107 protein-coding genes, 3 tRNA genes and 1 other RNA gene (2 of these 111 only partly in view) are annotated in these 112,608 nt (G+C 65.8%); 67 read left to right on the top strand and 44 right to left on the bottom strand.

Going from position 1 to position 112,608, the window contains the following annotated elements; genetic code table 11:
- From mgtE to KAK09_RS02790, 11 genes are all read left to right on the top strand, one after another.
- Positions 1-700 carry the 3' portion of a magnesium transporter gene (mgtE, locus tag KAK09_RS02840; protein WP_210877301.1) on the top strand. Its footprint begins 695 nt before the window's first position, so 700 of the gene's 1,395 nt are visible here — the last part of the coding sequence; its start codon lies off the left edge, out of view; it ends in the stop codon at positions 698-700.
- Positions 697-1,272, top strand: a complete 576-nt coding sequence (locus KAK09_RS02835; protein WP_210877300.1) for a 5-formyltetrahydrofolate cyclo-ligase — start codon at positions 697-699, stop codon at positions 1,270-1,272. Before mgtE ends, KAK09_RS02835 begins: the two co-directional genes overlap by 4 nt.
- A gap of 103 nt (positions 1,273-1,375) precedes the next feature.
- A complete protein-coding gene (locus KAK09_RS02830) occupies positions 1,376-2,194 on the top strand; it encodes a TIGR00282 family metallophosphoesterase (RefSeq protein ID WP_210877299.1) in 819 nt (272 codons plus the stop codon).
- 68 nt (positions 2,195-2,262) lie between these two features.
- Complete coding sequence (locus tag KAK09_RS02825; protein WP_210877298.1) at positions 2,263-3,003, top strand: YebC/PmpR family DNA-binding transcriptional regulator; 741 nt, start codon at positions 2,263-2,265, stop codon at positions 3,001-3,003.
- Between the two features lie 106 nt (positions 3,004-3,109).
- A complete protein-coding gene (locus KAK09_RS02820) occupies positions 3,110-4,336 on the top strand; it encodes an N-acetylmuramoyl-L-alanine amidase (protein ID WP_210877297.1) in 1,227 nt (408 codons plus the stop codon).
- Between the two features lie 90 nt (positions 4,337-4,426).
- Complete coding sequence (locus tag KAK09_RS02815; protein ID WP_210877296.1) at positions 4,427-6,934, top strand: PBP1A family penicillin-binding protein; 2,508 nt, start codon at positions 4,427-4,429, stop codon at positions 6,932-6,934.
- Between the two features lie 69 nt (positions 6,935-7,003).
- Positions 7,004-8,131 (top strand): peptide chain release factor 2, encoded by a 1,128-nt coding sequence (gene prfB / locus KAK09_RS02810; protein ID WP_210877295.1) that lies wholly within the window; start codon positions 7,004-7,006, stop codon positions 8,129-8,131.
- Between the two features lie 116 nt (positions 8,132-8,247).
- Positions 8,248-8,469 (top strand): twin-arginine translocase TatA/TatE family subunit, encoded by a 222-nt coding sequence (locus KAK09_RS02805; protein ID WP_210877294.1) that lies wholly within the window; start codon positions 8,248-8,250, stop codon positions 8,467-8,469.
- Positions 8,470-8,476: 7 nt separating this feature from the next.
- Positions 8,477-8,914 (top strand): Sec-independent protein translocase protein TatB, encoded by a 438-nt coding sequence (gene tatB / locus KAK09_RS02800; RefSeq protein WP_210877293.1) that lies wholly within the window; start codon positions 8,477-8,479, stop codon positions 8,912-8,914.
- Complete coding sequence (gene tatC / locus KAK09_RS02795; RefSeq protein WP_210877292.1) at positions 8,911-9,792, top strand: twin-arginine translocase subunit TatC; 882 nt, start codon at positions 8,911-8,913, stop codon at positions 9,790-9,792. Before tatB ends, tatC begins: the two co-directional genes overlap by 4 nt.
- A 3-nt stretch (positions 9,793-9,795) precedes the next feature.
- Positions 9,796-10,629: an ATP-binding protein gene (locus tag KAK09_RS02790; RefSeq protein ID WP_210877291.1), complete on the top strand. Its 834-nt coding sequence runs from the start codon at positions 9,796-9,798 to the stop codon at positions 10,627-10,629.
- On the opposite strand, the gene KAK09_RS02785 is transcribed toward KAK09_RS02790, so the two are convergent.
- On the bottom strand, positions 10,592-11,662 hold the full coding sequence (locus tag KAK09_RS02785; RefSeq protein WP_210877290.1) for an AbrB family transcriptional regulator: 1,071 nt from the start codon (positions 11,660-11,662) through the stop codon (positions 10,592-10,594). The two genes, KAK09_RS02790 and KAK09_RS02785, sit on opposite strands and share 38 nt — an antisense overlap.
- 90 nt (positions 11,663-11,752) lie before the next feature.
- A complete protein-coding gene (locus KAK09_RS02780; protein ID WP_336244410.1) occupies positions 11,753-13,306 on the bottom strand; it encodes a divergent polysaccharide deacteylase family protein in 1,554 nt (517 codons plus the stop codon).
- A 136-nt stretch (positions 13,307-13,442) separates the two neighbouring features.
- On the opposite strand from KAK09_RS02780, the gene KAK09_RS02775 reads away from it, so the two are divergent.
- The 8 genes from KAK09_RS02775 to KAK09_RS02740 all read left to right on the top strand — a co-directional run bounded on the left by KAK09_RS02775 (position 13,443) and on the right by KAK09_RS02740 (position 21,833).
- Positions 13,443-14,024 (top strand): anthranilate synthase component II, encoded by a 582-nt coding sequence (locus KAK09_RS02775; RefSeq protein WP_210877289.1) that lies wholly within the window; start codon positions 13,443-13,445, stop codon positions 14,022-14,024.
- Positions 14,021-15,040, top strand: coding sequence for an anthranilate phosphoribosyltransferase (trpD, locus tag KAK09_RS02770; protein ID WP_210877288.1), 1,020 nt, complete (start codon positions 14,021-14,023; stop codon positions 15,038-15,040). The genes KAK09_RS02775 and trpD overlap by 4 nt, the downstream gene beginning before the upstream one ends.
- Positions 15,037-15,852 (top strand): indole-3-glycerol phosphate synthase TrpC, encoded by an 816-nt coding sequence (gene trpC, locus KAK09_RS02765; RefSeq protein ID WP_210877287.1) that lies wholly within the window; start codon positions 15,037-15,039, stop codon positions 15,850-15,852. The genes trpD and trpC overlap by 4 nt, the downstream gene beginning before the upstream one ends.
- Positions 15,853-16,329: a cyclic pyranopterin monophosphate synthase MoaC gene (moaC, locus tag KAK09_RS02760; protein WP_210877286.1), complete on the top strand. Its 477-nt coding sequence runs from the start codon at positions 15,853-15,855 to the stop codon at positions 16,327-16,329.
- Positions 16,326-17,495 carry a molybdopterin molybdotransferase MoeA gene (locus KAK09_RS02755; protein ID WP_210877285.1) on the top strand — a complete coding sequence of 390 codons (1,170 nt, stop codon included), beginning with the start codon at positions 16,326-16,328 and terminating at the stop codon, positions 17,493-17,495. Before moaC ends, KAK09_RS02755 begins: the two co-directional genes overlap by 4 nt.
- A gap of 128 nt (positions 17,496-17,623) precedes the next feature.
- Positions 17,624-18,085 carry a (2Fe-2S)-binding protein gene (locus KAK09_RS02750; RefSeq protein ID WP_210877284.1) on the top strand — a complete coding sequence of 154 codons (462 nt, stop codon included), beginning with the start codon at positions 17,624-17,626 and terminating at the stop codon, positions 18,083-18,085.
- 1 nt (position 18,086) lies between these two features.
- Positions 18,087-20,324: a xanthine dehydrogenase family protein molybdopterin-binding subunit gene (locus tag KAK09_RS02745; protein ID WP_210877283.1), complete on the top strand. Its 2,238-nt coding sequence runs from the start codon at positions 18,087-18,089 to the stop codon at positions 20,322-20,324.
- Between the two features lie 150 nt (positions 20,325-20,474).
- Complete coding sequence (locus tag KAK09_RS02740) at positions 20,475-21,833, top strand: GntP family permease (protein WP_210877282.1); 1,359 nt, start codon at positions 20,475-20,477, stop codon at positions 21,831-21,833.
- A gap of 1 nt (position 21,834) precedes the next feature.
- Here the strand turns inward: KAK09_RS02740 and KAK09_RS02735 are convergent, their stop codons facing one another.
- Entirely contained in the window at positions 21,835-22,245 is a 411-nt protein-coding gene (locus tag KAK09_RS02735) for a group III truncated hemoglobin (RefSeq protein WP_210877374.1), read from the bottom strand.
- A gap of 214 nt (positions 22,246-22,459) precedes the next feature.
- Between KAK09_RS02735 and ileS the strand changes: the two genes are divergently transcribed.
- The gene (gene ileS, locus KAK09_RS02730; protein WP_210877281.1) at positions 22,460-25,369 is read left to right on the top strand and encodes an isoleucine--tRNA ligase; all 2,910 of its coding nucleotides are present in this window, start codon (positions 22,460-22,462) and stop codon (positions 25,367-25,369) included.
- Between the two features lie 78 nt (positions 25,370-25,447).
- On the opposite strand, the gene KAK09_RS02725 is transcribed toward ileS, so the two are convergent.
- The 6 genes from KAK09_RS02725 to KAK09_RS02700 form a co-directional block, all read right to left on the bottom strand.
- Positions 25,448-26,986 (bottom strand): trimethylamine methyltransferase family protein, encoded by a 1,539-nt coding sequence (locus KAK09_RS02725; protein WP_210877280.1) that lies wholly within the window; start codon positions 26,984-26,986, stop codon positions 25,448-25,450.
- Between the two features lie 205 nt (positions 26,987-27,191).
- Positions 27,192-28,232, bottom strand: coding sequence for a choline ABC transporter ATP-binding protein (choV, locus tag KAK09_RS02720; RefSeq protein WP_210877279.1), 1,041 nt, complete (start codon positions 28,230-28,232; stop codon positions 27,192-27,194).
- Positions 28,229-29,065 carry a choline ABC transporter permease subunit gene (gene choW, locus KAK09_RS02715; RefSeq protein ID WP_210877278.1) on the bottom strand — a complete coding sequence of 279 codons (837 nt, stop codon included), beginning with the start codon at positions 29,063-29,065 and terminating at the stop codon, positions 28,229-28,231. Before choW ends, choV begins: the two co-directional genes overlap by 4 nt.
- Positions 29,065-29,790 carry a GIY-YIG nuclease family protein gene (locus KAK09_RS02710; protein WP_210877277.1) on the bottom strand — a complete coding sequence of 242 codons (726 nt, stop codon included), beginning with the start codon at positions 29,788-29,790 and terminating at the stop codon, positions 29,065-29,067. Before KAK09_RS02710 ends, choW begins: the two co-directional genes overlap by 1 nt.
- A gap of 2 nt (positions 29,791-29,792) precedes the next feature.
- Positions 29,793-30,719 carry a choline ABC transporter substrate-binding protein gene (gene choX, locus KAK09_RS02705; RefSeq protein WP_210877276.1) on the bottom strand — a complete coding sequence of 309 codons (927 nt, stop codon included), beginning with the start codon at positions 30,717-30,719 and terminating at the stop codon, positions 29,793-29,795.
- A gap of 89 nt (positions 30,720-30,808) precedes the next feature.
- Positions 30,809-32,362, bottom strand: a complete 1,554-nt coding sequence (locus tag KAK09_RS02700; RefSeq protein WP_210877275.1) for an ABC transporter substrate-binding protein — start codon at positions 32,360-32,362, stop codon at positions 30,809-30,811.
- A gap of 204 nt (positions 32,363-32,566) precedes the next feature.
- Here KAK09_RS02700 and betI point away from each other — a divergent pair, with 204 nt between their 5' ends.
- The 5 genes from betI (at position 32,567) to KAK09_RS02675 (ending at position 37,608) form a co-directional block, all read left to right on the top strand.
- Positions 32,567-33,151 (top strand): transcriptional regulator BetI, encoded by a 585-nt coding sequence (gene betI, locus KAK09_RS02695; RefSeq protein ID WP_210877274.1) that lies wholly within the window; start codon positions 32,567-32,569, stop codon positions 33,149-33,151.
- Positions 33,148-34,656, top strand: coding sequence for a choline-sulfatase (gene betC / locus KAK09_RS02690; protein WP_210877273.1), 1,509 nt, complete (start codon positions 33,148-33,150; stop codon positions 34,654-34,656). Before betI ends, betC begins: the two co-directional genes overlap by 4 nt.
- 55 nt (positions 34,657-34,711) lie before the next feature.
- A complete protein-coding gene (betA, locus tag KAK09_RS02685; protein WP_210877272.1) occupies positions 34,712-36,367 on the top strand; it encodes a choline dehydrogenase in 1,656 nt (551 codons plus the stop codon).
- A 55-nt stretch (positions 36,368-36,422) separates the two neighbouring features.
- Positions 36,423-37,112 carry a thermonuclease family protein gene (locus tag KAK09_RS02680; RefSeq protein ID WP_210877271.1) on the top strand — a complete coding sequence of 230 codons (690 nt, stop codon included), beginning with the start codon at positions 36,423-36,425 and terminating at the stop codon, positions 37,110-37,112.
- A gap of 259 nt (positions 37,113-37,371) precedes the next feature.
- Positions 37,372-37,608, top strand: coding sequence for a YdcH family protein (locus tag KAK09_RS02675; protein ID WP_210877270.1), 237 nt, complete (start codon positions 37,372-37,374; stop codon positions 37,606-37,608).
- 427 nt (positions 37,609-38,035) lie between these two features.
- Here the strand turns inward: KAK09_RS02675 and KAK09_RS02670 are convergent, their stop codons facing one another.
- A complete protein-coding gene (locus KAK09_RS02670; RefSeq protein ID WP_210877269.1) occupies positions 38,036-38,797 on the bottom strand; it encodes an NAD kinase in 762 nt (253 codons plus the stop codon).
- A gap of 160 nt (positions 38,798-38,957) precedes the next feature.
- Between KAK09_RS02670 and glyA the strand changes: the two genes are divergently transcribed.
- Positions 38,958-40,265 (top strand): serine hydroxymethyltransferase, encoded by a 1,308-nt coding sequence (gene glyA / locus KAK09_RS02665; protein WP_210877268.1) that lies wholly within the window; start codon positions 38,958-38,960, stop codon positions 40,263-40,265.
- 84 nt (positions 40,266-40,349) lie between these two features.
- Here glyA and KAK09_RS02660 read toward each other — a convergent pair whose 3' ends face one another.
- Positions 40,350-41,453 carry a pyridoxal phosphate-dependent aminotransferase gene (locus KAK09_RS02660; RefSeq protein ID WP_210877267.1) on the bottom strand — a complete coding sequence of 368 codons (1,104 nt, stop codon included), beginning with the start codon at positions 41,451-41,453 and terminating at the stop codon, positions 40,350-40,352.
- Between the two features lie 107 nt (positions 41,454-41,560).
- On the opposite strand from KAK09_RS02660, the gene KAK09_RS02655 reads away from it, so the two are divergent.
- On the top strand, positions 41,561-42,358 hold the full coding sequence (locus tag KAK09_RS02655; RefSeq protein ID WP_210877266.1) for a crotonase/enoyl-CoA hydratase family protein: 798 nt from the start codon (positions 41,561-41,563) through the stop codon (positions 42,356-42,358).
- 13 nt (positions 42,359-42,371) lie between these two features.
- Here the strand turns inward: KAK09_RS02655 and dacB are convergent, their stop codons facing one another.
- Genes dacB through KAK09_RS02640 form a run of 3 tightly spaced genes read right to left on the bottom strand, consistent with a single transcriptional unit; the run spans position 42,372 to position 45,750 of the window.
- Entirely contained in the window at positions 42,372-43,865 is a 1,494-nt protein-coding gene (dacB, locus tag KAK09_RS02650; RefSeq protein WP_210877265.1) for a D-alanyl-D-alanine carboxypeptidase/D-alanyl-D-alanine endopeptidase, read from the bottom strand.
- Positions 43,862-44,536, bottom strand: a complete 675-nt coding sequence (locus KAK09_RS02645; RefSeq protein ID WP_210877264.1) for a nicotinate-nucleotide adenylyltransferase — start codon at positions 44,534-44,536, stop codon at positions 43,862-43,864. The genes dacB and KAK09_RS02645 overlap by 4 nt, the downstream gene beginning before the upstream one ends.
- 47 nt (positions 44,537-44,583) lie before the next feature.
- Positions 44,584-45,750 carry an alpha/beta hydrolase gene (locus KAK09_RS02640; RefSeq protein WP_210877263.1) on the bottom strand — a complete coding sequence of 389 codons (1,167 nt, stop codon included), beginning with the start codon at positions 45,748-45,750 and terminating at the stop codon, positions 44,584-44,586.
- A gap of 192 nt (positions 45,751-45,942) precedes the next feature.
- Between KAK09_RS02640 and KAK09_RS02635 the strand changes: the two genes are divergently transcribed.
- Positions 45,943-47,760 carry a putative bifunctional diguanylate cyclase/phosphodiesterase gene (locus KAK09_RS02635; protein ID WP_210877262.1) on the top strand — a complete coding sequence of 606 codons (1,818 nt, stop codon included), beginning with the start codon at positions 45,943-45,945 and terminating at the stop codon, positions 47,758-47,760.
- Between the two features lie 71 nt (positions 47,761-47,831).
- Entirely contained in the window at positions 47,832-49,487 is a 1,656-nt protein-coding gene (ettA, locus tag KAK09_RS02630; RefSeq protein WP_210877261.1) for an energy-dependent translational throttle protein EttA, read from the top strand.
- Between the two features lie 222 nt (positions 49,488-49,709).
- Here the strand turns inward: ettA and rlmJ are convergent, their stop codons facing one another.
- Positions 49,710-50,504, bottom strand: coding sequence for a 23S rRNA (adenine(2030)-N(6))-methyltransferase RlmJ (gene rlmJ, locus KAK09_RS02625; protein ID WP_210877260.1), 795 nt, complete (start codon positions 50,502-50,504; stop codon positions 49,710-49,712).
- A gap of 54 nt (positions 50,505-50,558) precedes the next feature.
- Here rlmJ and KAK09_RS02620 point away from each other — a divergent pair, with 54 nt between their 5' ends.
- Complete coding sequence (locus tag KAK09_RS02620; protein WP_210877259.1) at positions 50,559-51,719, top strand: pyridoxal phosphate-dependent aminotransferase; 1,161 nt, start codon at positions 50,559-50,561, stop codon at positions 51,717-51,719.
- Positions 51,720-51,882: 163 nt separating this feature from the next.
- Positions 51,883-52,476: an HD family hydrolase gene (locus tag KAK09_RS02615; RefSeq protein WP_210877258.1), complete on the top strand. Its 594-nt coding sequence runs from the start codon at positions 51,883-51,885 to the stop codon at positions 52,474-52,476.
- A 13-nt stretch (positions 52,477-52,489) separates the two neighbouring features.
- On the opposite strand, the gene KAK09_RS02610 is transcribed toward KAK09_RS02615, so the two are convergent.
- Together KAK09_RS02610 and KAK09_RS02605 are read right to left on the bottom strand one after the other, a co-directional pair.
- Positions 52,490-52,801 (bottom strand): hypothetical protein, encoded by a 312-nt coding sequence (locus tag KAK09_RS02610; protein ID WP_210877377.1) that lies wholly within the window; start codon positions 52,799-52,801, stop codon positions 52,490-52,492.
- 135 nt (positions 52,802-52,936) lie between these two features.
- On the bottom strand, positions 52,937-54,655 hold the full coding sequence (locus tag KAK09_RS02605) for a trypsin-like peptidase domain-containing protein (protein WP_210877257.1): 1,719 nt from the start codon (positions 54,653-54,655) through the stop codon (positions 52,937-52,939).
- A gap of 154 nt (positions 54,656-54,809) precedes the next feature.
- Between KAK09_RS02605 and KAK09_RS02600 the strand changes: the two genes are divergently transcribed.
- The 6 genes from KAK09_RS02600 (at position 54,810) to rpmG (ending at position 62,274) form a co-directional block, all read left to right on the top strand.
- Entirely contained in the window at positions 54,810-55,739 is a 930-nt protein-coding gene (locus KAK09_RS02600) for a glycine--tRNA ligase subunit alpha (protein WP_210877256.1), read from the top strand.
- Positions 55,739-56,260, top strand: coding sequence for a DUF6446 family protein (locus KAK09_RS02595; RefSeq protein ID WP_210877255.1), 522 nt, complete (start codon positions 55,739-55,741; stop codon positions 56,258-56,260). The genes KAK09_RS02600 and KAK09_RS02595 overlap by 1 nt, the downstream gene beginning before the upstream one ends.
- A 3-nt stretch (positions 56,261-56,263) precedes the next feature.
- Positions 56,264-58,471: a glycine--tRNA ligase subunit beta gene (gene glyS / locus KAK09_RS02590; protein WP_210877254.1), complete on the top strand. Its 2,208-nt coding sequence runs from the start codon at positions 56,264-56,266 to the stop codon at positions 58,469-58,471.
- 190 nt (positions 58,472-58,661) lie between these two features.
- A complete protein-coding gene (locus KAK09_RS02585; RefSeq protein WP_336244409.1) occupies positions 58,662-61,202 on the top strand; it encodes a putative PEP-binding protein in 2,541 nt (846 codons plus the stop codon).
- Between the two features lie 171 nt (positions 61,203-61,373).
- Positions 61,374-61,988, top strand: a complete 615-nt coding sequence (locus tag KAK09_RS02580) for a cell wall hydrolase (RefSeq protein ID WP_247651006.1) — start codon at positions 61,374-61,376, stop codon at positions 61,986-61,988.
- A 118-nt stretch (positions 61,989-62,106) separates the two neighbouring features.
- Complete coding sequence (gene rpmG / locus KAK09_RS02575; protein ID WP_007799108.1) at positions 62,107-62,274, top strand: 50S ribosomal protein L33; 168 nt, start codon at positions 62,107-62,109, stop codon at positions 62,272-62,274.
- A gap of 136 nt (positions 62,275-62,410) precedes the next feature.
- On the opposite strand, the gene pgi is transcribed toward rpmG, so the two are convergent.
- The 4 genes from pgi to KAK09_RS02555 form a co-directional block, all read right to left on the bottom strand.
- A complete protein-coding gene (pgi, locus tag KAK09_RS02570) occupies positions 62,411-63,991 on the bottom strand; it encodes a glucose-6-phosphate isomerase (RefSeq protein ID WP_210877252.1) in 1,581 nt (526 codons plus the stop codon).
- A gap of 4 nt (positions 63,992-63,995) precedes the next feature.
- Positions 63,996-64,673 carry a 6-phosphogluconolactonase gene (locus KAK09_RS02565; RefSeq protein WP_210877251.1) on the bottom strand — a complete coding sequence of 226 codons (678 nt, stop codon included), beginning with the start codon at positions 64,671-64,673 and terminating at the stop codon, positions 63,996-63,998.
- Positions 64,670-66,124 carry a glucose-6-phosphate dehydrogenase gene (gene zwf, locus KAK09_RS02560; RefSeq protein WP_210877250.1) on the bottom strand — a complete coding sequence of 485 codons (1,455 nt, stop codon included), beginning with the start codon at positions 66,122-66,124 and terminating at the stop codon, positions 64,670-64,672. Before zwf ends, KAK09_RS02565 begins: the two co-directional genes overlap by 4 nt.
- Before the next feature lie 160 nt (positions 66,125-66,284).
- Positions 66,285-66,743, bottom strand: a complete 459-nt coding sequence (locus KAK09_RS02555; RefSeq protein WP_247651005.1) for an Lrp/AsnC family transcriptional regulator — start codon at positions 66,741-66,743, stop codon at positions 66,285-66,287.
- Positions 66,744-66,767: 24 nt separating this feature from the next.
- Between KAK09_RS02555 and KAK09_RS02550 the strand changes: the two genes are divergently transcribed.
- Complete coding sequence (locus KAK09_RS02550) at positions 66,768-67,079, top strand: DUF6356 family protein (protein WP_336244408.1); 312 nt, start codon at positions 66,768-66,770, stop codon at positions 67,077-67,079.
- A 31-nt stretch (positions 67,080-67,110) separates the two neighbouring features.
- On the opposite strand, the gene KAK09_RS02545 is transcribed toward KAK09_RS02550, so the two are convergent.
- Entirely contained in the window at positions 67,111-67,776 is a 666-nt protein-coding gene (locus KAK09_RS02545) for an HAD-IA family hydrolase (protein WP_210877248.1), read from the bottom strand.
- Between the two features lie 131 nt (positions 67,777-67,907).
- Here KAK09_RS02545 and glmU point away from each other — a divergent pair, with 131 nt between their 5' ends.
- Positions 67,908-69,260, top strand: coding sequence for a bifunctional UDP-N-acetylglucosamine diphosphorylase/glucosamine-1-phosphate N-acetyltransferase GlmU (gene glmU, locus KAK09_RS02540; protein WP_210877247.1), 1,353 nt, complete (start codon positions 67,908-67,910; stop codon positions 69,258-69,260).
- A gap of 2 nt (positions 69,261-69,262) precedes the next feature.
- Positions 69,263-71,086 (top strand): glutamine--fructose-6-phosphate transaminase (isomerizing), encoded by a 1,824-nt coding sequence (glmS, locus tag KAK09_RS02535; protein WP_210877246.1) that lies wholly within the window; start codon positions 69,263-69,265, stop codon positions 71,084-71,086.
- 5 nt (positions 71,087-71,091) lie between these two features.
- On the opposite strand, the gene KAK09_RS02530 is transcribed toward glmS, so the two are convergent.
- A complete protein-coding gene (locus KAK09_RS02530; RefSeq protein ID WP_247651004.1) occupies positions 71,092-71,484 on the bottom strand; it encodes a hypothetical protein in 393 nt (130 codons plus the stop codon).
- Between the two features lie 113 nt (positions 71,485-71,597).
- Between KAK09_RS02530 and moaA the strand changes: the two genes are divergently transcribed.
- Positions 71,598-72,608, top strand: a complete 1,011-nt coding sequence (moaA, locus tag KAK09_RS02525; RefSeq protein WP_210877244.1) for a GTP 3',8-cyclase MoaA — start codon at positions 71,598-71,600, stop codon at positions 72,606-72,608.
- A 32-nt stretch (positions 72,609-72,640) separates the two neighbouring features.
- On the opposite strand, the gene der is transcribed toward moaA, so the two are convergent.
- The 5 genes from der to KAK09_RS02500 all read right to left on the bottom strand — a co-directional run bounded on the left by der (position 72,641) and on the right by KAK09_RS02500 (position 77,810).
- Positions 72,641-74,089, bottom strand: a complete 1,449-nt coding sequence (der, locus tag KAK09_RS02520) for a ribosome biogenesis GTPase Der (RefSeq protein WP_210877243.1) — start codon at positions 74,087-74,089, stop codon at positions 72,641-72,643.
- Positions 74,090-74,137: 48 nt separating this feature from the next.
- Positions 74,138-75,469 (bottom strand): PQQ-like beta-propeller repeat protein, encoded by a 1,332-nt coding sequence (locus KAK09_RS02515; RefSeq protein ID WP_336244407.1) that lies wholly within the window; start codon positions 75,467-75,469, stop codon positions 74,138-74,140.
- Positions 75,470-75,503: 34 nt separating this feature from the next.
- Positions 75,504-76,190 (bottom strand): hypothetical protein, encoded by a 687-nt coding sequence (locus KAK09_RS02510; RefSeq protein ID WP_210877242.1) that lies wholly within the window; start codon positions 76,188-76,190, stop codon positions 75,504-75,506.
- Between the two features lie 70 nt (positions 76,191-76,260).
- Positions 76,261-77,475 carry an NADP-dependent isocitrate dehydrogenase gene (locus tag KAK09_RS02505; RefSeq protein WP_210877241.1) on the bottom strand — a complete coding sequence of 405 codons (1,215 nt, stop codon included), beginning with the start codon at positions 77,473-77,475 and terminating at the stop codon, positions 76,261-76,263.
- A 32-nt stretch (positions 77,476-77,507) separates the two neighbouring features.
- Positions 77,508-77,810: a hypothetical protein gene (locus KAK09_RS02500; RefSeq protein WP_210877240.1), complete on the bottom strand. Its 303-nt coding sequence runs from the start codon at positions 77,808-77,810 to the stop codon at positions 77,508-77,510.
- Positions 77,811-78,216: 406 nt separating this feature from the next.
- Between KAK09_RS02500 and dusA the strand changes: the two genes are divergently transcribed.
- The gene (gene dusA / locus KAK09_RS02495; RefSeq protein WP_210877239.1) at positions 78,217-79,206 is read left to right on the top strand and encodes a tRNA dihydrouridine(20/20a) synthase DusA; all 990 of its coding nucleotides are present in this window, start codon (positions 78,217-78,219) and stop codon (positions 79,204-79,206) included.
- Here the strand turns inward: dusA and mnmH are convergent.
- Entirely contained in the window at positions 79,203-80,237 is a 1,035-nt protein-coding gene (mnmH, locus tag KAK09_RS02490; RefSeq protein ID WP_210877238.1) for a tRNA 2-selenouridine(34) synthase MnmH, read from the bottom strand. The two genes, dusA and mnmH, sit on opposite strands and share 4 nt — an antisense overlap.
- 165 nt (positions 80,238-80,402) lie before the next feature.
- Here mnmH and KAK09_RS02485 point away from each other — a divergent pair.
- The 4 genes from KAK09_RS02485 (at position 80,403) to KAK09_RS02470 (ending at position 82,194) form a co-directional block, all read left to right on the top strand.
- A tRNA-Pro gene (locus KAK09_RS02485) sits at positions 80,403-80,479 on the top strand.
- A gap of 253 nt (positions 80,480-80,732) precedes the next feature.
- Entirely contained in the window at positions 80,733-81,014 is a 282-nt protein-coding gene (locus KAK09_RS02480; protein WP_210877237.1) for a hypothetical protein, read from the top strand.
- Positions 81,011-81,928, top strand: a complete 918-nt coding sequence (locus KAK09_RS02475) for a helix-turn-helix domain-containing protein (RefSeq protein ID WP_210877236.1) — start codon at positions 81,011-81,013, stop codon at positions 81,926-81,928. The genes KAK09_RS02480 and KAK09_RS02475 overlap by 4 nt, the downstream gene beginning before the upstream one ends.
- Entirely contained in the window at positions 81,925-82,194 is a 270-nt protein-coding gene (locus KAK09_RS02470; RefSeq protein ID WP_210877235.1) for a hypothetical protein, read from the top strand. The genes KAK09_RS02475 and KAK09_RS02470 overlap by 4 nt, the downstream gene beginning before the upstream one ends.
- 300 nt (positions 82,195-82,494) lie before the next feature.
- Here the strand turns inward: KAK09_RS02470 and KAK09_RS02465 are convergent, their stop codons facing one another.
- From KAK09_RS02465 to KAK09_RS02450, 4 genes are read right to left on the bottom strand one after another with little or no spacing between them, the layout of a single operon-like run.
- On the bottom strand, positions 82,495-82,701 hold the full coding sequence (locus KAK09_RS02465; RefSeq protein WP_210877234.1) for a helix-turn-helix transcriptional regulator: 207 nt from the start codon (positions 82,699-82,701) through the stop codon (positions 82,495-82,497).
- Positions 82,702-82,714: 13 nt separating this feature from the next.
- A complete protein-coding gene (locus tag KAK09_RS02460) occupies positions 82,715-82,990 on the bottom strand; it encodes a hypothetical protein (protein ID WP_210877233.1) in 276 nt (91 codons plus the stop codon).
- On the bottom strand, positions 82,984-83,202 hold the full coding sequence (locus KAK09_RS02455; protein ID WP_210877232.1) for a hypothetical protein: 219 nt from the start codon (positions 83,200-83,202) through the stop codon (positions 82,984-82,986). The genes KAK09_RS02460 and KAK09_RS02455 overlap by 7 nt, the downstream gene beginning before the upstream one ends.
- On the bottom strand, positions 83,195-83,431 hold the full coding sequence (locus KAK09_RS02450) for a helix-turn-helix domain-containing protein (RefSeq protein ID WP_210877231.1): 237 nt from the start codon (positions 83,429-83,431) through the stop codon (positions 83,195-83,197). The genes KAK09_RS02455 and KAK09_RS02450 overlap by 8 nt, the downstream gene beginning before the upstream one ends.
- A gap of 88 nt (positions 83,432-83,519) precedes the next feature.
- On the opposite strand from KAK09_RS02450, the gene KAK09_RS02445 reads away from it, so the two are divergent.
- The 5 genes from KAK09_RS02445 (at position 83,520) to KAK09_RS02425 (ending at position 88,232) form a co-directional block, all read left to right on the top strand.
- Positions 83,520-84,116, top strand: a complete 597-nt coding sequence (locus KAK09_RS02445) for a hypothetical protein (protein ID WP_210877230.1) — start codon at positions 83,520-83,522, stop codon at positions 84,114-84,116.
- 83 nt (positions 84,117-84,199) lie between these two features.
- Positions 84,200-84,736: a hypothetical protein gene (locus tag KAK09_RS02440; RefSeq protein WP_210877229.1), complete on the top strand. Its 537-nt coding sequence runs from the start codon at positions 84,200-84,202 to the stop codon at positions 84,734-84,736.
- The gene (locus KAK09_RS02435; RefSeq protein ID WP_210877228.1) at positions 84,736-85,353 is read left to right on the top strand and encodes a head maturation protease, ClpP-related; all 618 of its coding nucleotides are present in this window, start codon (positions 84,736-84,738) and stop codon (positions 85,351-85,353) included. Before KAK09_RS02440 ends, KAK09_RS02435 begins: the two co-directional genes overlap by 1 nt.
- Complete coding sequence (locus tag KAK09_RS02430; RefSeq protein ID WP_247651003.1) at positions 85,350-86,789, top strand: phage major capsid protein; 1,440 nt, start codon at positions 85,350-85,352, stop codon at positions 86,787-86,789. The genes KAK09_RS02435 and KAK09_RS02430 overlap by 4 nt, the downstream gene beginning before the upstream one ends.
- Positions 86,790-87,152: 363 nt before the next feature.
- On the top strand, positions 87,153-88,232 hold the full coding sequence (locus KAK09_RS02425; RefSeq protein WP_210877227.1) for a site-specific integrase: 1,080 nt from the start codon (positions 87,153-87,155) through the stop codon (positions 88,230-88,232).
- 353 nt (positions 88,233-88,585) lie between these two features.
- Here KAK09_RS02425 and KAK09_RS02420 read toward each other — a convergent pair.
- The 3 genes from KAK09_RS02420 to KAK09_RS02410 form a co-directional block, all read right to left on the bottom strand.
- Positions 88,586-88,661: transfer RNA gene (locus KAK09_RS02420), tRNA-Val, on the bottom strand.
- Between the two features lie 55 nt (positions 88,662-88,716).
- Positions 88,717-89,058: a DUF427 domain-containing protein gene (locus KAK09_RS02415; RefSeq protein WP_210877226.1), complete on the bottom strand. Its 342-nt coding sequence runs from the start codon at positions 89,056-89,058 to the stop codon at positions 88,717-88,719.
- A 63-nt stretch (positions 89,059-89,121) separates the two neighbouring features.
- The gene (locus KAK09_RS02410) at positions 89,122-90,921 is read right to left on the bottom strand and encodes an aminopeptidase P family protein (protein ID WP_210877225.1); all 1,800 of its coding nucleotides are present in this window, start codon (positions 90,919-90,921) and stop codon (positions 89,122-89,124) included.
- A gap of 80 nt (positions 90,922-91,001) precedes the next feature.
- Between KAK09_RS02410 and tsaA the strand changes: the two genes are divergently transcribed.
- The 7 genes from tsaA (at position 91,002) to KAK09_RS02375 (ending at position 98,115) form a co-directional block, all read left to right on the top strand.
- Entirely contained in the window at positions 91,002-91,472 is a 471-nt protein-coding gene (gene tsaA / locus KAK09_RS02405; protein ID WP_210877369.1) for a tRNA (N6-threonylcarbamoyladenosine(37)-N6)-methyltransferase TrmO, read from the top strand.
- Positions 91,473-91,541: 69 nt separating this feature from the next.
- Positions 91,542-93,062, top strand: coding sequence for a cysteine--tRNA ligase (cysS, locus tag KAK09_RS02400; RefSeq protein ID WP_210877224.1), 1,521 nt, complete (start codon positions 91,542-91,544; stop codon positions 93,060-93,062).
- Positions 93,063-93,321: 259 nt separating this feature from the next.
- Positions 93,322-94,515 (top strand): hypothetical protein, encoded by a 1,194-nt coding sequence (locus KAK09_RS02395; RefSeq protein ID WP_210877223.1) that lies wholly within the window; start codon positions 93,322-93,324, stop codon positions 94,513-94,515.
- On the top strand, positions 94,512-95,873 hold the full coding sequence (locus KAK09_RS02390; protein WP_210877222.1) for a cytochrome P450: 1,362 nt from the start codon (positions 94,512-94,514) through the stop codon (positions 95,871-95,873). The genes KAK09_RS02395 and KAK09_RS02390 overlap by 4 nt, the downstream gene beginning before the upstream one ends.
- Positions 95,874-96,227: a transfer-messenger RNA gene (gene ssrA / locus KAK09_RS02385) on the top strand.
- Between the two features lie 267 nt (positions 96,228-96,494).
- Entirely contained in the window at positions 96,495-96,851 is a 357-nt protein-coding gene (locus KAK09_RS02380; RefSeq protein ID WP_210877221.1) for a hypothetical protein, read from the top strand.
- On the top strand, positions 96,772-98,115 hold the full coding sequence (locus tag KAK09_RS02375) for a DNA-packaging protein (RefSeq protein WP_210877220.1): 1,344 nt from the start codon (positions 96,772-96,774) through the stop codon (positions 98,113-98,115). Before KAK09_RS02380 ends, KAK09_RS02375 begins: the two co-directional genes overlap by 80 nt.
- Positions 98,116-98,131: 16 nt before the next feature.
- Here the strand turns inward: KAK09_RS02375 and xth are convergent, their stop codons facing one another.
- Positions 98,132-98,914, bottom strand: coding sequence for an exodeoxyribonuclease III (gene xth / locus KAK09_RS02370; RefSeq protein WP_210877219.1), 783 nt, complete (start codon positions 98,912-98,914; stop codon positions 98,132-98,134).
- Between the two features lie 179 nt (positions 98,915-99,093).
- Between xth and KAK09_RS02365 the strand changes: the two genes are divergently transcribed.
- The gene (locus tag KAK09_RS02365; RefSeq protein ID WP_210877218.1) at positions 99,094-99,987 is read left to right on the top strand and encodes a Hint domain-containing protein; all 894 of its coding nucleotides are present in this window, start codon (positions 99,094-99,096) and stop codon (positions 99,985-99,987) included.
- A 38-nt stretch (positions 99,988-100,025) separates the two neighbouring features.
- On the opposite strand, the gene KAK09_RS02360 is transcribed toward KAK09_RS02365, so the two are convergent.
- Positions 100,026-100,349, bottom strand: coding sequence for a HesB/IscA family protein (locus tag KAK09_RS02360; protein WP_210877368.1), 324 nt, complete (start codon positions 100,347-100,349; stop codon positions 100,026-100,028).
- Between the two features lie 78 nt (positions 100,350-100,427).
- Between KAK09_RS02360 and KAK09_RS02355 the strand changes: the two genes are divergently transcribed.
- The 8 genes from KAK09_RS02355 to KAK09_RS02320 all read left to right on the top strand — a co-directional run bounded on the left by KAK09_RS02355 (position 100,428) and on the right by KAK09_RS02320 (position 107,968).
- Complete coding sequence (locus KAK09_RS02355) at positions 100,428-101,591, top strand: deoxyguanosinetriphosphate triphosphohydrolase (RefSeq protein WP_210877217.1); 1,164 nt, start codon at positions 100,428-100,430, stop codon at positions 101,589-101,591.
- A gap of 339 nt (positions 101,592-101,930) precedes the next feature.
- Positions 101,931-102,545: a hypothetical protein gene (locus KAK09_RS02350; RefSeq protein ID WP_210877216.1), complete on the top strand. Its 615-nt coding sequence runs from the start codon at positions 101,931-101,933 to the stop codon at positions 102,543-102,545.
- A 10-nt stretch (positions 102,546-102,555) separates the two neighbouring features.
- The gene (argS, locus tag KAK09_RS02345) at positions 102,556-104,301 is read left to right on the top strand and encodes an arginine--tRNA ligase (protein WP_210877215.1); all 1,746 of its coding nucleotides are present in this window, start codon (positions 102,556-102,558) and stop codon (positions 104,299-104,301) included.
- 162 nt (positions 104,302-104,463) lie between these two features.
- Positions 104,464-105,225 (top strand): SPOR domain-containing protein, encoded by a 762-nt coding sequence (locus KAK09_RS02340; RefSeq protein ID WP_336244406.1) that lies wholly within the window; start codon positions 104,464-104,466, stop codon positions 105,223-105,225.
- Positions 105,222-106,229 (top strand): beta-N-acetylhexosaminidase, encoded by a 1,008-nt coding sequence (gene nagZ, locus KAK09_RS02335; protein ID WP_210877213.1) that lies wholly within the window; start codon positions 105,222-105,224, stop codon positions 106,227-106,229. Before KAK09_RS02340 ends, nagZ begins: the two co-directional genes overlap by 4 nt.
- On the top strand, positions 106,222-107,010 hold the full coding sequence (locus tag KAK09_RS02330) for a segregation and condensation protein A (RefSeq protein WP_210877212.1): 789 nt from the start codon (positions 106,222-106,224) through the stop codon (positions 107,008-107,010). Before nagZ ends, KAK09_RS02330 begins: the two co-directional genes overlap by 8 nt.
- 55 nt (positions 107,011-107,065) lie before the next feature.
- Entirely contained in the window at positions 107,066-107,668 is a 603-nt protein-coding gene (gene scpB, locus KAK09_RS02325) for an SMC-Scp complex subunit ScpB (RefSeq protein ID WP_210877367.1), read from the top strand.
- A gap of 114 nt (positions 107,669-107,782) precedes the next feature.
- Positions 107,783-107,968 carry a hypothetical protein gene (locus tag KAK09_RS02320; protein ID WP_210877211.1) on the top strand — a complete coding sequence of 62 codons (186 nt, stop codon included), beginning with the start codon at positions 107,783-107,785 and terminating at the stop codon, positions 107,966-107,968.
- A 234-nt stretch (positions 107,969-108,202) separates the two neighbouring features.
- Here KAK09_RS02320 and KAK09_RS02315 read toward each other — a convergent pair whose 3' ends face one another.
- The 6 genes from KAK09_RS02315 to plsX form a co-directional block, all read right to left on the bottom strand.
- Positions 108,203-109,276, bottom strand: a complete 1,074-nt coding sequence (locus tag KAK09_RS02315) for a 2'-deoxycytidine 5'-triphosphate deaminase (protein WP_210877210.1) — start codon at positions 109,274-109,276, stop codon at positions 108,203-108,205.
- 55 nt (positions 109,277-109,331) lie between these two features.
- Positions 109,332-109,408 (bottom strand) — tRNA-Pro (locus KAK09_RS02310).
- 65 nt (positions 109,409-109,473) lie between these two features.
- Positions 109,474-110,136: a MerR family transcriptional regulator gene (locus KAK09_RS02305; RefSeq protein WP_210877209.1), complete on the bottom strand. Its 663-nt coding sequence runs from the start codon at positions 110,134-110,136 to the stop codon at positions 109,474-109,476.
- A gap of 14 nt (positions 110,137-110,150) precedes the next feature.
- Positions 110,151-110,453 carry an integration host factor subunit alpha gene (gene ihfA, locus KAK09_RS02300; RefSeq protein WP_210877208.1) on the bottom strand — a complete coding sequence of 101 codons (303 nt, stop codon included), beginning with the start codon at positions 110,451-110,453 and terminating at the stop codon, positions 110,151-110,153.
- A 109-nt stretch (positions 110,454-110,562) separates the two neighbouring features.
- A complete protein-coding gene (locus KAK09_RS02295) occupies positions 110,563-111,537 on the bottom strand; it encodes a beta-ketoacyl-ACP synthase III (RefSeq protein ID WP_210877207.1) in 975 nt (324 codons plus the stop codon).
- Positions 111,534-112,608 carry the 3' portion of a phosphate acyltransferase PlsX gene (gene plsX, locus KAK09_RS02290; RefSeq protein ID WP_210877206.1) on the bottom strand. It continues 32 nt past the right edge of the window, so only the last 1,075 of its 1,107 coding nucleotides appear in the window; its start codon lies beyond the right edge, outside the window; the stop codon is at positions 111,534-111,536. The genes KAK09_RS02295 and plsX overlap by 4 nt, the downstream gene beginning before the upstream one ends.

The following is a 112,608-nucleotide window of genomic DNA, read 5'->3' as shown; positions in this document are numbered from 1 at the left end:
AGAGGCCGATGTGGCCTATGCCTTCAACCAGTATCACCTGATCTCCGCTCCGGTGGTGGACGGGGACGGGCGGCTTGTCGGCGTGATCACCATCGATGACGCGATGATCGTTCTCGATGAAGAGCACGAGGAGGATTACCTCAAGCTGGCCGGGGTTGGCGATACCAGCCTCACCGACAAGGTCTGGACAACGGCGCGGGGCCGCTTTCCCTGGCTGCTGATCAACCTGATCACCGCCAATGTGGCCGCGCAGGTGATCGCGCAGTTCGAGGCGACGATCCAGCAGATCGTGCTTCTGGCGATCCTCATGCCGATCGTGGCCTCGATGGGCGGCAATGCCGGCACGCAAAGCCTTGCGGTCGCGGTGCGGGCGCTGGCGACCAAGGACCTGACGGCTTCGAACGCCGTGCGTGTGCTCACGCGTGAGGCGGGGGTGGGCACGCTCAACGGGCTGGCCTTCGGCGTGATCATGGGCGGGGTCGTGGCGCTCTGGTTCGGCGAGCCGGTCATCGGCATGGTGATCGCGGCCGCGCTTTTGCTCACGCTGATCGGGGCGGCGGTGGGGGGCGTGCTGATCCCGCTCGTACTTGAACGCATGGGGGTCGATCCGGCGGTGGCCTCCGGGCCCTTTGTCACAACGATCACGGATATCGTGGGCTTTTTCGTCTTCCTCGGCATTGCGACGATGGTCCTGATATGAGCGATCTCGTCGCGCGCAAGGCCGCCGCGCGCAAGGCCGCGCTTGCCCGCCGCCTTGAGGCGCATCGTGCCGCGCCTCCGGGGGGGGCAGGGCTGCTGTCTGCCGTGCTCGCGGGCCATCGCGGCGTGTCGCTCGCGGGCTACATGCCGATCCGCTCCGAGATCGACCCGCTGCCCGCCATGGCCGAAGCCGCGGCCCACGGTCCTGTCGCCGTGCCGGTGATCGAGGGCGCGGGCCTGCCGCTGCGCTTCTCGCGATGGGAGCCCGGATGCCCGCTGCGCGAGGGCCCTTTCGGCGCGATGGTGCCCGAGACGGACGACTTCATGACACCCGAAATCCTCATCGTGCCGTTGGTGGCGTTTGACCGTGCGGGCGGGCGGCTGGGTTATGGCGGCGGCTTCTATGACCGCACGCTGCAAGGGCTGCGCGCCGCGCGTCCGACCCTTGCCATCGGCTTTGCCTATGGCGCGCAGGAGGCCGAGGGGCTGCCGCTGGAGCCAACCGATCAGCCGCTGGACATGGTCGTGACCGAGGACGAGGTGATCACCATGCCGCGCCACCCCCGGCGATGACCCGGCCCCGACCCCGGCGTTTCACGGATAGGCTCGCCCGAGGCGTCCGCTTCTGGCGGCTTGGCGCTTGCTCTCGCGGGCTGCGCACCTTAACACGACACCCATGAAACTGCTTTTTCTTGGCGACGTGATGGGACGGGCTGGCCGCGCGGCGGTGGCCGAGCGGCTGCCGAAACTGCGCGAGGCGTGGAAGCTCGATTTCGTTGTGGTCAATGGCGAGAATGCCTCTGGCGGGATGGGGTTGACGGCATCCCATGCCGGGGACCTGTTCGGCGCGGGCGCCGATGTGGTCACGCTGGGCGACCATGCCTTTGACCAGAAGGACATGTTGCAGGCCGCCGAGCGTGAGCCGCGCATCATCCGCCCGCTCAACTTTGCCAAGGTGGCACCGGGGCGCGGGCACCGCGTCTTTACCGACGGGCGCGGGCGGCGGGTTCTGGTGGCGCAGGTGCTGGGCAATGTCTTTATGCGTCGCGCCTATGACGATCCGTTCTCGGCGGTGGATGCGGTGTTGCGCACGCACCCCCTGGGCGGCGCGGTGCAGGCGGCAGTGGTCGATGTGCATTGCGAGGCCACCAGCGAGAAAATGGCCATGGGCCATTTCTGCGACGGGCGCGCGAGCCTTGTGGTGGGCACACATACCCATATCCCCACGGCGGATGCGCAGATCCTGCCCGGCGGCACGGCCTTTCAGGGCGATGCGGGGATGTGCGGCGACTACAATTCCGTGATCGGCATGGATCGTGCCGAGCCGATGCGCCGCTTTGTCACCGGCATGGGCAAGGAAAGGTTCACCCCCGCCATGGGGGCGGTCACGCTCTCGGGGGTCTATGTCGAGACGGATGACGCAACCGGGCGTGCCACCCGCATCGAGATGGTGCGCCAGGGTGGACGGCTGGTGCAGGCAGGCCCTGCCACCTGAGCCGTTGCCCCGCGCGCATCAAGCGGCTAAAAGGCCCGGAAATCGCAAGCATCCCACAAGAGGACCACATGGCCGGCCATTCCAAATGGGCGAATATCCAGCACCGCAAGGGGCGGCAGGACGCCGTTCGTGCCAAGCTTTTCTCCAAGTTCTCCAAGGAGATCACCGTAGCTGCCAAGATGGGCGATCCGGATCCTGACAAGAACCCGCGCCTGCGCCTTGCAATCAAGGAGGCCAAGGCGCAATCCATGCCCAAGGACAATATCGAACGCGCCATAAAGAAGGCTATGGGCGGCGATGCGGAGGATTACGAGGAAATCCGCTATGAGGGCTATGGCCCGAATGGCGTGGCGGTGATTGTCGAGGCGATGACCGACAACCGCAATCGCACCGCCTCGAACGTGCGCTCGACCTTCTCGAAGAACGGCGGCAATCTGGGAGAGACCGGCAGCGTCGGCTTCATGTTCGAGCGTAAGGGCGAGATCACCTACCCGGCGACCGTGGGCGATGCCGACACGGTGATGATGGCCTCCATCGAGGCCGGAGCTGAAGACGTGGAAAGCGGCGCGGACGGCCATGTGATCTGGTGTGCCGATACCGATCTGAACGAGGTGGCAACCGCGCTCGAAGCCGACCTGGGCGAGAGCGAGTCGACCAAGCTGGTCTGGAAGCCCACGACCACCACCGAGATGGATCTTGACTCGATGCAGAAGCTGATGAAACTCATCGATGCGCTGGAGGACGACGACGACGTGCAACGCGTCACCACCAATTTCGAGGCCAGCGACGAGATCATGGCGCAGCTCTGAGCGGCTGTTGCCGGGTTTCGAGTATTTCCGGAACAATGAAACACCGGGTCTGTTTTCGGGCCGCGCGCCGGGTTATGCTCGGGGCAACGAGACCGGAGACCGGCATATGGGCAGTTCCTTTCTTAAATGGCTGGTGGCGGGGTTGTGGTTCTGCCTTGCGCCCCTGGCCGCGGCGCAGGAGTTCAGCGCGTTGGCGCGGCTCGACATGAGCCAAAGCGCGATCTTCGATCAGGGGCGCGGGGTCGAGGTGCGGCTGGCGCTCTCGCAGGGGGTGCCCTGGCGTGTGCTGACGCTCGAGGCGCCCGAGCGGCTGGTGCTCGATTTCCGCGAGGTGGACTGGCAGGGGGCCGAGGGTGCGCTGGCCATGACCACCGATCGGGTGAGGGGCTTGCGCATGGGGCAGATCCGGCCTGGCTGGTCGCGCATGGTGGTCGATCTGGCGGGGCCGCATGTGCTTGAGACAGCCGGGCTGGAAGTGGACCGGCAGAGCGGGGCCGCGACACTCCGGGTGCGACTCGGGGTCGAGGACGCAGCGCGGTTTTCGGCCATGGCAGGGGTGCCCGAGGGGCCAGGATGGGAGGCCGCGCCCCCCTCCGGCGCGGTGTCGCCGAGCGCGCGCGATCCTGATGCGCCGCTGCGCGTGATGATCGACCCCGGTCATGGCGGGATCGACCCCGGCGCCGAGGTGGAGGGGCTTCAGGAGAAGCACCTGATGCTGGTGCTGGCGCGCGAATTGCGCGAGGCGCTTATGCGCGCGGGTGGCTTTGAGGTCTGGCTTACGCGCGAGGGCGACGAGTTCGTGAGCCTCGAGGGCCGTGTGGCGTTGGCGCATCGGGTCGGGGCGGATGTGTTCGTCTCGCTGCATGCCGATGCGTTGTCGGATCTTCGGGCACGCGGCGCCTCTGTCTATACGCTGTCGGACAGCGCCTCGGATGCCGCCAGCGCCGCGTTGGCCGAGCGTCATGACCGTGCCGACATTCTTGCCGGAGTCGATCTGAGCGGCACCGACGATATCGTGGCGGGCGTGCTGATGGATCTGGCGCGACAGGAGACACAGCCGCGCGCCGCGGCGTTGGCGGCAAGCCTGCTCGACGGTTTGCGAGCCGAGGGTATTCCGCTTTTGTCGCGCCCGCTGCGTCATGCCGGTTTTTCGGTGCTCAAGGCGCCGGACATACCGTCGGTGCTGGTCGAGACGGGGTTTCTCTCGAACGAGCGCGACCGCCGCCAACTGAGCGACCCCGCCTGGCGCACGACGCTGGTGGTGGCATTGCGCGATGCGCTGATCGCCTGGCAGCGGTTGGATGCGGCACGTGCGGGGCTGGTGCGGCAATGAGAGCGGCCTGGCTGGTGCTGAAAGGCTTTGTGTTTTGACGGCTGCGCCCGCGCCTCTTATATGGGGCGCAGCGTCGATGAGGAGACTGCCGTGCTGCGCCCTGTTCTGAGCCTTCTGGGTACCGTCTTCAGCCTGATCACCCTTGCGGTGGTGATTGTCGGGCTGTCGATCGGTGCGGTGCTGCACATCTATGGCAAGGACCTGCCGAGCCATGAGAGCCTTGCCAATTACACGCCCCCTACCATCAGCCGGATATATTCCGCCGAGGGCCGCATCATCGACGAGTTCGCCCGCGAGCGCCGCCTGTTCACCCCCGCCGCGGATGTTCCCGATCTGGTCAAGCAGGCCTTCATCAGCGCCGAGGACAAGAATTTCTATAACCACCATGGCTTTGATGCCGTGAGCATCGCCTCGGCGCTTTATGATGCGGTGAAATCGCGCGGGCAGAATGTGCGCGGCGCCTCTACCATCACACAGCAGGTGATGAAGAATTTCCTTCTGTCGGGCGACCGGCAGATGGAGCGCAAGATCAAGGAGATCATCCTTGCCACCCGGATCGAGGAGACGCTCTCGAAAGAGCAGATCCTCGAACTCTATCTCAACGAGATCTTTCTTGGTCAGAACAGCTATGGTGTGACCGCCGCCGCGCAGACCTATTTCAACAAGCCGCTGCGCGCACTGGCCCCGCATGAGGCGGCGATGATTGCGTCGATGCCCAAGGCGCCGAGCGATTATCATCCGGTGCGCGAGAGCGAGCGCCTGCTGGCGCGACGCAACTTCGTGCTCCGCGAGATGTGGGAAAACGGCTATCTGAGCGAGACCGAGTATCGGGCCGAGCGCGATATGCCGTTGCGCTCGGTGCAGAATGGCGATTTTCCGCCCTTCAGTGCCGAATTGCCGCCGCGTGACTATTTTACCGACGAGATCCGGCGACAGTTGAGCGAGATCTACGGCGAGGGCGAGTTCTTTACCGGCGGTCTCACCGTGCGCGCCACCATCGACCCCGAAATGCAGGTTCATGCTGCGCGCGCCCTTCGCCGTCAACTGGAAGCCTATGATCGGGGGCAGGGCCGTTGGCGCGGCACCGGAGAGAACCTGCCCGAAGAGGTGCTGGGGTCTGAGGCCGACTGGCAGGCGGCACTTGCCGATCTGCGCGTGCCGCGCGACATCGAGCTTGACGGAAAGTGGCATCCGGCAGTGGTGCTGGAGACCGGCGATCAGGCAATGCGCATCGGTATCGAGGGTGTTGAGGGCACCCACGAAGTGCCGCGCAGCGACATCAAATGGCTGCCCGGCGATTTCCGGGCCACCTTCAAGCGCGGCGATGTGGTGCATGTGCGCGCCGTCGTCCACGATGACGGCACCTTCGCCAACTGGAGCCTGCGGCAGGTGCCCGAGGTGCAGGGCGCGTTCATGGCGATGGATGTGAACACCGGCCGCGTGATCGCGATGCAGGGGGGGTTCTCGTATCAGCATTCGGTGTTCAACCGCGCCACGCAGGCGTTGCGCCAGCCGGGGTCGAGCTTCAAGCCCTTCGTCTATGCCGCCGCCCTCGACAGCGGCTATTCGCCCGCCACCATCGTGATCGACGCGCCGATCGAGATCGACACGCCGCAGGGCCTCTGGCGGCCGCGCAACTCGTCCAACAAGTTCTACGGTCCCACGCCCTTGCGCACCGGCATCGAGCAGTCGCGCAACCTGATGACCATCCGCCTTGCGCAGGAGGTGGGCATGGATGTGGTCGCGCACTATGCGGAACGGTTCGGGGTCTATCAGAACATGGGCCAGTTCCTTGCTAATTCGCTCGGCTCCGAGGAGACGACACTGTTCAACATGGTGGCGGCCTACGCCATGTTCGCCAATGGCGGCGAACGCGTGCGCCCGAGCCTTGTGGATCGGGTTCAGGATCGTTACGGGCGCACTGTCTACCGGCAGGACACACGAACTTGTGTCGATTGCCGCGATCCGGCCCTGCCGCGTGATCGGGGCCCGCGGATCGTGTCCGACCGCGAGCGGGTGATGAATGCGGTGACGGCCTATCAATTGACCTCGATGCTCAAGGGGGTGGTGGATCGCGGCACGGCCGCGGGTGTGATCGACCTGCCGGTGCCCACGGCGGGCAAGACCGGCACCACGAATGACGCGCGCGACGTGTGGTTTGTGGGCTTCACCAGCAATATCGCGGCGGGTTGTTATATCGGCCATGACCAGCCGCGCGGCCTTGGTCGGTCGGCCTATGGGTCGTCTCTGTGCGGCCCGGTGTTTCAGGAGTTCATGACCGAGGCCGTCAACACCTTCGGGGGTGGGCCGTTCGAGATTCCGCCGGGTGGGCATTTCATCAAGATCGACCGCTTCACCGGCGCGCGCCTGCCCGATGACGCCTCCGGCGATTATGTGATGGCCGAGTATTTCCGCGACGGCGAAGAGCCGGTCTTTGGTCTGACCTTCGACGGCGGCTTTGCCATGGGCAACGATCTTGACCTGTTCCAGCCCGGCGAGCGCGAGCGCGTGCAAGAGGTGACCACCTCGACCGGCGACAAGGCGCAGGTGGGTGGCAAGGCCAGTTTCGGCGCGATGAGTTCGGGCGGTCTCTATTGAGGGCTCTCTTGTCCGGCCCGTCCCGCTACGCTATCAGGCGCTTCTGAGCAGCCAAGGACAGTAAAGACCATGCGCGCCGAAACCCAGACCCTCGTTTCCGAGATCGAAAAATCGCTGGAGTTGTTGCGCCAGCGGCTGGGATGGGAGACCGCCCGCCATCGGCTTGAGGAGTTCAATGCGCGGGTCGAGGATCCGACGCTCTGGGAAGACCCGGCCAACGCACAGAAGCTGATGCGCGAGCGTCAGGCGCTGTTGGATGCGCTGGCCACCCACGACAACATCAAGCAGGAGCTTGAGGACAATCTCGGTCTGATCGAACTGGGCGAAATGGAGGGCGATGCCGAGGTTGTGGCCGAAGCAGAGGCGGCAATCCGCGCGCTGACCAAGGTGGCCGCCGCCAGGGAGCTTGAGGCGCTGCTCGACGGCGAGGCCGACGCCAACGACACGTTTCTCGAAATCAACGCCGGCGCGGGCGGCACCGAGAGCTGCGACTGGGCGGCGATGCTGGCGCGGATGTATGTCCGCTGGGCCGAGAAACGCGGCTATACGGTGGAACTGCAATCGGAATCAGCTGGCGACGAGGCGGGGATCAAATCCGCCGCCTACAAGATTTCCGGCCACAACGCCTATGGCTGGCTCAAGTCCGAATCGGGCGTTCACCGCCTCGTGCGGATATCGCCCTTCGATTCGGCGGCCAAACGGCACACGTCCTTTTCCTCGGTCTGGGTCTATCCGGTGGTGGACGACAATATCGAGATCGAGGTGAACCCCTCGGATATCCGCATCGACACCTATCGCTCTTCGGGCGCAGGCGGGCAGCACGTCAACACCACCGACTCGGCGGTGCGCATCACCCATATCCCGACCGGGATCGTGACCACCTCCAGCCAGAAATCCCAGCACCAGAACCGCGACATTGCCATGAAGGCGCTGAAATCGCGGCTCTACGAGCTGGAATTGCGCAAGCGCACCGAGGCGATCGAGGCCGCCCACGAGGCCAAGGGTGATGCGGGCTGGGGCAACCAGATCCGGTCCTACGTCCTGCAACCCTATCAGATGGTGAAGGATCTGCGCACGGGCGTCGAGACTTCGGACACGAAGGGCGTGCTCGATGGCGACCTCGATCAGTTCATGGCCGCGACGCTTGCGCAGAACGTCGCCGGCAAGAGCCGCGCCGAGGCGAGGGCCGAGGACTGAGGCCCGCGCGATTTGCGTACCGCGGCGGATTGGTCCTTTCATCGCGGGCGGTGAGTGTCTAGATAAGGGCAATGAATGTTCCGGGGGGGGCACCCCCCGAGCAAGGGAGAGAAGACATGCTCAACAATATCGGCCTTCCCGGCCTTCTGCTTATTGCCGTGGTGGTGCTGGTGCTCTTTGGGCGCGGCAAGATCTCGGCGCTGATGGGCGAGGTCGGCAAGGGAATCACTTCGTTCAAGAAGGGCATTGCCGAGGGCAACAAGGAACTCGAGGACGAAAGCAAGTCCGTCGATACCGCTCGCGACGTGACGCCCGCCGAAGAACAAGACAAGGTCTGAGTCCTGCATGTTCGACCTTGGCTGGACCGAGCTTCTGGTCATCGGGATCGTGGCGCTGATCGTCGTCGGTCCCAAGGACTTGCCCGGCATGTTCCAGGCCGTCGGCCGCTTTGTCGGCAAGGCCCGCGGCATGGCGCGCGAGTTCAGCCGCGCGATGAATGACGCCGCCGATCAATCCGGCGTGAGCGATTTGCAAAAGACCTTCAAGGCTGCCGCCAACCCGATGAAATCGGCCATGGACGAGGTGCGCAAGACGACCGAGGACGTGGCCCGCGATCTTGACAAGGCTGCCCGCCCGCCGCTCGACCCCGAGAAACAGGCCGTGGCTGACGCGACCCGGGAAAAGGCTGCCGCAATGGCCGCCGAGCGCAGCGCTGCCGAGGCCGAGACGGCAAAAGAGACCGCCCCGAAGGCGACCGACAAGGGCACCGAGGACAAGGCATGAGCGTGCCCGAGGACGACATCGACGATTCCAGCGCCCCGCTGATCGAGCATCTGGCCGAGTTGCGCAACCGGCTGATCCATTCCGTCGTGGCCTTCGTCATCGGCATGGTGATCTGCTTTACCGTTGCCACGCCGATCTTCAACTTTCTCACTGCGCCGCTGTGCAAGGTGCTGGCCGAGCGAGGGCAGGATTGCAGCCTGATCTTCATCTCGCCGCAAGAAGGGTTCTTCGTCGCGATCAAGGTCTCGCTTCTGGGGGGATTCATCCTTGCATTCCCCTATATCGCCAACCAGATGTGGCGTTTCGTGGCACCGGGCCTCTACAAGTCCGAAAAGGGCGCGTTTCTGCCCTTTCTCATTGCCTCGCCCTTCATGTTCTTTCTCGGCGCGTCCTTTGCCTTTTACGTCGTGACGCCGCTCGCCTATGATTTCTTCCTCGGCTTCCAGCAATTCGGCGGCGAGGGCGAGGCGGTCGAGGGCGGCATGAATGCGGCGCCCCTTTCGGTGGTGTTTCAAGGCTCGGCGCAGGAGTATCTCAACCTCACGATCAAGTTCATCGTGGCATTTGGCCTGTGCTTTCAGCTTCCCGTTCTGCTGACGCTCATGGGTAAGGCAGGACTGGTCAGCGCGCCGGGTCTCAAGGCCGTGCGCAAGTTCGCCGTGGTGGGCATCCTGCTTCTCGCCGCGCTGGTTACGCCGCCCGATGTCATCACCCAGGTCATCCTGTTCGTCGTGGTCTACGGACTTTACGAAGTATCGATCCAGTTGGTTGCCCGCGTCGAGAAGAAGCGTGAGAAGGAATTGCGCGCACAGGGCCTGTGGTTTGAAGACGACGATGAAGACGAGGTGGCGCAAGCCGCCGAGGACAGCAAGAGCTAAGCCATGGACCCGCTGGACCGTATCGCCGCCGCCCTGGAGCGGATGAGCCCCGCCCCTTTGACGGCCCCCGATTTCGGTGTGGCGGATGCGTTTCTTTGGCACGTTGCCCCCGACCGGCTGGAGCCTGTGCCAGACGTGGCCCGAGTGGACATGGGCCTTTTGGTGGGTATCGACCGTGCCCGCGACACGCTGCTCGCCAATACCCGGCAGTTCGCGCGCGGCCTGCCCGCCAACAATGCGCTCCTCTGGGGGGCGCGCGGCATGGGCAAGTCGAGCCTGGTAAAGGCCGTGCACGCCGCCGTTCTGGCCGAGGGCCTGCCACTCAAGATCGTGGAGTTGCAGCGCGAGGACCTGCCCTCGGTGGGTCGCCTCCTGAACCTGCTGCGCGGCTCGCAGACGCGGTTCCTGCTGTTCTGCGACGACCTGTCATTCTCTCATGACGACCAGCATTACAAGTCCCTCAAGGCCGTGCTCGATGGCGGGATCGAGGGGCGGCCCGAGAACGTGGTCTTCTACGCCACATCCAACCGCCGCCACCTGATGCCGCGCGACATGATCGAGAACGAACGCTCCTCCGCGATCAACCCCTCCGAGGCGGTCGAGGAAAAGGTCTCTCTCTCAGACCGGTTTGGGCTATGGCTGGGTTTTCATCCTTGCGATCAGGACGAATACCTGTCGATGATCCGGGGCTACTGCGACGCCTATGGCGTGTCGATCGACGACGCGGTGTTGCGCGCCGAGGCAATCGAATGGCAGGCCACGCGCGGCGCGCGCTCTGGCCGCGTCGCATGGCAGTTCTTCACTGATCTGGCGGGGCGGCACGGCGTGCGGGTCTGAACTTCGTCACCGCGCCGATCACCAGCACGGTGAGCAGGATGCGGTATATGTGGTGCAGCGTGACAAAGGCAGGGTTGGCGTTCAGGCTGAGCGCCACCAGAGCCATTTCCGTGACGCCACCGGGTGCGAGGCTGATGATAAGCACGTCCACGGACTCGCTCGTCAGCGTGTGAAGCGCCGCCGCCAGTGCTACGCCGAGCGTCAGCATCCCCAGCACCGAAACCGCCGCAAGCCCCGCCCCGCGCAGAAGCAGTCCGCGGCTCAGCCCGGTGAAGCGCATCCCCAGGGCGGTGCCGAGGATCATCTGCGCCAGATTGACAAGCCATTGCGGGATCTCGAATCCCAGATACCCGGAAAGCGACAGCGCCGCCGTCAGTGCCATCGGTCCGGTCAGTTGCCACGCCGGCAGACGCAGCGCGCGTCCGAGTGCCAGCCCACCCAGCCCCGCCAGCGCAACGAGCGGCAGGTCCGACCACGGCACCTCGGCGCGCGCAAGGCTCATGCCCCCAGCACTCCCCACAGGCTCTCCCAGCCAGAGTGACAGGCCAAATGGCAGCATCGTCACCACCGCGATGACGCGCAGGAACTGCTGCATCATCAGCCGGGTCATGTCCGCGCCCGCCGCCTCGCCCATCTCGATGCTTTCATAGAGGCCGCCGGGGGTGCTGGCATAAAAGGCGGTGGTGGAATCATAGCCGCCGACATGGCGGAACACTGCGTAACCAATCCCATGCGCGAGCCCCACGAACAGCGTCACCGCCCCCAGCGTCAGGGCATAATGATGCGCCTCGGCAAAAAGCGCAGGCGTTACCTGTGCGCCGATCATCAGCCCGATGATGGCGATGAAGGCAAGGCGCACCGGTTCGGGAAAGCGATAGCCGTCGGGCAGGCGTTCCGGGATCAGTGTGGCAACAAGCGCCGAGACGGCCAGTGGGCCGAGCATGAAGGGTAGGGGAAGCCCGAGCGCGCTTGCGGCGAAACCCGAGAGAGCGGCGAGCGCCAGAAGCGCGAGTGATGTGGCGAGATGCAGCATGACCCTACCTTTGAACCACCGCGCGCGGACGGGGGCAAGGGGGCGGTTCAGGTGCCCTTCGCTGGGGGCTCCCGAACGGGTGGGCGCGCGTCAGCGGCTTGAAAGAACGGCCGAAACCGGTGCGAGCGCGACGCTTGCGGCGCGGTCCTGCAAGCCCCAGAGCAGCAATGCGCTGATCGTGTCGGCGCGCACGCGGCCAAGCATGATTACGCCCTCCTCCTGCTGGCCCGCGCGCATCGCGCCCTGATCGAGAAACCGCCGCACCGCGCCCGCGTCCTGCCCCTGCCCGTCGATATCGCGGAACAGCGTCACCGAGGGCACGCCCTCGCGGGCAATGAGTTTCTGCGCGGTGTTGAGCCGGTTGGGAAGCATGATGATGCCGTGCCCTGTCTCGGTCAGGATCGGGGCAAGCTGCGCGCTTGCCTCGCGGCTGGCCTGGAGCCCGGTGCCGGTGCCTTCGATCACTGCCACCGCCTGCGGGATGGCCGCAAGCCACGCCTGCATGGCGGTCTCGGTATCGGCGGCGGTCGCGCTCTCGGGCAGGTCTGCGGCGATAAGCACCTCGAAACCTGCGGCGCGATAGCGCGCGGCGGCCTCGGCGGCGTCCGGGCGGCCTGCGGGAATGGCGAAGCTGAGCGGATAGGGAAATGCCTGCAACGCCTCAAGCCCGAGCATGCCCTGTCCCTCGTCGATCAGCACGATCGCCATGAGAGGACGGCCTGCGGGCGGCTCGAAAGCCACGGCGTTGCGACGGAGCGCGCCCTCTGGCTCCTCGGGGGGTGTCTCTGTGGTTTCCGCCTCTGCCGGGGGCTCCTCGGGCTCACCGCCAATGCGTGGCAGTCGGCCCACCGTGATGCCCTCGGCATGGTTCTCCAGTGTTCCCGAGGGGGCGAGGAGGCGGGGTTCGGGGGCCGCATCGGGCGCGGGCGCGCCCTCGTCGGGAGTGATCGGCGCGGTCACGGCGTCCGTGGCCTCTGGGGTCTTCTCGGCGGGAACAGCAAGCGCGGTCCCGGTGTCCGGCGCGTCTGATGCGTCTTGAGGAGGGACGAGTGGTTCGGTGATGGCCATCTGCACCTCGGGCGCTGTTTCCGCCTCGTGCCCGCGAGCGGGATCGCCGGCCTCCGGCACAGGCGCGGCAAGCCCCGCACTCGCCTCGCCCGGATCGGGCGCGGGAGGTTGTGCGGGGTCGGTGGAGATGACAAGCCGCGCCTCGCCGTCGGGCAGGGCAGGGGCCACGGCCTGTGGCGCGGGCAGAATGGGGCTGTCGCTTTCGAAGGCCACGCCGCCCTCGGCCTGCGCTTCGGCGGGCGGCGTGCCAAGCGCGCCTGCCGCCCCGGTATCGGGGGCCTGAACCGGCGCGGTATCGGCCCCGGAAAGGGGGCGTAGATCGTCGCGCTCCGGGGGCGCGACACGCGGCACGGCCACTTGTGTCGGGCCTTCGGTGACAGTTGGCAGTGCCGCCTCGCGATCCTCGCGCACCGCGTCAAAGCCAGAGCCGGGCGGCAGATCGACCGCGCTTGCCTCTGGTGCGGTCTGGCGCACCGCCGCCATGTCGGCGAGATCGCTCACCACCGATACCGTGCCCAGAACCAGCCCCGATACGGCCAGCCCCGTCACCATTCCCGCCAATGCCCCGCGTATCACTGCCTTGCCCCCGTGGTCTCTGCCCGTTTGCCGTCATTCCGGCCTAGCGCCCCTTGACGGTGCCGCGCAAGCCTGAACAAGTATACCCCGACCGGCCCCGAGGCCAACAGCCCCCTTGACCGAAGGACAGGCGCAGATGCTGCTCTTGATCGACAATTACGACAGTTTTACCTACAACCTCGTGCATTATGTGGGCGAGTTGGGGGCCGAGACGCGCGTTGTGCGCAATGATGCGCTCGACGTGCAGCAGGCGATGGCGTTCCGGCCTGCCGGTATTCTCTTGTCTCCGGGCCCCTGCGACCCGGATCAGGCGGGGATCTGCCTGCCGCTGACGCTGGCCGCTGCCGAGGCGGGAATCCCGCTTCTGGGCGTCTGTCTTGGCCATCAGACCATCGGGCAGGCGTTCGGCGGGCGGGTGGTGCGCCATTCCGAGATCGTGCATGGCAAGATGGGCGTGATCCACCATACCGGCCAGAGCGTGTTCGAGGGTCTGCCCTCGCCGTTCGAGGCGACGCGCTATCATTCCCTCGTGGTCGAGCGCGAGAGCCTTCCCGATTGTCTGGAGATCACCGCCGAACTGGCCGATGGCACCATCATGGGCCTGCGTCACCGCGAGCACGAAATCCACGGCGTGCAGTTTCACCCGGAATCCATTGCCTCGCAGCATGGCCACGCACTGTTGCGCAATTTCCTGAACCGCATGAAGGTGCCGGCATGAGCGATATCCGCCCTCTGATCGGCGCCGCCGCCGACCGCGCGCTGACCCGGCCCGAGGCCGAAGCGGCGTTCGAGATCCTTTTTGCCGGAGAGGCCACGCCGGCGCAGACCGGCGGGTTTCTGATGGCCCTGCGCACGCGCGGAGAAACGGTGAACGAATACGCCGCCGCCGCTGCCGTGATGCGTGCCAAGTGCCACAAGGTGCGCGCGCCCGAAGGGGCCATGGACATCGTCGGCACCGGCGGCGACGGCAAGGGCACGCTCAACATCTCGACCGCGACGGCGCTGGTGGTGGCGGGCTCGGGCGTGCCGGTGGCCAAGCACGGCAACCGCAACCTGTCGTCCAAGTCTGGCGCGGCGGATGCGCTCTCGGCGCTTGGCGTCAAGGTGATGATCAGCGCCGAGGCGGTCGAGAAGGTGCTGGCCGAGGTCGGCATCGCCTTCATGATGGCGCCCATGCATCACCCGGCCATGGCCCATGTCGGCCCCGTCCGGGCTGAGCTTGGCACGCGCACGATCTTCAACATTCTCGGGCCGTTGACCAATCCGGCGGGGGTCAAGCGGCAGTTGACCGGCGCGTTCTCACGCAGCCTGATCCGCCCCATGGCCGAGACTCTGGGGCAGCTTGGCTCCGAGCGCGCCTGGCTGGTCCATGGCAGTGACGGCACAGACGAGATGACGATTACCGGCGTTACCTGGCTCGCCGCGCTGGAAGAAGATGGCACGATCCGCGAGGCGGAATTGCACCCCGAGGATTTCGGCCTGCCCGTGCACCCGTTCGAGGCGATTCTTGGCGGCACGCCCGAGGAAAACGCCGCAGCGCTTTCGGCGCTTCTCGATGGGGCGACGGGGGCGTATCGCGATGCGGTGTTGCTCAATGCCGCTGCCGCGCTCACCGTGGCGGGGCGCGTGGACGATCTGCGCGACGGCGTGGCCATGGCCGCCGAGAGCATCGATAGCGGGTCGGCGCGCGCGCGCCTTACCGCTTTGGCGAAACTGACATCGGAGGCCGCATGAATACCCCGACCATCCTGGAACAGATCAAGGCCTACAAGCTGGACGAGATCGCGGCGGCGAAGGCCGAGCGCCCGCTTGACGAGATCGAAACGCAGGCACGTGGGGCCTCTGCCGTGCGTCCCTTTGCCGAGGCTCTCCTGAAGGCGTCGAAAACGGGTTATGGCCTGATCGCCGAGATCAAGAAGGCAAGCCCCTCCAAGGGCCTGATCCGGGCCGATTTCGATCCGCCCGCGCTGGCGCGCGCCTATGCCGAGGGCGGGGCTACCTGTCTTTCGGTGCTGACGGACGGGCCGAGTTTTCAGGGTGCGCCCGAGTATCTCACCGAGGCGCGCGCCGCCTGCGACCTGCCGGTGCTGCGCAAGGATTTCATGTATGACCCCTATCAGGTGGCCGAGGCGCGCGCCTGGGGGGCCGATTGCATCCTGATCATCATGGCGAGCGTGTCCGACGCGCAGGCCGCCGAGCTTGAGGCGGCGGCGACTGATTGGGGGATGGATGCGCTCATCGAGGTGCATAACTGCGAAGAGCTTGAACGCGCCACCGCCCTCAGCTCTATGATGATCGGCATCAACAACCGTGACCTCAACACCTTCGAGACCTCGCTCGACACCACCCGCAACCTGTCGAAGTTCGTGCCCCCAGAGCGCATGATCGTGAGCGAAAGCGGCATTGCCACCTCCGACGATCTGGCCGAGATGGCGCGTTATGGCGCGCGCTCCTTCCTTATCGGCGAGACGCTGATGCGCGCCGATGACGTGGTGGCGGCCACGCGCGGCCTGCTGGCCAATCCGTTGACAGCCGGGGGCTTCTGAATGACGGGGCTCAGCCATTTCGACGCGGCGGGCCACGCCCATATGGTCGATGTCTCCGACAAGCCCGTGACCGACCGCATGGCCGTGGCCGAGGGCCATGTGCGCATGGCGCGCACCACCTATGACATGATCGCCGAGGGGCGCGCGAAAAAGGGTGACGTGCTTTCGGTCGCGCGGCTGGCGGGGATCATGGGGGCCAAGAAGACGCCCGATCTGATCCCGCTGTGTCATCCGCTTCCCGTCACCAAGGTGGCGGTAGAGTTGACGCTCGATCCCGATCTGCCGGGTGTGCGAATAGAGGCGACGGTCAAGACATCGGGGCAGACGGGGGTGGAGATGGAGGCGCTGACGGCGGTCTCGATCGCTGCCCTCACCGTCTATGACATGGCCAAGGCGGTGGACAAGGCGATGGAGATGGGCGGCATCCGCCTGCTTCTGAAGGATGGCGGCAAATCCGGGCGGTATGAGGCGACATGATATCGGTTGGCGAGGCCCTCGCCGCGCTTTTTGCGCTGGTTGACCCGTTGGAGGTGGAGGAGGTGCCACTGTCCGAGGCCGCAGGCCGCGTGCTCGCGCGCGATGTGGCGGCAGGCCGCGATCAGCCTCCCTTTGCCGCCTCTGCCATGGATGGCTATGCGGTGGCCGATACCCTGTCCCCCGGCGCTGTGCTGCGTGTCATCGGCGAGGCGGCGGCGGGGCATGGGTTCGGGGCCGCCGTCGGGCCGGGCGAGGCGGTGCGCATATTTACCGGCGCGCCGGTGCCCGAGGGCGCGACCCGCGTGGTCATGCAGGAGGATGTGACGCGCGACGGCGACCGGATTACCCTCGGCGATAACATCGGGGCATCCGACAACATCCGCCCCGTAGGCGGCGATTTCCACATGGGCGAGGTGATCCCCGCCCCGCGCCGTCTGCGCCCCGCTGATCTGGCGCTGCTGGCCTCGATGAACATCGCCCGCGTTCCGGTGCATCGCCGCCCGGAGGTTGCGCTGATCGCCACTGGCGACGAGCTTGTCATGCCCGGAGAGACCCCCGGCCCCGATCAGATCGTGGCCTCCAACGGTTTTGGCCTCAAGGCGCTGTTCGAGAGCCACGGCGCAGTGGCGCGTCTTCTGCCGATTGCCCGCGACACGCGCGCTTCGCTTGAGGCGGTGCTGGGGCTGGCCGAGGGCAATGACCTGATCGTGACCATCGGTGGGGCCTCGGTGGGCGATCACGACCTTGTCGCGCGGCTGGGGTCCGAGCTTGGGATGGCGCGCGCCTTCTACAAGGTCGCGATGCGCCCCGGCAAGCCGTTGATGGCGGGCCGCATGGGGGGGGCGGCGATGGTGGGACTGCCGGGCAACCCGGTCTCGGCCATGGTCTGCGGGCAGGTTTTTGTCGTGCCGATGCTGAGCAGGATGCAGGGGCTTGGGGCCGTGCCCGCGCCGCGCCTGACGGCGCGCCTTGCCGCGCCTCTGCCCGGAAACGGCCCGCGCGAGCATTACATGCGCGCGCGTCTTGGCCCCGAAGGTATTACGGCCGAGGACCGGCAGGACAGTTCCCTTCTGAGCATCCTCGCCCACGCCGACGCGCTGCTTGTGCGCCCGCCGCACGATCCGGCGCGTGAGGTGGGAGAGTTGGTAGACTATCTGCCGATCTGAGGAGGTCTCGGCGGCGAATCCGGACGTTGTTGTCGCACGTGGCTGCCAGGCGCTGGAACTCCACGTTCCCTCTGGACACCTGAACCGATCAGTTTATCCTGATCGATGAAGCACAGGGAGAGGCCGCCATGCCGCTGACCGTGAACGGGACCGATTTTCCGACCCATGGGCTTGATCCCGACATGCCGCTTTTGTGGGTGCTGCGCGATGTGCTGGGTCTGACGGGAACGAAATACGGCTGCGGCATCGCGCAATGCGGGGCCTGCACGGTGCATATTGACGGTGTGGCAACGCGGTCCTGTCAGGTGGCGCTTGGCGATGTCTGGGGACCGGTCACCACGATCGAGGGGTTGGGCACGCCCGAGACGCCACACCCGGTGCAGGCGGCCTGGATCGCGACGCAGGTGGCGCAATGCGGCTATTGCCAGTCGGGGCAGATCATGCAGGCGGCGGGCCTGCTGGCCGAGGTGGCAGATCCGACCGACGCCGAGATCGACGACGCCATGTCGGGTAATCTGTGCCGTTGCGGAACCTATCCGCGCATCCGCGCGGCCGTTCGTGCCGCCGCGCGCGCGATGAAGGGGGCCTGAGATGGGACGCGCGCGGACCATCGCCCGGCGGAGTTTCCTCATCGGATCGGCAGCCATCGCGGGCGGCGTGGCCTTTGGCGTCTGGCGGTTCAAGACGCCTTACGCCAACCCGCTCTTGCGCGACCTGCCCGAGGGGGCGGCGGCGCTCACGCCCTATGTGATCATCACCGCCGAGGCGATCACGCTGATCACGCCGCGCGCCGACAAGGGGCAAGGGGCCACCTCGGTGCAGGCGGCGCTGATCGCCGAGGAACTGGATGTGGGACTTGATCAGGTCAGCACCGATCCTGGCCCGCCAAGCCGCGCCTATTGGAACACGGCGCTGTCGTCCGAGGCGGTGCCGTTCCGGGCGACCGATCAGGGCTGGTTGGCAGAGACCGCGCGCGGCGCGATGGCAGCCCCGATGAAGTTTCTCGGTATGCAGATCACCGGCGGATCGACCACCGTGCCGGATGGCTATGAGAAGCTGCGCCGCGCGGGGGCTGTGGCGCGCGAGACACTGAAAGCGGCGGCGGCGCGGTTGCACGGTCTGGAGGTGGCAACCCTCACGACCGAACGGGGCGCGGTGGTCCTGCCCGACGGCACGCGGCTCAGCTACCAGAGTTTGGCCGCCGAGGCGGCGCTGACCGAGCCTGTCACCAAGGTGGCGCTGCGCGATCCAGCAGGTTGGCGGCTTCTCACAAAGCCGATGCAGCGCATTGATATCGTGGCGAAATCCACCGGAAAACAGGATTACGGCATCGACGTGACGCGGCCTGACATGCTCTATGCCGCCGTGCGGCTGGCCCCGCAGGGCGCGGCGCTGCGGGGCTTTGACGCGACCCGTGCCGAGACGATGCGCGGGGTGGAAAAGGTGCTGGCCCTGCCCGGTGGCGTGGCCGTCATTGCCACAAGCACATGGCACGCGATGCAGGGCGCGCAGGCGATCATGCTTGATCATGGCCCCGCCCCGTTTCCGCCCGACATGGCGGGGCATTGGCAGGCACTCTCGGAGAGTTTCGACAGCGCGCGGCAAGACAGCCAATTCCGCGACGAGGGCGATGTGGAGGCCGCGCTGGCCGAATCAACGGATGTCGAGGCCGAGTATCGCGCGCCCTATCTGGCCCATGCGCCGCTGGAGCCGCTCAATGCCACGGTGCTTTACACGCCCGCGCGCGTCGATGTCTGGACCGGCACGCAGGTGCCGCGTTTCGTCCAGAAAAACGTGGCCGCGATCACCGGCCTGGCCGCCGAGGCCATCCATGTGCACGCGCAGATGATCGGCGGCAGTTTCGGGCACCGGCTGGAGGATGAGGTGACGCGCCATGCCGCCCGGATCGCCATGGCGGTGCCTGGGCGTCCGGTCAAACTCACCTATTCGCGGGAGGAGGACATGGGCCATGACTTTCCCCGACAGATCGCCATGGCGCGCGGGCGCGGTCGGGTGGCGGGGGGCCGGGTCGTGGCGGTCGATCTGGGCATCGCCATGCCCTCGGTCATCGCGTCGCAGATGGGGCGGCAGAACATCCCCGCCCCCGGCCCCGATCTTCAGATCGTGGCGGGGGCCTGGGATCAGCCCTTTGCCATCCCGCATTACCGGGTGACGGGCTATCGCGCACCGGAACTGGCACCCGTCTCAAGCTGGCGGTCGGTGGGCGCGTCCACCAACGGGTTCTTCCACGAAAGCCTGTTGGATGAGGTGATCCACGCCGCCGGGGCCGACCCGCTGGAGGAACGTCTGCGGCTCTGCGATCACGGCCCTTCGCGCGCGGTGCTGGAGGCCGTGGGCGAGATGTCGGGCTGGGGCGCGCCGATGGCCGCGGGGCGCGGGCGCGGCGTGGCGTTCTGCCTCTCGTTCGGGGTGCCCTGCGCGATGGTGGTGGAGGTGACGCAGACCGCCGAGGGCATCCGCCTCGATCACGTCCATGTCGCTGCCGAGGTGGGGCGCGTGCTCGATCCGGTGAATTTCGACGGGCTGGTGAAGGGCGGCGTGGTCTTTGGCCTTGGTCATGCGATGCATGGTCAGATCACCTATGAGGGGGGCGTGACCGAGCAGACGAATTTCGACACATTCCGCGCCATGCGCCTTTGTCAATGCCCCGAAATCACCGTGCGCGGGCTGGAAAATGGCGAGCGCATTCGCGGCATCGGAGAGCCGCCGGTGCCGCCCGCCGCCCCGGCGCTGGCCAATGCGATCTTTGCTGCGACGGGCAGTCGGGTTCGGGAAATGCCGTTCGACCAGCATATCGGGTTCGTCTGACGCGCCCATTTGTCCGCCCGGCCGCCGGGCCGGGACTTCTCTTGCGGCGACGACGAGAGGCGCGGGTTTTCCGGCTGCGGGCGTCGGTTACTGGCTGGCAACCCGAGTCGTTATTCGTTATGCTGCGCTGCAGAAAAAGTGGGGTGCGGCATGGCGGTTCTTCTCATCCTTGTGGCGCTTGGCCTGCTGATCGCGGGGGCCTGGGCAGGGGTGTCGGTGCTGGTGCTGGCCCCGGTGCTGGCGGCGCTGGTGGCGGCGCTGTCGGGCGCGCCGGTGTTGGCGGGCTATACGCAGGTGTTCATGGAGGCGGCGGGGGGGTTTGTGGTGGCCTTCTTTCCGCTGTTCCTGCTGGGCGCACTTTTCGGCCGGGTGATGGAGGTCTCGGGCGCGGCGCAGCGCATCGCCACGGCCATCGCAGGTGCGCTTGGTGCGGGCAATGCCATTCTGGCGCTGGTGCTGGCCTGCGCGGTGCTGACCTATGGCGGCGTGTCGCTTTTCGTGGTGGCCTTTGCCGCCTGGCCGCTGGCGCGCGCGCTCTTCGCCGAGACGGGGTTGCCCGCGCGCCTTATCCCGGCGACCATCGCTTTGGGGGCCTTCACGTTTACCATGACGGCGCTGCCCGGCACGCCGTCGATTCAGAACGCGATCCCGATGGCCACCTTCGGCACCACGCCCTTTGCCGCACCGGGGCTGGGGGTAATCGCGGCGCTTGTGATGCTGGGCTTGGGCATGGTCTGGCTGCGTCTGCGCGCGCGCTGGCTGGCAGGCGAGGACGCGCCCGCGCGGCCCGAGGGCGGGGCGGCGCAAGGCACTCTGCCGCTCTGGCGCGCGGCGTTGCCGATCCTGTCGGTGGCGGTGGTGACGCTGGCCATGGGCGTTGCCATCCTGCCCGCGCTCGACACCGGCTATCTGGCGCTCCCGCTTTATGGCGAGACCGATCTGGCGCGGGTCAAGGGCCTCTGGTCCGTGATCGCGGCGCTGAGCGTGGCGCTGGTGCTGGCGCTTCTGGCCACGCGCCCGCCACAGGTCATGCAGGCGCTCAACAAGGGGGCCGAGGCCGCGCTCTTGCCGCTTTTCAATACTGCGAGCCTTGTGGGCTTTGGCGCGGTCATCGCCACCTTGCCGGGCTTCGAGATCCTGCGGGCCAGTCTCGACGGGCTGTCGGGGGGCAATGTGCTGATCTCGGCGGCGCTGTCGTCAAGCGCGCTTGCCGGGATCACCGGCTCGGCCTCGGGGGGCATGTCGATCGCGCTTGACGTGCTGGGGGTCGCGATGCTGGCCGAGGCGGCGGTGCAGGGTGTCGATCCGGCGCTTCTGCACCGGGTGGTAGCGGTGGCGACCGGGGGCCTTGACACCCTGCCGCACAATGGCGCGGTGATCACGCTGCTGGGCATCTGCGGGATGAGCCATCGGCAAGCCTATGGCGATATCTTCATGGTGGCGGTCATCGGCCCGGTGCTGGCCTGCGCACTGATCATCGGGCTGGGGACGGTTCTGGGTGCCTTCTGAGTTATCGTAGCTTCGGCACGCCGCCGGGATGGGTGCTGCGATCCACAACGCCCGCGCGCAAGGACCGCCCGATACGATGCGCCAGCGCCGACCATGCGGTGGCCTGATCGGGCGACAGTTCGCGCGCCAGAACGGCATCGAACAGCGCCAGCCAGGTCGAGAACATGCCCGGCTGAACATTGCGCGCGTTCACATGCGCCGCCATCGGAGAGCCGTCATAGCAGCGTTCGTGCAGGATCGTGCTGGCCCAGAAATCGGTGATCTTCGCCTCATGCGCGGGCCAGTCGGTGACATGGACGGCAAAGACCGGGCCAAGGCCGGGATGGGCGCGCACGGCGGTGTAGAAGGCCGCGATCACCCGCGCGATCTCGGGTCGGGTGATGGGAAAACGCGGGGGCAGGGCGGTGTTCATGGCGCTTATGTGGCGCGTCGCGCGCGGCGTGGCAATCCCCCTCTGGACGCTTGGCGAGCGCGCGCCTATAACGCGGGCCATGACGCACCGTGCCGCGATCATCATTCGAATTACATGCCCGGCGCTCTGACCAAGTCGAGCTGCCGGGACAAGGCGTTGGAGCGATCGCGCCGCCTCTCTCCCAATATCCCAAGACCTGACGAAGGACGCCCCCATGTGCGCCGACCTGCCCGATTACAAGGACACGCTCAACCTGCCCGAAACCGATTTTCCGATGCGCGCGGGCCTGCCGCAGCGCGAGCCAGAGTGGCTGGAACGGTGGGCGCGGATCGGGGTATATGAGCGGCTGCGGGAGAAGGCACAAACCCGCAAGCCCTTCACGCTCCATGATGGCCCGCCCTATGCCAACGGGCATCTGCATATCGGTCATGCGCTGAACAAGATCCTCAAGGATATGGTGGTGCGCTCGCAGCAGATGATGGGCCGCGACGCGCGCTATATCCCCGGCTGGGATTGCCACGGTCTGCCGATCGAATGGAAGATCGAGGAGCAATACCGCACCAAGGGCAAGAACAAGGACGAGGTCGATATCGTCGATTTCCGGCAGGAATGCCGCAAGTTCGCTGAAGGCTGGATCGACATCCAGCGCGAGGAGTTCAAGCGGCTGGGGATCACCGGCTGTTGGGATCGCCCGTATCTGACGATGGATTTCCGCGCCGAGCGGATCATCGCGGAGGAATTTCAGAAATTCCTGATGACCGGCGTGCTCTATCAGGGGTCAAAGCCCGTGATGTGGTCGCCGATCGAAAAGACCGCTCTGGCCGAGGCGGAGGTGGAGTATCACGACAAGGAGAGCTTCACGGTCTGGGTGAAGTTTCGGGTGCATCAGGGGGCGGGTGATCTGGAGAACGCCCATGTGGTGATCTGGACCACGACGCCCTGGACCATGCCCTCCAACAAGGCGGTGGTCTATGGAGAGGCGATTTCCTACGGTCTCTATGAAGTGACCGCCACGCCCGAGGAATGTTGGGCCTCGGTGGGGGATCGTTTCATCCTCGCTGATGCCCGTGCCGAGGATATCATGACCCGCGCGCGGCTATCGGATGGCATGTATCGCAGGCTCCGCGATGTGACGAGCGATGAGCTTGGGCGCCTGTCGCTGCGCCACCCGCTTGCCGGGGCCGAAGGCTCAAACGGCGAATGGGACGATCTGCGCGATTTCCGAGCTGCCGATTTCGTGACTGACGAGGAGGGCACCGGATTCGTGCATTGCGCGCCCTCGCACGGGATGGAGGAATACGAACTTTACCGCGATCTGGGGATGTTGGGGCAGGTCATCACCTACAACGTGATGGATGACGGCTCTTTCCGGCCCGATCTGCCGTTTTTTGGCGGCAAGTTCATCCTTGATCGCAAGGGCAAAGAGGGCAACGCCAACAAGGCCGTGATCGACAAGTTGATCGAGGTTGGCGGGCTGCTGGCGCGCGGCAAGATCAAGCACAGCTATCCGCATTCATGGCGCTCCAAGGCGCCCGTGATCTATCGCAACACGCCGCAGTGGTTTGCGGCGATTGACCGCGCGGTGGGAGACGGGCAGGACGATTACGGCACGACCATTCGCGAACGCGCGCTGCGCTCGATTGACGAGCTGGTGACATGGACGCCCAAGACCGGGCGCAACCGGCTCTACTCGATGATCGAGGCGCGGCCCGACTGGGTGCTGAGCCGTCAGCGTGCCTGGGGTGTGCCGCTCACCTGTTTTGTGAAAAACGGCGCGCAACCAACGGATTCCGATTACCTTTTACGGAATGCAGAGGTCAACGCGCGCATCCTCGCGGCCTTCGAGCAAGAGGGCGCGGACGCCTGGTATAAAGAGGGCGCCAAGGAGCGGTTCCTTGAGGGCATCGTCAACCCGGACGACTGGCACAAGGTCGATGACATTCTCGATGTGTGGTTCGATTCCGGCTCCACCCATGCCTTCGTGCTGCGCGACCGGGCGGATGGGTCCGAGGACGGAATCGCGGACCTCTATCTGGAGGGCACCGATCAGCACCGGGGCTGGTTCCATTCCTCGATGTTGCAGGCCTGCGGCACGATCGGGCACGCGCCCTATCGCGGTGTGCTGACCCATGGCTTCACGCTGGACGAGAAGGGCAACAAGATGTCCAAATCGCTCGGCAATACCGTGGCCCCCGAGGAGGTGGTCAAGCAATACGGAGCCGATATCCTGCGGCTTTGGGTGGCGCAGGCGGATTACACCGCCGATCTGCGGATCGGGCCGGAGATCCTCAAGGGCGTCGCGGACAGCTATCGCCGGTTGCGCAACACGATGCGCTTCATGCTCGGCGCGCTGTCGCATTTCTCGGAGGCCGACCGGGTCGTGCCCGCCGAAATGCCCGAGCTTGAACGGTGGGTGCTGCACCGGCTGGCGGAGCTGGATCACAAGGTGAGAAAAGGCTATGAAATCTATGATTTTCAAGGTGTTTTTCAGCAACTTTTCAACTTCTGCACGCTTGATCTAAGCGCGTTCTACTTCGACATCCGCAAGGACGCGCTCTATTGCGACGGCGACACGGCGCGCCGCCGCGCCGCGCGCACGGTGATGGATCTGGTGTTTCAGCGCCTGACCACCTGGCTCGCCCCGGTGCTGGTGTTCACGATGGAGGATGTGTGGCTTTCTCGCTTTCCGGGCGAGGACAACTCCGTGCACCTGAACGACATGCCCGAGACCCCCGCAGACTGGCTGGACGAGCCGCTGGCGGCGAAATGGGCGGTTGTGCGAGCCGCGCGGCGCGTGGTGACGGCGGCGCTGGAGGTTCAGCGCACCGACAAGGTGATCGGGGCAAGCCTCGAGGCCGCGCCTATTATCCATGTGCGCGATGCCGAAATGCTCAAGGCGCTAAAATCGGTGGATTTCGCGGATGTCTGCATCACGTCCGACCTGATCCTCACCGCCGATCCACGCCCCCCAGAGGCGTTCCGCCTGCCAGAGGTGGACACTGTCGGCGTGGTGTTCGAGCGCGCCGAGGGCAGGAAATGCCAGCGGTGCTGGAAGATCCTGCCCGATGTGGGCACCCACGCCCATCCCGGCACCTGCAAGCGGTGCTCCGAGGCGCTTGGCTGAGGGGGGCTAAGGGAGCGCGCCAAGGCGCGCTCCACCCTGCTCTGACCGGCTGTGTTCCTGAGCGCCCGCCGCCGCCCCTTACGCCTCCAGATGGATCGGAAACCGCGCCCGGATCGCTGCATCGGTTTCGGGGTCGAAGCGGGCGGGCGCGCGGGTGGCGAGGATGCGCTCTTTCTTTGCTGTCGCCGTGGCGATGAGATCGGGCTGACCCTGCTCGACCCATTCCTTGGGCGAGGCGCGGTTGGCGCAGGTGGGATAGAGGTAATCGCTCTGCATCCGTGCCAGCGTCTGCGGCGCACCGAGGTAATGGCCGGGGCCACCGATACAGGCGGCGCGGATTACGTCAAGGCTGAGTGTGTCCTCGTCCACCTCGATTCCGCGCGCGCAACGCAGCGCCTGCCCGATCAGGTCATCGCCCAGAATGAGCGATTCGTGGCAGAACCCCAGAAGAGAGGCGTGCATCCCTGCAGCCTCGTAGACCATGTTCAGCCCCGACAGCCCCGCCATGACGTTCGACGTGGCCTGCTCCCATCCGGCCTGCATGTCGGGCAGCTTGGCATCGGCGATCCCCGCTGCCGCACCCCCTGGCAGGCCGTAGAAGTGGTGCATTTGCGCGCAACCCGCCGTCAGCAATGCCTGCTCGCCCGATCCGCCCGACATCGCCCCGGTGCGCAGATCGCTGACAAAGGGCCATGTGCCGAAGATGGCCGGATGGCCCGGCCTGACCGCGTTGACATAGACCAGCCCCGCGAGGCACTCGGCGGTCGCCTGCACGATGGCCCCGGCAATCGGTGCAGGTGCCGTGGCCCCGGCCTGCCCGGCCGAGAGCAGCAGGATCGGCATCCCGCCCGCGATACAGGCCTCCATCACCAGACAGGATTCGGTGGCGAATTTCATCGGCGGCACGACGAAGCAGTTGGAATTGCTCACGAAGGGCCGCTCGCGCCACTTGTCCTCGCCACCCGCGATCAGGTGCAGCATCTCGAAGGCATCGGTGACGAATCCCACCTCGGTAAACGATGTCCCGACATGCTTGGTGGTGCCCGCGCAGCAGGCGTAGAGCGTATTGAGGTCCATCTCTCGATTGTCGGGAATGTCGCGGCAGACCATGGGGCGCTGCACGAAATGGATGTTGTCAAGCGTGTCGGCGATGCGCGCGGCGTCGTGCAGGTCCTGCACGGTGCTTTCGCGGTAGTTGCCGGTGGCCACATCAACCAGATGCACCGCCGCCCCCGCCGTGCCGTAATGCACGCGGGTGCCCGAGAGCGTCATGTCGTGGTGTGGGTCGCGGGCGAAAAGCGTGATCCCGCGATTGGCGCGCGCGATCGTGTCCTCGATCAGCGCGCGCGGAAAGCGTATCCGCCCGTCCTCGCCCAGAATCGCCCCCGCGCCGGTCAGGTAATCCACCCCCGAGGGCGGGGCGTCGGCAAGGCCGATTTGTTCGAGTGCGTCGAGAACAGCGGCGTGGATGCGTGTCATCTGCGCGTCAGAGAGCGGGCGATAGAGGCCGCCCTCAAGGCCGGGGCGCACCGGGCGCAGCGTGTCGGAAAGCGGATTCGCGCGGGCTTCGCGCCGGGCGGCGCGGCCGCCGGCACGGCGCGTGGCAGGGGAGGTCATGGTTTGATGAAATCCTGAAAAGCGTTGGGGATCTGTTGCGCGGTCAAGTGCGCACAGGTCGCCCCCGCGCGGCCCGGCCCCGCTCCGCCCCAATGGTTCGGATCACAAGGGCGATCTTGCTGCGTGGGTCCATCTCAAACTCCTCTGATCCGAGGAAAGCCGAATCGCGCGCGCCTGTCTGTCACGTTTGCGACGTGCGTCGTTTTCAGGCGCGCGGATCGAGCAATTTTGACAGGATGCGGTTGCGGGTGATCTGACCGAGAAGCTGGCCCTTCTCGATGACGGCCACGGGTCCATCATGGCCCTGGGCTGCCTCCATCACCTGGCGGATCGTGGCCTCGGGCGGGACGCTGCGTTCGAGGGCGGCGGCAGGGGTGCCGGTCGCCGGCTCGAACATATCGCGCGCGACGAGCACGCCCAAAGGGTTCATGTGGGCCACGAAATCGGCCACATAGGCGGTGGCGGGATCGGTGAAGATCTCTTGCGGGGTGCCGCATTGCACGATGCGCCCCCCCTCCATGATGGCGATGCGGTCGCCCAGCTTGAACGCCTCGTCAAGGTCGTGGCTGACAAAGATGATGGTGCGCCCGAGTTTCTTTTGCAGGTCGATGAGTTCATCCTGAAGATGGGTGCGGATGAGCGGGTCGAGCGCGGAAAACGGCTCGTCCATCAGAAGGATCGGGGCCTCGGTGGCAAAGGCGCGGGCGAGGCCGACGCGCTGCTGCATCCCGCCGGAGAGTTCCCCCACCTTGCGGGTGGCCCAGTCCGAGAGGTTGACCAGCGCCAACTGGCGGCTGACCCGCTCGGCCCGCTCCGCGTGCGGCACGCCCGCCAACTCGAGGCCCAGGCCCACATTCTCGGCCACCGTTCGCCATGGCAAGAGGCCGAACTGCTGGAACACCATCGCCACATGATGCTGACGCAAGCGGCGCAGGGTGGCCGGGTCGGCATGGGTGACATCGACCATGCGGTCGCCGTCGTGGATCTCCACATGGCCGCGCACCACAGGGTTGAGCCCGTTGACCGCGCGCAGGAGCGTAGACTTGCCAGAGCCGGAAAGCCCCATGAGAACAAGGATTTCTCCGGGGGAGACGCTGAGATCGCTGTCATGCACGCCCAGAACCTGCCCGGTTGCCTGCTGGATTTCGCTGCGCGATCTTCCCTCGTCCATCAGCGGCAGGGCGCGTGCGGGCGCATCGCCGAAGACGATGGAGACGCGGTTGAAACGGACAGCGGTGGTGCTCATTTCCGGTGCTCCATCCGCAACATCCGGTCGAGCACGATGGCCACCACCACGATCATCAGCCCCGCCTCGAAACCGAGCGCGATGTTGACGGTGTTGATGGCCCGAAGCACCGGCACGCCGAGGCCGTCCGCGCCGACAAGCGCGCCGATCACCACCATCGAGAGCGACAGCATGATGGTCTGATTCAGCCCCGCCATGATCTGCGGCAGGGCATAGGGTAGTTCGACCTTCCACAGTGTCTGACGGTTGGTGGCGCCGAACGCCTGCGCCGCCTCCAGCAGCGGCTGCGGTGTCGAGACCACGCCGAGATGGGTCAGGCGGATCGGGGCAGGGAGCACGAAGATCACCGTTGCGATCAGCCCCGGCACCATGCCGATCCCGAAAAACACAATTGCCGGAATGAGATAGACAAAGGCGGGCAGGGTCTGCATGAGATCCAGAACCGGCCGCATCCCGTCATAAAGGCGCGGGCGATGCGCCGCCGCGATGCCGATGGGAACCCCAATCGCCATGCACACAAGGCAGGAGGTCAGCACCAGCGTCAGGCTCTCGGTGGTCTCGATCCAGTAGCCCTGATTGAGGATGAAGAGAAAGCCCAGGGCCACGAACAGGCAGGTTTTCCAGTTGCGTTGAAACGCCCAGGTGAGGCCCACGAAAATCGCAATGATCACAACGGGGTGGGGGGTCTGAAGCAGCCAGAGAAGCGCGTCGATCAGCCCCTCCATCACCGCCGCCATCCCGTCGAAGAAGGCCGCCCCATGGTCCTGAAGCCAGAGGAAGAAGCCCTCGGCCCATTTGCCCACGGGGATCTTGTTCTCGCTCAGCCAGTCCATTAGTTCGCCTTGTTCAGTGGAATCCAGTTTGCTTGTTTTTCAGACAGGATAGCCGCATGTTCGATCATGACGCGAACAATCTTGGATTTGAGATCGGCACCCTGTCGGATGGTGCCGGTGGTCGTCATTGCATCGGTGCAGGTCTCGAGTAACACAAGCTCGCCGTCGCGGAGCCGGTTTCGCAAGTGATCGTTGACCCAGACCGACGTCGTCTGAGTTGCCCCGGGCCTGCGGTAATTCTGCATTCGTCGTTGCAGATTAACCGTTTCGCCGACATAGACGGATCGGCTGACCGGCAGTCTTATGCGGTAGAGTCCAGCGCGTGCAGGGAGGCGCGGAAAGTGCAGAGTCTCATCTAGAAACTGAATTTCGCCCACGCTTTGCCAAAAAAATTCGATGTTGATGGATGTAGGCGCGACAGCTTGGATAGTTCCATCCGGCGGCTCCGCCGGGCGGCCCCCGACCGCCCCCTCGGGCGGGGGCTTCTCCCCTCCCCGCGGTCGGGGGCTGCCTTCAGTGCCTAGTTTTGACGTTAGAGGAAGATTAGTAATCGCGCCGATAGAGGGCTTTATCCTTTGGATAAGACCCTCCTCCGCAAGTTTGCGGCAGCGAGCATTGACTTGTTGGTGGCGCGATTCAGCCCCCGGAATCATGCGCACGATTTCAGCGTCAGTGATCCCGGGTCTTTCTTCGATCAGGGCGAGAATATCGTCCCTGAGCGTCATTATCACAGACCCAACTCGGCCTTGACCGCAGCCAGTGCATCGCCGCCGTCGCGGGTGGTCACGCCGTCAAGCCAGCCATCCAGAACGCCGGGATTTTCCTTGAGCCAGGCGCTTGCCGCGACTTCGGGCTTCTTGCCATCGTCAAGGATCGCGCCCATGATCTCGTTTTCCATGGCGAGGGTAAATTCGAGGTTTTGCAGGAGCTTGCCCACATTCGGGCATTCCGCCACAAAGCCTGCGCGGGTGTTGGTGGCAACCACCGCGCCGCCCAGATCGGGGCCGAACCAGTCGTCGCCGCCCTCAAGATAGGTCAGGTTGAAATTGGCGTTCATCGGGTGCGGTTCCCAGCCGAGGAACACGACCGGCTCACCCCTCCGGTCGGCGCGGGCGACCTGCGCCAGCATCCCCTGTTCGGAGCTTTCGCGCAGGCGGAAGCCCTTGAGTCCAAAGGCATCCGCCTCGATCATGTCGAGGATCAGCCGGTTGCCGTCATTGCCCGGCTCGATGCCGTAGATCGTCTTGTCGAGCGCCGCGGCCTGTTCGGCGATCGCGGCGAAAGAGGTGATTCCGAGCGCGGCCCCGGCGGCATTGGTGGCCAGCGTGTACTTTGCGCCCTCCAGATTGGTACGCACCGTATCGACCGTCCCGGCCTCGCGGTAGGGGGCGATGTCGGCCTCCATCGTCGGCATCCAGTTGCCGAGGAAAACGTCGATATCGCCCTTGGCGAGCGAGGTATAGGTGACAGGCACCGAGAGCACCTTGACGTCGGTCTTGTAGCCGAGCGCCTCGAGCACGACGGTGGTGGCGGCGGTTGTGGCGGTGATGTCGGTCCAGCCCACATCGGAGAAGGTGATGCGCTCGCAATTGGCAAGCGCGGGGCCGGTGGCGAGCGCGAGGGCGAGCGCGGAAAGGGTCAGCTTGAAGGTCATGGTGGTGTCTCTCCCGGTGTCGGTTCTCATTCTTGGCAACGGGCCCGGCAGCGTCTTGCCACCGGGCCTGCGCAGCGTGTCGGGTGGTATCAGGCCATCCACCAGCGCTCGATGAAGCGCATCCCGTCCACATCCCAGTTGGAGCCCAACTGATCGCTATGGGCGACCTTGGTGGAATTGCCGAAGACGTAATTGGCGAACATCGGGATCACCACGCCGCCATCGTTCGCCACGATCGCCTGCATCTCATGATACATCTCGCGGCGCCTGGCCTCGTCAAGCTCCGAGCGGGCCTTGACCATCAGTTCATCGAATCGCTCACTGCACCAGAAGCTGTCATTCCAGGCTGCGCCGCACTGATAGGCGGTCGAGAACATCTGATCTTCGACCGAGCGACCCGACCAGTAGACGGCGGCGAAGGGCTTTTTCATCCACACATCCGACCAGTAGCCGTCATTGGGTTCGCGCACCGGGGTGACGGAAATGCCGGCGTTGTCGGCGGCGGCCTGATAGAGCACCGCCGCATCCACCGCGCCGACAAAGGCCGCATCCGCCGCCGACAGCCGCACCTCAAGCTTGTCGAGCCCGGCCTGCTGAAGGTGCCACTTTGCCTTGTCGGGATCATAGGCGCGCTGTTCCAGCTCGCTGTTGTAGAACCGCTGGCCCTGACCGATGGGATGGTCATTGCCGACCGAGCCATAGCCGAACAGGATCTTGTCCACCAACTGCTGACGGTCCACCGCGTATTTCAGCGCGAGCCGCGCGTGGTTGTTGCTGAACGGGTCGGAGCGGGTGTCCATCGCGAATGTATAGTGCTGCGTGCCCGCGACCGAGTTGATCTGGATATTGGGGTTGCGCGCAAGCAGGCCCACGGTCTTGAGGTCAAGCCGGTCGGCCACGTCCACATCGCCCGAGACAAGCGCCGTCGTGCGCGCGTTCTGATCGACGATGGCGATGATCTCTGCGCTGTCGAACCAGGCCACGTCGTCACGCCAGTGGTTCGGGTTGCGTTCCATCGTACAGGAGACGCCTGGGTTGAAGTTCTTGAGCACATAGCTGCCGCAGCCATCGCCCGAGCGCCAGTCGATGCTGTCGCCATCGGCCTTGCAGATCGTCAGGTGATAGTCCGACAGGATGAAGGGAAAATCGGCATTGCCGCCATCGAGGGTAAAGATCACCATGTCGTCGCCCTCGGTGGCGATATCGGTGATGGGCGCGACCAGCGGACCGGCGGCGGAGGTGGAGTTTTCGCCGCGGTGGAAGTTGATCGAATTGGCCACATCGGTCGCGGTGACGGTCTTGCCGGAATGGAAGGTCACGCCCGAGCGCACCTTGAAGCGCCAGACCGAGGCATCGGCCGAGGCTTCCCAGCTTTCGGCCACTTCGGGGATGAGCGCGCCGTCGGCGGTTACTTCGGTGAGGCGGCCATGGATCGGAAAGCTGACCGAGGTCATGAAGCTGTTGGAATAGGTGCCGGGGTTGAGCGTGTCAGTGGTCTGGCCGTGGCCGATGGCCACGCGCAGATGGCCGCCGCGCTTGGGTGCGGCCTTGGCCGCGCGTGGCATGGAGGCAGCAAGCGCCACACCCGCAGTTCCGGCCATGAAGCCGCGACGATCCATCCCGCCGTTGAAAATTCTGGTCATTGCTGATGTCTCCCTTGGTTTCGTCCAACCTGCCTCTGCCATGGGCGGGCGGTCGGTTCTTATCTGCTGAGGCTAATATGACGCCGGTGTGAAACACAACGTCGTTCTGGTCATTTCGAGGCCGGACTTCCCCCTCCCGGTTTTCTTGATTGACGAGTCAATTAAACACGCTTACCCCGGTCTGGCAAGCAGGAGAAATCGGTCATGCCCAAGCTGGGAATGGAGCCGATCCGGCGCGGGGCGCTGGTTGAGGCGGCAATCCACGAGATCGGCGCGCACGGTGCTCTCGACGTGACGGTGGCGCAGATCGCGCGGCGCGCGGGCATGTCAAGCGCGCTGGCGCATCACTATTTCGGCTCGAAGGAGGCGATGTTCACGGCCGCCATGCGCCATGTGCTGACGCTTTACGGGGCCGAGGTGCGCGGCGCGCTGAGCATGGCGCGGGGACCGCGCGCGCGGCTTGAGGCGATCATCCGGGCGAGTTTCACGCCCGCGCAGTTCCGCCCCGAGATGGTCGCCGCCTGGCTCAATTTCTATGTGCAGGCGCAGCGATCGGACACGGCGCGGCGGCTGTTGCATGTCTACCAGCGGCGGCTGCGGTCGAACCTGCACCACGCCTTTCGCCAGCTTGCACCGGATGAGGCCCGCACACTGACGCGCGGACTTGCGGCGATGATCGACGGGCTTTACCTGCGCCAGGCGCTGGGCGAGGGCGGCATCGCGCCCAAGGCTGCGATTGCCGTGCTGCTGCATTATCTTGACACATCCTTGCCGGAGACAAAGCAATGACCGCGCCGAACATCCTGATTTTCATGGTCGATCAGCTCAACGGGACGTTCTTTCCGGATGGTCCGGCGGAGTGGCTGCACGCGCCCAATCTGCGCGCGCTGGCAGAGCGTTCGACGCGGTTTGCCAATACCTATTCGGCGTCGCCGCTCTGCGCACCGGGGCGGGCGAGTTTCATGTCGGGCCTTCTGCCTTCGCGCAGCCGCGTCTACGACAACGCCGCCGAGTTCACCGCCGATATCCCCACCTATGCCCACCACTTGCGGCGCGCGGGCTATCAGACCTGCCTTTCGGGCAAGATGCATTTTGTCGGTCCCGATCAGTTGCACGGCTTCGAGGAGCGGCTGACCACCGATATCTACCCGGCCGATTTCGGCTGGACACCCGATTACCGCAAACCAGGCGAGCGGATCGACTGGTGGTATCACAACATGGGGTCTGTCACGGGTGCGGGTGTGGCCGAGATTTCCAACCAGATGGAATACGATGACGAGGTGGCCTATAACGCCACGCGCAAGGTCTATGACCTCGCGCGCGGTCATGACGCGCGGCCCTGGTGCCTGACGGTCAGCTTTACCCACCCGCACGATCCCTATGTGGCGCGCAAGAAATACTGGGATCTCTACGAGGAGTGCGACCACCTTCTGCCCGAAGTGCCAGCGATGGCCTACGAGGCGCACGACGCCCATTCCAGGCGGATTTTCGACGCCAACGACTGGCGCAGCTACGACATTTCCCAGGAGCAGATCCGCCGCGCGCGGCGTGCCTATTTCGCCAATATCTCCTATCTCGATGACAAGATCGGCGAGGTGATGGCGGCGCTGGAGGCCAGCCGGCAGGAGGCCATCATCCTTTTCGTGTCCGATCACGGCGACATGCTGGGCGAGCGGGGCCTGTGGTATAAAATGTCCTTCTACGAGGGCTCTGCCCGCGTGCCGCTGATGATCTCGGCCCCGGGCATGGCGCCGGGCCTTGTCACCGATCCGGTCAGCACGATCGACGTCTGCCCGACGCTCTGCGATCTGGCGGGCGCGGACATGTCCGAGGTCGCGCCCTGGGTCGAGGGGCAATCGCTGGTCTCTCTCGGGCAGGGCGGCAAACGCGAGGCCCCCGTGGCGATGGAATACGCCGCCGAGGCGAGCTATGCGCCGCTTGTCTCGTTGCGGTATGGCAAGTGGAAATACAATCGCTGCGCGCTCGATCCCGATCAGCTCTTCGATCTGGAGGCCGATCCGTATGAACTGACGAACCTGGCGCAAGACCCGGCTCATGCGGGCACGCTTGCCAGCTTGCGCGCCAAGGCGGATGCCCGCTGGGATCTTGACCGCTTCGATGCCGAGGTGCGCGAAAGCCAGGCCCGCCGCTGGGTGGTCTACGAGGCGCTGCGCAAGGGGGGCTATTACCCCTGGGACTACCAGCCGCTGCAAAAGGCGTCGGAGCGCTACATGCGCAACCACATGGACCTCAACGTGCTGGAGGAAAGCCAGCGCTTTCCGAGGGGCGAATGATGCTTTCACTGTTCCCCAAATACTCAGGCACCGACAGCCACGGGCGGGACCGCTGATGGAGGCCGATTACGTCATCGTGGGGGCAGGCAGCGCGGGCAGCGCCATGGCGTATCGCCTCTCGGAGGCGGGCAAGTCCGTGCTGGTGATCGAGCATGGCGGCACGGATGCCGGTCCCTTCATCCAGATGCCCGGCGCGCTCAGCTATCCGATGAACATGCGCCGCTATGACTGGGGTTACCGCACCGAGCCAGAGCCGCATCTGGGCGGGCGGCGGCTGGCCTGTCCGCGCGGCAAGGTGATCGGCGGCTCAAGCTCGATCAACGGCATGGTCTATGTGCGCGGCCATGCGCGCGATTACGACCATTGGCGCGATCAGGGCTGCGACGGCTGGGGCTATGCGGACGTTCTGCCGTATTTCAAGCGGATGGAGGCCTGGGACGATGGCGGGCATGGGGGCGATCCCGACTGGCGTGGCAAGGATGGGCCGCTCCATGTGACCCGGGGCGCGATGGCGAACCCGCTTACGCGGGCGTTCATCGCGGCGGGTGTGCAGGCGGGCTATCCGGCGACCGGGGATTACAACGGCGCGCAGCAGGAGGGGTTCGGCCCGTTCGAGATGACGGTTTACAAGGGTCGGCGCTGGTCGGCGGCCAATGCCTATCTGAAGCCGGCGCTCAAGCGTCCGAATTGCGATCTGCTGCGGGGGCTTGTGACCCGCGTGGTGATCGAGCAAGGGCGCGCCACGGGTGTCGAGGTGCTGCGGTCCGGGCAGCGCGAGGTGGTGCGCGCGCGCGTCGAGGTGATCCTTGCCGCCTCCTCGATCAACTCGCCCAAACTTTTGATGCTGTCAGGGATCGGGCCGGGCGCGCATCTGTCGGAGCACGGCATCGCGGTTCTGGCCGACCGCCCCGGCGTGGGGGCGAATTTGCAGGACCATATGGAACTTTACATCCAGATGGCGGCAAGCCAGCCGGTAAGCCTCTACAAATACTGGAACCTTTTCGGCAAGGGCTGGGTGGGTTTGCAATGGCTTATGGGCAAGCGCGGGCCGGGGGCCAGCAACCAGTTCGAAAGCTGCGGTTTCATCCGCTCGCGGGCCGGGGTCGATTACCCGGACATCCAGTTCCACTTCCTGCCCATTGCCGTGCGCTATGATGGCAAGGCGGCGGCAGAGGGTCACGGGTTTCAGGCCCATGTCGGCCCGATGCGCAGCTTGTCGCGCGGCTCCGTCAGTCTGCGCAGCAGCAATCCTGCCGACGATCCGGTGATCCGCTTCAACTACATGAGCGCCGAAAGCGACTGGGAAGATTTCCGCCGCTGCATCCGGCTTACACGCGAGATCTTTGCGCAGGAGGCGTTCGCGCCTTTCGTGCGACACGAGATTCAGCCGGGGGCGGATGTGCAAAGCGATGATTCGTTGGATGATTTCATCCGCGAACACGCCGAGAGCGCCTATCATCCCTGCGGCACCTGCAGGATGGGGCGCGCGGGCGATCCGATGGCGGTGGTGGACCCGCAGGGCCGGGTGATCGGTGTGGACGGGCTGCGCGTGGCCGATTCGAGCCTTTTCCCGCGCATCACCAACGGCAATCTCAACGCGCCCTCGATCATGGCGGGCGAGAAGATCGCCGATCATGTGCTGGGTCGGTCGCTGCCGCCCGAGAATGCCGAGCCGTGGCGGCATCCTCATTGGGCAACGCGGCAGCGTTAACCTTTTGTTCACCTTATGGCTTGATCGAAGCGGGTTTTTGCCGCCATAAGGGGGCATGTTAAGAATTTGTTCACTTATTGTTCTTATGATGGTGCCTGTCGCGGGTCTCGCGCAGGGCTTTGGCGGGGTCGTGCGCGTGATCGACGGCGACACGTTCGATGTGGGCGCTGTGCGGGTGCGCCTGCACGGGGTCGATGCGCCCGAGGCGGGGCAACCCTGCACCAATGGCGACGGGGTGCAATGGGATTGCGGCGCCTGGGTAACCGATCAGGTGCGCGCGCGCCTTGGCGGGCGGCGGGTGTCTTGCGAGAAGGTGACCGAGGACCGGTATGGCCGGACCGTCGCGCGCTGCGCGCTGGCCGGTCAGGATGTGGGGCGCATGCTTGTGTCGGAGGGGCTGGCGCTGGCCTATCGCCGATACTCGATGGACTATGACCTTGATGAGAAGCGTGCCGTGATTGCGGGGCGCGGCCTGCATGCGCATCGGTTCGACCGTCCCGAGGATCACCGTAATGCCGTGCGCGGGGAACGGGGCGGCGGCGCGGGTGCCGGCGGGGACAGGTCGGGCGCCGCTGCGCCGGGATGCACCATCAAGGGCAATATCGGCCGTTCGGGTGCGCGCATCTATCACATGCCGGGGCAGGCCGATTACGCCCGTACGGTGATCAACCCGCGCGACGGGGAACGCTGGTTCTGCACCGAGGCCGAGGCGCGTGCGGCGGGCTGGCGGAAGGCGCGCCGCTGAGCCTTCGGTTCCGGGGCGGGTTACAGGGCCGCTGCGCCGCGCAAACCGCCCGCCGAAGCCGCCTGTAAGAGCGCCCTGTCGAAACCACCAGTGACTGCGGCGCGTGACTGTGGCCCGGCAGGGCACGCGACACGGCAACGGGAACAGTCCGGCGGCGCGGCTGTTTTTCAGCCTCGGCACCCGCCGTTTGATCCGGGTCAAGGTTAGAGCGATTCCAGATTGCTAGCCTGTGCTCGGGCCAGTCAGAAGGAGGCACGCGATGTCGAATACCCCCCACGAGCTAAACGAGGAATTCCCCCAGTTCGCTGAGAAGATCAGCGAGTTGAAACAGAAGGATGCGCATTTCGCGCGGCTTGCGGAGGAGTATCACGCCGTTAACCGTCAGGTGCACCGCGCCGAAACGCTGGTCGAGCCGATGGATGATCGCGCCGAGATGGAACTGCGCAAGTCGCGGGCGCGGCTCAAGGACGACATCTATCGTCTGCTGAGCGCCTGAACGGATCGTTCCGGGCCATGGACCCGACGAAAACCCCCGCGCGGAATATCCGCGCGGGGGCTGGCTTGCCCGGAGCCGGGCAGGAGGAGAGCCAGAACGCGCCTAGGACGAGTGCCCGGTCAACGCGGTCACCGAAACGGGGCTGGGGATGAGACTGGTGACCGTCACCGGACCGCTCTGCGCGCTCTCATCACGATCCCGATACACAACAAACCCCGCCACGATCAGACCTCCCAGAAGGAGAGCCCTGAAGGTATTGGCAACCCGCATGATCCGAACTCCTCTTTTCCCTAGCCTTACACACCTGCACGTTGCAGGCGGGATCAGATTGCGGCGCTGCAGCGTGGTCAGGCAATAACGACGGGTTGTTATCGGATAACAAGGCGCGTGTCCGACCCGATCTTCTTGCGGGCAGAGGGCGACCGGCTCAGGTGAACTGTTCGCGCAGGAGCCGCTCTTCCAGCCCGTGACCGGGGTCGAACAGGATCCGGTGGGCGATGCTGGTCTCGGAGCGGATCTCGACCCAGAGCACGCTTTCCACCCAGCGGCTGTCGGCATCGGCCATGACCGGGCGTTTGTCCGGCTCGATCACGTCGAAGCGCACCGTCGCGCTCTTGGGCAGCAGCGCCCCGCGCCAGCGGCGGGGGCGGAAGGCGGCAACGGCGGTAAGCGCGAGCACGTCCGAGCCGATGGGCAGGATTGGCCCGTGGGCGGAATAGTTGTAGGCGGTGGAGCCTGCGGGCGTGGAGACCAGAGCGCCGTCGCAAATCAGTTCCTCCAGCCGCAACCGCCCGTCGATGGTGATGCGCAGCTTGGCCGCCTGCGGGCCTGCGCGCAGAAGCGAGACCTCGTTGATCGCCAGCGCCACGTGGATGGTGCCGTCGCCCGCCTCGGCGCGCATGGCCAGCGGATTGATCACCTCTTGCTCGGCGGCGATCAGGCGTTCGGGCAGGTCGGTCTCGGAATAGTCGTTCATCAGAAAGCCGACCGTGCCGCGATTCATCCCGTAGACCGGTACGTCAAGCGCCTGCGTGCGGTGCATGGTGGCCAGCATGAAGCCGTCGCCGCCAAGCGCCACGATCACATCGGCCTCGGCCTCGGGGACGGAGCCGTAGCGCGCGGCAAGTGCTGCGCGTGCGGTCTGCGCCGTGGGCACGTCGCTGGCGACAAAGGCGATTTTCTGCGTCATGGGCTGTCCCTGTTTTCTATTCTCCAAGTCGAAACACAATTCGCGCGTCAAGACCAGCCATGCCGGTCAGACGGGGGGATGCGTCGCTTTACAATCTTTCCTTGAAGGGGTGTTTGGGCTAGGTGCGTCGCCAGAGTCATCTTCTGGCGGAGGACAGCACATGCCCCATGACGGTAACCGGCCCGTGGCCGACCAAGGCTTTTTCACCGAAGCACTCGCTGCGCGCGACCCCGAGATTGCCCGCGCGATCGGGCTGGAGCTTGGCCGCCAGCGCGACGAGATCGAGTTGATCGCATCCGAGAACATCGTCAGCGCCGCGGTGATGGAGGCGCAAGGCTCGGTGATGACCAACAAATATGCCGAAGGCTATCCGGGGCGGCGCTATTATGGCGGTTGTCAGTTCGTGGACATCGCCGAGAACCTTGCCATCGAGCGGGCGTGCAAGCTGTTTGATTGCGGATTCGCGAACGTGCAGCCCAATTCCGGTTCGCAGGCCAATCAGGGCGTGTTCACCGCGCTGCTCAAGCCCGGCGACACGATCCTCGGGATGAGCCTCGATGCGGGTGGACACCTGACGCATGGCGCCGCGCCCAACCAGTCGGGCAAGTGGTTCAACGCGGTGCAATACGGTGTGCGCAAGCAGGATAACCTCATCGATTACGATCAGGTGCAGGCGCTGGCGACGGAACATCGGCCCAAGCTGATCATCGCCGGCGGCTCGGCCATACCGCGCCGGATCGACTTTGCCCGGATGCGCGAGATCGCCGATTCCGTGGGGGCCTGGCTGCATGTGGACATGGCGCATTTCGCGGGTCTGGTGGCGGCGGGCGAGCATCCCAGCCCCTTCCCGCACGCCCATGTGGCCACCACCACCACGCACAAGACGCTGCGCGGCCCGCGTGGCGGCATGATTCTCACGAATGACGAGGATCTGGCGAAAAAGGTCAACTCCGCGATCTTTCCCGGCATCCAGGGCGGCCCGCTCATGCATGTCATCGCCGCCAAGGCCGTGGCCTTTGGCGAGGCGCTGCGGCCGGAGTTCAAGGACTACATCAAGGCCGTGATCGCCAATGCGCAGGCGCTGTCGGATCAGTTGATCAAGGGCGGGCTGGATACCGTGACGCATGGCACCGATACCCATGTGGTGCTGGTCGATCTGCGGCCCAAAGGCGTCAAGGGCAACGCCACCGAAAAGGCTTTGGGTCGCGCGCATATCACCTGCAACAAGAACGGCGTGCCGTTCGACCCTGAAAAACCGACGGTGACAAGCGGCATCCGCCTTGGCAGCCCCGCGGGGACGACGCGCGGCTTTGGCGAGGCCGAATTCCGCCAGATCGCCGACTGGATCATCGAGGTGGTGGACGGGCTGGCCGTCAATGGCGCGGACAGCAACGGCGCGGTTGAGGAAAAGGTCAAGGCCGAGGTCGCCGCGCTCTGCGCGCGCTTCCCGATCTATCCCGGCCTCTGACGGGGTCGGTGGCCGGACGGGCGGGGGCGCGGGTCGGATTGGCGCCGCCCCCGCCCGTCCGGCCCGTTTGCTTAAGTCACAGGCTCAGCGCGCCGCAGCGAGTGCCTTTGGCAGCGTTTCGGCCAGGATGGCCATATCTCTTGCCGGGCCGCAGCTGATGCGGATGCAGCGATCCTGTGGCGCAACGAAGGGCATGCGCACGAACACGCCCTGCTCCACCAGAGATTGCAGCACACACCGGGCAAAGGCCCCGTCCCGCCCGCAATCGACGGTGACGAAATTGGTGGCCGAGGGCAGGGCGACAAGGCCGTTCTCCGCTGCGATCCGGGCAATCTCTGCCCGCGCCTGCGCCACCTCGGCCAGCACATGGGTCAGCCACGCGCCATCGCGCAGCGCCGCGAGCGCCCCCGCCTGCGCCATGCGGGTCATGCCGAAATGGTTGCGCACCTTGTCAAACGCCCGGATCAGCCCCGCCTCGGCGATCGCATAGCCGATCCGCGCCCCCGCCATCCCGTAGGCCTTGGAAAACGTGCGCATCCTTATCACGCGCGGATCATCGGCCGCGATGTGGGGGGCGGTGCCCTCGGGGGCAAACTCGATATAGGCCTCGTCGAGGCACAGCAGGCAGCCCTCGGGCACCGTGTCGAGCGCCGCCGAAATGGCCGCGCCTGTCATCCATGACCCCATCGGGTTGTCGGGATTGGCGAAATAGATCAGCTTCGCGCCCACCTCGCGCGCGCGGGCGATGAGCGCGGGCAGGTTCTCGGTATCATTGGCATAGGGCACCTTGTCGAGCACGCCGCCGAACCCCGCGACATGGTAGTTGAACGTGGGATAGGCCCCGTCCGAGGTCACAACCCGGTCGCCCGGCGCCACCAGAAGCCGCACCAGATTGCCCAGAAGCCCGTCGATGCCTTCGCCCACCAGAACATTTCCCGGCGCCACGCCCAGATGCGCGGCCAGCGCCGCGCGCAGATCGTGGCTTGTCGGGTCGCCGTATTTCCAGACCTCCGCCGCCTCGGCGCGCATGGCGGCAAGCGCCTCGGGCGAGGGTCCGAAAAGGCTCTCGTTCGCGCCAAGCCGCGCGGCGAAAGGCGCGCCGCGCGTGCGCTCCTGTTCTTCTGGGCCGACAAAGGGCACGGCGGCGGGCAGGCTCTGGACAAGCGGGGTGTAGCGCGGATGTGTCATGACGCCAGAGATAACGGGATGCGGGGCCGCGCGGCAAGGGGCTGCCGCCACGTTATTCTGGCCAGCGGCGGCGCGGGCGTGTTTCATGGGGGACAGGAGGATCGCCCATGCCCCGTGTCACGACCGAGATCGAGGGCCATATCGCCCATGTCACCCTTACCCGCCCCGACAAGCGAAACGCCGTCGACCCCGAGATGGCCGAAGCGATCGTCGCCGCCGGTCACGCGCTGATGGGGGCGGATATCCGCGCCGTGGTGCTCTCGGGCGAGGGGCGGGCGTTCTGCGCGGGGCTTGACGTGATGAGCTTTGCGGCGCTTGCCAGGGGCGATCCCGAGGCGTTGATCGTGCCGCGAACCCATGGCACGACCAATCTCTTTCAGGAGGTGGCGATGGTCTGGCGCCGCCTGCCCGTCCCGGTGATCGCGGCGCTGCATGGCGCGGTTTATGGCGCGGGCTTCCAGCTTGCGCTCGGGGCCGATATCCGCATCGCGGCACCCGAGGCAGAACTGGCGATCATGGAGATGAAATGGGGGCTGATCCCCGATATGGGCGGCATGGCGCTTTTGCCGCGCCTTACGCGCTCGGACGTGATCCGCCGCCTGACCTATAGCGCACAGCCGATCCCCGCCGCGCAGGCCGCCGCCTGGGGCCTTGTCACCGAGATCGCCGCAGACCCGCTGGCCGCCGCGTGCGCCCTGGCCGGCGGGATCGCCGCGCGCAGCCCCTCGGCGATCCGTGCGGCCAAGCGCCTTGTCGCCGTGGCCGAAAGCGGGGCGGACGAGGCCGAGATCCTCATGGCCGAAAGCCGCGAACAGGCCGCGCTTGTCGGCAAGCCTGACCAGATGGAACAGATCGCCGCCAACATGGCAGGGCGCGCGCCGGTCTTTGGGGACCGCAACACCTGAGCGCCCGCGCCGCTCAGCCGTGCAGGGTGCTCCACCGCTCGATCAGCGCCTGTTGCAGCGTTTTCGCCCGGCTGTTCCAGCCGCGCGCGCCGGGTGGGCTGTCGTCCTGCGCGGGGTTGATCCGGGATCGAAGCGTGTCGCTGGCGGTGAAGATGGCAAACACCAGCTCCTTGCCGCCCGGCGTGGTGACATAGCCTGCAAGCGTGCTGACGAAATAGAGCGTGCCGGTCTTGGCCAGAACCTTGAGCGCGGAGTTGCGAAGCGGGTTGCCCCTGGCGTCGCGCAGGGTGAATTCACGCAGCAGCGGGCGCAGCATCTCGGCCCGCCGTGCCCCGGCCAGACCCCGCGCCATATCCGCCGCCGACAGCCGCGAGCGGTCGCTGAGGCCGGAATGGTCGCGCAGTTGCGCGGCCTGCATCCCGAGCGTCGCCTCGGCCCAGCCGTTCATCGCCTCGGCCGACCGCGCGAGCGTCACCGTGTGCCCCAGACGCCGGGCAGAGGCCGCAAGCCCGACCATCTCGGCGGTGATGTTGGTGGAATAGCGCAGCATCTCGCGCAGAAGCGGCACGAGCGGGTCGCTGAAATGGCTGGCCAGAACGCTGCCCGAGGGCGCGGCGGTCATGGTCTCGGCCTGGCCGAGCACGATGCCCTGCGACCGCGCGAAGGTGGCAAAAACCTCGCCGGCGTAAAGTTCGGGTTTGCGCACCGGCAGCCAGCGCGCCCCGCCGTTGCCCAATGCCCCGCGCGCCACGCTCCAGTCATCGCGGGCGCCGCCATCGGCATAGGCATAGACCGGCGCGCCCCGGTCGGCGATGCGGATGCGCGCGACGGTCACATCGGGGCGGTAGCGGTCCGAGCGCGCGTCCATGGTGATGGCGTAACTGCCGTCCTGCCGCTTCCATTCGAAATGCACGCGGTTGTAATTGAGGTTGAGCCCCGAGAGCGCCGGATTATAGCCCGCATGATCGGGTTGATCCTCGTCGATGGCGCGGTGAAAGGGCACAGCCCCGCCCCAGACGCGGAACCCGCCGTGCACTTCGCGCAGTCCGGTCGCCTTGAGCGCCGCCGCCAGCCCGGCCAGCGCGTTGGTGTCGAGGGTCGGATCGCCTCCCCCCGCCAGCACCAGATCGCCCCTGAGGATGCCATTCTCGACCGGCCCGGCCGCGATGAGCCGCGTCTCGAATCGGTGCGCCGGTCCCAGCGTGTCGAGCGCGTAAAGCGTGGTCAGCGCCTTGCTGACGCTGGCGGGGGGCAGGGCGGTGGTGCCGTCACCTTCTTCCAGAACCTGTCCGGTTGCCGGATCGACCACGGCATAGCCCACCCGGCCCGAGAGGTTGGCCTTGGCGATGAGCGCCTCGGCACTTGGCGCGCCGTGCGCGGCGATGGTGCCGCGTGCGGGCCGGGCAACGGGGCGCAACGAGGTTGCGGGCGGGGCAGCAAGCGCGGGGCCGGCCAGCGCGGCAAGGCTGGTGGTCAGGAAAAACCGTCTGGAAACCGGGCGCATCATGGCGTGAGTCTAGCCAATCCCGCACCGCCCGCGCAATCGGTTCCGCAGGTGCGGGCACTCACGTTTGCGCAATCTCCGAAGTGATCCCGCGCGCGCAGCGCGCTTGAGGAGATGTCCATCATGGGTACGTTGACAAAGCACCAGGCCGGCAAGCGCGCGCGTCCGAGCGCGTGGGACTGCGCGGCGGGAAGCCGGGCCTCGGCATAGACCCGCGCCGCCACCGAGCGCCGCGCCGAAATGCGCTGACCGGGGCGCGCCAGCACGCCCACGGGCACGCTCTCCATGATCGCGCGCCAGTCCTGCCAGCGGTGAAGCTGCGCGAGGTTGTCCGCCCCCATCAGCCAGACAAAGCGCCGTCCGGGGCAGATCCTGGTCAGCGCCGCCAGCGTCTCGGCGGTAAAGCGCGTGCCGACATGGGCTTCGAAATCCGTGACGGCAATGCGCGGGTGATCCACCAGCGCGCGCGCCGCCGCCATTCGCGCGGACAGGGGCGCGGGGCCGTGGCGCTTCAATGGATTGCCGGGGCTGACGAGCCACCACAGACGATCAAGCCCGAAGCGGCGCAGCGCCTCGTGGCTGATATGCAGATGCCCGGCATGGGGGGGATCGAACGAGCCGCCCAAAAGGCCGATCACCTGACCGGGACGAGAAAGGGGCAGGCCGTGTGTCATGCGCCTGTCATTGCCAGCGCGCCGTGCGGTGTAAAGTGAAAATGCGCTCAACGGTCGGGATCGCCGATGCGCGGCGCGGGGCGGGCCTGCACCAGACGCCAGAAGTTGCCTTCTTCCGGTTCGAGATTGCGCACGGGGCTTTCGGGCGCGGCCCCGGCCACGATCACCTGCGCCATGTCGCGCAGCACCTCTGGGTTGTTGCGGAAATAGCTGTGGCTGGAGGCCCCCGTGACCGCACTCACGTTGATGAAGTCCACGTTGCGGATGCGCGTGAAGATCTCGCGCTCGGCCTCGCCCAGTTGCCCGAAGGAAATACGGCCAAAGCGCGTGCCTGCCAGCAGCACCTGCGCAAGGCCAAGGGTGCTGTCGCCGGGGTTGATATAGACGGTGACACGGTCAAAGGCGGGACCGAAGCGTTCGGCGATCAGCCGCTGACGCACCACCGAGAAATCGAGATCGGGCGCGGCGAGAATCAGATTGCCGACCCTCAGGCTCTGGCGCGGGACGCGCCCGGCCGCGCGCGCCTCGATCACCAGTTCGCGCAGGGCACTTGTGACCACATCGCTGCCCCGGCTATGGGCGACGATATGGATATCGTTCAGTCCCGGCACCCCGGCGAGGATGCGCAGCGTCTCCTTGAGGTGAAAAATCGAGAACTCGCCGCTTTCGCGGTCCTTGAAATAGGCAAAGGCGCCGGGGTTGCCCGCAGGCCAGCTGAAGGCGAGCGGCAGCGCGTCTTCGCCGGCGACCCGCCATATCCGGGCAAGTGTTTCCATCGTGTCGTCGAAATGGCTGTTGAAGCCGTGGATATAGAGCACGATGTCGCGCTTGCCGCTCTGTCGGAGTGCCTCGGCGAGGTTGGCACGCATCTGCGCGCGCGCCGCCTCGTAGTCGCGGGCCGGGCCGGGATCGGCTATGGGCCAGCCGTCCCGCATGGTGAAGGGCAGGGGTGTGGCGGGAAAGCGCACATGCGCGCGCGCGCCGCGCAAGCGGCCATTGCCAAGGTCGATCCGGGCCGTGCCGAAGCTCATCGCCGCGTCGCGCCGCACGCTGAAGCGCAGCCTGCCCGGCTCGTCGTGCTCGATCGCGCGGTTGCTGACAAAGAAGAACTCGGGCTCGGCGGGCGCGGCGAGCAGGGGCAGGCTGCGCACCCCGCCACAGGCGCCAAGCGTGAGCGCCAGCAAAAGGGCGAGGAATGCCGCGAGAGGGCGCATGGGATCTCCGCGTTGCGGTGTCGAGGTCAAGTATGCCGCATTGGCGCCGCGCGACAATGGCCAAACGCACGCGAGGCCCTCGGCGCGAAAAACACCTAGGATTTTAGGGGTTATCCGCGCAGGCGCGCACGCTTCGTTAACCCGACGCGGGCTAGCGTGTCCGTGCTTGAATGGACAGCACCGGGGCAACAGGTGGCTTGGACGTCTGATAATCAGGATGCGGAATGCGCTGCGCCGGGCCTGTTTCGGCGCATCGTGGCAGGTGCGCAGGACGGCATCGCCGTGCAGGACATGTCCGGCCGCATCGAATGGGTCAACCCGGCCTGCGAGCGGCTTTATGGCTGGACGATTGACCAGATGCGCGGCCACAAGCCGCAGGACTTCATCCTGCCGCCAGAGACGCGGCCGCCCGCCGCCAGCATTGCCGCGTTCCGCTATGATTCTGGCCGGTCGATCTTTGGACGTTACCTGCTGTCGCGCAATATCCGGCGCGATGGCAGCGTTTTCTGGAACCAGCAGAGCTTTGCCATGCTCGATCTGGGCGCGGCGGGGCAAAAGGTGGTGGTCACATGCCGCGACGTGACCGATCAGGTCAGCACCGAACTGGCGCTGCGTCAGGTCCAGGTCGATCTGCGCCATGCCGCCCATCATGACGATCTCACGGGGCTGGCCAATCGCAAGAAGCTGGCCGAGCATCTGGGCTCGGTGCCGGTGCGCGCGGCGATGGCGCGCGGCGCGCTGGGCGTGCTGGTGATCGACATCGACAAGTTCAAGGAAATCAACGATTCGCTGGGTCATGGCGCGGGCGACCGGACCCTTGAGCATGTCGCCTTGGTGCTGGCACGGGTGGCGGGGCCGCGGGATCTGGCCTGCCGCACCGGCGGGGACGAATTCCTTCTGGTCAGCGACGTGCCGGATCGCGAGGAGGGGATTCAGGCGCAGGCCGACGCTGTGCTGCGCGCGCTCGAGCCGCCGCTTGTCTGGCGCGAGCAGAGTATTCGCATCGGCGCCTCGATCGGGGCCTGCCTCGCCTCGGGTCCGGCGGTGACGGGCGAGGAGATGATCCAGCATGCCGATGCCGCGCTCTATGCCGCCAAGGTGGGCGGGCGCGGGCGCGTGGTGCTTTATACCGACGATATGGGCCGGGACCAGCGCGAGCGGCAGGAACTGGCGCGCGACCTGCGCGAGGCGGTTGCCCGCGACCAGTTCGAGATCCACCTTCAGCCGCAGCTTTGCCTTGCCTCCGGGCGCATCCAGGGCTGCGAGGCGCTGCTGCGCTGGCGCCACCCGCGCCGGGGAATCCTGGCTCCGGCGACATTTCTGGAGACGGCGGACGGTTTGGGCCTTCTGGCCGAGATCGATTACCTGTCGATGACGATGGCGCTTGATGCGTTGCAGGCGCTGGTCGAGGCGGGCTTTGGCCAGCTTGTCATGTCGATCAACGTCTCTGCGGCGATTCTGGCAGACGTGAACTATCCGGGGCTGCTTGACTGGGCCTTGCAGTCGCGGGGCCTGCGGCCTGAACAGATCTGCATCGAGGTGTTGGAAACCACGATTCTCGACGGCTCTGGCGCTGATGTCATGGGCGTGGTCGCGCGTTTCAAGCGGCTTGGCGTGCGCGTGGCGCTGGACGATTTCGGCACGGGATATGCGGGGCTTGCTCACATGGCCAGTTTCGAGGTGGACGCGATCAAGCTGGACCGCTCGATGATCGCGCGGCTCGACCATGATCCACGCAACCGCGTGATCGTGCGCGCGATCATCCGGTTGTGCCGCCTGCTGGAGATGGACGTAGTCGCCGAAGGGGTCGAGACGCCCGAACAACTGGGAATCCTGCGTCGCGCCAATTGCCCCGTGATCCAGGGCTTCGGCCTTGCCCGCCCGATGCCGCTTGAGGCGCTGCTCGGCTGGCTGGCCGCCAATGATCCGCTGCCCGATACCGCACCTTTCGGGGCCGCCCTCACCGCGCCGCGCTCTGGGCCTGCCCGATTGATCGGCCATGTGCGCTGACCATTGCCCCCACGCCCCGCGCCCGTTATCACCGCGATCAATCACGAAATTCCCTCACGGAGCGGCACATCATGGCAGCCTATCAATATGTCTATCACATGCAGGGGGTCTCGAAGACCTATCCGGGCGGCAAGAAATGCTTTGAGAACATCAACCTGAACTTTCTTCCCGGCGTGAAGATCGGCGTTGTCGGCGTCAATGGCTCGGGGAAATCCACGCTGATGCGGATCATGGCCGGGATGGACAAGGACTACTCCGGCGAGGCCTGGGCGGCACAGGGCGCCAAGGTGGGCTATCTGCCGCAGGAGCCGCATCTGGACGACAACCTCGATGTGCGCGGCAACGTGATGCTGGGCGTGGCCGCGAAAAAGGCCAAGCTCGACCGCTTCAACGAACTGGCGATGAACTACAGCGACGAGACCGCCGACGAGATGGCGCAGTTGCAGGACGAGATCGACAGCCAGAATCTCTGGGATCTCGACAGTCAGGTCGATATTTCGATGGAGGCGCTGCGCTGTCCGCCCGATGATGCCGCCGTCTCGACCCTCTCGGGCGGCGAGCGGCGCCGGGTGGCGCTCTGCAAGCTCTTGCTCGAAGCGCCCGAGATGCTGTTGCTGGACGAGCCGACCAACCACCTCGACGCCGAAACCATCGCCTGGCTGCAACAGCATCTGATCGCCTACAAGGGCACGATCCTGATCGTCACCCACGACCGCTATTTCCTCGATGATATCACCAGCTGGATTCTGGAATTGGACCGCGGCCGCGGCATCCCCTATGAGGGCAATTACTCGGCCTGGTTGGAGCAAAAGGCCAAGCGCCTGATGCAGGAGGCGCGCGAGGACAAATCCAAGCAAAAGACACTGGAACGCGAACTGGAATGGATGCGCCAGGGCGCCAAGGCGCGGCAGGCCAAGCAAAAGGCCCGGATCAACGCCTATAACGAGCTTGCCGGCCAATCCGAGCGCGAGCGTATCGGCCGCGCCCAGATCGTCATTCCCAATGGCCAGCGCCTTGGCAACAAGGTGATCGAGGTCAACGGCCTGCGCAAGGCGATGGGCGACAAGCTGTTGATCGAGGATCTCACCTTTTCCTTGCCGCCCGGCGGCATTGTCGGCGTGATCGGTCCCAACGGGGCGGGCAAATCCACGCTTTTCAAGATGCTGACGGGGCAGGAACAGCCCGATGCCGGCACCATCGAATTTGGCGACACGGTGCAGCTGTCCTATGTCGATCAGTCGCGCGACGATCTCAAACCCGATGATAACGTCTGGGAGGCGATTTCCGGCGGGGCCGAGGTGATCGTGCTGGGCGACGCCCAGATGAATTCCCGCGCCTATTGCGGGGCGTTCAATTTCAAGGGCGGCGACCAGCAGAAAAAGGTCTCGCTGCTGTCGGGGGGCGAACGCAACCGCGTCCACATGGCGCGCCTGCTGAAAGAGGGCGGCAACGTGCTGCTGCTTGACGAGCCGACCAATGACCTCGACGTCGAAACCCTGCGCGCGCTGGAAGACGCGCTGATGGATTTCGCCGGCTGCGCCGTGGTCATCTCGCACGACCGCTTTTTCCTCGACCGCATCTGCACGCATATTCTGGCCTTCGAGGGCGAGGCGCATGTGGAATGGTTCGAGGGCGATTTCTCGGCCTATGAAGAAGACAAGAAGCGCCGCCTGGGGCCGGACGCGCTCGAGCCGAAGCGGGTGAAGTATAAGAAGTTCGTGAGGTAAAGGCGGCGCTAGTGTTCGCCACCTGACATAAGTTACCCGGTATTGAGCAGGCGCGCCATGTTTGCGGAATCTAGAATGCCAGGGGCGTTGAATGGCCTTGCGCTGACGCTGGCCTCCTGCCCCCCCGCGCGGCTCATCCCTCAATTGGGAATGTCCATGCGGGTCATCAACGGACACTTTGCAGCCGCTTTGCACCGGGTATATTGCGTCAGGGGGCGAACGCTAGGGGCGCTTGCGGGCGGTCCCGGCAAAGACGGTGCGGCCAAGGCGCGCCGTCTCTTCGGCAAGGCCGTAGGGCGGGTTGACCACGAAAAGGCCCGACCCCACCATGCGGTGGCCCTCGCGCACGGGGGGGAAGCGGACCTCGTGGCAGAGCGCCCCGGGGAACGTGGTGCCGAGACGGTCGAGCATGGGGCGGTGGATGTCGGAGATCAGGATCGGATACCACAACGCCAGCACCCCCACGTTCCACTTGCGCGCGATGCGGGCGAAGGCGGCGGGGATGGTGTCGTATTCGGCCTTCACCTCGTAGCTCGGGTCGGCCAGAAGCAGCCCCCGTCGCGGATCGGGCGGGCAGAGCGAGAGGGCCATCCCGAACCCGTCCTGCTGGCGGATCTGCGGGTGAAACGGGGCGAGGTTGCGTAGCAGAAGCGCGTGCTCGCCGGGGTGCAGTTCAGCAAGGTGGATCCGGTCGGAGACGCGCAGGGACTGCGCGGCGATGAGCGGCGAGCCGGGATAGGCGGCGGGGCCATGGGCGGCGCGCGTCCTGTCGAGAACCCGGCGATAGGGGTGGTCCGCGGGCAGGCGCGTCTCGAGGCGGGCGATGCCCGCTGCCGCCTCGCCGGTCCTGAGAGCGGCGGGGTCGCCCAGATCGTAGAGCCCGCGCCCGGCATGGGTCTCGATATAGCTGAGCGGCTTGTCCTTGGCGGTGAGATAGTCGAGCATCCACGCAAGCACCGCGTGCTTGTGGACATCGGCGGGGTTGCCCGCGTGGTAATGGTGCTGATAGCTGAGCATGATCCCCGGTAGCAGGTGCCGCCGCTCCGGGAAAGATGGCAGGGAGGGATGGGCATGATCTTTGCGGATGGAATGGCGCGGCTGGGGACGGAATCGGCCTTTACCGTGCTTGCGCGCGCACAGGCACTGGCGTCGGAGGGGCGCGATATCATCAATCTCGGCATCGGCCAGCCCGATTTCCCGACCCCGCCGCATATCGTCGAGGCGGGCATCAAGGCGCTGCGCGACGGGCATCACGGCTATACCCCCGCCAACGGCATTCCGGCGCTGCGCGAGGCGGTGGCCGCCGACCTGCACCGCAGGCATGGTGTCGAGGTCAATCCCGACAACGTGGTTGTGGTGCCGGGCGGCAAGCCGACGATGTTCTTTGCGGTGCTGATGTTCGGGCAGGCGGGGGCCGAGATCATGTATCCGGATCCCGGATTCCCCATCTACGAATCGGTCATTCGCTATTCCGGGGCAACGCCGGTGCCGATGGCGCTGAAGGAAGTGAACGGGTTTGCGTTCGACGCCGAAACGGTGCTGGCGCAGATCACGCCCCGGACCCGGCTGATCATCATCAACAGCCCCGCCAATCCCACCGGCGGCGTCACGCCGCGCGCAGAGGTTGACAAGTTCGTCGCGGGTCTCGCCGATCATCCTCATGTGGCGGTGCTGTCCGACGAGATCTACAGCCGCATGCTCTATGACGGTCGCGAGCATGTGAGCCTGCTGCAATACCCGTCGATCCGCGACCGGCTGATCGTCCTCGACGGTTGGTCCAAGACCTATGCCATGACCGGCTGGCGGCTGGGTTATGCGGTCTGGCCTGACGCGGCGGTGGGGCATGCGACGCGGCTGTGCATCAACGATCATTCCTGCGTCAACGCGGCGGCCCAATATGCGGGTCTGGCGGCGCTGACCGGGCCGCAGGACGCGGTGGCCGATATGATGGCGGCGTTCGACGCGCGGCGGCGGCTGATCGTCAAGGCATTGAACAGCCTGCCGGGGATGCGCTGCACCGATCCGGGCGGGGCGTTCTATGCGTTCCCGAACATTGAGGGCACGGGGATGAGCGCGATGGAGGCGCAGAACCGGTTTCTCGACGAGGCGGGGGTGGCGACGATCGCGGGCACATCCTTTGGCGCAGGCGGAGAGGGGTTCCTGCGATTTTCCTATGCGAATTCCGCCGAGAATATCGCGCGTGCCATTGATCGGATCGGGGCGATCCTGTGACGGGGCGCGCGCGCCCCGGCCTGCCCGGTTGCGCGCGCGCTTTGAAAATCCATCGCAAGCCCGCTAGAGCGCGTCGCGCCTGTTCGGATCCAAGCCCGAGACGGGTATTTCCAATCCAATGCGACATGCTCTAATCAGGGGCACCGCATGACCCGGAGGCCCCATGCCGCAACCCCGCGCCTGGCAAAAGATGCTCTCGGGCCGCAGGCTCGACCTGCTTGACCCGACCCCTGTCGATATCGAGATCGAGGATATTGCGCACGGACTCAGTTTCGTCGCTCGCTGGAACGGGCAGACGTTGGGCGATTTTCCCTATTCGGTGGCCGAGCATTCGCTGCTGGTCGAGCGGCTTTATGCCCGATTGACGCCGCGCGCGCCCGCGAAATGGCGGCTGGCGGCGCTGCTGCATGACGGGCCGGAATATGTGATCGGGGACATGATCTCGCCGGTGAAGAATGCGGTGGGGCCGGGCTATGACTCGCTGGATCAGCGGCTTGCCGCAGCGATTCACATCCGCTTTGGCCTGCCTGCGGTGATTCCGGCGGCGATCAAGAAACAGATCAAACGCGCGGACAAGATCAGCGCCTGGATGGAAGCCACGGAAATCGCAGGGTTTTCCGTGGTCGAGGCGGATCGATTCTTTGGCAAGCCCGATCGCGCGATGATCGAGGGGCTGGCGCTGACCCTGCGCCCGCCGGTCGAGACGCGCGCGGCCTATCTGGCACGGCACGCGACCTTGATGGCGGAGTTGGGCTGAACGCGCGCCGGGATCAGTAGATGTCGCGGCCCCCGCGGATGGCGATATAGGTGGGGCATTCGGGGCGCGCGGTGTTGATGATGAGATACCACACCACCTCGCCCGGCCGTCCGGTGCGCGAATATTCACAACCAGAGGGATGCGTCCACCACTGGCCCGCGTGATCGGCGGGGGGCATCACCTTGCTCGTGCCGCCGAAAATGGCCGTTTTATAGCCGCCATATGGCTGCTGCTGCGCGGCGGCCATCGGGGCGGCCAGGCAGAGCGCGGCAAGGGCAGGGCCGGCAAGGGCAGGGCCGACAAGGGCGAAAAGGGGTCTGGTCATGGCGTGTGCTCTGTGTTCGTGACGGGACCGCTGCGGGCGCGCCATACGCCGCGCGGCAGGCAGGACCCGATGACGCCAGCCCTGGTGGGCAAGCGCAGGCCGGGTTCATGTCAGGAAAACGGCGTTTGCAGAAAATTATTCCCAACAGCTGACGAGAACGGTCATGTCAGAGGCCCGGTTGGTCAGCGCCTCGGCCGAGAGATCCATGGTTTCGCGCGTGGTGAGCGCCGTGATGCCGCCTTTTGCCAGAACCTCTTGCAAGGCGCCGTTGGTGGCCGCGAAACTGACCCCTTCGGGCAGGGTCCGGCCTTCGGGGGCACCGGGCACAAGCATCCCCAGCACCGCCCCGCCCGCATCGACCAGCGGCCCGCCCAGATCCCCGTCCATCGCCGCCAGCGCCAGTCGCTTGAGATGCGCCTCGCCGGCCAGTCCGCGCAGTTCCGCGATTTGCCCGAAGGTGACGCTTGGCGCGTCCAGAAGGCCCCCGAAGGAATAGCCTGCCACGGCGACTGGCGACAACAGGCGCGGCGCGGCCTCCTGAAACTGGGCCACGCGCATCGGCGCGAGCCGCTCGCGCGGGCGCAGGATGGCGATGCCAAGTGTCTCGTCGACATGGAGGATATCGGCGCGGTGCGTTTCGTCCAGCGTGATCCGGCCACAGCCGCGCACCGCCCCGGCCGTGGTCAGCACGGCGCCGCGCTCGTCAACGTAGAACCCCGAACGCGCCAGCCGGGGGCGGCGTATCTCAAACCCCGAGATGAGGTCCATGCGCTGTGCCGTCGCCGGTGCGGCCACCGGGGCAAGCGTGCCGGGCAGGCGGGCAAAGCTCTGCTCCATCTCCGCCAGAAGCCGTATGCGCCTGTCTTCGTCGTCGTCGGGCCAGACAAGGGTAAAGCCCTTGATCTCTGAGCCCTCGAGCCAGACCCGCGTATGCGACACGATCCCGCCCCCGGCGCCAGTGAGGGTAAAGCCGTCGCGCTCAAGGCTGCGCGCGCCGGTCTCGGGCACGATTTCGAGCGTTTGCAGGATGTCGTAGAGCGCTTTCATCGTGGCGCGGTCGCCGGGCTGGCTGATGAGAAGCACCTGCGCGGAAAGATCGCCCGAGGCGGTGTAATGGGCGAAAGGCGGCTCATGCCTGTCGAGCGTCACCACGCCAAGGGGCAGCCGCATCTCGATCCCTGCCTGCGTGTCGCGCACGGTCTCAAGGCCAAGTCCCTCGAGCAGGGCATGATACTGGCGCAGCAGTTCGGCCCGCTGGCGCGTGCTCAGCACGCCCGTCGGCTCGAACCCGTTGCGCGCCTGCCAAGCGGCCATGGCGGCGCGGGTGCCGGGCCCGAAAGCGGCGTCGATCGCGCCCTGATAGACCCCGGCCCATTCCAGCGCGACCTGAAGGGCGGCGCGCTCTTCGTGGCTTAGCCTTGCCTCGCTGGCGCGTGCCTCGCGCGGGGATTCGTCCGGTTCGGGCGTGGCCACCTCGGGCAGCGGGGCGGGGGCCGCGCGCTCGGGCGTCCGCGTCCCCACGGGCCAGAACTGCTGTCCGTAATCAGAGGGCCGAGCGATATAGCTGTCGCGCGGGATCATCTCTCCGGCGCGGTAGAGATCAAGCACGCGCGCGGCCTCGTCCTCGGGGTAGGGGCCAAGCGCGATGGCATACCAGCCCCGGCCAAGCGCGAAGCCGTTCACATCGGGCAGATCACGCGCGTAGACGCGCACACGCGCCTGTGCCTCGGCCAGACTGGGCTGGGCCTCGATCTGCACGAAAACCACCCGCGCGCCCCCCGGGTCGTTCTGGGCGAGGGTGGCCATGGGCGCCGCAAACAGCATCACGACAAGGGCCGAAACGAAATGCTTCATGATACATCCTTGGGGTTTTGACGATCCACCGGGGCAATATGCGCCGGTTCTATCAAGATTCGCCCCCCTTGCACCCCCATTATGCACCACAAGCCGCGTTGACCATGCCCCGCGCCCGGCCTAGGTAGGGGCGGCAAAATCAGGGGCCTCTCGCATGACGGACAGCACGTTGAGACCGCGCAGCTTTCAGGAGATCATCCTGCGGCTTCAGAGCTATTGGGCGGGTCAGGGCTGTGCCATGTTGCAGCCTTATGACATGGAGGTGGGCGCAGGCACGTTCCATCCGGCGACGACGCTGCGCTCTCTGGGGTCGCGGCACTGGGCTGCGGCCTATGTGCAGCCCTCGCGGCGGCCCACCGACGGGCGCTATGGAGAGAACCCGAACCGCTTGCAGCATTATTATCAGTATCAGGTGCTGATCAAACCCTCGCCGCCTGATTTGCAGGCGCTCTATCTTGGCAGCCTCGCGGCCATCGGCATCGATCTGGCGCTGCACGACGTGCGCTTTGTCGAGGATGACTGGGAAAGCCCCACGCTCGGCGCGTGGGGGCTGGGCTGGGAGGTCTGGTGCGACGGCATGGAGGTGAGCCAGTTCACCTATTTCCAGCAGGTCGGCGGGCATGACTGCGCGCCGGTGCCGGGGGAGCTGACCTATGGGCTGGAGCGGCTGGCGATGTATGTGCTGGGCGCGGATCACGTGATGGACATGCCGTTCAACGACCCCGACGCGCCCATTCCGCTGACATATGGCGACGTGTTCCGCCAGACCGAGGAGGAGTATTCGCGCTTCAACTTCGATATTGCCGACACCGGCGTGCTCTTGCGGCATTTCGAGGAGGCCGAGGCCGAATGCGCCGCCATCCTCGCCGCCCCTGCGCAGGACCCCAAGACCGGCAAACGCATCGTCATGGCCCATCCCGCCTATGACCAATGCATCAAGGCGTCGCATATCTTCAACCTGCTCGACGCGCGCGGCGTCATCTCCGTGACCGAGCGACAGGCCTATATCGGCCGGGTGCGCGCGCTTGCCAAGCAATGCGCCGATGCGTTCGTGCAGACCGACGCCGGGGGCTGCGTAGGCTGATGGGCAAGATTCTGAGCATTGCCATTCTCGTCGCGGCGGTGATCGCCGGGGGCGGGATGTATTACCTTCAGGTCTATCACTTCTATGACGCGGTGCGGCTGGCCTCGGATGGTGGCGAGGTGGAGATGAAGATCACGCTGGCGGGCGGCGATGTCATCGATCTGCCGGTGCGTGATTTCCGCGCCATCGACGCCGACAGCTCTCCCATCCGCTTTCGCGCCTGTTTTACCGCGCAACTGCCGCAGGATGTGGGTCTTGTGCCCTATCCGGGGGCAGAGCCGCTGAATGCGCCGTCGTGGTTCGACTGTTTCGACGCCAAGGCGCTCGGGGCCGCGCTCGAGGGCGGGCGCGCGCGTGCTTACCTGGGCGAGGAGAACATCCGCTACGGCATCGACCGCATCATTGCCATCGCGCAGGACGGGCGCGGCTATGCCTGGCACCAGATCAACCGCTGCGGCGAGAAGGTCTTTGACGGCCAGACCGCGCCCGCGGATTGCCCCACGCCCCCGCAAGGAAACTGAGCCATGCCCGATCTGCTGATCGAACTTTTTTCCGAGGAAATCCCCGCCCGGATGCAGGCGCGGGCCGCCGATGACCTGCGCCGCCTGATGACCGAGGCGCTGGTCGAGGCGGGGCTGAGCTATGCCGGCGCGGCAGGTTTCGCCACGCCGCGGCGGCTCGCGCTGTCGGTGCAGGGGCTTTCGGCCGCCTCACCCACCCTGCGCGAGGAACGCAAGGGCCCGCGCGTGGATGCGCCAGAGGCGGCCATCGAGGGGTTTCTGCGCGGTGCGGGCGTTACCCGCGATCAGCTTGAGGCGCGCGACGACAAGAAGGGCACGTTCTACGTCGCCACGATCACGCGCGCGGGCCGTCCGGCGGCGGATATCGTGGCCGAGGCGCTCGAACAGGTGATCCGCAATTTCCCCTGGCCCAAGTCGATGCGCTGGGGCACGGGCACGCTTCGCTGGGTGCGCCCGCTGCATTCGATCCTGTGCATCCTCACCGACGAGGCGGGCGAGGCCAAGGTGGTGCCGGTCGAGATCGACGGGATCCGCGCGGGCAACACCACGCGCGGGCATCGTTTCATGGCCCCCGACGAATTTTCCGTCACCTCCTTCGACGATTACGAGGCGCGGCTGAAAGTGGCCCGCGTCATCCTGCGCGCCGAGGAGCGCGCCGAAATCATCCGGCAGGAGGCGGGCAATCTGGCCTTCGCCGCCGGTCTCGATCTGGTCGAGGATGCGGGCCTTCTGGAGGAAGTCGCGGGGCTGGTGGAATGGCCGGTGGTGCTGATGGGAGAGATCGGCGCGGCGTTTCTGGGCCTGCCGGCGGAGGTGTTGCAGACCAGTATGCGCGAACATCAGAAGTTCTTTTCGCTGCGGAATGCGGCGACGGGGCGGATCGAACGCTTTGTGACCGTTGCCAATATCGAGACGCCAGACCATGGCGCGACCATTCTGGCGGGCAATCAGAAGGTGCTGGCGGCGCGGCTGTCGGATGCGAAATTCTTTTGGGAAAATGACCTGCGCAGGGTGCGGGAAAAGGGTCTTGAGGGCATGGCCGAGGGGCTGCGCGACGTGACCTTCCACAACAAGCTGGGATCACAAGCCGACCGGGTGGCGCGCATCGCCGCACTGGCGCGCGAGATCGCCCCCATGGTGGGCGCCAAGCCCGATCTGGCGGCAGAGGCCGCGCGTGTGTGCAAGGCCGATCTGCAATCCGCCATGGTGGGCGAATTCCCTGAATTGCAGGGGCTGATGGGGCGGTATTACGCGCAGGCGGCAGGCCATGACGATGGCGTGCCGGAGGCCTGCGAAGAGCATTACAAACCCCTCGGTCCGGGCGACGCCGTGCCCTCCGCCCCGGTCTCGGTGGCCGTGGCGCTGGCCGACAAGATCGACACGTTGTGCGGGTTCTGGGCGATTGACGAGAAGCCCACCGGCTCGAAAGACCCCTACGCGCTGCGCCGGGCAGCGTTGGGGGTTATTCGGTTGGTGTTGGGGAATGGGGTGCGGTTTGATCTTTTCGATCCGCTATCTAACCAATTGGAGCGAAATGAAAAGTCGGCACACAATGTGAAAGAGGCAGACAGCGCAAGGGCAATTGATAAACTTAAGAAAGACATCGGTGGCGCAACTGTGGGTACGGTTAGCGTAAGAGCGCAATCCATTCGTATTATCAACGGCAGGAGAGTCCACGGGCGCGCGCCCGACCTCCTCGCCTTCCTCCACGACCGCCTCAAGGTCCATCTGCGCGACGAAGGCATCCGCCATGACGTGATCGACGCTTGTCTTGCGATGGAGGGCAATGACGACCTCACCCTGCTTGTCCACCGCGCCCGCGCGCTCAGTGATTTCCTCAAGACCGACGATGGCGAGAACCTGTTGCAAGGCTTCAAGCGGGCCAACAACATCCTGACACAGGCCGAGGAAAAAGACGGCGTGGAATATTCCTATGGCGCGGATGTGAAATTCGCCGAGACCGACGAGGAGCGCGCGCTCTTCGCCGCGCTCGACACCGCAGAACCGCAGATCGCCGCCGCCCTCACGTCCGAGGATTTCGCCGCCGCAATGTCCGCCATGGCCGCCCTGCGCGCGCCCATCGACGCGTTTTTCGATGCGGTGCAGGTCAATGTGGAGAGCGCCGTGATCCGCCGCAACCGCCTCAACCTTCTGAGCCGTATCCGCAGCATCTGCCTGCAAGCCGCCGATCTTGCGCGGCTGGAGGGGTAGGGCGGCCCGGCCATCCCCCATACCGTCTTCATCCCCGCGAGGGCGGGGATCTGTCAAAGTCGCGTGCCACTGTCGGGAGATCCTCGGGTCAAGCCCGAGGATGACGGGGGGGAGGGTGACAGGGCTTCCATCCTTCCCCTTGCCATATCATGCGCGCGGCGTATGGTGCGGGCAAAGGAAAGGTGCCGCAGTGCAGCAAGACGAAACCCACATCACCCTTATCACCCCGTCTGCCCCTGTGCATATCGCCACCCATGGCGGGCGGGCGAAATGCCTGCAACGGCTTGTGCGGCTTGATCTGCCGGTGCCGCGCACGATCGCGCTCTCCTTTACCGCCGTGCACCGGATCGCGGCGGGTGAGATGCCAGACATGGCGCGGCTGCTGGCGCCTTTCGGGGCGGGCAGGCTGCTTTGTGTGCGCCCGTCATCGGAGGATCCCGACTGGGGTGGGCCGGGGGCGGTGCTCAATATCGGGATCAACGATGCGCGCTTCGTCGAGTTGTCCGAGCAGATCGGCAAGCGTGCGGCTTCGGAAATCTACCTGCGTTTCGTGCAGGGCTATGCGATCCATGTGGCGCGGCTTGATCCGGATGTGTTCGACGATGTTGATGAGGATCCCGTGCGTGGCCTCTCTCAGGCGCTGCGCGCCTATGAGGACGAGACCGACGAGGCTTTTCCACAGGATCCTGGCATGCAGCTTGCCGAGGTGTTTCGCTCGATGGCGCGGGCATGGGAGGGCACGACCGCGCGTCTTCTGCGGCAGGCCAAGGGCGCGCCGGCCGATGCGGGGCTTGGCCTTGTGGTGCAGGAACTGGCGCTTGGGCTGGGGCCGGGCGAGAGCGGGTCTGGCGTCATGCAGCTAGTGGACAGCCGCACCGGCGCAGAGCAGATTACCGGACGCTACATGAGCCAGAGTCAGGGGCGCGACGCGCTGCGTGGCGGCTCGGATGCGCTGTATCTAGAACGCGATCCGCGCGGGCCGTCGTTGCAGGAGTTGGCGCCAAGGGCCTTTGACGAGATCCTCGCCCATACCCGCCTCATGCGCGAGAAGCTGCGCGAGGAGATGCAGGCCGAGTTCACCATCGAGGATGGCCGCGTCTGGATCCTCGACGGCCTGCGCGTGGCGCGCGGTGGGCGCGCGGCGGTGGCAATCGCGGTGCGGCTGGCCGAGGACCGGATCATTCCGCGCGAGGAGGCGCTGTTGCGGGTCGAGCCGCGCGCGCTGAACGAGCTTTTGCACCAGCAGGTGGACCCGGAGGCCCCACGCGACATCCTGGCCAGGGGGATCGCCGCCAGCCCGGGTGCGGCTTCGGGCAAGGTGGTGTTTTCGGCTGCCGAGGCGCAGGCGGCGGCGGCGCGTGGCGAACCTTGTGTTCTGGTGCGCCGCGAGACCAGCACCGAGGACATTCGCGGCATGCACGCCGCCCGTGCGGTGCTGACCGAACGTGGCGGGATCACCAGCCATGCCGCCGTGATCGGGCGCGGCATCGGGCTGCCCTGCGTTGTGGGGGCGTCGGAAATCCGTTTTCATACAAGGCGCAAGATGCTGACCATGCCCGACGGACGTGTGGTCAGGGCGGGCGAGACGATCACCATCGACGGCACCAACGGGCATATCCTCGCAGGAGAGGCGCCGCTGCTTGAGGCCGCGCGCGATGACGCCTTTCAGACGCTCATGGCCTGGGCGGACGAGTTTCGCGACATCGGCGTGCGGGCCAATGCCGACACGCCCGCCGATGCCGAGCTTGCCCGCAAGTTCAACGCACGCGGCATAGGGCTGTGCCGGACCGAGCACATGTTCTTCGAGGCCGATCGCCTGACGGTCATGCGCGAGATGATCTTTGCCGACACGAGCGCCGACCGCGCCGCCGTGCTCGAGCGTCTCTTGCCGATGCAACGCGCTGACTTCACAGAGCTTTTCCGAATCATGCAGGGGCAGCCGGTCTGTATCCGTCTGTTCGACCCACCGCTGCACGAATTCCTGCCCGCCGACCGTGCCGGGCATCTGCAACTGGCCGAAGCGCTGGACCTGCCGGTTTCCGACGTGACCCGGCGCGTCGAGGCGCTGGGGGAATACAATCCCATGCTGGGGATGCGCGGTGTGCGTCTGGGCATCACCATGCCCGAGATCTATGACATGCAGGCGCGGGCCATCTTCGAGGCGACGCTCGAGGCGAGCCGCGAGGGTGTGGCGGTGGTGCCAGAGATCATGATTCCTTTGGTCAGCGCGCGGCGCGAGGTGGAACTGGTCAAGACCCGCTTTGACGCGGTCGCCGCCGCCGTGCGCAACGAGACCGGGCGCGACTTTGCCTATCGGCTCGGGGTGATGGTCGAGACTCCGCGCGCGGCGCTGCGCGCGGGCGAGTTCGCGCCGCTGGTCTCGTTTCTCAGCTTTGGCACCAATGACCTCACGCAGATGACCTATGGTCTGTCGCGCGACGATGCGGGGCGCTTCATGTCGGCCTATGTGCAGCAGGGGGTTTACCCGGAGGATCCGTTCCATGTGCTCGATACCGACGGTGTGGGTGAGTTGTTGCGCATTGGCGCCGAGCGCGGGCGGGCGGCGAATCCGGATGTGACCCTCTCGATCTGCGGCGAGCATGGCGGCAATCCCGAATCCATCGGTTTTTGCCGGGAGGCGGGATTTACCTATGTCTCGTGCTCGCCGTTCCGGGTGCCGGTGGCGCGACTTGCTGCCGCACAGCTGGCGGTGCGCGACAAGATCAGGTAGGGACGGGCGCGCCTGACGCAAGATCGGATACGAATCAAGCGCGATTCCTGAAACAACCCTCTATCGGCAAAGCCTTGCCGATGGCGCGGGTGGACCTTTGCGGCCCTTTCCTCTAGATGCCCGTCGATGACGAGGTGGGCCAGTGGTCCGCCGAAGCCAAGGAGACGACGCATGAAACGGATGCTGTGGACCGCGGCGCTGGCTGCGGGGCTGACAGGGCCGGTGCTGGCGGAGACCCCCGTGACGCAACTGATGGCCCTTGAGACACGCGCGCTGCGCGCCATTCCGGGGGACCGCATGGCCAGCTTCATTACCCGCCCCGAGATCGGGATCGAGTATTCCCGCGACTGGCTGGAGCGCCAGCAGGTGGGCGCGCTGGACCCGGAGGCGCGCTGTCTTGCGGAGGCGCTTTACTTCGAGGCGCGCGGCGAGAGCGTGCGCGGCCAGTTCGCCGTGGCAGAGGTGATCCTGAACCGCGTCGATAGCGCCGCCTTTCCCGATACGGTCTGCGGGGTGATCAATCAGGGCACAGGGCGCAAGTTCCAGTGCCAGTTCACCTATACCTGCGACGGCAAGCCTGACCATATCGCCAACAAGGCCGCCTTCGATCAGGTGAGCCGGGTGGCGCGGCTGATGGTTGAGGGCGCGCCGCGGCGCCTGACCGACGGGGCGACACATTATCACACGCGCGCGGTCAACCCGACCTGGGCGCGCGTGTTCCCGCGCACGACCACGATCGGTGTGCACCATTTCTATCGCAAGCCGACACAGGTATCGCAGAACTGAGGCAGGGGAAACTCTGCCGGCGCGCCACAATCGCGGTTGACTCGGGCGCGCGCGCCAGTAAAAGGCGGGGTTCATGGGATATTCGCGGGTGCCCTGCATCCGCCGCAGGAGACGACACATGGCGAAGCCGACCACCATCAAGATCCGCCTCAACTCGACCGCGGGCACCGGGCATTTCTATGTCACGAAGAAAAACGCCCGCACCATGACCGAGAAGATGACGGTGCGCAAATACGACCCTGTCGTGCGCAAGCATGTCGAATACAAGGAAGGCAAGATCAAGTAAGGATCGCCTTTTCGTCCACGCCCCGCCGCCGCCGCGAGGGGCGCGTGTTCGTGACAGACCCGGCCCTTGTGGTCGGGTCTGTTGCGTCGGGGGCGTGCTGCATCGGGCGCGTCGCCTTGTCCTCGGGTGGTGGTGGTCAGGCTGTGCTGCCCCGGGCGAAATCCACCAAGGCGCGGGTAGAGCCATCCTTGGTCGAGGCATCCGCGCCGTCGAGCAGGGGGGCCAGCGCGAGGGCCAGTTCCTTGCCCAGCTCCACCCCCCATTGATCGAAGGAATTGATCCCGAGGGCGACCCCTTCGACGAAGACGCGGTGTTCATAGAGCGCGATGATCGCGCCAAGGCGGTGCGGCGTGAGCCGGTCGTAGATCAGCGTGGTCGAGGGCCGGTTGCCGGGAAAGACCCGATGTGCGGCTTGCCGGTCAAGCTCTGGTCCGGTGATGCCTTTGGCGCGCAGAAGCGCGCGCGCCTCTTGCAGTGTGCGCCCGCGCATCAGCGCCTCTGATTGCGCGAGGCAGTTGGCCACCAACAGCCGGTGGTGATGGGCGAGTGCCGGCTCGTGCCCCTGTGACGCCACCATGAATTCGCACGGGATCACGTCGGTGCCCTGATGGATGAGCTGGTAGAAGGCGTGCTGGCCGTTCGTGCCCGGCTCGCCCCAGACCACGGGGCCGGTGGGCATGTCAGTCGCCTCGCCGGCAAGGGTCACGCGCTTGCCATTCGATTCCATCTCAAGCTGCTGGAGATAGGCGGGCAGGCGGGCGAGGCGTTGATCATAGGGCAATACGGCGCGGGTGGCGTATCCAAGCGCCTGCCGGTGCCAGAGGCCGGTGAGGGCGAGCAGGACGGGCATGTTGGCGGCAAGGGGCGCGTCGCGGAAATGGCGGTCCATCGCCTCGGCCCCTTGCAGGAACTCGGTAAACCGCTCCGGGCCGATGGCGATCATCAAGGGCAGCCCGATCGGCCCCCAGACCGAATAGCGCCCGCCCACGTAATCGCCGAAGCCGAAGACGCGCGCGGGGTCGATCCCCCATTTGGCGGTGTGCTCCGTGGCCAAGGAGACAGCGGCCAGATGCGCGCCCGGATCGCGGCCATGGGAGATGAGCCAGTCGCGCGCGGTGGCGGCATTGGTCATGGTCTCGATGGTGGTGAAGGTCTTGGAGGCGATGATGAAAAGCGTGCGCGCGGGATCGAGGCCCGCCAGCGTGTCGCCGATATCGGCCCCGTCCACGTTGGAGACGAAATGGCAACGCGGCCCGTCATGGTAGGGCGCAAGCGCGCGGGTGGTCATTTCGGGGCCGAGATGTGAGCCGCCGATGCCGATATTGACCACGTCGCGCCAGCCATCGACGCGGATCTGGCGGGCAAACCCGGCCATCCGGGCGCGGGTGGCGCGGATGTCCCCGAGAATGTCGGTGCCGTCGAGCCTCAGCGCGTCGGAGGTCAGATCGCGCAGCGCAGTGTGGAGCACGGCGCGGCCTTCGGTCTCGTTGATCGCTTCGCCCGCAAACATCGCGGCGCGTCGCGCCTCCAGCCCTTGCGCGCGCATAAGGTCGAGAAGGGCGGCGCGGGCGCTTTCGGTCAGCGTGGTCTTGGCATAGTCGAAGAGCATCCCGTCGTGGCGCAGGGAGAAGGCGGCGGCGCGGTCGGGATCGTCGAAGAGCGTCAGGATGGCGCGGTCGCGCGTAGCCTTGGCTTCGGCTTTCAGCCTGTCCCACATGGGCTTACTCCTCGGGTGCCCAATGCACGGTGGCGTTGCCCAGAATAGCGGCCACCGGGGCCTCGATGGGGCGCAGGTGGCGCGCGCGCTCAAGGGCTTCGCGCTTTCGCGCGCCGGTGATGACGATATGGGTGCAGATTGCCCCCGCCAGAACGCACGCTGAAAGCGTCACGCGCGCCTCATCCTCACCCTTTGCGCGGATCGGCACAAGGATGGGCGCGCGATCATCGAGCGCGGCCTCGAGCCCCTCGGCCCCCGGAATGAGCGAAGCGGTATGCATGTCCGTTCCCATGCCCAGAAGGCAGATGTCGATGGGCAGGACGGGGGATATGTTGGATTCGAGTTCCGGCAGCACCGCCTCGGGCGAGTCTGACCGGACATAGAGCGGCAGAAAGCGCGCCGCCGCAGCGCGCCCTGTGAGCAGGCGGGCGCGAATGAGCCGCGTGTTGGAGCGGACATGCACCTCGGGGCGCCAGCGTTCGTCCGAGAGCAGGATATCGACGCGGCCCCAGTCGAGATCGGCGTCGCAAAGTGCGTCGAAGATCGGCCCCGGCGTGGTGCCACCCGGCACGACGAAAAGCGCTCGTTCCTTGTGGCCAAGCACCATGCGCAATTCGCTTGAAAGCGTGTCGGCAAGGCCAAGGGCCAGCAATTCGGTATCGGGATACTCGGTGAGGGTCATGGGCGTATCTCCCGCCAGCGGCGGCCGTCGCGATGCATCAGCATGAGCGCATCGTCGGGGCCGGAAGAGCCGGTGGCATAGGGCAGGGGGGTTGCGCCCGCCACCTGCCACTCGGCGATGATCGGATCGGTCCAGGCCCAGGCGGCCTCGACCTCGTCGCCGCGCATGAACAGCGTCTGGTTGCCCCGGATCACATCCATGATGAGCCGCTCGTAGGCGTCGGGAAAATCGGCCTCTTCCGGCCCGAGCGCCTCGGCGAAGGTCATGTCAAGCGGCACGTCGATCAGGCGCATTCCCCCCGGTCCCGGTTCCTTGATGGTCACGCCAAGCTCGATCCCCTCGTTGGGTTGCAGCCGGATCGTCAGGATATTGCGGTGACGCCCGGCCTCGGGGCCGAAGATCGAATGGGGTGCATCCTTGAACACCACGGCGATTTCGCTGGCGCGCTCTCGCAGACGCTTGCCGGTGCGCAGGTAGAAGGGCGTGCCCGCCCATCTCCAGTTGGAGATATGCGCCTTGAGGGCGACAAAGCTTTCGGTCATGCTCTCGGGGTTCTCGGCCTGCCTGCGGTAATCGGGCTGGGTCTCGGTGCCCTCATACTGGCCGCGCACGACGTTTTCGGGGGCGACGGGATCGAGTGCGCGGATGACCTTGAGCTTTTCGTCGCGCACGGCGTCGGGGTCGAACTTGGCGGGCGGCTCCATCGCGATGAGGCACAGAAGCTGCATCAGGTGGTTCTGTACCATGTCGCGCATCGCGCCCGCGCGATCATAATACTCGGCCCGCCCGCCCACGCCCACGCTTTCGGCCACGGTGATCTGGATGTGATCGACATACTGGCTGTTCCAGAGCGGCTCGAACAGCACGTTGCCGAAGCGGATCGCCATGAGGTTCTGCACCGTCTCCTTGCCGAGGTAATGATCGATGCGGTAGATCTGACCCTCGTCGAAATGGCGCGCCAGCGTGCGGTTGAGGGCGCGCGCGCTGTCGAGATCGTGACCGAAGGGTTTTTCCACCACGATGCGCGCATCGCCATCGGCCAGCCCGTGCTTTTGCAGCCGCTTGGCCAGATCGCCAAACAGCGACGGGCCAACGGAGAAGTAGTAGGCGCGGATGCGGTCCTTGCGGGTCTTCCGCGCGAGCGCCTCCCACCCGTCCTCGCCGCGCGCGTCGAGAATGACGTAATCGAGCATGTCGACAAAGGTGGCGAGAGCCTTCTTGCGGTTGGCCGCGTCGGGGGCGAATTCGGTGATCGCATCACGGGCGAAGGCGCGGTATCCTTGGGCGTCCATCTCCGAGCGGGCAGCGCCGATGAGACGGATATCGGCCTCGAATTGCCCGGCGACGTAGCGGCGGAAGAGCGCGGGCAGGATCTTGCGCCGGGCCAGATCGCCGGTGCCGCCGAAAATCACCAGATCGAAGGGATCGACCGGAATCACCCGAGAGGCCATGGCGCGTCTCCCTTTCTGCCGCGCGCGGACTTTACCACGGTCGGCAGGCGGCACAATGGCGGATGGGGGGCACCGCGTCACCCTCGGACGTGGTCCGAGGGTCTCATGGCCCGGAGATCCTCCGGTCGAGCCGGAGGATGACGGCGCGCGAGGGCGTGCGTCAGACGTGATCGAGCGGCAGTTCGGTGGTCGCGCGAATCTCCTCCATCACAAAACTGGCCGAGACATCGCCCATGGGCACGCGCGCGATCAGGCTGCGATAGAGCCGGTCGTAATCGGCCATGTCGGCCACCTGCGCGCGGATCAGGTAATCGAGATCGCCGGTCATCCGCCAGACGCCCTGCACCTGCGGCAGGGCGCGGATGGCGCGGGCGAAGGCATCGAGCCACGCGGCATCATGGGCGGCGGCGCGGCATTGCATGAACACGGTGAGCGGCAGGCCGATGCGCGCAGGGTCCAGAAGCGCCACGCGGGCGCGGATCACGCCCGCGCCTTCGAGCGCGCGGATGCGCCGCCAGCAGGCATTGCGCGACAGTCCCACCTTTTCCCCGAGCGCGTCGAGGGCAATGGTGGCATCGCGTTGCAATTCGGCGAGGATCTTGCGGTCGAGATCGTCCATTATGTGCACCATAAGGCATTTTTGGTGGATTATTTCCCATATCATATGAATTACCCGAGAAAAATGGGAGAATGTCACGCAATGCTTGGGCTAATCTGCGGGAGCGATCCGAACAGGAGGAAACCGGTCATGCTGAGCAAGCTCTTTCTCGATCATCCGCGCAGCGTGGAGGAAAGCTATCTCGAACACGCGGCCTTTGCCGGGCGTTTTGCGCTGCGGCTTTTTGCGGCGGGGGGTGCGGCCTTGATCCACGCGATCATCCCTTGCGCGTTTGAAAAGACAGCCAGCAGGATGATCGCGGATATGTATGCAAGAACGCATAATCGGGGGCGGTGAGGGGACAGCGGGCGACAGGTGATCGCCGTTCTTATCCGATGAGCCGTGTCACGACTCCGGGCAACTCGTTGTAATGGGCGATGATCGCGTCCGGTTCCAGCGCGGCCATGTCGGCCCCGGACGGCCCGAAGCCAACGAGAACCGAGGGCATGCCTGCAGCGCGCGCGGTCTCGCGGTCGGTGTCTGAATCGCCCACCAGAAGCGCGCGCGCCGGATCGCCGCCCGCGCGGCGCACGGTCTCGGTGAGGTGTTCGGGATCGGGCTTGCGCACCGCCAGCGTATCGGCGCCGGTCAGTGCGTGAAACGTCTCCAGCACGCCCAGTCGGTCAAGCAGGAGCCGCGCCAGCGCCTCGGGCTTGTTGGTGCAGATCGCCACACGGTAGCCCGTGCCGCGCAGCCCCTCGACCGCGTCTATCGCGCCGGGATAAAGCCGTGTATGGGTGTCTATCGCGCCCTCGTAGGCGGCAAGCAGCACCGGGTATTGGCGGTCGATCTCGGCCTCGTCCGCGCCGCGCCCGAGCCGCTCCATCCCCAGCCGCAGCATCGCCCGCCCGCCACGCAGCGCCACGCCCGCATCGCGTGAGGCACAGAGCAGATCGCCCGCGCCCATGCCGCGAAAACAGGCATTGGCGGCGGCGATGAGATCGCCGCTTGTGTCGGCGAGCGTGCCGTCGAGATCGAAAACCACGGTGCGCATGCGCCCCCTCCTGTTGTCCGGCAAGACCCCGCTTAGCCCCGACAGGCGAGGCCCACAAGGTTTTCCCTGCCCTTGCGTATATTCCGCGAACAGATAGAACGGCCTTTTCTTGTCCTGTCACGGAAATGCCCATGCCCTTTGCCCTCATCGTCCTTGCCGCCGGCATGGGAACCCGCATGAACTCGGACCTGCCCAAGGTTTTGCACCCGGTCGCGGGAGAGGCGATGCTGATTCACGCCATGTCTGCCGGGATGGCACTGGGGCCGGAGCGTGTGGTGGTGGTGGCAGGCCACGGGGCGGAGCAGGTGCGCAAGGTGGCGCTGGCCTTTGATCCCGAGGCGCAGGTGGTTGTCCAGGCCGAGCAGCTGGGGACCGCGCACGCCGTGGTGCAGGCCGCGCCCGCGCTTGGCGATTTCGCAGGCGATGTGCTTGTGCTCTATGGCGATACGCCCTTAATCCGCCCCGAGACGTTGGAATGCATGGCCGAGGCGCGGGCGCGGCATGATGTCGTCGTGCTCGGGTTCGAGGCCGACGATCCGGGCCGCTACGGGCGGCTGGTGATGGCGGGCGAGGTGCTGGAGCGGATCGTCGAGTTCAAGGACGCGACCGAGGCGGAGCGGGCGATCGGGCTGTGCAACAGCGGGGTGGTGATGGCCTCGGCCCCGGTGCTGTTCGATCTGGTCCACGCCGTCGGCAATGACAATGTGGCGGGGGAATATTACCTGACCGATATCGTGGCGCTGGCGCGCGCGCGGGGTCTCTCGGCCACGGCTGTCACCTGCGCCGAGGCAGAGACGCTTGGCGTCAATTCTCGCGCGGAACTGGCTGCCGCCGAGGCCGCCTTTCAGGCGCGCGCGCGCGCCGAGGCGCTGGAAACAGGCGTGACCCTGCAAGCCCCCGAGACGGTGCATTTCGCCCGCGACACGATGGTGGGGCGCGATGCGGTGATCGAGCCATTTGTGGTTTTCGGCCCCGGCGTGACGGTGGAAAGCGGCGCGCTGATCCGGGCGTTTTCGCATCTTGAGGGGTGTCATGTCTCACGCGGGGCGGTGGTCGGGCCCTATGCCCGGCTGCGCCCTGGCGCGGAGTTGTCGGAGGATGTGCGCATCGGCAATTTTGTCGAGGTCAAGAACGCGCTGATTGCCGAGGGCGCGAAGGTCAACCATCTGAGCTATATCGGCGATGCCGAGATCGGCGAGGGCAGCAATATCGGGGCAGGGACGATCACCTGCAACTATGACGGCGTGATGAAGCACCGCACCACCATCGGGCGGGGGGTGTTCATCGGCTCGGACACCATGCTTGTCGCGCCGGTGACGGTGGGGGATGGCGCGATGACAGCCTCGGGGTCGGTCATCACCCGCGATGTGGCACCGGGCGCGCTGGCGGTCGGGCGGGCGCGGCAGGAGAACAAGCCCGGCTTTGCCATCCGGCTTTTCGAACGGTTGCGCGCGCTCAGGGCGCAAGCGAGCAAGGGAGAGTAACCATGTGCGGAATCGTTGGCGTTCTGGGAAATCACGAGGCCGCGCCGGTGCTGGTGGAGGCGCTCAAGCGGCTGGAATATCGCGGCTATGACAGCGCGGGCATAGCCACGATCAACGACGGGGTGCTTGACCGCCGTCGCGCCGTGGGCAAGCTTGTCAATCTCTCGGACATGCTGGTGCATCACCCGCTCGCGGGCAAGGCCGGGATCGGCCATACCCGCTGGGCCACCCATGGCGCGCCGACCGAGCAAAACGCACACCCCCACAAGGCCGGCCCGGTCGCCGTGGTGCATAACGGCATCATCGAGAATTTCCGCGAGCTGCGCGCCGAGTTGGCCGCAGCCGGGATCGGCCACGAGACCGATACCGATACCGAGACCGTGGCGCTGCTTGCGCAGCATCACATGCAGCAGGGCATGACGCCCGAGGCCGCCGCCCGCGCCACTATCGCGCGGCTCAGGGGGGCTTATGCGCTTTTGTTCCTGTTTGACGGCGAGGGCGATCTGATGATCGCCGCGCGCGCGGGCAGCCCGCTGGCCATCGGCCATGGCGAGGGCGAGATGTATGTCGGCTCGGACGCCATCGCGCTGGCCCCGATGACAGACCGGATTACCTATCTGGAAGAGGGCGATATTGCCGTGGTGGCGCGCGCGGGGGTGACGATCACCGATGCCGACGGGCGGCTGGTGAACCGGCCCGTCACGCAGATCGCCATCGACAGCGCGCGGGTGGACAAGGGCGGGCACCGGCATTTCATGGCCAAGGAAATCGCCGAACAGCCGATGGTGATCGGCAATGCGCTGCGCCATTACCTGAGCGATGACGGCAACGAGATCGTCCTGCCCGAGGCCATGCCCGATTTCGCACGGGTGGAACGGCTGGTGCTCGTGGCCTGCGGCACGGCCTATTACGCCTGTCTCACGGCAAAATACTGGTTCGAGCAACTGGCGCGGCTGCCGGTCGAGGTCGATATCGCCTCGGAGTTCCGCTATCGCGAGCCGCCCATCTCCCCCGGCACCGTGGCCATTTTCGTGAGCCAGTCGGGCGAGACCGCCGACACGCTGGCCGCGCTGCGCTATTGCCGCGACCGGGCTGACAGCATCCTTGCGGTGGTCAATGTCGAAACCAGCTCCATCGCCCGCGAGAGCGACCTGGCGCTGCCCATTCAAGCCGGGACAGAGATCGGCGTCGCCTCGACCAAGGCCTTTACCTGTCAGTTGACCGTGCTGCTGATGCTTGCGCTCAAGGCGGCGCGGGCGCGCGGCGAAATGAGCGCCGAGCGGCTTTCCGATCTGCTCTCGGCGCTGCGCGGCCTGCCGGCCACGCTCAACACGGCGATGGAGATCGACGGCGCGATCCGCGACGTGGCGCGCGATCTGTCGGGCGCGCAAAGCGCACTTTTCCTCGGGCGTGGCGCGATGTATCCGCTGGCGCTGGAAGGGGCGCTGAAACTCAAGGAAATCAGCTATATCCATGCCGAAGCCTATGCCTCGGGCGAGTTGAAGCATGGCCCCATCGCGCTCATTGACGAGACGATGCCGGTCATTGTCATGGCGCCGTGCGACGCGCTTTTCGAGAAGACCGTATCGAACATGCAGGAGGTGATGGCGCGCGGCGGGCGGATCGTGCTCGTGTCGGATGCGGCAGGCGTGGCGGCGGCGGGCGCGGGCACGTTTCAGGCGGTCACCCTGCCTGCGGTCGATCCTGTGCTGGCGCCGATCCTCTATGCGCTGCCCGCGCAGCTCATCGCCTATCATACGGCCATCGCCAAGGGCACCGATGTGGATCAGCCGCGCAATCTGGCGAAATCGGTGACGGTGGAATAACCGGCTCACCCCCCCGCCGACACCCTCAGTTCCGGCAACGCGGTGAGCGGCAGGCCAAGTGCCTGATAGGCGGCAAGCGACAGGCGGCTGCCCGCGCCCGGCGCGCCTTCGATGGGGATGAGATCGAGCGTGACCGAGCGTCCGGTGGCTGGGTCGCGCACCGTGCCGCGCATGGGCTCTGAGACGAGAGGCGTGCGCATCCACAGCCCCGCCTCGCGCACATCTCCGAGCGAGGCGACGGTGGTTGCGGGCAGGATCGCGCGGGGCGGTTGCGGGGCGGCGGGCGCGGTCTCGGGTGTGTCGATCACAACCGCGTCAGGCGGCGGGGCGGCGGTCGTGGCGTGCGGCTCGATCAGTGAACAGCCGCCGAGAAGCAGAAATACAAGGGAAAAACGCAAGCTCATAGCCATAATGACAGGGTAACGCCGCGCAATGCGCCCCGCAACGGACAAGATGACCCTGCACGCATATCCCCCTTGCCGCAGCGCGGGCGCGGGAATAGGTTTGCACCATGACAGACGCCCCGCTCATCGACCCGTTTCAGCGCGCCATCTCCTATCTGCGTGTCTCCGTCACCGACCGCTGCGATTTTCGCTGCGTCTATTGCATGTCGGAGAACATGACCTTTCTGCCGAAGAAGGAGCTTCTGACGCTGGAGGAGCTTGACCGCATGTGTTCCACCTTCATCCGGCTCGGGGTGGAGAAGCTGCGGATCACCGGCGGAGAGCCGCTGGTGCGCAAGGGGATCATGACATTTTTCAATGCCATGACGCGGCATCTTGAGGCGGGCCGTCTCAAGGAATTGACGCTGACCACCAACGGTTCTCAGCTGGAGCGCTTTGCGGCGGACCTCCATGCTGCGGGGGTGCGGCGGGTCAATGTCTCGCTCGATACGCTCGACGAGCAGAAATTCGCCGACATCACCCGTTGGGGGCGGTTGCCGCAGGTCTTGCGCGGTATCGACGCGGCGCAGGCGGCGGGTTTGCGCGTCAAGATCAACACCGTGGCGCTCAAGGGCTTCAACGAGGACGAGCTTTTCGCCCTGGTGGACTGGTGCAAGAGCCGCGACATGGACCTGACCTTTATCGAGGTCATGCCCATGGGCGATATCGGCAACGAGGACCGGCTGGGCCAGTACTGGAAGCTGAGCGATCTGCGCGCGCGGCTGGCGGAGCATTATACGCTGAGCGATCTGGCCGAGCGCACCGGCGGGCCGGCGCGCTATGTGCGGCTGGAGGAGACCGGGCAGAAGATCGGTTTCATCACGCCGCTCACGCATAATTTCTGCGAAAGCTGCAACCGCGTGCGGCTGACCTGCACGGGCGAATTGTTCATGTGTCTGGGGCAGGATGACATGGCCGACCTGCGCGCGGCCCTGCGCAACAACCCCCGCGACGACGCGCCCCTGGAGGCGGCGATCCGGGCAGCGATCGCGATGAAACCGAAGGGCCACGATTTCGACTATTCCCGCCAGAGCGTCGATGGCCGCGTGTCGCGGCACATGAGCCATACGGGCGGCTAGGCAGGGGCCGCGCTTCGGGGGGCGCCCCCGGCCTAGAGATGCTTGCGCAGGCGTGACGGCCCCGGTTTCTTGCGGTCCTTGTAGGGGTTCTTGTCCGACTGCCCGCGCACATAGAGCCGGATCGGCGTGCCCGGCATGTCGAAGGCTTCGCGCAACCCGTTGACAAGATAGCGCGTGTAGCTGTCGGGCAGCTTGTCGGGATGGCTGCACATCACCACGAATCCCGGCGGGCGGGTCTTGGCCTGGGTGATGTAGCGGAGCTTGACACGGCGACCGCCGGGCGCGGGCGGCGGGTGCTGTTCCAGCATTCCCACCAGCCAGCGGTTGAGCTGTGCCGTGGGCACACGGCGGTTCCAGACCTCGTGCGCCTTTTCCACCGCCTCGCGCAGCCGGTCCAGCCCCTTGCCGGTCTTGGCCGAGACCGTGACCAGTGGCGCGCCGCGCAATTGCGGCAAGAGCCGGTCGAACGCTTCTTTCAAGGTACGCAGCTTGCCCTGCCGGTCCTCTTCCACGTCCCATTTGTTGACCGCCACCACGACGGCGCGTCCCTCGCGTTCGGCCAGATCGGCGATGCGCAGATCCTGCTGCTCGAAGGGAATGGCGGCGTCGAGCAGGACCACGACCACCTCGGCGAACTTGACCGCGCGCAACCCGTCGGAAACCGAGAGCTTTTCCAGCTTGTCCTGAACCTTGGCCTTCTTGCGCATTCCGGCGGTATCGAAGATGCGCATCGGCAGCCCGTCCCAGTCGAGGCGGAGCGAGATCGCGTCGCGGGTGATGCCGGCCTCGGGGCCGGTCAGAAGCCGATCCTCGCCCAGTATCTTGTTGATCAGCGTGGATTTCCCGGCATTGGGCCGGCCGACTACCGCCACTTGAAGCGGGCGTGCGGGCGTCGGGCGCCATTCGGGGGCGGCGTCTTCGTCGCTCACGTCGGTGTCGATCAGCACGTCGGTTTCGGGGGCCTCGGCCTCGGCGCGGGCGGCGAATGCGTCCGAGAGCGGCATGAGGCGGGCATAAAGTTCATTCATGCCCTCGCCATGCTCGGCGGAAAGGCGGATGGGATCGCCGAGACCGAGCCCATAGGATTCGAACACGCCCGCATCGGCGGCGGAACCTTCGGATTTGTTGGCGGCAAGGATGACATGGGCCGAGCGCCTGCGCAGGATGTCGGCAAAGACCTCATCCGTGGGGGTCACGCCCGCGCGCGCGTCGATCACGAAGAGGCAGATATCGGCCATATCGACCGCGCGTTCGGTGAGCTTTCGCATCCGGCCCTGAAGGCTCTCGTCGGTGACCTCTTCCAGCCCCGCCGTGTCGATCACGGTAAAACGCAGATCGCCCAGACGCGCCGCGCCCTCGCGCAGGTCGCGCGTGACGCCGGGGCGGTCATCGACCAGCGCGAGGCGCTTGCCGACAAGGCGGTTGAACAGCGTGGACTTGCCCACATTGGGCCGCCCCACGATTGCGAGAGTAAAGGACATGGATCGACGCTCCTGCCGGTCAGACGGCGGTCATACTAGATCGCGCGCTTAACGGAAAGCCAGAAGCTGCCCCTTTTTCGTGACGACATAAAGCGTGCCGCCCGCCACCACGGGGTTGGAGGTGGCGCCACCGGGCAGGTCGATTCCGCGCACCTGCTGACCGGAGACAGGATCGAAAAGGCGCAGCTTGCCATCCGCCGAGGCGACGACGAGTTGTCCGCCTGCCAGAACCGGCCCGTAATGACCGACGATCTGGGCTTGCCGCTTGGGCCTGCGTTCCGTGAACAGCGGCAGGGCGTGGCCCCAGATGCGGCTACCATCCTCGGCCGAGAGGCGCACGAGTTCGTTGCGGTCGCTGATCAGGAAAATCGAGTCGCCCGCAGGCCAGACCGGGTTGAGCGGACCTTCCTCGGCGGTCCAGAGGCGCTTGCCGCTGCCGATGCCGAGGGCGACCATGCGCCCGGCATGGCTTCCGACAAAGACCCGGTCGCCCATCACTACCGGATCGCCGGTTATGTCGCGCACGCGCCCGCTGGCCACGCCGCGCCGCTCTCCGGCGATCTGCGCGTCCCAGAGGCGCAGGCCACCCTTGCGGAATGCGCCCTGGACCTCGCCCGCGCCGAAGGCGAAAACCACGTATTTGTCGGTGATTGCGGGGGCCGGGCCGCCCAGCACGTTATGGATGTCGGGCGTGCCGGACAATTGCCAGCGCACGCGGCCCGTATCGGTCTCGATCGCCCAGGCGACCTCGTCGCCCGCGACGACATAGACAAGGCCGTCATGCACCGAAGGCGCGGCGGTGGTGGGCGCATCGAGTTTCTGCTGCCAGATCACCGCGCCCGTGACCGCATCGAGCGCCGAGATCAGACCGAAATTCGACACCACGAAAAGCTTGCCCTCGCCAAAGGCCAGCCCGCCGCCCGAGGCGCTGGTGCTGCTCTGGTTCGGCGGGGTCAGGTCGCGCGTCCACAGCACCTGACCAGCGGTCGAGACCGCCGTCACGCGCGCCAGCGCATCAAGGGTGAAGATGCGTCCGCCAGCCACCACTGGATCGGCGGTGATGCGCACGCGCCGTCCGTCTCCGGTGCCGATACTGGCCGCCCAGGCCAGTGCGGGCGCAGAGGACAGCGCGGGATGCGCCGTGCGCCCGATCGGCGTGCCGTGGCGCTGGCGCCACTCGGGATTGAGCTCTGCGGCGGGTAGCGCGAGGGGCAGGGCGCGGTTCACCGGCGTCTCGCTGGCCTGAGCGCGGCGCGCCTCTGTCTGGAGCACGTCGCGGATATTCTCGCGCTCACCGGGAAGGACGGGATCCTTCTTGGCGCATCCCGCGAGGACAAGGGCCGCAAGCGCCCCGATCAGAACCGTTTTCGCCGTTACCACTGCCGCCCCCGTTCGTCCCTTGTGCTGCGTCGCCTTATTGACCGGCGGGCAGATCGTCACTCAGGCCCCGCATTTCAGGCGGGTCCTCACCCAGCGCCACAATCACCTGTGTGACGCGGCGACGCAAGGCCGCAGTCGCCTCGGCATCCATGGCCAGCGCCGCCAGTCGGTCAAGCGCGGCTTCGCGCGCGCCGGTCTCGATGTCGATGAGCGCAAGCTGTTCCTCGGCCAGAAGCCGCAAAAGGCCGGTGCTTGCGGCAAAGGGCGCAAGACGCGCGCGGCGCTCCTCGGCGCTCAGTCCCGATCCGGGCAGGGCCACCGCCTTGAGTGTGGCGATCTGCTGATAGACCGGCGGCACGCCGGTGCGGTCAGCCACGGCCAGAAGCTGCGCAGCCGCGCCCGCCGGGTCGGACTCTGTACGCTCGGAGGCGGCGAGAAGGTCGCGCACCGCCGCGCCGCCGGGGCCGGGGGCCTCGATGGCGTCCAGCGCGTGCGCGCGGCCCTCGCTCTCGGGGACGGCCAGCGCGGCGAGAATGGCGTCGCCAAAGGCCTCGGCGCGGGCCTGCGCCTGCGCCTTGCGCCACTCGTTCCAGGCCGCGCCCCCCACCAGCAGCAGGATCGCCAGCACTGCGATCCAGCCATAGCGGCGCATCAGTGCGTAAAGCCGGTCGCGGCGCACCTCTTCGGTGACTTCCTCGATGAAACTGTCGGTATTGCTCACGCCGCACCCCTTCCCGGATTTCCGCCCCTCTTACCGTGTAGGTCGGGCCCTGCCAAGGGGTGCGTGCCGTTCAGCCCCCAAGCGCCGCGTCGAGATTCGTGGCCACCTTTTCAAGAAAGCCCATGGTGGTCAGCCAGCCCTGATCGGGGCCGACAAGAAGGGCAAGATCCTTGGTCATGTGGCCCGATTCGACGGTCTCGACCACGACCCGCTCCAGCGTTTCGGCGAAATGGCGCAGCGGCTCGTTGCCGTCGAGTTTGGCACGATGCCTCAGCGCGCCGGTCCAGGCGTAGATCGAAGCGATGGAATTGGTCGATGTCGCCTCGCCGCGCTGGTGTTGGCGATAGTGGCGGGTGACGGTGCCATGGGCGGCCTCGGCCTCCATGATCCTGCCGTCTGGCGTCAGCAGTTGCGAGGTCATCAGGCCGAGCGAGCCGAAGCCCTGCGCCACGGTGTCGGACTGCACATCGCCGTCATAGTTCTTGCACGCCCAGACGAAGCCGCCGTTCCATTTCATCGCGCAGGCCACCATATCGTCGATCAGGCGGTGCTGGTATTCGATCCCCGCCGCCTCGAAGCGTTCCTTGAATTCCGCTTCATAGACCTTCTGAAAGAGAGCCATGAACTGCCCGTCATATTGCTTGAGGATGGTGTTCTTCGTGCTGAGGTAAAGCGGCCAGCCCAGATCGAGCGCGTAATTCATGCTGGCGCGGGCGAAGTCGATGATCGAGGCGTCGAGGTTGTACATGCCCATGTAGACGCCCGAGGAGGGCGCGCGGAACACCTCTTCCTCGATCACGGTGCCGTCCTCGCCCACGAATTTCATGCTGAGCGTGCCGGGGCCGGGGAATTTCATGTCCGTGGCCTTGTACTGGTCGCCAAAGGCGTGGCGACCGATCACGATCGGTTTGGTCCAGCCGGGCACGAGACGCGGCACGTTGCGGCAGATGATCGGCGCGCGGAACACCACCCCGCCAAGGATGTTGCGGATCGTGCCATTGGGCGACTTCCACATCTTCTTCAGGCCGAATTCCTCGACGCGTGCCTCGTCGGGCGTGATCGTGGCGCATTTGACAGCGACGCCGGTTTCAAGCGTCTTTTCGGCGGCGTCGATGGTGATGCGGTCCTCGGTGCGGTCGCGTTCCTCGATGCCGAGATCGTAATAGAGCAGGTCAAGATCGAGATAGGGGAGGACGAGTTTCTGCTTGATGAAGGCCCAGATGATGCGGGTCATCTCGTCGCCATCCATTTCGACGATGGGGTTGTCTACCTTGATCTTCGACATGGGGTGCTCCTGACAGGGTGTGTGTGGCACTTCTATATCAGCGACGCGGCAGCGCAGAAAGAGTATACCGTCGCATGCATTTCATCGGCGGGGTTGAGGAACCCGGGCAACGGTTGGTTGTTGTGGTCCCTCTCTCCCGGAAAGATCCCGTCGTCGCGAAAGCCGATGGGGGTCAGGCGATCATCGCCGATCAGGATGCGGTGAAGGCGGTCGATCCCGGACTGGTTCAGCGGGTGCTTGCCCGCCTCCGGAACGGCCCAGCCCCAGCGCCCGAGGTGGTTTTCAGGCGGGCGCTCGCCCTCGATCTTGAAACCTGCACGGCTGTCGGCCGGCACATGAAGCTTGCCGCGCGGGCCACGACATGGCCATCTGTCCTGCCGCTGGGTTTTGTGTAACCAAGCCGTTCCTTGCCCAGATCGCGCTTGAGCGTGGTAAGCGTGGCGACCTTGGCGCGCGTCGGGGCGGTTTCTCTGCCTCGCACATACCGGTTATAGATCGGTCGATGAGGTCGCCAAAGGTCTGGAGGCGGGAGATGGACGTGCCTGCAGGTGGCAGCCCCCTGAGCCACCCTTTCGTCTGATCCGGACGCAAGCCAGGCACCGGAGGGGAGCGCGGGTAGATGGAGGCCATTTTCGTGTGCGACTCATGTGTGCAATGAGTCGTCGCAGAGGGGAAAATTCGGGTATATCGGGGTCTATCCCCGCGTAGCAGGGCCTAAGGCCAACAGTTTGAAGATACAAAATGCAAATAAATCAACACACTAGGTTGTCCGTGGCCCCTATGATGGACTGGACGGACCGGCATTGTCGCGCTCTGCACCGCCAGCTTAGCCGTCACGCGCTGCTTTATACCGAGATGGTGACCGCGCCTGCGCTGGTGCGGGGCGGGGCGTTGCATCTTCTGGACCATTCCCCGCAGGAGCATCCCGTTGCGCTGCAACTGGGCGGGTCGGACCCTGCGGAGCTGGCGCAGGCAGCAAAGTTGGGGGCGGAGGCGGGCTATGGCGAGATCAACCTCAATTGCGGCTGCCCCTCGGACCGGGTGCAATCGGGCACCTTCGGCGCGGTGCTGATGACGCAGCCCGCGCTTGTGGCCGAGTGTTGTGCCGCGATGATTGACGCGCAACCGCGCGAGGTGACGGTCAAGTGCCGCATCGGCGTCGATGATCAGGACCCCGAGGAGATCTTGCCTGAATTTCTGTCGCGGATCGTGGCGGCGGGGGTGACGCGCGTCATCGTTCATGCGCGCAAGGCGTGGCTGCAAGGGCTCAGCCCGAAGGACAACCGCGAAATCCCGCCGCTCGATTATGGTCTCGTTCAGCGGATGAAGATGCTCTTTCCCAACCTGCACGTGTCGATCAATGGCGGCGTCACCTCGCTCGACGAGGCCGAGGCGCTGCTCGGCTCGGGCCTTGACGGCGTCATGGTGGGGCGCGCGGCCTATCATCAGCCCGCCGACATCCTGTGCGCTGCCGACCGGCGGATCTTTGGCGCGCCGGGGCCGGACAGCACGGCCGAGGGCGCGGTGCGCGCCATGCTGCCCTATATCGAGGGGCATCTCATGGCGGGCGGGCGGCTCAACCAGATCACGCGGCACATGCTGGGCCTTTTCGCGGGGCGGCCCGGCGCGCGCGGCTGGCGGCGGATGCTGTCGGAGGGGGCGGTGCGCCCCGGCGCGGGACCGGAGCTGGTAGAGGCCGCGCTGGCCGAGGTGGTGCGCGCGGCGGCCTAGGCGTAGCGCGCAATCAGGTGCCGGGCGCTGCTGCGCAGCGTCGGCGGCGCGAGATCGGGCAGGGCGAGCGGCGCGGCCTCGGCCCGGCTCATGCGGGTATAGCGTGGGTCGTAATGGGTGGTGATGAGCGCCTCGACCAGCGGCGCAAAGGCTTCGGTCGCCGCGAGCGCGCGCCAGTCGGTCACCTGGGCATACCCGTGATAGCGCACCAGCCGCCCGAGGATCGTGTCGAGCCGCTCCGGGTCGGCGATCATGTCCGCGTATTCCCCGAGGATATGCGCCACCCGCGCCGCTATCGGCGCCTCAATCCGCACCGCGCGGGCCGCCTTCATCGCCATAGCCAGTGCCGGGGGCAGGGTTATGTGGCCGATGCGCGCGCTCTCGGCCTCGACAAAGACCGGGCGGGCGGGATCGAGCCGCGCCATGGCGGCGGCGAGCGTTGACTCGAACGCCTTTTGCGAGGGTTGCGCCGCGCCGATCAGGCCAAAGACCGAACCGCGATGCCCGGCCATCGCCTCGAGATCGAGCACCTGCGCGCCCTCGTCGGCCAGATGCGCCAGCAGCCGTGTCTTGGCGCTGCCGGTGCCGCCGTCGATCAGCACGACGGGGCAGGGAAACGGGTTGTCATAAAGCGCCGCGACCACGAGTCGCCGATAGCTGCGCCAGCCGCCTTCGATCGTGTCCGCGCGCCAACCGATCTGTTGCAGGATAGAGGTGAACGCGCCGGACCGCTGCCCGCCGCGCCAGCAATAGACCAACGGCCGCCAGCCGCCCGGACGATCCGCCAGCGGGCCTTCGAGATGGGCGGCGGCATTGCGCGCCACCAGTGCCGCGCCGATCTTGCGCGCCAGAAATCGGTCCTGCTGCACATGGATCGTGCCCACCCGGGCGCGCTCGTCATCCGAGAGCACCGGCAGGTTCACCGCGCCGGGCAGGTGATCCTCGGCATATTCCGCCGGAGATCGCACGTCGATGAACTCGTCGAAGGGCAGGGCGGCGAGCGCCGCGAGGTTGGTCAGGCGGACAGGCATGGGCAGGGCCTTGCGATTGGTGCGCCTCTCCTTGCCCGGAGCCGGGCATGAGCGCAAGGGGGGCGGACGGTCGTCCGAACGGGTTTCGTGATGCAATTCCTGTCGGCACGGGTGCAGTCCCTCTTGCAAAGCCCGCGCGTCGGGTATATTCGCCCGTCTCACGGTCGGAGTGTAGCTCAGCCTGGTAGAGCACTGTCTTCGGGAGGCAGGGGCCGGAGGTTCGAATCCTCTCACTCCGACCAATATCAATCAAACACTTAGCGGCTTTCCAGAAGCCCGGAATCCCGGTCGAAACTGCACGGTCGTGCAGATTGGCCTGAATCCGGGCTTTTTTTGTCCCTCGGAATGGCCCCAGGAGGCAAAGGAAAACCCCGGCCATGCCAAGGGCGCGACCGGGGTTCAGAAGGTCTCATTTGGGCAAATGAGGTCTGCAGAATACGTGCTCTGGCCGACTCGCACAAGCGCCAATGCGGCGTTCAACGGGAGGGCAGCGGCATGAGCCACGAAGCCACCCTTTGGGCCGTCAAGGCCTGCGACGTGCCGCTCGATGAGCGGATGGTTCTGGTCTACCTCGCGGACTGCCATTGCCCGGACAACGGGTGTCTGGCGACGCCAGAGCGCCTTGCCGAGGACGCGGGGATCGAGGCGGGCGACCTGCGTGAAATCCTCAAGCGGCTTGAGGCGCGCAGGAAGATCGTCAGGTTTGCGGACACGGACAGATGGCTGCTCGAGTTCGAACCTGTGTTCGCCTCCTTCGCAGGGGGGGCGCGCTCATGAGCTACCAAGCCACCAACTGGGCCATGAAGCAGCGCGACATGAAGCCTGCGACGAAAACGGTCCTGCTCTGCCTCGCGGATCGCCACAACCCCGAGAACGGATGCTTCCCCTCGCACAAGCGCATCGCCACGGACGCCTGCATGTCCGAGCGGAGCGTCCGGAACCATCTGGCAGAGCTCGAGGCGCGCGGGCTCCTGCGCCGGGTGAGGGGAACGGGCGGGCGGCTCAAGCGCGCCGCGACACGCTACGTTTTCGCCTTCGAGGACGGCTTCGAGGCTGTGGATAAGTCAGCCGATCGGGCCGAAAGTCGACGGCAAAAATGCGCGGAAAGTCGACGGCAAAATTTGCCGCCTAACCCTGTAAGAGAACCTTTAAAGGAGGAGGACGCGCACGAGGCGCCGGCTTCGAATGATCTTTTTGAAGGGGTGAAGCGGGCGGTGGGCTTCGGTCCCAATGCCATCCTCCCCAGCTGGTGGCGCGACCGGGCAGCGCGAGAGCACGTGATGGGCTGGAAGGAGCGGTTCGGACTGACGGACACGGAGATCATCGAGATCGCTGCCGCGACGCGAAAGGAACACCCGATCCCTCCTGACGGGCCGAAGGCACTCGACAGGGCAATGGAGCGCCGGTGGCGGGCGAAGCAGGCTGCGAAGAACGGGAACAAGCGCAGACGGCACTACAAGCGCCCCAGTGCGGCTCCTGCGAAGCCGGTCTTCTCGGAATATGATCGGCTCAAGCTGCGGGCTGACTGGGTGAATGGGGACGGTTTCCTTCCGCAGAGCAGCTTGACCAACGGGGACGTGCAGCGCCTCTTGCAGCAGAAACTGGTGACGCCCGAGCGCCTGCGGCAACGAGGCCTCGGCTATCTGATCCCCGACGGTCCTTGGGCAGCGAGAAGGGAGACAGCGGCATGAGCGACGAAGACGATCTGGTGGCCGAGCTGACGGAGGACCTCGACCGGCTGATGCTCGAGTTCGTCGGGCGCGGCCTGCCGGGCCTGCACGTCCTCAGCGCCGCGCACGGCCACGTGGTGGGCTGCCTCGCGGTGATCTGCGGGACGGAGGTCACCGCAGCCCACCTGCGGGCCACAGCGGCCTCTGTGGACCGTCTCCCGGCCAAGCACGAAGCAACGACGCTCGCGCAGGCGCTGGCTGCTGCGAAGCCCGCAGGGAACGCCTGAGCATGAGGGGGGGCGCGCGGAACCGGGGGGAGCCAGAGGACAGGCGCGAAGCGCCTCGCGGCTTGTTTCTGTCGGCGCAGCGCGAGGAAGGCAGGGGGCGGGCGGGCCGGAAATCGCGTCTCGCGCTCTCCTCGCGGGCCATCCCCCCCGGCTTTGGTTCCCCCTGCGCGCCAAACGGAGGCGGGGGGCGGAAGCGCGCTATGTCTCTAGCAACAAAAGAAAAATCTGGGTTTCCACCCAGCAATCCAATGAGGTTTCCACCTTTGGGTTTCCGGGGTTTCCACCCGGTTTTCAGGCCAGTCAACCTTTCCGAACGACGCGGGTTTTCAGCCATTCCCGGACGGTCTGCTCATGGTAGTAGACGCGGCGCCCGACTTTCACGAACTCGGGCCCGATCCCGTACGTGCTCCACTTCGCGATCGTCTGTGGCTGCACGCCCAGCTTCTCGGCGAGTTCCTCGCGGGTCAGGTATCCCTCGAAGATGTCCGAATCCCGTGTCTCAGCCATATCGGCCTCCTTCTCAACGATTGCTGGTCTCGCGCCGTGCGTCGACGGCTTGCTGGTGCTTGGTTTCGCGCTGGGCATTGCCTGCGGCTATGCTGTTCGCGGCAAGCTTGAGTGACCACAACTGAACGAGGCGCTGCTCGAGCGCGGGGTGGTGCCCAGCCGGGGGAAGTCGCCAGACAGATCGGCCAGGCGCGCGCAGCGAAGTCACATCGGCCAGAGCCTGCTCCATCTCGTTGTCGAGCTGCTGCCGCGCGCCTGAGTGGAAATTCCCGTTCGCGGCCATCAGCACGTGCCAGTTCGCCTTCGCCGTCGGCACTCGGGCGCGAGGTCGCCGAGCTGCTCGCCAATCTCGGCCGCGAGACGCCCTGCTTCCATCGCCTGATCGCCGGTTCGGAAGCGAGTGTTCTGGCGAAACGCGAAGACGGAAAGCGCGATGGCCAGCAGCGAGACACCCAGCGCGATCCATTCGACCGAGAGTGAAGCCGGGATCCAGTCAGGCATTGCGGTCTCCTTTCAGACGGACGCCGACACCCGCGTCCTCGGTGGCCTCGATGAATTCCACCCCGGCCTCTTCCAGCACATCGCGGATGGCCTTGATCGTCCTGGGCCGCAGCGTGTCGCCGCGCTCGAGCCTCGCGATCGTGTCGATGGCGACGCCCGCGCGCTGGGCGAGCTCCCGGATACCGAGGCCAGTTGCTGCCCGTGCCATTCGACATTGCACCGCGTTCATTCGGAATCCTGTTCTGAAATGCTTGACGCCTTGCGCGCCGATACCCATTCGTAACCGTGTCATGAAATCAGAACAAGGACAGAAGCCGATGCCGCTACCTGGACAATCCCTATTTTCGATTGATGAGGTCAGCGCCCGCTGGATCGCCGCGCCGCACCAAGTTGCACAATGGGCCGCCCAGGAGCGCCTCGAGGTCGTCACCAGCGTTGGGCCGGTCCATGCAGGCGATGAGGACGTCGCCGGACTGGTGGTGGTGGCCATGGCGGACCTTCTGCCGATGTTCCGGCGCGACGGATCGGGGCCGGCGTCTATGCGCTTGCGGCGGCTGCGGAAGATCGGCGAGCGGGAGTGGCGGATGGTGTCTGATCCTGCCGATGGCGTGATGGTCGCGGCAGGTGACCTGCTGATCGACGTCGCCGAGATGGGCCGCTTCGAAGAGGAAAACGATCTGATGCGTCGGGCGCATGCGGGCAAAGGACCGGAACCGAAGTACGATTGGGATGCGTTCTGGCGCGCGATGGCGATCTACGTTCACCAGCATGGGGTTCCGCCCACCCTGAAGGAACTCACCGCAGCCATGTCGAACTGGTTCCTGGATCAATCGGACGGAAAGAGCAGTCCGAGCGACAGCGTGATCCGCAAGAAGCTGTCGCCGCTGTGGAACCAGCTCCGCAGCGAAACATGATGCAAAATATCCCTCAAACGAGGTAGAGGGATTGACAGCAAATATCGGCGCATGCGAAGCTTCCTCATCCGAGGGAGACAACCATGAAGCGTTCCGCAATCGCCTACCTTGCAGACATTCCACCGAAACGGTTTGACCTGCTCGCTGAGCGCGGCCACTTGCCGTTCCCGAAGCGCGTGAACGGCAGCTATACCTTCGCTGAGGCGCTGCAGCTTCGGTTGATGGCCATGGCCACCTCCGTTGACGGTTTCGCGGGGATAAGCCCAGAAGATGCTTGCTCGCTCGTCGGCAATGGGCTCTCGTGGGCGGGTGTCCGCTACAGTTCCAAGGATCCGTGGGCATTCGTGGGGCTGGGTAATGCGGTCTGGATCACAGGAGCCGAATTCTCGGAGAGCAACAGATCCGTGACCGAGACCGAGACGTGGCGTGCCTGGTTCGCCGGGCCAATAGACGAGCTGTCCGGTTGGCTGTCTGAGCAAATCGATCCGTCGAAGCGAAATGTCTATGGCCTTGGCAATCAACGCGTGAACCGGGTTTTCTCGGCACTGAACGTGACGGCGGCGGCCTACAACGTCCTGATTCGAGCAGATGAGATGGGCATCACGCGGGACGAGCCCTGATGGATCGCCCCACCTTCAGGATATCGGGCTACATCGGCGCTGGGTGGAACACCGCATCGGCGCTGGCCGAGTTCCTCGCCGCGCATTCCAGTCGCGACGTCGACGTGATCGTCAACAGCCCGGGGGGCGATGCCTTCGAGGGTGCCGCGATCCTCGCGGAGGCAGAAGCCCATGGCAGGGTGCGGTTCCGGGTGCGCGGCATCGCTGCGAGTTCGGCCTCCCTGCTGATCTGCGGAGGTGCCTCGGTGCTGATGCATCCCGCAGCCTTCTGGATGGCGCACCACCCGTGGTCGATCATCGCTGGGGATGCGGATGCGCTCCGCAAGGAAGCGGAGCTGCTTGAGAAGGTCGGACGGACCGACGCGGAAATCTACAGCCGCTTCTCCGGTCAGCCGGTGCCGCGGGTTGAGTCCTGGTTGGCAGCGGAAACATGGCTGAACGCTGAGGAAGCGATCGCGCTGGGCTTCGCGGACGGCCTCGACGGCGATGCGCAGCCGGAAGCGCCCGCTGAGCACGACTACACGAAGCACTCGGCCGCACCGTCGGCCTTGCAGCGCCAAGCGCGCGAAAACGGCTGGGCGGCCGTCCCGTCCGAACCCAAAGGAGGCGAGCAATGAACGCACTCACCCAAATCCAGCCGCCTGCGCGGCTTTTGGCGCAAGCGCGCCTCTTCGCCCAGGAGCGGAAGCTTCCGGCGATCATGGCCGACATCCTCGCGGCGCGGCCTCAGATGACGCTCAAGCGCATGGAGGCGCTGGCCCCGGGTCTCGAGCTGATCCGCTACCTGACCGATAAGAACCAGGTCGCCGCGGATGATCTGGCAAAGGCGGTCAAGGACTGGCTCGCCGAAATCGAGGCCGAGCAGGATCCCGAAACCGGCAAGGTCGAGCAGGCGGCGCGAGACGCGGTGCTCGGGGTGATGGCGGACGCCAGCAATCGTGACTACGGGCCGACGTGCGAAATCAACACTGTGGACACGGACTGGAACAGCGGACCCGGCCTTCGTGCTCGCTTGGTCGATGGCCTCCAAGCCCGGCTCGACCGGACGCACCAGCCCGGCATGGGCCGCGAGTTCGCACAGGCTTCGCTCGGCGATCTGTGCATGGCCATCGCGCAAGGACGGGGCGAGCGCGTTCTCAGTCGCCGCGAGGCGATCCGGATGGTAACGGGCGGCACCCACACAGCGACCGATTTCGCGATGATCACCGCCGACGCCATGTCGAACGTGGTCGCCCGGCAGTTCGCCCAGCGCATTCCCGATCTGGCGCGGGCATCGCGGGAAATCCCGCGCGAGACCTACCACGAGGGAAAGGCGCTGACGCTCTCCGCATCCGGCATGCCGCAGGAGATTGAAGAGGCCGGCGAAATCCAGTTCGTCACCATGGACGAGAAAGGCGAAGCACTGCCGACGCCGCGTGACTTCGGCGCAGGCTTCAATCTCAGCAACAAGGCCATCGCCAACGACCGCGTCGAGCTGCTCTCCCAGGCATCGGATCGGATGGTGCGGGGCGCGGTCGAGCGGCTGCGGCGCGTGCTCTTGGAACCCCTCGAGGCGAACGCGGGCGCTGGGCAGACGATGTCCGATGAACAGCCTATGTTCCACACCTCGCACGGCAACACGACAGACATTGGCGCCGCGCTGAGCGTGACCAGCCTCTCCGATGCGCGGGTGGCGCTGCGCAAGGCGCGCGGCCTGCAGGGAGAGCTCTACGCGATCGAGCCTTGGGCACTGGTTGTTCCGGCAGAGCTCGAGACGGTGGCGCAGCAGGTGGTGGCCGAAATTCAGGCGACGAAGTTCTCTGACGCCAATCCCTTCTCGGGCAAGCTCGAGATCATCGTTGAGCCCGGCCTCGCGGACGATGGCGCGTGGTACCTGATCGGGAACCCTGCGGTGCATGACGGCCTCGCCCATGCCTTCCTGACCGGCCAGAGCGCGCCTCGGGTCGAATCCCGGCCTGCCTGGGAAACCATCGGGATGCAGTACCGCCTCGTCTGGGCGGTGGATGCCCGATTTATCGAAACCGCAAGTTGGTACCGGAACCCCGGCGCCTGATCCTGAAGATTGCCGCGGTGGTAGGCATCACGCGCGGCAGTTGAAGCTGTCTCTCTGGCAGCTGCCCAGCGGGCGGTGGCGAATAACACCCGCAGCGGCGGCGCGTCCCTCCGGCGCGTGACGCACACCCAGCCGCGCTCGGCCTCGACGCAGGGATGATCTGCCCGAGCGCCCAGCGCGGCCACTCCACCAGGACGGATTTGCGATGCAAGACAGACCGCTAGCCACATTGGACGAAGCCGCGCATGAATTGGGTGTTCCGAAGATGTCCCTTCGGAGCGCAGCTGAAACACATGGCCTGCTCGTCCGGATGGGGCGCGCTCTGCGCATTGAGCGGGCCTCTTACCCGGAGTTGATCGAAGCATGCCGCAAAAAGCCAAAGGAGCTCGCCTACACCAGCGGAAGACAGGTATCTTTTACATCCGCGACACCGGGCGGAACGACATCTCGACCGGCACGCGAAGTCGCCGCGATGCTGAAAGAGCGCTCGCTAACTACATTGCGATGCGAGACCGCCCCAGTGGTCCCGCTACGCCCGACCAGATGACCGTGAGCGAGGCGCTGGCCATTTACGGGACAGAGCATGCTCCGCATGTCGCTGACCCTGTACGGATCGCCTACGCGATCGAGGCGCTCGACGCATTCTGGGGCGGGCTGTCGGTCTCCGCCGTCACGGACGCCACCTGTCTCCGCTACGGCAAGACCCGGGTGAAGCCCGGAAGGCGCGATCCCAAGACGAAGGAAGTTCTTGAGTGGCTGCCGGTCTCGCCCGGCACGATCCGACGCGAGCTCGGCGTGCTGCGGGCGGCGCTGACCCACTGCCATAAGGGAGGGCATCTGCTGTCGTTTCCGAGCGTGAATCTGCCTGCTAAGCCTCCCTCGAAGGACCGCTGGCTGACCAGAGACGAGGCGGCGCGGCTCCTGCGCGCGGCATGGCGGAATCCGCACTCGAAGCACCTGGCAAGGTTTATCCTCGTCGGGATCAACACCGGCACCCGCAAGACCGCGATCCTCGGCCTGCAATACCATCCCAACACCACGGGCGGCTGGGTCGACCTAGAGCGCGGCATTATGTACCGGCGCGGCAGCGCCCAGCGCGAGACCAAGAAGCTCCAGACGACTGCGCGCCTGCCTCGGCAACTCTTGGCGCACTTGCGGCGCTGGGCGGGGACAGGAGACCGTTACGTGGTCTCGGAAGGGGGAGCGCGCATCGGCGACATAAAGACCGCTTGGCGGCGCGCCTGTCGCGAGGCTGGGCTTGCGGACGTGACCCCGCACACCCTTCGGCACACCGCGATCACGTGGGCGATGCAGAACGGCGCCAAGCAGTGGGATGTCGAAGGGTACTTTGGGGTGAGCATGCAGACCATTAAGGAAACCTACGGCCACCACCACCCTGATTATCAGGCGACGGCGGTTGAGGCGATGGAGCGGAGACGGTGAAACTGCACGCTCGTGCAGCTTGACTTGTTTCGAAATCAACGGAACCAGAACAAAACAAGGAGATTTGGGCAAATGAAAGGTGAACAAATGGGCTGGGATAGCCTTCGGGAGGCAGGGGCCGGAGGTTCGAATCCTCTCACTCCGACCAATATTTTCAATGACTTGGCTGGCTTCTGCACCTGTGCTCACTGCTACGGTAAGCACATAGCAAGCACGCAAGGGGGGATCCTGGTCATTTCCGGTCGAATCCGCCGCCCTTGGCTACAGATTCACATAGTGGTGGGGATTCTCTGGGATCTGGGCGAGGGCAACACACCCTGACGGGCAGGCACCGGCCCGTCGGTCGAGGGGCGTGGTGGGTGATGAGAGACTCGAACTCCCGACATCTTCGGTGTAAACGAAGCGCTCTACCAACTGAGCTAATCACCCGTGCCGCGCTTCCTAGCGAAAGGCGCGGGCCGGTGCAAGCGGGGAAGGGGTGGTGTCACACCCGCTCCACAGCAACGTTATCGGTGGCATAGAAGGCGATGTGGTCCTTGATCTCGGCCACATCGGGTTTGGGGGCCTCATAGCTCCAGGCTGCGTTGGTCAGGGTCTGGCTCTTGGTGACGATCGAGAAATAGCGCGCATCGCCCTTGAAGGGGCAATGGCTGGTCTGTTCGCTCTCGTCGAGGAACGCCATGGCGATATCCTCGCGCGGGAAATAGATCATGAAGGGATAGTCACCCTCGGTCAGTTCCAGCGCGTTGCGGCTCTCGGCTAGCACTGCGCCGCCTGCGCGCACGCTCCAGGTGCCGTCTGCCTTGCGAATGGTGATCTTGGCCATGTGTCGTTCCTTCCTGATACGGATGCGGGTTTCGGTTTGCCGCCGAAACCTCACGGAATTATGTCAAAGCGGTTGTGTCGCGTGATCCATCCATAACCGCGCCGGACCCGAAAGCAGAGGGCCTATCTTGTCGCGGCAAGCGGCGTGGTAGCGGTCAAGCCAATCGCGCTCGGGGGTCGAGAGCATGTCCGCCACGATCAGGCGGCGGTCGATGGGGACATAGGTGAGCGTTTCGAAATCGAGCTGCGCCGCCGCGTCGCCCCCCGCCACGGGTGCCGCCTGGCGCACCACGATCAGGTTTTCGATGCGGATGCCGAATGCCCCCTCGCGGTAATATCCCGGCTCGTTCGACAGGATCATGCCGGGGCAGAGCGCCACCTCGGAAATCCGCGAAAGGCGCTGTGGCCCCTCGTGCACGCAGGCATAGACGCCCACTCCGTGCCCGGTGCCATGGCCGTAATCCATGTCCGCAAGCCAGAGCGGATAGCGCGCCAGAGCGTCAAGGTCGCGCCCCGCGAGGCCCTTCGGGAAGCGCAGGCGGGATATGGCGATCATGCCTTGCAGCACGCGGGTAAAGGCCGCGCGCTCGGCCTTGCCGGGGTGCCCCACGAGCAGGGTGCGGGTGATGTCGGTGGTGCCGTCCAGATATTGCCCGCCGCTGTCGAGCACCAGCAGATCGCCCTCTTGCAGCGTGCGGTTGCTCGCCTCGCTCACCCGGTAATGTGGTAGCGCGCCGTTGGGGCCAGACCCAGCGATTGTGTCGAAACTGATGTCGAGCAACTGCCCGGTGGCGCGGCGGCACTCCTCAAGTCGCGTTACTACGTCGATTTCGGTCAGCGTGCCGGGGGGCTGGTCGTCGAACCATGCAAGGAACTCGCAGACCGCCGCACCGTCGCGCAGATGGGCGGAGCGGGTGGCGTTGATCTCGGCGGGGGTTTTCTGCGCCTTGGGCATGACGCAAGGATCCTCGCCCCAGACATGCGCCACGCCCGCCGCGTCGAGCCGCTGCACGACCCAGACCGGAACGCTCTTGCGATCAAGCCGTACGGGCGCGCTGAGCGCGTCGAGCGCGGGGCCGAAATCCTCGGGCGCGGCAAGCATGACTTCGCCTCCGAGATGCGCGCGCGCGGCTCTGTCGAGCTTTGCGGGGTCGATGAAAAGCGCCACGCGACCGGTATCGTGCAGGATGGCAAATCCCTGCGGCACCGGGTTGCGGGGTATGTCGCTGCCGCGGATGTTGAGCAGCCAGGCGAGCGAATCGCACAGCGTGATCACCGCCGCCCTTGCGCCCGCCTTGCGCAGCCCCTCGGCCAGACGGGTGCGTTTCTCGGCGTGGCTCGCCCCGGCGAGTTCATCGGGCCAGGGCCGGATGGGGCCCGTTGGCGGGGCGGGGCGGTCAGCCCAGATGGTGTCGATGAGATTGGGGCCGGCCATGAGGCGGATGGTCTCGGGCAGCGCGGCGGTCAAGTCGTCGATCTGCTCCGGCGTGAACAGCCACGGGTCGAACCCTACCACGCCGCCCTCGGGCAGGTGCCGCGCGAGCCAGGGGCCGGGCCGCGTCTCGGGGAAATCCACCGGCGTGAAGTGGTCCGGATCCACCTGCGCGCGCACCTGCACCTTGTAGCGCCCGTCCACGAATACCCCCGCCGCATCATCCAGAACCGCGCAGAGGCCCGCCGAGCCGGTGAACCCGCTAAGCCACGCGAGCCGCGCATCACAAGGCGCGACATATTCGCCCTGATGCGCATCGGCGCGCGGCACGAGCCAGCCCGCACATCCAGCCTTGGCCATCGCACGCCGCAGCAGGGCAAGGCGCGGCGGACCCGCTTCGGGGCGCGCGGTCTCGGTAAAGCTCTGGAACATGGCCGACTCCTGCCTTGGTGCGGGGCGCGCCTCAGTGCTAGAGAAGGGGCGCTGGATTGGCAACATGCGAGGAAGTGACGATGGAAAGCCGGGTGCGTGCGGGCGAAAGGCTGGTCGAGGTGCCGGAAGCGGATGATGCGGCGCTCTATTTCATCGGGCGCATTCACACGCCGTGGCGCGAGCGCAAGGATTGCCCGAGGCAAGGGCGCGAGGACGGGGCGGAATGCCGGGTGGAGGTTTTCGCGCCCTGGCAGGAGGCGCTTCTGGGGGTTGATGCCTATCAGCACCTTGACCTGCTCTATTGGCTCGACCGGGCGCGCCGTGATCTGGTGGTGCAGAACCCCGGCAATGACGGGCAGCGCTATTTCGGCACCTTCGCCCTGCGCTCGCCGCAGCGGCCCAATCCTATCGGCCTCTCGCGGGTGCGTCTTGTTCGGGTCGAGGGCGCGTCGCTTGTGGTGCGCGGGCTTGATTGTCTCGACGGCACGCCGCTCATCGACATCAAGCCAGTGACCTGCGAATTCACGCCGAAGGCACCGCCGAAACCCTGATCTTTGCGGTGGTTCCAAGCGGCGGGCTAAGGTGCTAATGCCCGTCCAGGCCAATGCATGAGGACCGACATGACGACGATCAGGCTGCACAACACCCGCACCCGCAAGAAGGAGGTATTCACGCCTCTGGATCCCGAAAATGTGCGCATGTATGTCTGTGGCCCGACCGTCTATGATCGGGCGCACCTGGGTAACGCGCGGCCCGTGGTGGTGTTCGATGTGCTCTATCGGCTGTTGCGGCATGTTCATGGGGTGGGTCACGTCACCTATGTGCGCAACTTCACCGACGTGGATGACAAGATCAACGCGCGCGCGGCCGAGAGCGGGCGCGCGATTTCCGAGATCACGGCGGAGACGACCCAGTGGTTTCTCGACGACATGGCCGCGCTTGGGGCGTTGGAGCCGGACCACATGCCGCGCGCGACCGAATTTATCCCGCAGATGGTGGCGATGATCGAGCGGTTGATCTCGGGGGGGCACGCCTACGAGGCCGAGGGCCATGTGCTGTTTGCGGTCGAAAGCTATGCCGAGTATGGTCGCCTCTCGGGGCGCACGCTCGATGACATGATCGCGGGCGCGCGGGTTGAGGTCGCGCCCTATAAACGCAACCCGATGGATTTCGTCCTGTGGAAGCCGTCAAGCGACGATCTGCCGGGCTGGGACAGCCCCTGGGGCCGGGGGCGGCCCGGCTGGCATATCGAATGCTCGGCGATGTCGTTCGAGCTTCTGGGCGAGAGTTTCGACATCCACGGCGGCGGCAACGATTTGATGTTCCCCCACCACGAGAACGAGATCGCGCAAAGCTGCTGCGCGCACCCGCACGGGGATTTCGCGCGCTACTGGCTGCACAACGAGATGTTGCAGGTCGAGGGCAAGAAGATGTCCAAGAGTTTGGGCAATTTCTTTACAGTGCGGGATTTGCTGGATCAGGGCGTGCCGGGCGAGGTGATCCGGTTCGTCTTTCTCTCCACGCATTACCGCAAGTCGATGGACTGGACGGCGGAGAAGGCGCGGGAGGCGGAGAAGACGCTTCGCAAGTGGCGCTGTATGTTTGACAGCGTTCGTCCAGGGAAGCCGCACTCTCGGCTTTTAAAGGCGCTTTCAGATGATATGAACACGAGCCTTGCGATCGCCGAGTTGCATGCTTTGGCAGCGCGGATTGATGCGTGGTCCAAGACTGTTTCTGATGGTCTTGAAGAATTCGACAATCTAGACCAAGCAAAAGAGTGTTTCGTCGGCTCAGCTATGCTGATTGGTCTCCTTGAACCAGAATTGGCTGATTGGAATTGGAAAAAGACTGTTCATTTCCGAAGCGCAACGGTTACGGCTTACTCTTCGGTGTCCGCAATTCCTTCTGTTCGTAGGAACGAAGAAAGTGAGCATTGTGAACTGTCCGACACGTTAGTTCGTTTAGGCTCAGTGATGGCTGGTTTAAGGGCGGATGCACTTGCGACCAAAGATTTTTCAAAGGTTGATCGACTAAAGTCGACTCTTGTTGAAGCTGGCGTCGAGGTGCGTATGAGCAAAGATGGCGTGGAACTCATTCCCGGTCCCGATTTCGACCCCGCCAAGCTGGAAGCGTTGAAGTGATACGCCTTTCCGAGCGTCGGATATCTGCCGAGCGAAGACTCACCTGCCCGGCGGGCTGGCGCTTGTGCGGCTGCGGGTGCCGTGCCGTGATTTCGCGCGAGGGAACTGTCGGGAACGGCGTGCCGATGTCCGCGACACCACCCTTGACACGCGTCGGAGTGAGGGGCCAGCCCCTCACACTCCCCGGGATATTTGCGGCCAGAAGAAACGGGGGCGGGGGGCGTGATCCTGGGCCGGGCCGGTCTGCCAGGGGCCGGTGATGCCTCCCGTCCGCCGCCGCCACGTCTTTTACATTCCCGGTTATGATCCGATCCCGCCGCGCCGGTATCGAGAGCTTTACCGCACGGAGGCGGCGGCGCAGGGGAAGGTTTGCGGCCATGAGATTGCGCTGCGGCCTGCGCGGGGCAAGGCGCGGTTCGGCTGGGAGGTCACGGCGCGGATCGAGGGGGCGGCGGTCGAGAGCGGCATCGAGGTGCTGGTTTGGTCCGATATCGTCAAGGGCAGCATGGATCAGGAGATCGTGGCGACCTATCTGCAACTTCTTCGCACGGCGGCGGCCTATATCGGTACGGGCGCGTTGTTCCGGCTGATGCGGCTGCGGAAAGGGCCGGTGATCGCGGCGCTTTATCCGGTTGGGTTTCTGCTCGTGCAACTGGGGCTGGCGCTGGTGCTGGCGTGGCTGGTGGGGCGTGTGCTGGCGCTCTGGCAACCATGGGCGGGATTGGCGGGGCTTTTGGTGGTGCCGCTGGTGCTGGAGGGGTTCCGGCGATTGGATGGCCGGTTCTTTGCCTATTACCTGATGCATGATTATGCCTATTCGGCGTGCCATCTGGGGGCCAACCCGCCGGAACTGGAGGCGCGGCTGGCCGCCTTCGGTGACGCGATCGCCGAGGCATTGCAGGGCGAGAGCGACGAGGTGCTGGTGGTGGGCCATTCCTCGGGGGCGCATCTGGCGGTCTCGGTGCTGGCCGATCTGATCCGCGCGGGCCGTGTGCCCGCGGCTGGACCGGCGCTGTCGTTCCTGAGCCTCGGGCAGGTGGTGCCGATGGTGTCGTTTCTGCCGCGCGCCTGGCGGCTCCGGGCCGATCTGGCCTATCTGAGCACGCGCGACGAGCTGTTCTGGCTCGATGTGACGGCGCCCGGTGACGGCTGCGCCTTTGCGCTGTGCGATCCGGTGGCGGTGTCGGGCGTGGCGCCTGCGGGCAAACGCTGGCCGCTGGTCATCTCGGCGGCCTTCACGCAGACCCTGAGCGCCGAGCGGTGGCGCAGCTTGCGCTGGCGGTTTTTCCGGCTGCATTTCCAGTATCTCTGCGCCTTTGACCATCCCAGGGGCTACGATTATTTCGCGATCACGGCGGGGCCGCAGACGCTGGCCGCGCGCTTTGCGGGCCGCGCGCCCTCGCCTGCGCGGATCGAGCGGGCGGTGTCGGGCTACCGGAGCATCACGCCATGATCCCGCCAAAACCACCCTCGCGCGTGGCGCGGGTGTCGCTCTGGCGATATCTGCACCTCTTTCGTGACGATATCCTCTCGGCGCAGCCCGCGCGGCTTTACCGGGCGTGGATGGCGGAATTTCGCACGCCGTTCTTCCGCTCCTATCTGTGTAACGATCCCGCGCTTGTCGATCTGGTGCTCAAGGAGCGGCCCGACGATTTTCCCAAATCGACCCGGGTCTCGGAGGGGTTGCGACCCTTGCTGGGGCAGTCGGTGTTCGTGACCAATGGCGAGACCTGGAAGCGGCAGCGGCGGATCATCGACCCGGCCTTCGAGGGCGGGCGGCTGCGCGACACCTTCCCGGCGATGGTCGCGGCGGGCGAGGGGGCGGTGGCGCGGCTTGGTCCGCTGGCGGATGGCGCGCCGGTGGAGATCGAGGCGCAGACAAGCCACGCGGCGGCCGATGTGATCTTTCGCACGCTGTTTTCGCTGCCGATCGAAAACGAGACGGCGGCGCGGGTGTTCGAGGAGTTCAAGGCACATCAGCGCACGCAGCCGGTGCTGAACCTCGCCGCTTTTGTCCCGCTGCCGTGCTGGGTTCCACGCTTTCACCGGCGCGCGACGGTGGCGACGGCGCGGCGCATCCGCGCGCTTATCGAAGATCTGACGGCGGCGCGGATGGCCTCGATCGCAGCGGGGTGCGCGCCCGACGATCTGGCCACCAAGATCATGACAACCGCCGATCCCGATACGGGTGAGAGGTTCACCACGCCCGAGATGGTCGATCAGGTTGCGATCTTCTTTCTGGCGGGTCATGAGACAAGCGCCTCGGCGCTGGCCTGGGCGCTCTATCTGCTCGCGCTTTTCCCCGACTGGCAGGAGAAGGTGGCGGCGGAGGCGGCGGCGGTGATGGGCGACCGAGCGCCCGAGTTCGGCGACATGGGGCGGCTCCGGGTGGCGCGGGATGTGTTCCGCGAGACGCTGCGGCTTTATCCGCCGGTGCCGATGATGGTGCGTGAGGCGGCGTGCCCGGAGCGGTTTCGCAACCGCGAGGTCAGCCCCGGCGCGCAGGTGGTGCTCAGCCCCTGGCACCTGCACCGGCATGAGCGGCTGTGGGAGCGGCCTGACGATTTCGACCCCGCGCGTTATGGCACCGAGAACGGGCGCACCTGCCTGCGCACCGCGTATATGCCGTTTTCGGCGGGTCCGCGCGTCTGCACCGGGGCGGGGTTCGCGATGATCGAGGGGCCGCTCTTGCTTGCCATGCTGGTGCGGGCGTGGCGGTTCGAGACTGTGGCGGAGCGCCCGGCAATGCCGGTGGCGCATCTCACGGTGCGCGGGCGCAACGGGATATGGCTGTCGATTTCGCCACGGTGACCCCTAGCCAAGCGGACCGTATGCGCCTATATTCTCATTGTTCCCGGCAACGGGGGCTATGGGCATAAACGCGCTCGGAATAAGCGGATCGGACCCGGGGGCGGTACCCGGCGGCTCCACCAAAATCCCTTCGTTGGGGGACAGAGGGGCCGAAACAGGATCGACGAACGTGTAAAGGGGTGGCTTTGTCCCGGTGAGATACCACCGTTATCGGTTCATAAAGCATAATTGCCAACGACAATCGTGCTCCGGTTGCTCTGGCCGCGTAAGCGGTCCGAAAAGCCGAAAATCAAGCCCTTGCCTCTAGCAAGGTAAGGCGGGGTTCGCAGGCACCTGGCAACAGAAGCCTGCACTTTCTCAGATCGTCAACGGTTGGCCCGGTGTTGTCCGGGAGGGGTGGGCCATGCGCCGGCTTTCTTAATACTTCGTGAGTCGTCCGGGCGTTCGGCACTTTTGGTTTCCGGGCTAACCCATTGACTATGCGTGCGATTTATCGTATGGATCGTGTCATGCTGGACGAGATGGGCAAACGGCCCCGGGGGTGCCCCCGGAGGCCGTTTTTTCGTGTCGGCACGGGCGGAGACCCTGGGCGAAAGGCAACGGCATGAGGCAGCGACACGCATGGTTCTGATCACCCCGGAGGAGCGGCCTTCGGGGCTGACCACCTCGATCAACGCGCTCGAGCAGCAACTCGCGGACATGCGCGGGGAACTGGAAGAGCTTTACCTGAGAATCCGGGCTGGGGATCTCGGAGAACTGAAGAATGCAACACGGGCCACCGCCGAGATCCGGCAGTGGCTCAAGATCGCCATTGAAGCGGAGGCGCAACTTGACAAACGCAGACAACAGGAGCGTGGCATTGCCCACGGATACGCCATCGATCTCGACGCGGCCCGACATGAAATCGGCTGCCGCCTGGATCGTCTCAGAAGGGCCCGATGCACAGGAGGACTTTCTCGCTGCCCTCACCGAGGGTGAGCTGTTCGCGCTGCCGTGGATATTCGAGTTCTGGGCCATGCCGCACCAGTTGCCGCCCGAGGGCGGTTGGCGCACATGGGTGATCCTTGGCGGGCGCGGCGCGGGCAAGACACGCGCGGGTGCGGAATGGGTGCGCGCGCAGGTCGAGGGCGCGCGCCCGCTTGATCCGGGGTGCTGTGCGCGCATGGCACTGGTGGGCGAGACGGTCGATCAGGTGCGCGAGGTGATGATCTTTGGCGAGAGCGGGATCATGGCCTGCTCACCCCCTGATCGCCGCCCCGAATGGCAGGCCACGCGCAAGCGGCTGCTTTGGCCCAACGGGGCCATCGCGCAGGTGTTTTCCGCGCATGAGCCGGAAAGTTTGCGCGGCCCGCAATTCGACGGCGCCTGGGTGGATGAACTGGCCAAGTGGAAGCGCGCGCAAGAGACCTGGGACATGCTGCAATTCGGCCTGCGCCTTGGCGACGATCCCCGCGTCTGCGTCACCACCACGCCGCGCAATGTGGGCGTTCTCAAGGAGTTGCTGGAGCGTGACAGCACCGTGGTGACAAGCGCGCCAACCGAGGCCAACGCGGCCAATCTGGCGCAGGGTTTCCTTGAGGAGGTGCGCGCGCGCTATGCGGGCACGCGGCTTGGCCGGCAGGAGCTTGATGGCGTTCTGCTGGATGAGGCCGAGGATGCGCTCTGGACGCCGCGGCTGATCGAGGCGGGGCGCGTGACCGAGGCCCCGGCCCTTGACCGCATCGTCGTGGCGATTGATCCGCCGGTCACGGGCCATGGCGGCTCTGATGCCTGCGGGATCGTGGTGGCGGGGGCGATGACGCGCGGGCCGGTGCAGGACTGGCAGGTCTGGGTGCTGGAGGATGCCAGCGTCGAGGGGGCAAGCCCCGCGCAATGGGCCGAGGCCGCGATCCGCGCAATGGATCGCTGGGGGGCGGACCGTCTGGTGGCCGAGGTCAATCAGGGTGGCGATCTGGTGGAACAGGTGATCCGGCAGGTCGATCCGCTGGTATCCTTGCGCAAGGTCCACGCGAGCCGCGGCAAGGTGGTGCGCGCCGAACCGGTGGCCGCGCTCTACGAGCAGGGCCGCGTGCACCACCTGCGGGGCCTGGGCAAGCTGGAGGATCAGATGTGCGCCATGACCGCGCGCGGCTATGAGGGGCGCGGCAGCCCCGACCGGGTGGATGCGCTGGTCTGGGCGCTCACTGATCTCATTGTCGAGACCAGCGCCAAATGGCGCGCGCCACGGATGCGCTCGGTGTAAGTAGGGGCCGGGCGCGTCAGGCGTCGATCTCGACCCAGTGGGGGACGTGATCGGAGGGCTTGTCGCGCCCGCGCACGGCCTTGTCGATGCCGCAGTCGGTCATCAGGTCTGCGGCTTGCGGGCTGAGCAGGAAATGGTCGATGCGGATGCCGTTGTTGCGCTCCCATGCGCCCGCCTGATAATCCCAGAATGTGTAATGCCCCGGCCCTTGCACACGGGCGCGGAACGCCTCGGTGAAGCCCAGATTGAGGATTCGGCGAAAGGCGGCGCGGCTCTCGGGCAGGGCCAGCGCATCCTTGGCCCATGCCTCGGGGCGGGCGGCGTCCTCGTCCTGCGGGATGATGTTGTAATCGCCCCCCATGAGCACCGGTTCTTCGGTCGCCAGAAGAGCGCGGGCGCGGGCATAGAGGCGTTCCATCCAGCGCAGTTTGTAGTCGTATTTCGGGCCCGGTGCGGGGTTGCCATTGGGCAGGTAGAGGCCGCAGACACGCAGCGCGCGGGTCTCGCCCATCACCGTCGCCTCGATCCAGCGGGCCTGTTCATCGGCGTCGTCGCCGGGCAGGCCGTGCGTCACATCCTCAAGCGGGCGCTTGGACAGGATCGCCACGCCGTTGAAGCCCTTTTGCCCATGGGTTTCCACGTTATAGCCGCGCTCCTCGAACATTTCGCGCGGGAACCCCTCATCGACGCTCTTGATCTCCTGCAACAGCGCCACATCAGGCGCGGCCTCATCCAGCCAGTCACACAGCGCCGCATGGCGGGCCTTGATGCCGTTGATGTTGAAACAGGCAATCTTCATTCGGGGTCTCCGGTTTTGCTATCTATCGCCGTCCGGAACGCGGGTTTCAAGCGATCTCTGGCGGGCGAGGCGCGCGGGCGGAAGCCGTGTTCGTTTCGGCTATTCGGCACAATGTGCGCGCAAACGCTTTCTAAAGAAATCTGTGGAATATGTGTCATCGCAGTTGAGGAGTGTGTTCATTGGCGATCTATACAGACCAGACCATCGCGGACAATTTCGATCCCGGCTATACCAAGGTGCCTTTCGTCGCGACCATTATTACCATGCAGATCAATGACGCCGATGACGATGGGTTCATCCGCGCCGATGGCAAGGATCAGGTTAATGGCAGCAATGTCACGGCGGTCTGGGTGGGCGATACCATCACCCTCGACGGCATTCAGATCACCGGTGTCACCTTCTACACCGCCGATGGGTCACGTTATTTCACGCCCAGTGACGGGTCGGTGCTGACCGATGGCACGATCACCGCCCGCACTTTCGTCACCAAGAGCACGCAGTTTCCGCTCTCTGACCTTGGGCCGCCCTGTTTCGTTGCGGGCACGATGATCGCCGTGCCGGGCGGGTTGGTCGCGGTCGAGAACCTCAGGCCGGGAGACAGGGTGCTGACGCGTGATCATGGCGCGTGCCCGGTGCGCTGGATCGGGCAGCGCACCGTGCCCGGAGTAGGGGATTTCGCGCCGGTGCGCCTTGCCCCCGCCGCGCTTGGCGATCATGGCGAGATTCGCGTCTCGCCCCAGCACAGGGTCCTGCTCTGCGACTGGCGCGCGCAACTTTTTCTTGCCGAGGACGAAGTTCTGTGTCCCGCGCATATGCTGGTCAACGGCGATACCATCCACCGTGCACCCTGTGCCAGCGTGACCTATGTCCATGTCATGTTCGATGCCCATGAGATCGTCTATGCCGAGGGGCTGGCGACCGAGAGTTTTCTGGTGGGGGATTATCTGTGCCGGGAAGGGACGGCGTTGCGCGCGGAACTTCTGTCGTTGTTTCCAGAACTGGCTGTGGTGGGGGGCGGCATGTCTCCTGCCCGACGCCTCGTGCGTGGACACGAGGGGCGTTTGCTGTGCTGACAGAGCGATCCGGCGTAACCGTCCCGCGTCGCGATCAGCTAGATCGAAAACGACGTGCCGCAGCCACAGGAGGAGGTGGCGTTGGGGTTCTCGATGACGAAGCGCGCGCCGATCAGTTCCTCGGAAAAGTCGATGACCGCCCCGGCGAGAAAGGGCAACGAGACCGCATCCACCACGACGCGCTGGCCCTCGCTTTCCAGGATCAGGTCGTCGGGGGTGGGCGCGTCAAGCCGGATGTCGTACTGAAACCCTGAACAGCCGCCGCCCTCGACCGCGACGCGCAGCGCCTGGCCCTGTGCGCCCGCGCCGATCTCGGCGAGGCGGGCAAAGGCGCGGGGCGTGACCTTGGGGGGCAAGTGCATGGCGATCCTCGATGGTTTCATCTCTTTGCTTACTCTGCAATATATGAATCACGCGCGCCGCGACAAGGACCCTTACCCATGAGTGCCCCCTTTGCGACCGACCCCGATGAGACGCGCGGCCGCCTCATCCCCGAAGAAGAAAGCGCCTTTCGCTCGCCCTTTCAGCGTGACCGCGACCGGATCATCCATTCCTCGGCCTTCCGGCGGCTCAAGCACAAGACGCAGGTCTTTGTCGCGCATGAGGGCGATTACTACCGCACGCGCCTGACCCATTCGATCGAGGTGGCGCAGGTCGCGCGCACCATCTCGGGTGCGCTCGGCCTCAATGCGGAGCTGACCGAGGCGGTGGCGCTGGCGCATGATCTGGGCCACACGCCCTTCGGCCATGCGGGCGAGGATACGCTCGCCGCGCTCATGGCTCCCTATGGCGGCTTTGACCACAATGCGCAGGCGCTGCGGATCGTGACGATGCTGGAGCGGCATTATGCCGGGTTCGACGGGCTGAACCTGACATGGGAGACACTCGAGGGCATCGCCAAGCATAACGGGCCGGTCACGGGGCCGCTGCCCTATGCGCTCGCCGCGTATAATGCGCGCCATGATCTGGAACTGCACACCCATGCCGGGGCCGAGGCGCAGGTGGCCGCGATTGCCGATGACATTGCCTATAACAATCACGACCTGCACGACGGACTGCGGGCGGGGCTTTTCACCGACGAGGATATCGCGGGCCTGCCCATCGTGAGGGACTGTTTTGCAGAGGTGGACCGGCGCTATCCCGGCCTTGATCCCAAGCGCCGCCGTCACGAGGCGCTGCGCCGTGTCTTCGGCGAGATGGTGGGCGATGTGATTGCGACAAGCCGCGCGCGGCTGGCCGATGCCGCGCCCGCCGATGTTGCGGCGCTGCGTGCGCTCGGCGCGCCGGTGATCCGGTTTTCACCCGCGCTCTGGCAGGATTTGCAGGTGATCCGGGCGTTTCTCTTTGCCCGCATGTATCGCGCGCCCACCGTCAACGAGATGCGCGCCATGGTGCATGAGGTGGTAAGCGACCTCTTTCCCTTCTACCTCGAAGAGCCGCAGCACCTGCCCGATGAGTGGCGCGCCGATGTGGCGCGCGCACCCGACCGCACCGCGCTGGCGCGGTTGGTGAGCGACTATATCGCCGGTATGACCGATCGTTTCGCTCTCCAGAGCCATGCGCGGCTGATCGGTGGGGCCGGTCCGGAACATCTGCCGCGTTGATCGGGGGGGCCTCAGGGTCTAGTGTTCGCCACCTGACATAAGTTACCCGGTATTGAGCAGGCGCGCCATGTTGGCGAAATCTAGAAGGCCAGGGGCGTTGAATGGCCTTGCGCTGACGCTGGCCTCCTGCCACCCGCGCGGCTCATCCCTCAATTGGGAATGTCCATGCGGGTCATCAACAGACACTTTGCAGCCGCTTTGCACCGGGTATATTGCGTCAGGTGGCGAACGCTAGGTCAGGCGCGGGATGCGTAATGAGTAAAGGGTTTGCGTGTGTATGAGGGGAGTTCGGGGCCAACGGTCCTGATTGCTGCGGCGGGTTGTGCCGTCGGACGGGACATGGCTGTATCATACGCGCGTATGGGCGCGCAGGTCGTGGGGATCGAGCGGTCAGGCGCGCGCGCCATGACGCTTGCCCGGAAGGGTCCGGCGCGCATAGAGACACTGGTTCTTGATGTGCTGCATCCCGGAAAGTGCCGCACGCTTGGCGCGGCATGGGGGGAGACGCCGGTCGATCTGCTGGTCCATCTTCAGCCCTTGCGCGCGCGATTGCGTCCGGGGTCGGTGGTGGCGGCTATTCCGGCATTGACACGCGGCCTGTTGCCGGCGCTTGCGCGCGGGGCTGGACAGGTGCTGATCGTGACCCGGGCCGCCGATGCCGGAGCACCCGCCGAGGCCCACGCCTTTGACGCCGCGCTCTGCACCCTTGTGCCGCACGTGCAGGCCGAAGCGGGTGGTCGGGCGCGGATCAGCATGCTGCGCATCGCAGGGCCTGCGGGGCGCGCCGTTGTGGACGCGGGACTCGGCGGCTTGCCCGGAGCGGGCCGAGGCGGCATTGGTATGGGCGCGCGGCTCTCCGCGGGCTACTTGCGACCAGAAGAAGCCGGCGCCTGGGCGCGCGGGATGATTGACGCCCGGGTGCTGGATGATAAACCGGCCCGGATCGACGGATGAAAGGCGTGCCATGAACCTCTTTGACGATATTCGCTGCCTCGTGCTGGATACCCTGGCCCGGATGCAGGCCGACGGCGCGCTGCCCGCAGGGCTTGACATGGCTGGGGTCGCGGTCGAGCCGCCACGCGATGCCGCCCATGGCGATATGGCCACAAACGCCGCCATGGTGCTGGCCAAGCCTGCGGGACGCAAGCCGCGTGACATCGCCGAGACGCTGGCGGTGCGGCTGGTGGAAGATCCGCGCATCACAAGCGCCGAGGTGGCCGGCCCCGGCTTTCTCAACCTGCGGCTTGTGCCGTCGCTCTGGCACGAAGCGTTGCGCGCGGCGCTGCGGCAGGGCACCAGGTTCGGTCGCTCCGACATGGGGCGGGGCAAGCGCGTCAATGTGGAATATGTATCGGCCAATCCAACCGGACCGTTGCATGTTGGCCACACGCGCGGCGCGGTCTTTGGTGACGCACTGGCAAGCCTTCTCGATTTCGCGGGCCACGCGGTCACGCGCGAGTATTACATCAACGATGGCGGCGCACAGGTCGATGTTCTCGCGCGGTCGGTCTATCTGCGCTATCTTGAGGCGCACGGGCAGGAGGTTGCCTTTGCCGAGGGCACCTATCCGGGCGATTACCTGATCGAGGTGGGGCACGCGCTCATGCAGAAGGTGGGCAGGGCGTATGTGGACCAGCCCGAGGAGGTCTGGCTTGAACCGGTGCGCGAGTTCGCGACCCAGGCGATGATGGCCCTCATCCGCGAGGATCTTGCGCTGCTTGGCGTCGAGATGGATCACTTCTTCTCGGAAAAATCGCTTTACGGCACCGGCCTCATCGAGCGCGCCATCGAAGAGCTGCGTGGCAAGGGCCTGATCTATCGCGGCGTGCTGGAACCACCAAAGGGCAAGACGCCCGAGGACTGGGAGCCGCGCGAGCAGGTGCTGTTCAAGTCCACCGAGCATGGCGATGACGTGGACCGCCCGATCATGAAATCGGACGGGAGCTGGACCTATTTCGCCCCCGATATCGCCTATCATTATGACAAGATTTCAAGAGGTTACGATCTTCTGATTGACGTGTTCGGGGCCGATCACGGCGGCTATGTCAAGCGGATGAAGGCCGCTGTCTCGGCGCTCTCGGATGGCCGCGTGCCGGTTGATATCAAGCTGTGCCAACTGGTCAAGCTCTACAAGAAAGGCGAGCCGTTCAAGATGTCCAAGCGCGCGGGCACCTTCATCACCCTGCGTGATGTGGTGGGCGAAGTGGGCCCCGATGTGACGCGCTTTGTCATGCTGACCCGCAAGAACGATGCGCCCCTGGATTTCGATTTCGACAAGGTGCTCGAGCAATCAAAGGATAACCCGGTCTTTTATGTGCAGTATGCCAATGCGCGTGTGAATTCGGTTCTGCGCAAGGCGCAGGATGCGGGGATCGAGGTGGATGACGCCACACTCGCCGGGGCGGACCTGTCGATTCTGACCCACGAGGCGGAGCTGGCACTCGCCCGCAAGATCGCCGAATGGCCGCGCCTGGTCGAGATCGCCGCGCGCGCCAATGAGCCGCATCGCGTGGCGTTTTTCCTCTACGATCTGGCCGCCGAGCTGCACGGGCTGTGGAACCGCGGCCATGACGACCCGTCGCTGCGCTTCCTGCAAGAGGGCGATCCGGCCACAAGCCGCGCAAAAATCGCCCTTGTGCGCGCGGCGACGGTTGTGATTTGCGCCGGTCTTGGTATCCTTGGCGTCACTCCGGTGGACGAGATGCGCTGAACGCCGCCGCCGCCGGACTTGAGCAGGCAGATAATCCCCGGCGGCAACGTATCGCTGGAGAACGAGAGGCAGAGAATGGCGGATTTCCACCTTTCCGGCGCGTATAGCGCCCATAAACCCGGTCGCATATCCCTTGCGGGGCTCACGAATATGGCTGGTGCGGTGATCTCTCTGGCCCTGGTCGGCGGGATCGGGATCTGGGGCTATGGCATGGTCATGCGCGATGTCTCGGGCGTGCCGGTGGTGCGCGCGCTTGAGGGGCCCATGCGCGAGGCACCCGAAGAGCCGGGCGGGCATCCCGCCGCGCATCAGGGACTGGCCGTCAACAGGATCGCGGCCGATGGCGCGGCCGAGCCGCCCCCGGATCAGGTGATCATTGCCCCGCAACCACTTGATCTTGTGGCTGAAGATTCCCCGAACCTTGCCCCTGATCCGGCACGGGTGGCCCCGGTGGCGCGCCCGCAGCCTGCCGATGTTCATCTCGCTGTGGTGCGGGAGGAGGTGGTCGAACCCATCCCCGCGCCCGCGCCGATACTGGTTGCCGCCGTCAGTGGCGGGTTGGGACAGTCGCTGCGCCCGCGCCCGCGCCCCGCGACCGCGGATCCGGTCGCCTTCGCGCTCGCCGCCGCCACAGGCGCCCCGACGGGGGACGTTGAACCGGAGAGCCTGCCGATTGGCACGCGTCTGGCGCAGCTTGGCGCCTATGAATCGGCCGAGGTGGCGCGCGCTGAATGGGACCGGTTGAGCGCGCGTCTTGGCGATCTTCTCGATGGCAAGTCGCGGGTGGTGCAGCGCGCCGAGAGTGGCGGGCGGACCTTCTATCGCTTGCGTGCGGTCGGCTTCGAGGATCTGGCCGATGCGCGCCGCTTCTGCTCGGCGCTTCAGGCGGAAAAGGCCGATTGCATCCCGGTGGTGACACGGTGAGCCGCTATGGCGCGGTAATTCTTGACGCGAGTGGCCTGCGGCTGACACCCGAGGAAAGGACATTTTTCAGGGATACGCGCCCCTTCGGATTCATCCTGTTCGCGCGCAATATTGACACGCCCGATCAGGTTCGCGCACTCATCGCCGAGCTGCGCGAGGCCGCCGGGCACGAGGCTGTCATCACCATCGATCAGGAGGGCGGGCGCGTGCAGCGCCTGCGCGCCCCGGTCTGGCGCGACTGGCCCGCGCCGCTCGATCATGTGGCGGCGGCCGGTGAGCGGGCGCCAGAGGCGATGTATCTGCGCTACCGTCTCATCGCGGCCGAGCTTCACGCGCTTGGCATCGACAGCAACTGCGCCCCGCTGGTGGATGTGGCAGGGTCCGCGACCCATCCCTTTCTGCGCAACCGCTGCTATGGCGAGGCAGCGGGACGGGTGGCCGACATCGGCCGCGCCGTGGCCGAGGGCCTGCTTGCCGGCGGTGTCCTGCCGGTGGTCAAGCATATCCCCGGCCACGGGCGCGCGAGTGCGGACAGCCACCACGATCTGCCGCGCGTGGAATGCATGAAAAGAGACCTTCAAGACATTGATTTCAAGCCATTCAAGGCGCTTTCCGATCTGCCCATGGCGATGACCGCGCATGTGGTCTATGCCGCGCTCGATGATCGCCCCGCGACGCTCTCTCCCACGCTCATTGCCACGATCCGCGACGAGATTGGCTTTGACGGCCTGCTGATGACCGATGATATCGCGATGAAGGCCCTCTCTGGCGATCTGGCCGCGCTTTCGCGGCAGGCGCTCGCGGCGGGCTGTGACATGATCCTGCATTGCAACGGCACGCTGGCCGAGCGCAGGACCGTGGTCGAGGCGGCGGGCGAGATGACAGAGGCCGCTCAGGTGCGGGCAGAGCGCGCGATGGCCTGCCGCTGCAGCCCCGATCCGGTTGACATTTTCGCCCTTGCGGCGCAGCTTGATGCGCTGACGGGCGGGCGGGTGCATGGCTGAGAATGATTTCGACGACGGGGCAAGGCCGGTGCCTCTGGCCGAGCGGCGGGCGGCAGAGGCGCTCATCGTCGATGTTGACGGATTCGAAGGGCCGCTTGACCTGCTCCTGACGCTCTCGCGCACGCAAAAGGTTGATCTGCGGCGCATTTCCGTCCTGCACCTGGCGCAGCAATACCTCGCCTTCGTCGAACGTGCCAAGGCGCTGCGGCTGGAACTTGCCGCCGATTACCTGGTGATGGCGGCCTGGCTCGCGTTCCTGAAATCGCGCCTCCTTCTGCCCCCGGATCCCACAGAGGAGGGGCCATCGGGCGAGGAACTGGCCGCGCATCTGGCGTTTCAGCTTGAGCGATTGCAGGCGATGCGCGATTGCGCGGCGCGGCTGATGGGGCGCGATCGGCTAGGGCGCGATTTCTTCGCGCGCGGCCTGCCCGAAGATGTGACGCGCCGTCGCGAGACGCGTTATACGGCAACGTTGCTCGATCTGATGCAGGCCTATGCGCGCATCCGCACCCGCGACGAATTTCGCCCATTTGTCATGGACCGCGATGCGATTTTCACGATGGAACAGGCACTTGAGCGATTGCGTGGGCTGATCGGCTTTGCCGGGGCATGGACCGATATCGTCAGCTACCTGCCCGAGGGGTTTTCCGGTGATCCCGCGCGCCGGCGTTCGGCCACTGCGTCCACCTTTGCGGCCGCGCTGGAGCTGGTCAAGGAGGGGAGCGCAGAGCTGCGCCAATCGGGGATATTTGCGCCTCTGGAACTGCGACGAAAGGATTAGAAACGTGTCGCAGGATATTGATGATAAAGAACAAAGCCTGTTCGAGGCACCGCCCATGGCGGAGCAGGAACGCATGATCGAGGCGATGCTCTTTGCCTCTGCCACACCGCTTGACACGCGTGAGATGGCGGCGCGGATGCCGCATGGTTGCGACCCCGCCGAGGCGCTGGTGCATCTGCGCAAAAGGTATGAGGGGCGGGGGGTTAACCTTGTCAAGGTGGGCGATGGCTGGGCCATGCGTACAGCGCCGGACCTTGGCTATCTGATGCGCCGCGAGGTAGTCGAGACGCGCAAGTTGAGCCGTGCGGCGATCGAGACGCTGGCCATCATCGCCTATCATCAACCGGTGACACGCGCCGAGATCGAGGAGATCCGCGGCGTCTCGGTCAGTCGCGGAACCGTCGATCAGCTTCTTGAAATGGAATGGATTCGTTTCGGTCGGCGCAAGATGACGCCGGGGCGTCCGGTGACATTCGTTGTGACCGAGGGTTTTCTTGACCATTTCGGTCTGGAAAGCGCGCGTGATCTGCCGGGCCTGAAAGAGCTGCGCGCGGCGGGACTGCTCGACAACCGCCCGCCGCCGGGGGGGCTGGGACAGCCGGGCGAGGGCGACGAGGATGAGGGCGCGCCGGGGCAGAACGAACTTTTCGAGGACTGATCGGTCATTTCTTCCTTTCTTAACGATTTCTCAGGGATTTCACGCGAGACTGCCATGAAATCCGCAAGGTTTTCGCCTAAGTGAAAGAGGAGGTAGCCAGAAGGGAACGGCGCGATGAACGCCAGTCAGATGATCAACATGGTGATCCGCATGGTCGTGCAGCGGCTGTTGCGGCAGGGCATCAACAAGGGCATGGATGCAATGTCGGGCGAAACCGCGCGTTCAGGCCCCGATGGACGCAAGACCGCGCAACGCACACGGCAGGCGATGAAGCTGGGGCGCCGGATCGGGCGGTTCTGAGCGGGTGCTTCAAATGTGCTGGTTGGATGCTGCGGGCCGTCTTGCAGCATGCAGCGTCCTTGCCAGCACACGGCAAGCGGCGTTTGCGTCATGCGGTGCGGTGGGGTCGGATCACACGGCAAGGCGTGGTGGCGTCATGCAGAGCGTTACGTCATGCAGTGCGTTGCACCACGCAGTGCGGTGGGGTCGTGTCATTTGGTGCGGTGTGCGCCGCGTTTATGAAACCAGGCAGGATCACCGCTTGAAGTGCTTCGACAGCTTCAGGCCCTGTCCCTGGTAATTCGACGCGATGCCCGCGCCATAAAGCTGATCGGGGATCTGGTCCATCTTCTCGTAAACGAGGCGCCCGACGATCTGACCATGTTCAAGCACGAAGGGCGCCTCGTGGCAGCGCACCTCGAGCACGCCGCGAGAGCCCGCGCCCCCGGCCGCCGCATGGCCAAAGCCGGGATCGAAGAAACCCGCGTAATGCACGCGGAACTCTCCCGCCATGGCAACGAAGGGGGCCATTTCGGCGGCACAGGCGGGCGGGATATGCACGGCCTCGCGGCTTACGAGAATATAGAACGCACCGGGATCGAGGATGATATGGCCGGTCTCGGTATGCACCTCTTCCCAGAAATCGGCCGGTGCGTAATGGCCGACGCGGTCAAGGTCGATCACGCCGGTATGCGGCTTGGCACGGTAGCCCACAAGCGTGCCCGCTTCGGGGCGCAGATCGACGGAAAACCCCAGGCCCCCGTCAATCACCGCCGGACCATCCACCAGCGGCATCTCGGCATGGAGGGCGCGCAGGGCGTCATCGGAGAGCACAGCCTGTCCCGCGCGAAAGCGGATCTGGTTGAGGCGCATGCCGGGCCGCACCAGAACGGAAAATGAGCGCGGGCAGATCTCGGCATAGAGTGGACCGCGATACCCGGGTGCCACGCGGTCGAATTCGGTGCCGCCATCGGTGATTGTGCGGGTCAGAAGATCCAGCCGCCCGGTGGAGGATTTGGCATTGGCGACGGCCTGCACGCCCTCTGGCAAGACAAGCCGTTCCATCAGTGGAACCAGATAGACGCAACCCTTTTCCAGCACCGCTCCGGGATCGAGTGCAATCCGGTGCATTCCGAATTCATCCAGCCGGTCAGCGACAGAGCGCCCCGCGCCGGTCAGAAAGGAGGCGCGCACGCGATAAGCGACAGAGCCAAGTCGCAGATCAAGGCTGGCGGGCTGAATCTGCTCGGGCAGGATAGCGATATCGGCACAGACCGCGCCCCCGTCGATGAGGCCGCGCAACTGCTGACTGGACAGAACGCCCGTCATACTCTTCCCCCATGCAGGCCCCGCGGACCGCCTCTGGCGGGATCGTCGGCGATTTTGGTCGGGCTAGCAGGACTTGAACCTGCGACCTTCCGTCCCCCAGACGGACGCGCTACCAGGCTGCGCCATAGCCCGACGATGCGCCGTTCATACCGGTTTTGCGGGCAGGAGCAAGGGGGGAGGGGCAAATTTCTTGTGCCTTATTGTCCGGCATCCGAGCGCGCCCGCAGGTCTTGCGCAATCGCGGCGAGCCGCCGCGCAAAGGGCGCGGCGAGCGGGCGGCGCAGGGCGGCAAGGCGGCTGAGCGGGCCGGGATCTGCGGCGACCGCATCGGGCGGGTCACCGGGCAGGTCGGGCAGGGGCGCGCAAAGGGTGTTCTGGGGCTGGTCCGGTGCGGCGTCCTGCTCGTCGCGCACACCGGCCCCTGGACCGGCATCGGGCGCCGCGTCCAAGGCGGGCGGGACAGCAGCGTCGGCTTCGGATGGCGCTGCGTCCGGTGCGGTGATCGGGCTGGCCTCTGGCCCGCCGGCGCGCGAAAAGCTGAGAACCTGAGCGCCGGAGTTGCTCTGGTGCGCCTCATCCTCGTCGGACCAGCCAGGCGCGAGGGCGCTCACATGGCGCACACCTTCTTCGCGCAGCATCTTCTGCACGCCCTTTATGGTCATCCCCTCATCATGCAGCAATTGCTTGATCCCGGCCAGCAGGCGCATGTCGGCGGGGCGGTAATAGCGCCGCCCGCCCGCGCGCTTGACGGGTTTGACCTGGGTGAACTTGCTTTCCCAGAACCGCAGCACATGGGCCGGAACCTCAAGCCACTCTGCCACCTCGCTGATGGTGCGGAAGGCGTCGGCGGATTTGGCCATGGGCGCGCCTGTCCTCAGCTCTTGTTGCCGATGGCGACTCGGTCCTTCATCAGGTGCGAGGGCCGGAAAGTCAGCACACGGCGCGGCTGAATCGGCACCTCTTCGCCGGTCTTGGGATTGCGCCCGACGCGGGCCGTCTTGTCGCGCACCGAAAAGGTGCCGAAGGACGAAATCTTGACCGCCTCGCCCCTCACGAGCGCGTCGGACATGTGGGTGAGCACCGATTCCACCATCTGGGCGGCATCATTGCGCGACAGGCCCACCTCGCGGAAAACCGCCTCGCTAAGGTCCATGCGTGTGAGTGTCTTGTTGGCCATACCATCCCCGCTTTTTTCGGGGCATTCTGCGGCGAAGGATTTTACAAGTCAATGTCAATGGCTTGGAAGGCCTGGGATTGGCGCGGTTTTTCGCAGATTTCTGTAGTCATCACCAGCGCAGGACGATCGCGCCCCAGGCAAGGCCGCCGCCGATCGCCTCGGACAGCACCAGATCGCCGTGCTTGATCCGGCCCTCGGCGACGGCCACTGAAAGGGCGAGGGGAATCGACGCGGCAGAGGTGTTGCCGTGATCCTGCACGGTGACGATCACGCGCTCCATCGGCAGATCGAGTTTGCGGGCAGTGCCCTGGATGATGCGGATATTGGCCTGATGCGGCACGATCCAATCCACGTCACGACCCGAAAGGCCGATCTTGCCTAGCGCGGTCTCGGCTGTGGCGGCAAGTTTCTCGATCGCCTGACGAAACAGCGCATTGCCCTGCATCCGCAATTTTCCGGCGCTGCCGGTGGTGGACACTCCGCCATCGACATAAAGCATGTCGCGATAGCGCCCGTCGGAATTGAGATCGACCGAGAGGATGCCGCGATCGCTGTTCTCGCCCGTGCCCTCCTGCGCTTCGAGCACGAGCGCCCCCGCGCCATCGCCGAACAGCACGCAGGTGGAGCGGTCGGACCAGTCCATGATCCTCGAGAAGGTTTCCGCGCCGATGATCAGCATCCGGTCGGCCTGCCCGGAGACGATCATGGCGTTGGCGGTGGACAGCGCATAAATGAAGCCCGCGCAAACCGCCTGCACGTCAAAGCCGAAACCGCGCGTCATGCCGAGATCGCTTTGCACCATGGTGGCGACCGAGGGAAAGGTCAGATCGGGGGTGGAGGTGGCGACGATCACCCCGTCGATCTCCCCCGGCGCGATTCCGGCATGGGCAAGTGCGGCGCGGGCGGCGTGGGTGGCCATGTGCGACGTGGTCTCGCCCTCGGCGGCGAAGTGGCGGCGCTCGATGCCCGAACGGGTGCGGATCCATTCGTCGGACGTGTCGAGCGACTGCTCGAACTCGGCATTCGGGACGATGCGCTCGGGCAGGTAGTGCCCGATGCCGACAGGAACGGCGCGGCGGGTCATGTCTGGGGCTCTCCCTCGGGATCGTTGGCCGTGTCGTCGGGTTCGAGGGGGGCGGCGGCGGCGACGCGGGCGGCAAGACGTTCGGTGAAGTTCGACTGCGCCAGTTCGAAAGCCAGCTTGATCGCGGAGGATACGCCGGTCGCATCCGCGGCACCGTGGGATTTCACCACGGTGCCGTTGAGTCCGAGAAACACCCCGCCATTGGCGCGGCGCGGATCGACGCGCTTTTGCAGCCGCCGCAACGAAGTGAGCGCCAGCAGCGATGCCAGTCGTGACAGCGGCGAATAGGCGAAGGCTTCACGCAGCAGGTTGCCGATCAGCGCCGCCGTTCCCTCGCCCGTCTTGAGGGCGACATTGCCGGTAAAGCCGTCGGTCACGATCACGTCGCATTTCGTGCCGGGCAGGTCGCGTCCCTCGACGAAGCCCACGAACTCGAAATCGGCGATGCGGGCATTGGCGGCGATGAGATCATGCGCCTCCCGGAGTTCGGCGCGGCCCTTGTGCTCCTCGGTGCCCACGTTGAGCAAGCCGATGCGCGGGCAGGCAAGGCCAAAGCCATTGCGCGCGTAGGATGCCCCCATCAACGCATATTGCATCAGATCCTTGGCGTCGGCGCGGATATCGGCCCCGCCGTCGAGCATGATGTTGTGCTGTTGCGGGTTCTGCGAGGGCCACATCACCGCGATGGCGGGACGGTAGATGCCGGGCAGCTTGCGCAGGCGCATGACCGACATCAGCATCAGCGCGCCGGTGTTGCCGCAGGAAACGCAGACCGTCGCCTCGCCCGCGCGTACGGACTCGAGCGCCGACCACATCGAGGTGTTGCGCCCGTGCCGGACGACCTGGCTGGGCTTGTCGCTCATCGAGACGACTTCGGTCGCGTCGCGAATCTCGACGCGGCCCGCAAGTTCGCGGCGTTTGGCGACAAGCGGTTCAAGCTCGTCGCGCGGTCCGTGCATGACGAAGCCGATGACCGGGTTCTTCTGGGCGGACAGCGCCATGCCGGCAACAACAGCCGATGGCCCCTGATCGCCGCCCATGGCGTCAACCGAGATGATGATGCGCTCCGCG

This window comes from Roseovarius autotrophicus (assembly GCF_018069895.1).
GTDB classification, from domain to species: domain Bacteria; phylum Pseudomonadota; class Alphaproteobacteria; order Rhodobacterales; family Rhodobacteraceae; genus Roseovarius; species Roseovarius autotrophicus.
Note: the sequence above shows the minus strand (reverse complement) of the source record. Positions and strands in the feature narration are given on the sequence as shown.

Excerpts from the sequence above, each read along its gene's own strand:
- KAK09_RS02355 (WP_210877217.1), top strand. The coding sequence starts at position 100,428 with ATGAGTGCCCCCTTTGCGACCGACCCCGATGAGACGCGCGGCCGCCTC.
- KAK09_RS02505 (WP_210877241.1), bottom strand. The coding sequence starts at position 77,475 with ATGTCGAAGATCAAGGTAGACAACCCCATCGTCGAAATGGATGGCGAC.
- KAK09_RS02615 (WP_210877258.1), top strand. The coding sequence starts at position 51,883 with ATGCCGCAACCCCGCGCCTGGCAAAAGATGCTCTCGGGCCGCAGGCTC.
- KAK09_RS02395 (WP_210877223.1), top strand. The coding sequence starts at position 93,322 with ATGCCTCCCGTCCGCCGCCGCCACGTCTTTTACATTCCCGGTTATGAT.
- KAK09_RS02820 (WP_210877297.1), top strand. The coding sequence starts at position 3,110 with ATGGGCAGTTCCTTTCTTAAATGGCTGGTGGCGGGGTTGTGGTTCTGC.
- KAK09_RS02605 (WP_210877257.1), bottom strand. The coding sequence starts at position 54,655 with ATGAAGCATTTCGTTTCGGCCCTTGTCGTGATGCTGTTTGCGGCGCCC.
- KAK09_RS02745 (WP_210877283.1), top strand. The coding sequence starts at position 18,087 with ATGGGACGCGCGCGGACCATCGCCCGGCGGAGTTTCCTCATCGGATCG.
- KAK09_RS02415 (WP_210877226.1), bottom strand. The coding sequence starts at position 89,058 with ATGGCCAAGATCACCATTCGCAAGGCAGACGGCACCTGGAGCGTGCGC.
- KAK09_RS02305 (WP_210877209.1), bottom strand. The coding sequence starts at position 110,136 with ATGGCCAAATCCGCCGACGCCTTCCGCACCATCAGCGAGGTGGCAGAG.
- dusA (WP_210877239.1), top strand. The coding sequence starts at position 78,217 with ATGCAAATAAATCAACACACTAGGTTGTCCGTGGCCCCTATGATGGAC.
- choW (WP_210877278.1), bottom strand. The coding sequence starts at position 29,065 with ATGGACTGGCTGAGCGAGAACAAGATCCCCGTGGGCAAATGGGCCGAG.
- zwf (WP_210877250.1), bottom strand. The coding sequence starts at position 66,124 with ATGGCCTCTCGGGTGATTCCGGTCGATCCCTTCGATCTGGTGATTTTC.
- scpB (WP_210877367.1), top strand. The coding sequence starts at position 107,066 with ATGGCGGAGCAGGAACGCATGATCGAGGCGATGCTCTTTGCCTCTGCC.
- trpC (WP_210877287.1), top strand. The coding sequence starts at position 15,037 with ATGAATACCCCGACCATCCTGGAACAGATCAAGGCCTACAAGCTGGAC.
- betC (WP_210877273.1), top strand. The coding sequence starts at position 33,148 with ATGACCGCGCCGAACATCCTGATTTTCATGGTCGATCAGCTCAACGGG.
- KAK09_RS02785 (WP_210877290.1), bottom strand. The coding sequence starts at position 11,662 with ATGCTGCATCTCGCCACATCACTCGCGCTTCTGGCGCTCGCCGCTCTC.
- betA (WP_210877272.1), top strand. The coding sequence starts at position 34,712 with ATGGAGGCCGATTACGTCATCGTGGGGGCAGGCAGCGCGGGCAGCGCC.
- KAK09_RS02470 (WP_210877235.1), top strand. The coding sequence starts at position 81,925 with ATGAGCGACGAAGACGATCTGGTGGCCGAGCTGACGGAGGACCTCGAC.
- ileS (WP_210877281.1), top strand. The coding sequence starts at position 22,460 with ATGTGCGCCGACCTGCCCGATTACAAGGACACGCTCAACCTGCCCGAA.
- betI (WP_210877274.1), top strand. The coding sequence starts at position 32,567 with ATGCCCAAGCTGGGAATGGAGCCGATCCGGCGCGGGGCGCTGGTTGAG.
- xth (WP_210877219.1), bottom strand. The coding sequence starts at position 98,914 with ATGAAGATTGCCTGTTTCAACATCAACGGCATCAAGGCCCGCCATGCG.
- KAK09_RS02805 (WP_210877294.1), top strand. The coding sequence starts at position 8,248 with ATGCTCAACAATATCGGCCTTCCCGGCCTTCTGCTTATTGCCGTGGTG.
- KAK09_RS02710 (WP_210877277.1), bottom strand. The coding sequence starts at position 29,790 with ATGACGCTCAGGGACGATATTCTCGCCCTGATCGAAGAAAGACCCGGG.
- KAK09_RS02640 (WP_210877263.1), bottom strand. The coding sequence starts at position 45,750 with ATGCGCCCTCTCGCGGCATTCCTCGCCCTTTTGCTGGCGCTCACGCTT.
- KAK09_RS02320 (WP_210877211.1), top strand. The coding sequence starts at position 107,783 with ATGAACGCCAGTCAGATGATCAACATGGTGATCCGCATGGTCGTGCAG.
- KAK09_RS02380 (WP_210877221.1), top strand. The coding sequence starts at position 96,495 with ATGGTTCTGATCACCCCGGAGGAGCGGCCTTCGGGGCTGACCACCTCG.
- KAK09_RS02725 (WP_210877280.1), bottom strand. The coding sequence starts at position 26,986 with ATGACCTCCCCTGCCACGCGCCGTGCCGGCGGCCGCGCCGCCCGGCGC.
- KAK09_RS02835 (WP_210877300.1), top strand. The coding sequence starts at position 697 with ATGAGCGATCTCGTCGCGCGCAAGGCCGCCGCGCGCAAGGCCGCGCTT.
- KAK09_RS02830 (WP_210877299.1), top strand. The coding sequence starts at position 1,376 with ATGAAACTGCTTTTTCTTGGCGACGTGATGGGACGGGCTGGCCGCGCG.
- der (WP_210877243.1), bottom strand. The coding sequence starts at position 74,089 with ATGTCCTTTACTCTCGCAATCGTGGGGCGGCCCAATGTGGGCAAGTCC.
- KAK09_RS02620 (WP_210877259.1), top strand. The coding sequence starts at position 50,559 with ATGATCTTTGCGGATGGAATGGCGCGGCTGGGGACGGAATCGGCCTTT.
- KAK09_RS02350 (WP_210877216.1), top strand. The coding sequence starts at position 101,931 with ATGGCTGTATCATACGCGCGTATGGGCGCGCAGGTCGTGGGGATCGAG.
- KAK09_RS02555 (WP_247651005.1), bottom strand. The coding sequence starts at position 66,743 with ATGGACGATCTCGACCGCAAGATCCTCGCCGAATTGCAACGCGATGCC.
- KAK09_RS02480 (WP_210877237.1), top strand. The coding sequence starts at position 80,733 with ATGAGCCACGAAGCCACCCTTTGGGCCGTCAAGGCCTGCGACGTGCCG.
- KAK09_RS02390 (WP_210877222.1), top strand. The coding sequence starts at position 94,512 with ATGATCCCGCCAAAACCACCCTCGCGCGTGGCGCGGGTGTCGCTCTGG.
- KAK09_RS02315 (WP_210877210.1), bottom strand. The coding sequence starts at position 109,276 with ATGACGGGCGTTCTGTCCAGTCAGCAGTTGCGCGGCCTCATCGACGGG.
- KAK09_RS02660 (WP_210877267.1), bottom strand. The coding sequence starts at position 41,453 with ATGACACATCCGCGCTACACCCCGCTTGTCCAGAGCCTGCCCGCCGCC.
- KAK09_RS02545 (WP_210877248.1), bottom strand. The coding sequence starts at position 67,776 with ATGCGCACCGTGGTTTTCGATCTCGACGGCACGCTCGCCGACACAAGC.
- KAK09_RS02455 (WP_210877232.1), bottom strand. The coding sequence starts at position 83,202 with ATGCCTGACTGGATCCCGGCTTCACTCTCGGTCGAATGGATCGCGCTG.
- KAK09_RS02580 (WP_247651006.1), top strand. The coding sequence starts at position 61,374 with ATGAAACGGATGCTGTGGACCGCGGCGCTGGCTGCGGGGCTGACAGGG.
- tatC (WP_210877292.1), top strand. The coding sequence starts at position 8,911 with ATGAGCGTGCCCGAGGACGACATCGACGATTCCAGCGCCCCGCTGATC.
- KAK09_RS02450 (WP_210877231.1), bottom strand. The coding sequence starts at position 83,431 with ATGAACGCGGTGCAATGTCGAATGGCACGGGCAGCAACTGGCCTCGGT.
- KAK09_RS02465 (WP_210877234.1), bottom strand. The coding sequence starts at position 82,701 with ATGGCTGAGACACGGGATTCGGACATCTTCGAGGGATACCTGACCCGC.
- glyS (WP_210877254.1), top strand. The coding sequence starts at position 56,264 with ATGCCCGATCTGCTGATCGAACTTTTTTCCGAGGAAATCCCCGCCCGG.
- KAK09_RS02740 (WP_210877282.1), top strand. The coding sequence starts at position 20,475 with ATGGCGGTTCTTCTCATCCTTGTGGCGCTTGGCCTGCTGATCGCGGGG.
- KAK09_RS02375 (WP_210877220.1), top strand. The coding sequence starts at position 96,772 with ATGAAATCGGCTGCCGCCTGGATCGTCTCAGAAGGGCCCGATGCACAG.
- pgi (WP_210877252.1), bottom strand. The coding sequence starts at position 63,991 with ATGTGGGACAGGCTGAAAGCCGAAGCCAAGGCTACGCGCGACCGCGCC.
- KAK09_RS02655 (WP_210877266.1), top strand. The coding sequence starts at position 41,561 with ATGCCCCGTGTCACGACCGAGATCGAGGGCCATATCGCCCATGTCACC.
- KAK09_RS02330 (WP_210877212.1), top strand. The coding sequence starts at position 106,222 with ATGGCTGAGAATGATTTCGACGACGGGGCAAGGCCGGTGCCTCTGGCC.
- KAK09_RS02295 (WP_210877207.1), bottom strand. The coding sequence starts at position 111,537 with ATGACCCGCCGCGCCGTTCCTGTCGGCATCGGGCACTACCTGCCCGAG.
- choV (WP_210877279.1), bottom strand. The coding sequence starts at position 28,232 with ATGAGCACCACCGCTGTCCGTTTCAACCGCGTCTCCATCGTCTTCGGC.
- KAK09_RS02425 (WP_210877227.1), top strand. The coding sequence starts at position 87,153 with ATGCCGCAAAAAGCCAAAGGAGCTCGCCTACACCAGCGGAAGACAGGT.
- KAK09_RS02750 (WP_210877284.1), top strand. The coding sequence starts at position 17,624 with ATGCCGCTGACCGTGAACGGGACCGATTTTCCGACCCATGGGCTTGAT.
- KAK09_RS02790 (WP_210877291.1), top strand. The coding sequence starts at position 9,796 with ATGGACCCGCTGGACCGTATCGCCGCCGCCCTGGAGCGGATGAGCCCC.
- glmS (WP_210877246.1), top strand. The coding sequence starts at position 69,263 with ATGTGCGGAATCGTTGGCGTTCTGGGAAATCACGAGGCCGCGCCGGTG.
- trpD (WP_210877288.1), top strand. The coding sequence starts at position 14,021 with ATGAGCGATATCCGCCCTCTGATCGGCGCCGCCGCCGACCGCGCGCTG.
- moaA (WP_210877244.1), top strand. The coding sequence starts at position 71,598 with ATGACAGACGCCCCGCTCATCGACCCGTTTCAGCGCGCCATCTCCTAT.
- ihfA (WP_210877208.1), bottom strand. The coding sequence starts at position 110,453 with ATGGCCAACAAGACACTCACACGCATGGACCTTAGCGAGGCGGTTTTC.
- cysS (WP_210877224.1), top strand. The coding sequence starts at position 91,542 with ATGACGACGATCAGGCTGCACAACACCCGCACCCGCAAGAAGGAGGTA.
- rlmJ (WP_210877260.1), bottom strand. The coding sequence starts at position 50,504 with ATGCTCAGCTATCAGCACCATTACCACGCGGGCAACCCCGCCGATGTC.
- KAK09_RS02565 (WP_210877251.1), bottom strand. The coding sequence starts at position 64,673 with ATGACCCTCACCGAGTATCCCGATACCGAATTGCTGGCCCTTGGCCTT.
- KAK09_RS02610 (WP_210877377.1), bottom strand. The coding sequence starts at position 52,801 with ATGACCAGACCCCTTTTCGCCCTTGTCGGCCCTGCCCTTGCCGGCCCT.
- moaC (WP_210877286.1), top strand. The coding sequence starts at position 15,853 with ATGACGGGGCTCAGCCATTTCGACGCGGCGGGCCACGCCCATATGGTC.
- rpmG (WP_007799108.1), top strand. The coding sequence starts at position 62,107 with ATGGCGAAGCCGACCACCATCAAGATCCGCCTCAACTCGACCGCGGGC.
- choX (WP_210877276.1), bottom strand. The coding sequence starts at position 30,719 with ATGACCTTCAAGCTGACCCTTTCCGCGCTCGCCCTCGCGCTCGCCACC.
- glmU (WP_210877247.1), top strand. The coding sequence starts at position 67,908 with ATGCCCTTTGCCCTCATCGTCCTTGCCGCCGGCATGGGAACCCGCATG.
- KAK09_RS02680 (WP_210877271.1), top strand. The coding sequence starts at position 36,423 with ATGTTAAGAATTTGTTCACTTATTGTTCTTATGATGGTGCCTGTCGCG.
- KAK09_RS02735 (WP_210877374.1), bottom strand. The coding sequence starts at position 22,245 with ATGAACACCGCCCTGCCCCCGCGTTTTCCCATCACCCGACCCGAGATC.
- mnmH (WP_210877238.1), bottom strand. The coding sequence starts at position 80,237 with ATGCCTGTCCGCCTGACCAACCTCGCGGCGCTCGCCGCCCTGCCCTTC.
- KAK09_RS02700 (WP_210877275.1), bottom strand. The coding sequence starts at position 32,362 with ATGACCAGAATTTTCAACGGCGGGATGGATCGTCGCGGCTTCATGGCC.
- KAK09_RS02360 (WP_210877368.1), bottom strand. The coding sequence starts at position 100,349 with ATGCACTTGCCCCCCAAGGTCACGCCCCGCGCCTTTGCCCGCCTCGCC.
- KAK09_RS02430 (WP_247651003.1), top strand. The coding sequence starts at position 85,350 with ATGAACGCACTCACCCAAATCCAGCCGCCTGCGCGGCTTTTGGCGCAA.
- KAK09_RS02595 (WP_210877255.1), top strand. The coding sequence starts at position 55,739 with ATGGGCAAGATTCTGAGCATTGCCATTCTCGTCGCGGCGGTGATCGCC.
- tsaA (WP_210877369.1), top strand. The coding sequence starts at position 91,002 with ATGGAAAGCCGGGTGCGTGCGGGCGAAAGGCTGGTCGAGGTGCCGGAA.
- KAK09_RS02475 (WP_210877236.1), top strand. The coding sequence starts at position 81,011 with ATGAGCTACCAAGCCACCAACTGGGCCATGAAGCAGCGCGACATGAAG.
- KAK09_RS02755 (WP_210877285.1), top strand. The coding sequence starts at position 16,326 with ATGATATCGGTTGGCGAGGCCCTCGCCGCGCTTTTTGCGCTGGTTGAC.
- tatB (WP_210877293.1), top strand. The coding sequence starts at position 8,477 with ATGTTCGACCTTGGCTGGACCGAGCTTCTGGTCATCGGGATCGTGGCG.
- argS (WP_210877215.1), top strand. The coding sequence starts at position 102,556 with ATGAACCTCTTTGACGATATTCGCTGCCTCGTGCTGGATACCCTGGCC.
- prfB (WP_210877295.1), top strand. The coding sequence starts at position 7,004 with ATGCGCGCCGAAACCCAGACCCTCGTTTCCGAGATCGAAAAATCGCTG.
- KAK09_RS02410 (WP_210877225.1), bottom strand. The coding sequence starts at position 90,921 with ATGTTCCAGAGCTTTACCGAGACCGCGCGCCCCGAAGCGGGTCCGCCG.
- glyA (WP_210877268.1), top strand. The coding sequence starts at position 38,958 with ATGCCCCATGACGGTAACCGGCCCGTGGCCGACCAAGGCTTTTTCACC.
- dacB (WP_210877265.1), bottom strand. The coding sequence starts at position 43,865 with ATGATGCGCCCGGTTTCCAGACGGTTTTTCCTGACCACCAGCCTTGCC.
- KAK09_RS02645 (WP_210877264.1), bottom strand. The coding sequence starts at position 44,536 with ATGACACACGGCCTGCCCCTTTCTCGTCCCGGTCAGGTGATCGGCCTT.
- KAK09_RS02600 (WP_210877256.1), top strand. The coding sequence starts at position 54,810 with ATGACGGACAGCACGTTGAGACCGCGCAGCTTTCAGGAGATCATCCTG.
- KAK09_RS02775 (WP_210877289.1), top strand. The coding sequence starts at position 13,443 with ATGCTGCTCTTGATCGACAATTACGACAGTTTTACCTACAACCTCGTG.
- KAK09_RS02675 (WP_210877270.1), top strand. The coding sequence starts at position 37,372 with ATGTCGAATACCCCCCACGAGCTAAACGAGGAATTCCCCCAGTTCGCT.
- ettA (WP_210877261.1), top strand. The coding sequence starts at position 47,832 with ATGGCAGCCTATCAATATGTCTATCACATGCAGGGGGTCTCGAAGACC.
- KAK09_RS02440 (WP_210877229.1), top strand. The coding sequence starts at position 84,200 with ATGAAGCGTTCCGCAATCGCCTACCTTGCAGACATTCCACCGAAACGG.
- KAK09_RS02445 (WP_210877230.1), top strand. The coding sequence starts at position 83,520 with ATGCCGCTACCTGGACAATCCCTATTTTCGATTGATGAGGTCAGCGCC.
- KAK09_RS02670 (WP_210877269.1), bottom strand. The coding sequence starts at position 38,797 with ATGACGCAGAAAATCGCCTTTGTCGCCAGCGACGTGCCCACGGCGCAG.
- KAK09_RS02435 (WP_210877228.1), top strand. The coding sequence starts at position 84,736 with ATGGATCGCCCCACCTTCAGGATATCGGGCTACATCGGCGCTGGGTGG.
- KAK09_RS02825 (WP_210877298.1), top strand. The coding sequence starts at position 2,263 with ATGGCCGGCCATTCCAAATGGGCGAATATCCAGCACCGCAAGGGGCGG.